This is a genomic window from Halolamina pelagica (assembly GCF_900115675.1).
GTDB lineage: Archaea > Halobacteriota > Halobacteria > Halobacteriales > Haloferacaceae > Halolamina > Halolamina pelagica.
The window spans coordinates 106,327-216,550 of the sequence record NZ_FOXI01000003.1; the positions used below are offsets into that span (position 1 = coordinate 106,327).

The window sequence follows — 110,224 nt, forward strand, 5'->3', positions numbered from 1 at the left end:
CGAACGCGCGCCGGTCGGTGCCGTCGCCGATCACGTCCTCGGTGCTCGCCTCCCAGACGCGTTTCTTACACTCCGCGATGAGTTCCTCGTCGCCCGGCAAGAGGTCGGGCTCCAAAACGGCGTAGCGCGTCGCGAACCGATCGCTCCCCAGCAACCCGTCGCGGTAGACGACCACCGGGACCGGGTAGCCCGCGAACGCGACCTCGTAGCGCCGCAGCCGCTCGGCGGCGACGCGGTCGACGAACTCGCTGTCGGCGTCGAGATCGGTCACTGCGGGGGCGAAGTCGGTCGTGTGGACGACCAGCTTCCCGTCGGCGGCGGCCTCGCTGTCGGCGACGCCCACGTCGTCGTCCAGCGCCAGCGGTGTCGCGTCGCCCAGGAGGCGCAGCTCCCGGAGTGCGTGGTAGTTCAGCCGTCGCCGCGCACCCGGGCCGCCCGAGAGCAGGCGGTCGAGCGTACGCTCGTACTTCGGCGAGAACCCCGACTCGGCACGTTCGACGGCGCCCTGCCGAGTGAGGGGACGCCGGCGCTGTGTGTCGGCGAAGTGTTCGCGAACCCGGTCGAGGATCGCACACTCGCTCGGTGAGAGCGGCGGTTCGCGAGCGTCGTAGGCGAACTCGGTCGCTCCCTCGCCGTGTTCGGCGGCGTCGCGCCGGGAGACGGTGGCGACGACGCCGGGGGCGCTCTCGTATTGGGCGAGCGTCTCGGGCGCGTACCACGCGTCGGCGTCCTGCGGCGGCGTCGGCGCCGGCACGCGGTCGAAACCTGTCGATGGCGCGGACATACCAGTTGGCCAGCGTTGGCTCGTTCTCCGACATAAGGATTTGGTTTATTCGAACATTCTCCGAAAGGAGTGTCCGGAGGGCCGGCCGGGGCACCGAAACCGACCGATCAGCCTGCTTAGGCGTCGCCCACCTTCTCGGTCACCCGGAAGTCCTCGGGCGGGTCGAGGATGCCGGCGATCGTCCCCATCGAGTGGACGAGCGTCACGACCGGCGCCAGCGGCACGGCCGCCGCCCACGTCAGCTTCCCCTCGCCATAGTAGGCCACGCCGCGGAGGTACCAGAACGCCGTCAGCAGCCCCAGCGAGATCGAGAGCAGGGTTACGGCGTCGGTCGCGGCGACGCCGACGCCCAGTATCGCCAGCGGGAGGACGACCAGCGTGACGATCGGCGAGAGCGCCCACGCGTAGTTCCGGACGCGGGTCAGCAGCTGGTAGCCGGGCGGCAGTTCGGCGGCGGCGCGGACGTTGCCCGCGGCCCAGCGGCGTCGCTGCTGGGTGATCTCGCTAAGCGACGGCGGCGCCTCGTTGGCACACGTCGCCGTCGCGAGTTCGAACGTGAAGTCGGGGAGCTGCTGGGCGGCCGCCCAGACGAACGCCGTGTCCTCGACGAGCGTCTCGCGGTTCCACGTCACCTCGTCCTCGACCTCGCGCCGGACGGCGATGCCGCCGCCCCACGCGAACAGCGGAACCGAGAGCCGTGCGAACGCCCGCTGCTCGATCTGGACGCCCATCCGGTACACGTCGCCGAGGTAGGAGAGCACCGAGTCGGTCCGGCGCGGGCGCTCGCGGAGTTGGACCACGTCGGCGTCCGGCAGCCCCTCGAAGGACTCCAGCAGGCTGTCCTCGTCGAGGTAGAGTACGAACTCCCGGTCGGTCCCGAGTCGCTGCCGGGCCCACTCGATCGCGCGCCCCTTCCGGACGGCCTCGGCCTCGAACTCGTCGGGAACGACGTGGACGTCGGCGCCGGCAACGTCGATGGACTCCTCGGCGATCACGTGCACGTCGTCGAAGTCGGCGGGCAGGGAGTCGACCGTCTTCTGCACCACCGATTCGGCGTCGACGGTCAGGATCCGGACGTGGATGTCGTCGGCGCCGTGGACGGGCGCGGGCGACTCGTAGCCCGCGCCGATGACGTAGGTCAGGACGACCCACGTCAGCGCGGTCGCCGAGAACAGCAGCGTCGTCCCGGCGACCAGGAGCTCGAACAGGCCGCCCCAGTCGATCAGACCGAGGGTGAGCCACGGGGCCACCGTCGCGACCGCGGTCACGACGAGCACCACCGCCCCGCCGCCGAGACCGATGCGTTCCGGGTTCATCTCACTCGGAAGACGCGCCTTGACCCACTTCAACGGGGGAAACGCTGGAGCCGCCTTGGCCGCGGTTAACCCCGATTAATCCGAGTAACGGCCGGGTTTGGCGGTGATACGCCGGTCCTGCTCTCGGGCGGCGTCGAACGACGGTCCCGACCCGGGAGCGACGGCTGGCGCGACACCGCTGCGCGAGTCGCCCCAGGCGGTGACCGCCCCCACCGACAACCATACCCACACCCCACCCCAACCCCGGGCCAAATGCGCGCCGCAGTCCTCCGCGAGTACGGCGAACCGCTCGACGTGACCGAGGTACCCGACCCCGAACCGGACCCCGACGGCGCCGTCGTCGCCGTCGAGGCCTGCGGCATCTGTCGGAGCGACTGGCACGCCTGGCAGGGCCACGGCGAGTGGGCCGACGACCAGGTGCCGCTCGACTACGTGTTGGGCCACGAGCCGGCGGGTCGGGTCATCGGGATCGGCGATGACGTGGACCGATTCAGCGAGGGCGACCGCGTCGTCGTCCCGTTCAGCCTCGGCTGCGGGGTCTGCGGGGAGTGCCGGACCGGCCACGGCAACACCTGCGAGGACGGCCACGCGCTGGGGTTCGAGCGCGATGTGCCCGGCGCGTTCGCCGAGAAAGTGGGCGTGCCCCACGCCGACCACAACCTCCAGACCCTCCCTGCGGGAGTGAGCTTCCGCGACGTGGCCGCCGTCGGCTGTCGGTACATGACCGCGTTCCACGCGCTCGCCCACCGCGCCGACGTGGGCGGCGGCGACTGGGTCGCGGTCCACGGCTGCGGCGGGGTGGGACTCTCGGCGATCCAGATCGCCGACGCGCTCGGGGCTCGACCCATCGCCGTCGACGTGAACGACGACGCGCTCGCGCGGGCGGCGGACGTGGGCGCGAGCGAGGTCGTCGACGGCAGCGAGGCCGACGTGGTCGAGGAAATCCAAGATCTCACCGACGGCGGCGCCGCGGTCAGCGTCGACGCGCTCGGCCGTGCCGAGACCGCCCGCAACTCGGTGCGCTGCCTGCGCTCGCGGGGGACGCACGTCCAGGTGGGGCTCACGACCGACGCCGAGAGGGGGGAGATCCCGCTCCCGACCGACTGGATGACCCGCTGGGAGATCGACTGGCTCGGCTCCCGGGGGATGCCGCCCGCGCGGTTCGACGAACTGCTGGCGATGGTCGACGACGGGACGCTCGACCCGGGCGCGCTCGTCGGCCGGGAGGTCGGGCTCGAGGCCGTTTCGGATCGACTGGCGGCGATGACCACCTACGACACCGACGGCATCGAGATACTCACGTTCTAGAGCCCGAACGCCATCTTCTCGCCGACTTCGAGCCCGTTCTCCAGCGCGGCGTGGACTCGCGCCTCGCCGGCGACCCAGTCACCGGTGCAGTAGAGCCCCTCGCTCGCGGCCGAATCCAGCGGCCCACCGAGCGCGCCACCCTTCGTCAGCGCGTAGCGCCAGCCCTGGTGGTCGGTCCAGTCCGGGTCGGTCAGTCGGTCGTCGCCGACGATCCCGGCGGCGTGCGCGGCGAGCGCGTCGACGTTCGCTTCGGGGTGGTCGTCGTAGTGCTCGACGGACCACTCGTGGTTGGCCTGCACCACCAGCAGCGACTCGCCGTCGGGCACGTGGCCGGGCTTGCACTCCTCGCGGGAGATCCACCCAACCTCGTGTTCCTTGTCGGCGTTGACCAACGCGTAGTAGGGCAGGTGCAGTTCGAAGGGGTAGTGCAACACGGCCGTCCAGATCGTGCGGTAGGGCACGTCAGCGACGGCGTCGACGAGGGGGGCTTTCACCGGCGAGTCCCACGCGGATTCGCGGAGCAGTTCGGCCGTCTGTGGCGCTGGCGGGTTCAACACGACGGCGTCGAACGGCCCCCACGCCTCCCCGTCGTCGTCGACGAGCGTCCACGTCGCCGCGGCCGGATCGCGCCGGAGGGTCTCCACTCGGGTCCGCCGGTGGATCTCGGCGTCGGTCCGACTGAACAGTCGCTTGGCGATCTGTGTCAGTCCCGCCCGGTAGGACCACTTGTGGCCGTCCGGCTCCCGCCCCGGCGTCACCTCGCCGCCTTCGTCGAAGGTGTACACCCGTTCCGCGATGTCGACGATCCCGTCGTCGTCGAGCTGTTGAGTCAACAGGTCCGAGACACGTTCGCTATCCGACTTGACGTAGTTCGCCCCGTAGTCGTAGGTCAGGTCGCCGTGGCGGCGGGTGGCCGCGCGGCCACAGAGCCCGCCGGACTTCTCCAGGACGGTCACGTCGGCGTTCGGGAGCGCCTCGTCGACGACGAACGTCGCCGCGGCTGCCGCGGCGCCGGCGCCGACGACTCCGATGGTGGCCATACGTGGACTCGGGACGCGTGGGGCATCAAACGCCCCGGTGGCGGCACGAATCGTCAACGAAACCACTATACCTCGGTTGTGATTAGCACACGTCGTGCAGCGGGACACCGCGGTCGCAGTCGTCCTCGCCCTCCTCGCCCTCCTCGCGATCGGCGCCGCGGGCGCCACGCTCGAGAACCCCGCCGCGGCCGACGCCGGATCCGGCTTCGGCGACGGGAGCGGCGGCGGGCTCGGGAGCGGTGACGGGAGCGACGCCGCAAGCAACTCGAGTGTCGGCGGCGGCGGGGGGATGCAGTGGACCGGCGAGATCAGCGGTGCCTGTATGAGCGTCCTCCAGACGCTGCCGGCGAAACTGCTGATCGCCGGGAGCGTCGCCGCGCTCGGGGGCTACGTCTGGTGGCGTACGGGATCGCTGGGAATGGGGGTCTTGACGGGGTTACTCTACGGCCCGATCGTCTACCTGATGTGGTTCGCGCTCGCGGGCTGTCAGACCATCCAGGAGGGGATTTCGCCGGCCCAGCCGACGAACCGGACGAGCACCGCCAACGAGACTGGCGGCGGCAGCCTCGGCGCCGCCGCGGAGACGGCGACCAGCCAGCCGTCGGTCCTGCTCGTGATCGTGCTCGGCGTGCTGGTGCTCGCGGCGATCGTGCTGCTCTACGTCGCCTCCGCCGACGACGTCGTCGCCTCGCAGGTGGACCGCGAACGCGACGCCGACGACGAGGAGACCGACATCGCCGCGGTCGGCCGTGTCGCGGGCGAGGCGGCCGACCGCATCGAGACCGGCGACGCCTTCGACAACGAGGTGTTCCGGGCGTGGGCCGAGATGACCGAACACCTCGCGGTCGAGCATCCGGAGTCCTCGACGCCCGCTGAGTTCGCGACGGCGGCCGTCGACGCCGGGATGGCCCCCGACGACGTGAACGAACTCACCGACCTGTTCGAGGAAGTCCGGTACGGGAACCGTGAGGTGACCGCGGACCGCGAACAGCGGGCGACGGCGGCGCTGCGCCGGATCGAGGAGAGCTACGCGGAGGCCGAGGAATGAGGCGCCGGCTCGCCGCCTTCGGCGCGGTCGCCGTGCTCGTGGGGCTGTTCGTCTCCTTCCGGCAGGAGTTCGCCGGCCTGATCCCCGCGAGCTGGGTGTTCGTGCTCCTGATCGCGGTCGCGGCCGGCGTCCAGTCCGTCACGACTGCCCTCTCCCGCCGCCGAACGGCGCTCCGGGAGGAGGAGACCGGCGACCCCGAGCGCCGCTACGAGGCGCCGACGCCGGGCGACGACCTGACCGAGACGCTACGGTTCGCGCGTCGCTCCTCCCGCCGGGGTGACCGCCCACGCGAGCAGCTCCGCGAGCGGATCGCGGAGGTCGCCGTCGCGGGCGTCGCCGACGCCGCCGACTGCAGCGAGGCGGAGGCACGCGAGCGACTCCGGACGGGCGAGTGGACCGACGACCCGGTCGCGGCGTGGTTCCTGGGCGAGGCGGTCCGACTCCACCCGGCCGAGCGGGCACGCCTGCTCGCGACGGCGCCGTTCTCGCAGTACGAGGCGGCGTTCGATCGGACGGTTCGGGTCGTCGACGACCTCGTCGCCCACGGGGGTGAGCGATGAGCTACGTCGACGCCGTCGACACGGAACACTGGGCGGGGATCGGCGCGCTGGCGTTCGCGGCGTTCGCCCTCGGCCTGCCGTTCCAGCGCCCCGGCCTGTTCCTCGTCGCGCTTGTGGGCGTCGGCTTCGCGGCCTACGCCCGGTTCGGCGACGCGCCGGCGGCCGACCTCACCGTCGATCGCGACCTCTCCGAAACCTCGCCGGCCCCGGATTCGGAGGTGACGGTGACCGTCACCGTCGAGAACACCGGCTCGGCGACCCTGCCGGACCTGCGGCTGATCGACGGCGTCCCCCCGGGGCTCTCGGTCACTGAGGGCACCGCCCGGTTGGGGACCGCGCTCCGCCCGGGCAAGCGGGCGACGTTCAGTTACACGGTGACGGCGACGCGTGGCAGCCACGAGTGGGAGCCGCTGACGGCGGTGGTTCGCAACGCCAGCGGCTCGCGGGAGCGCACCGTCGAGGTAGACAGCGGGACGACGCTGCGCTGTCTCCCAACCCTCGAAGCCAGCAGCGACCTGCCGCTGCGCGGGCTGACGACGCCGTACTCCGGCCGGGTCGCGACCGACGTGGCGGGCTCGGGGCTGGAGTTCCACTCGACTCGTGAGTACCGACGGGGCGACCCGCTCTCCCGGGTGGACTGGAACCGCTACGCCCGCAGCGGCGAGCTCTCGACGGTCTCGTTCCGGGAGGAGCGGGCGGCGACGGTAGTGCTGCTGATCGACTCCCGCGAGGCGGCCTACCGCGCGCCGGACGAGGAGACGCCCAACGCCGTCGAGCGCAGCGTCGACGCCGCGGGCGAGGCGTTCTCGGCGCTGCTCTCGACGGGCGACCGGGTCGGGATCGCCAGCTACGGCCCCGAAGCGTGCTGGCTCGCGCCCGCGACGGGCGAGCGGCACCGCGCGACGGCCCGGCGCCTGCTCGCGGATCACCCGGCCTTCTCGGTGTCCCCCTCCGAGGAGCCGTTCTACCCCTCGATCGCGCTGCGCCGGCTCCGGCGCCGACTGCCCGCGGACGCCCAGATCGTGCTGTTCAGCCCCGTCACCGACGACTACATCGCGACGGTCGCGGAGCGACTGGACGCCTACGGCCACCAACTCACGCTGATCAGCCCCGACCCGACGGTCGACGACGCAGCGCCCCACCGGCTCGCCCGGCTCGAACGCGACACGCGGCTCCGCCGGCTCCGGAGTCACGGGATCCGGGTGATCGACTGGGGCGAGCGCCCGCTCGCGGTCGAACTCGCCCGGGCGACCCGGAGGTGGTCCCGATGACCTGCGCTCTTCGACCCCACGAGACCGACTGCCGGCGCGGTCGGAGGTGGTCTCGATGACCGAAATCACCCGCGAGCCGTCCCGCTTCGGCATCGCCGTCGCGGCCGGGTTCGCGCTGCTCTCGGTCGCGACGACGGCCGTGGTCGCGACGGCCGGCGGCGCCATCTCGGGGCTGGGGCTGGTCGTGCTGCTCGCCGGGCTCGCAGTCGCGTCGCGTCGATTGATCACCAACGGCGGCGGGATCCTGTTGCTCGGCGCGCTGTACGTGGGGTATACGGGCGCGCCGCCGCTGCTGGTGCTCGTCGGCGCCCTGACGGGGGTGCTCGCGTGGGACGCCGCCAGCAACGCCGTCTCGGTGGGCGAGCAGCTGGGGAAGGAGACCGACACGATGCGGGGCGAGGTCGTCCACGTCGTCTCGTCGGTGCTCGTCGGCAGTCTCGCCGTCGCCGTCGGCTACGCGGTGTATCTCGCCGCGGCCGGGGGCCAGCCTATCGCGTCGGTGTTCCTGCTGGTGGTCGGCGCCGTCGCGCTGGTGAACGCGCTGCGCTGAACCGTAACCGATTAACCGGAGCACGTCCCACGATCGGATGAGCCGAGGTAGCCTAGCCTGGCCAAGGCGGTAGATTCGAAATCTACTGTCCTCACGGACTCGAGGGTTCAAATCCCTCCCTCGGCGCTTCTGAAGTACAACGTCGACCAGCGCCGCGTTTGATCGCGGCGCGTCGTCGACCGTGCCGAACCGGAGCCGGGTCGAGGGATTTGAACGAGACCGGACGAGCGAAGCGAGTCCGGGCGTGGTTCAACATCCCTCCCTCGGCACTTCTCGAACTGTAAGCCGGCGAGCGCCGCGTCTCGTCGCAGCGCGACGCCGGCCCTGTCGACTCGAAGCCGTGCCGAGGGGTTTGAATCAGGGAGTGAAGCGAACGGAGAGAGCGGAACGACCGTGGTTCAACATCCCTCCCTCGACGCTTCTCGAACTGCGAGTTGGCGAGCGCCGCGTCTCGCCACGGCGATCGGTCGCCTGACCCGGCACGGCGGGGTTTGATAGTCCCACCCCGAGAACGGCGGGTATGAGCACCGAAGAGCCAACCGAACGATGCTACTCCGAGATCGTCACCCGGCTCGATGAGGGGGAGCGGGAGACGGTCGCCGAGGCGGCGGCGCTGCTCGCCAGCACCGCCGACCGCATGGCCCAGGTCGAGAGCGACGGCGACGCCGAGGGGATGGCGGTCGAACTCCGACGTATCGCGGACGAACAGGCCCGGATCGAGGAGATCGCCCTCGCTCCTGGCTCCGGCACGAACTGAGCCCGCCCACTGAGCCGCCCACTCGATGGTTTCACTCCGAAACATGCACGTCGATTACCGGGTGAGCGTCGGCTTCGTCGGCCGTGTCCTGAAGTACCTCGGCATCACCCCGCTGGTCCCGCTGCTGGCCGCGTTCTACTACGGTGAGAGCCCCGTGCCCTTCGTCGCCACGAGCGCGGTGATGCTCGGGGTGGGCCTGCTGTTCGAGTTCCTCGGCCGCGAGGACGAACTGGGCCGGCGCGAGGCGTTCCTGCTGGTGAGCCTCGCGTGGCTGGTCGTCCCGCTCGCGGGCACCGTCCCGTACCTCGTCGCCGGCACCGGGACGGTCGCCGGGCCGATCAACGCGCTGTTCGAGAGCATGAGCGGGTTCACGACCACCGGCGCGACCGTGCTGGGCGAGATCTCCGTCGAGCGCCACGGCCACGCGATGCTGCTGTGGCGACAGCTCACCCAGTGGCTCGGCGGCATGGGGATCCTCGTCCTGATGGTGGCGATCCTGCCCGAGATGTCCGTCGGCGGCGCGCAGGTGATGGACCAGGAGGCGCCGGGGCTCTCACTCGACAAACTCACCCCCCGGATCCAGGAGACCGCCCGCGCGCTCTGGGGGATCTACGCGGGGTTCACCCTGCTCGCGGCGCTGGTCTACTTCGGGCTCGGCGTCGCCGACGTCGCGCCGAACATGGGCCTCTACAACGCCGTCGCCCACGCGCTCACCACGCTCCCGACGGGCGGGTTCTCGCCCGAAGCTCGCAGCACCGAGGCGTTCGCGCCGGCGATCCAGTGGGCGATGATGCCGTTCATGCTGATCGCGGGGACCAACTTCGCGCTGTTCTGGCACGTCTTCCGGGGCGACCCCCGCCACCTGACCGACAACGCCGAGTTCCGGGCGTACCTGCTCGTCGTCGCAGGGTTCGGCGCGGTCGTCTCGGCGCTCCTGTTCGCCGGCGTCGGGATCGCCGAGACGCCGTCGAACGTCGACGCGATCGCGGGGAACGTCGAGAACGCGCTCCGGCAGGGGCTCTTCCAGGTGGTCGCGATCGTCACCACCACCGGCTACGCGAGCATGGACGTCAACACGTGGGACGCCTCCGCGCAGACGATCCTGCTGTTCGCGTACTTCCTCGGCGGCTCCGCGGGCTCGGCGGCCGGCTCGATCAAGATCGTGCGCTGGGTGATCGCGAAGCGGGCGGCCGGCCGCTCGCTGTTCGTCGCCGCCCACCCCGAAGCCGTCAGGCCGGTTCGACTGAACGACGAGGTCGTCGACGAGGACACGATCCGCGAGGTGTTCGTGTTCGTGACGGTGTTCGTGGTGCTGTTCGCCGTCTCGACGATGCTGCTCTACCTCGACAGCGTCCGGACCGGCCTCTCGCTCTCGGGGCTGGAGGCGATGAGCGTCGCCATCGCGACGCTGGGCAACGTCGGGCCGGGCTTCGGCCCCGTCGGCCCGATGAACAGCTTCCTCCCGTTCTCCGACGCCGCGAAGCTGTACATGGTGTTCCTGATGTGGATCGGTCGACTGGAGGTCCTCTCGGTGCTCGTGATCTTCACGTCGTCGTTCTGGACGCGCTAGTACCCCAGTTCCGCCAGCGTTTCCCGAACCGGATCGAGGTACTCCGAACCGAAGTGGCGCAGGTGCACCAACAGCGGCAGCAGCCGGTAGACCGGTCGCCGACTCGCGGCGCCGTGGGGGATCCCGGCACGCGCCCGGTAGCGCTCGAAGAACGCTTCCCCGCCCGTGTCGGTCCAGTCGACGTAGGCCAGTTCGACCTCCGGGTCGGCGTAGTAGCAGGCCGGATCCAGGAACGTCCGCACCGACTCGCCGTCGGTGAGCAGGTTGGCTCGCCACACGTCGCCGTGGATCAGCGACGGCTCCGGGTCGTGATCGAGCAGCGCCGGCAGGTCGTCGACGAGTGCGTCGACGCGCTCCGCGCCGTTTGCCGGGAGCAGGCCCTCCTTCTCGGCGCGGTCGGCCATGTAGCCGAGTCGGTGTTCGCCGAAGAACGTCGACCAGTCCGCCTCGCGGGGGTTCGGCAGGTCGAGCTCCCCGGTGAGCGTGTCGAACGGGAAGCCAAAGGTCGGCGCAGAGTTCGCGTGCAGCGCGGCGAGTCGGTCCGCGAGGTCGCGCTCGACAGCGGGGGTGATCCTCGACTCGCCGTCGACGTACGCGATCACGAGCAGGTCCTCGGCGGCGTGGTGGACCGCGGGCACCGCGAGGCCGTGCTCGGCGAGGTGGCGGAGCATCCGCGCCTCGATCCGGAGGTCGGCCTCGGCGGTCTTGGCGACGACCCGTCGGTCGTCCCCGAGGTCGACGCGGTGGACGCTGCCGACCTCGCCGCCGTCGAGTTCGGCGGCGTCGACGATCGACGCGTCGGCCCACGCCTCGACGGCCGCCCGGGTCGCGGCGTCCATCTACTCGCCCAGTTTCTCGAGGGCGTTCGCGACCAGCATCGGCAGGAACACGGTCGCGTCGCCGACGATCGTCGCGTTGCGCGCGTCGGGTTCGAACTTGCCCCACGACCGGGCCTCGTCCAGCGTCGCCCCCGAGAGCCCGCCGGTCGCCTCGGGGTCCATGGTGATCTGGACGCCGTAGTCGTACGCGCCCGGGGTCACGAGCATCGTCTGGAGAGTGAAGTTCTTCGGCACGCCGCCGCCGACCAGCAGACAGCCCGCGCGTTCGGACTCGAAGGCGCGATCGGTCAGGCCGGTCATGTCCGCCAGCGCGTCCAGCGAGAACTCGGAGGTCTGGGAGTACACCCACGCCTGCAGCCCCAGCACGGAGTCCTGTACCGCGGGGCAGTAGATCGGCACGTCGTTCTCGTAGGCCGCGGCCGCGATGCCCGGCCCCTCGTCGATCCCCTCGTCGGCGTTCACCTCGCTGTTCGCGCGGCCGAGTTCGCGGGTGAACCGCTCGATGCTGACGATCCCCTCCTCCTCCAGCGGCGGGAACACGTGCTCGCGAAGGTGCTCCTCGAACAGCGCGAAGTGCTCCTGGGGCAGGTAGACGTTGTAGATGCGGTCGACGCCCTCCTCGCGCAGGCGCTCGTCGTGGTCGCGCGTGCCCGACCCCGAGGCGTGGTCCTCGTCGTGGCCGTGTTCGCCGTCGCCGCCATGGTCGCCCTCGCCGTGCCCGTGGACGCTGCCGTGGTGGTGTTTGCCGCCGATGGCCTCGATCGCGTCGTGGGTCAGGTTCGCGCCGGTGGTGACCAGCGCGTCGACGTGGCCCTCCCGGATCAGGCCGGCGACGACCTCCCGCATCCCGGCGGGCACCATCGCCCCCGCCAGCGAGAGGAACACGGCGCAGTCGTCGTCCTCGAGCATCTCGGTGTACACGTCGGCGGCCTCGTGGACTGCGGCGGCGCCGATGCCGGCGTCGCCGTACTGCTCGACCAGCTCGCCCACGCTCATCCCCGCGCTGACGGAGGCGTGGCCGATGGGGTCGTGCTGGAACTCCCGGCGTTCGGTCTCCTCCTCGTGGTCGGCGTCCTCGCTCATGCTCCCGTCTCGTGTCGGTGCGGGCTTGAAGGACCCGATACGCGGGTGCCCCCGTCGACTCAGAGCCCCGTCGGGTGGTCGACGAAGACGGTGTCCAACCCCCACTCCTCGGCCAACGCCTGGAGCGAGCGCACGCCGAAGGTCTCCGTCGCGTAGTGGCCCGCCAGCAGCACGTTGATGCCGGCTTCGCGGGCCTCGTGGTAGGCCTGCTGTTTCCCTTCACCCGTGATCAGCACGTCGACGCCGGCGTCGACGGCCTCGTCCAACCAGTCGGCGCCGCTGCCCGTCAGAACGGCGACGCGCTCGATCTCCTCGGGCCCGAACGCGAGCGTCTGCACGCCCTCGCCCCCCGTTTCGAGCTCGTCGGCCAGGAGCTCCGAGAGGGCGCCGGGTCGGATCGGGTCGTCGCGCTCGCCCAGCAGGCCCACCGTCTCCGGGCCGACCTCGCCGAACGGTTCCTGCGCGTGGAGGTCGAGCAGGTCGGCGATCCCGGCCGCGTTCCCGAGCGTCGGGTGGCCGTCCAGCGGCAGGTGGGAGACGTACAACGGGAGGTCGTTCGAGACGAGCGGCTCGAGCCGCTCGTACTCGCGGCCGGTCACGCGGTCAAGCCCGCCCCAGACGAGGCCGTGGTGGGTGACCAGCGCGTCGGCGCCGGCGTCGAGGGCCGCCTCGATGGTCGCCTCGGCGGCGTCGACGGCGAACGCGACGGTCTCCACCTCGCCCTCCCGGCGCCCGACCTGCAGGCCGTTGGGGCTCGCGTCCACGTCGGCGTAGTCGTCGGTGCGGAGCTCCTCGTCGAGTCGGTCGACGAAGTCGGCGCGGTCCATGGCCGGGGGGTGGGGCGCGGACGGTTTGTACCCCCCGGCTCGGGGCGGCGTTCGACTCCCGCACCAATACCCCTTTGCGCCGGTGGCACGTACGTTCACGTACACGAAGCGGCGTCGCCATGTGGAGGCGTCGCGACTGCCCCCCCATGACTCCCCACGAACACGATCACGGTGACCACTCGTCCGCGGCGTCGACCGACGCGAGTTGTACCCGCCGCCACGCCATCGCGGCGTCGGTCGGACTCACCGTCGGCCTCGCCGGTTGTCTCGGCGGCGACGGCGACGCGCCCGCGGCGGTGACGCTGCCCGAGGACGCCACCTGCGACGTGTGCGGCATGGTCATCTCCCAACACCCCGGCCCGACCGCGGAGGTCTTCTACGCCGACCAGCGCCCGGGCGGTCACGACAACCCCGCCCGGTTCGACAGCACGTGGGAGGCGTTCCAGTTCGACTTCGAACACGAGGACTGGTCGCGCGAGGCGTTCTACGTGACCGACTACTCCGTGGTCGACTACGAGATCCGGACCGACGGGGACCAGCAGGTCATCTCGACGCACTACGGCGCCGAATCGTTCGTCGACGCCACCACGGTCACGTTCGTCGCCGGTTCGTCGGTCGTCGGCGCGATGGGGGAGGACCTGATCGGCTTCGCCGACGAGGGGGACGCCGAGTCGTTCCAGGCCGAACACGGCGGCGATATCGTCACCTTCGACGAGGTCACCCCCGAACTCCTCTCGACGCTCGGGCGGTGAGATGGTCGGCCGAACCCTCCCGCTGACCGCGTTCGCCGCGGTGTTCGTCGTCGCCGTGGTGGTCCTGAGCGCCACGCTCGTCGTCCCCGTCGGCGCGACCGACGACGTCGAGCCCGTGCCGTTCGAGGACACGTTCACCCTCGGCCTCACCGACGAGACGGTTCGGCAGACCGAAGCCCGAGGGTTCTCGATCCCCCGGGTGGAGGTGTACTACTCGGCCTACAAGTACGTGGTCGGCTTCAACAGCGTGGGCTCCTACGTCGCCGAGCAGGGCCGCACCGGCCACGAACAGCGCTTCGGCCAGCCCGTCGCGGCGTTCGTCTCGGACTACGCGGGCGCCAACGCCTCGCTCACCGAGGACGGGTACCTGACCGCCGACGGGGAGGTGGGCTTCGCCCCCGCCGAGGAGACCGTCGTCGTCGTCGACAGCCGCGCCCGGCTGCCGAGCGGTCCCGTCGCGGTCCCGTTCTCCGACCGCGACGCCGCGGCCGCGTTCGCCGACGCCTACGGCGGGGAGGTCGTCCCGTGGGAGGCGGTCACCGAGCGGGTCACGGCCCGCGATCCGGCCTCCGCGTCGGCGCTCCGGGGCGCGGTCGAGAACCGCTCGGCGTGGGCGAACCAGTCCGTCGCCGCGACGACCGACCGCGAGCGATCCACCTCGATCGTCGTCGGCGAGGACGCCGAGAGCCTCGACGCGGCCGTCGCGGCCGCCCCGCCGAACACGACTGTCGAACTCCCGCCGGGCACGTACCGTACGGACGGCCTGGTCGTGAACAAGTCGCTGACGATCGCCGGCGCCGGGAACGCGACGACGATCCGGGGCGACGGCAACGGGACCGTGCTCACGATCGCGGCGCCCCGAACCACCCTGCGGGACCTCCGGATCGACGGCGTCGGCGACGTGGGGAGCCGTCGCAGCATGCTCAACACCTCGGAGATCGAGGGGCTGAACTGGTCGAAGAACGTCGAGCTCGCCTACGGTCGGGGCGACGCCGCGGTCCGGCTGCTCGACGCCGAGCGCTCGCTCGTCGAGCACGTCTCGGTCGAGACGCCGGCCTCCGGCATCGTCACGCTCGACAGCCGGGGCGCGGTGATCCGCGAGTCGGCGGTCGCGGTTTCCGGCGGCACCCAGGAGGGGTTCATGGGGCTGGTCGCGATGTACGAGCCGATCGTCGTCGAACGGAGCCGGTTCGCCGGCGGCCGCGACGGGATCTACACCCACCGCGCCGACGGGATCGTCGTCCGGGACAACGAGTTCACCGACCACCGCTTCGGGATCCACGAGATGTACACCTCCGACTCGCTGCTGCGGAACAACACCGCCCGGGACTCGAACGCCGGCATCTTCCTGATGACGCGGCCCTCGGGCAACCTCCTCGTCGGCAACGACGTGCGTGACTCTCGCGTCGGCATCTCCACCGCGGGCTCGCGGTCGTACTTCGCGTCGAACGTCGTCGCCGACAACGGCCGGGGGTTCAACGTCTACAGCTCGCAGTCGCTGTACACCCACAACACCGTCGTCGGCAACGACGTGGGGCTCCGTGCCGGCGACGCGCTCGCGACCAACCTCCTGACCGCCAACGACATCGTCGGCAACGACCAGGCGGCGACGGCCAGCATCGGCCCGCTGCGCGTCTGGACCGTCGGCGACCGGGGCAACTACTGGGGGCCGGTCCCGGGCACCGACACCGACGCCGACGGCCACTACGAACGCGCGTTCCGGCCGACCGGCTCGGTCGACGCGCGCGTCCGGACGACCCCCGGCGCGTGGACGCTCGCGCGCTCGCCGGCGGTCGACCTCGTCCGGACGGTCCAGGAGACCGTCCCGGGCCTGCGTGCGACCGGCGTCGTCGACGTGGCGCCGCGGACCACCCCTGCCCGCCCGGAGACGCTCGAAACGCTGCGCGAGCCGGGGAACACGACGGAGGTGGCGGGATGAGCGACCCCGTGCTCGAGTTCGAGGACGCCTCGTTCTCCTTCGGCGAGGTGACGATCCTCGACGACGCGAGCCTCGCACTCGACGGCGGGACGTTCGTCGCGCTGGTCGGGGCGAACGGCTCCGGGAAGACCACGGCCCTCGAACTGCTCGCCGGCCTGCGACCCCTCGACGCCGGGACTGTCACGCGGCCGACGACGGCCGGCCGGACCGTCGCGTACCTGCCGCAGTCGCCGCGGTTCCGGCCCGGCTTCACCGTCCGCGAGGTCGTCGAGTTCTACGGCTCGCTGGTCGAGGGCGAGGTCGACACTGACGCGATCCTCGCCCGCGTTGGACTGGGCGGCGCCGCCGACCGGCGCGTCGACGAGCTCTCCGGCGGGATGGCGCGGCTGCTGGGGCTCGCACAGGCGCTGATCGGCGACCCCCCGGTCGTCGTCCTCGACGAGCCGACGAGCGGGCTCGACCCGGACATCGCCGACCACATCTTCGAGGCCGCGGCGGCGATGGCCGCCGACGACCGGCTCGTGCTCACGACCAGCCACGACCTCGAGGCCGTCTCGCGGTACGCCGATCGAGTGGTCCTGATCGCCAACGGCGAGTTCGTCCTCGACGGCTCGCCCGCGGCGCTGCTCGAACAGGCCGGTGAGGAGCGCCTCCGCGACGTGTTCTCGGCTGCAGTCGCAGGTCGCGGCCGGGAGGCGGTCGACATCGACGCGCCGACCGACGGGGGTGGGAAGTGATGCGGGCTCGCCCCGTCGTCGCCGTCGCGAGTCGGGAGGTCCGGACGCTGCTGCGGAACCGGGCGCTGCTTGCGGTCGCGGCGGTGTTCGCGATCGTCGTAGTCGGGCTCGGCGGCGCCTCGATGGGCTCGCCCGGCGGCTACGTCTCGCTGACGTACGACCTGCTGCTGCCGGTCGAACTGCTCGTCCCGGTGCTCGCCTTCGCCGTCGCCTTCCAGTCGATCCGGGGCGACGACGAGCGCGGCACGCTGGCGATCCTCCGGACGTACTCGGTCTCGCGGCTCGAGTACGTTTTCGGGGTGTTCGTCGGCCGCGCGCTCCCCGCCTTCGTCGTCGTCGTCGCGGCGCTGTCGGCCGCCGGCGTCGTCGCGAGCCTCGGCGCCCCGGAACCGTCGTCGTTCCTGGCGACGCACTCGGCCGGGGACACGCCGCTGATCTACGGCCGGTTCGTGCTCTTCGCCGGCTGGTACGCCCTCGCGACGGTCGCGTTCGTGCTCGCGGGCTCAGCGCTCGCCCGGACCGATCGCGAGGCGCTGGCGGCGGGCGTCGGCGTCGTCGTGGTCGTGGCCTTCGTCGCCGACCTCGCGCTCGTGGCGCTGCTCACGACGGGGTTCGTCGGCGACCTGATCGGCGTGCTGGTCGGACTGGCGCCCGCCAGCGCGTTCCGCGGGCTCGTGCTCGAACTGGCGATCCGCCCCGCGATCGCGACGGATCCGGGGGTCGCGACGGCCCACCCGCTGGTCAGCGTGATCGGGCTCGCCGGCTGGACCGTGACAGCGTTGGCCGTCGCCGCTGTGGCGGTCTGGCGGCCGGTCGAACGCTGAAGCGGGACCGTCGCCAGGGCGCCCGCCGTCGAGGCGAGTCGGCGTCAGCGGCCCTGATGCCGAGAAGCAGTGGCGTCAGTGGGGCTGCTGTCGAGAGGAGCCGGCGTCAGTGGTCGTGATCGCCGTGGCTGTGGCCGTGCTCGTGCTCCTGCCCGCCGTCGCCGGCGATCGCGGCACCCTCGCCGTCGATCATGTCCATGTTCTTGAGGTTGTCCCGCTCCTCGAACCCCTGGACGGCGTTCATCACGTCGTCCTGGGTGAGTTCGCGGCGGCCCTCGGTGAGCGCTTGGAGCACTGCCTCCCGCAGCACCATCCGGAGGTCGGAGCCGGTGAGTCCCTCGGTCTCCTCGGCGATGGCCTCGGGGTCGAACTCCGCCATCTGCATGTCCCGCGTGACGATGCGGAGGATGTCCGCGCGCATCTGGCGGTCGGGCTTGGGGAAGTTCACGACCTCGTCGAAGCGCCGCCAGGCGGCGGCGTCGAGCTGGTCGGGGTGGTTGGTCGCGGCCACCGTGAGCACCTCGTCGCGCACCAGCGAGATGTCGTCGATGCTCTTGAGGAGGGTGTTGACCGCGCGCTTGAGCGCGGCGTGCTCGTCGGACTTCCGGGTCTTGGCGACGGAGTCGAACTCGTCGATGAACAGGATACACGGCGAGAGCCGCTTGGCGACCTCGAACGTCTTCTCGACGTTCTTGGCCGTCTCGCCGAGGTACTGGCTGGTCACCATCGAGAGCTTCACCTCGACGAACGGGAGCCCCAGCTCGTGGGCCAGCCCCCGGGAGATGGTGGTCTTCCCGGTGCCGGGCGGGCCGACGAAGAGGATCTTCCCGATCTCGCTCAGGCCGATGCTGGCGAGGTAGTCGCGGTTCTCGATCGCGGTGACGATCTTCTCGACCTCGTCGTTCTGGTCGTTCGTGAGCACCAGATCGTCGAGGGTCGTCTCGATCTCCTCGGGCGCGAGGATGTGGACGAGGTCGAGCATCTCGGCGTCGTCGTCCTCGTCGAAGTACTCGTCGAGCAGGGAGTCGATCCAGACGCGGTCGGCCTGGATGGGCTGGTTGTCCTCGCGGGCCGCCTCGCGACTGACGTCGACGTCGACGTCGCCGGCGTTCTCGGCGGCGTAGGCCAGCGTCGGGTTGGCGGCGAGGCGGTCCTCGTCGCCGTGATCGAGGTACCACTCGAGCGCCATGTCGGGCTGGGTCAGCGAGATCTCGCCGGAGAACTCCGTCCGCTGGGTGAAGAGCAGATCCGAGACGGCGTCCCACGGGTGATCGACGCTGGTGGCGGTGCGCGCGCGGTCCTGCGTGACCGTCAGCGGGCGCTCGATCGACCCGTCGGACCAGAACACCTGCCGGTAGCGGGGCGGGAGGTCGTCCTCGTCGAGGTCGTCCTCCTCGGTGTACGTGTGTGCAGTCAACAGGAACTCTACGACGTCGACGGCGGGGTCGCTCATCCCGATAATGTTGCCGCCCCAGTCGGTTAAGCGCGTCGGACCCCCACCACTGATCGGGAGTGGACGGACCTGTTCGTTCCGCCACGGTCCAGTCGGGACTCGTCGACGAACATCACGACCGCCTGCTCGTGGTAGAGCCCGAGGTCGTAGCGCGTCCGCTCGTAGCCCCGTTCTCCCAGCACCGCCGCCGCCGCCTCGGCCTCGCTGGGGTCGGCGAACACGACCGGCGGGATCGACGCCCGATCGTCCAGCGCGTCGGCGCCGCGGGCGTACGACGACGGCGCGTCGGCGCGCTCGACGTACCACGCCATCGGCAGGCGGTTCAGCCACCACCCGAGCCAGTTCTCGCCCTCGCCGGGGGGCGCCGTGTCGATGGACTCGTTGGGCAGGTAGTACTCCTCGCCGTAGAACAGCACGCCGTCGTCGGCGGCGGCGTCGACGGTCGCCCGCATCGGCGACAGATCGTCGGACGGCTGGGCCGACTGTGCGAGCACGTTCACGTACAGCGGCGGCGTGATCGAGGAGACAGCCAGCACCAGCGGCACCTGCACCGCCGAGAGCACCACCAGCGCGGCGAGCGCGTAGCGGGCGTACCGCCGGCGGGCGTCGGCGTCCGGGAGGTCGAAACCGAACTCCCACGCCCGTCCGCGAACGAGCGCGACCCACCCGACGGCGGCGGGGACGAGCAGCGGCACCGCGAGGTGGATCGAGATCCACGGCGCGGGGATGTCCGTCGCCAGCGGGTAGCCGAGCATCGACGCGGCGCCCCACGCGACCAGCGGGACGACCAGCGGCCGCGACGGCGAGCGGAGCTCCCGGACGAACGCGTAGCCGGCGCCGACGGCGACGGGGAGCGCGCCCACGAGCAGGTAGCCCCAGAGCTTCCCTGCGTAGATCGGGTAGGAGTGGCTCCGACCGCCGGTCCAGAGGCTCGAACTGAACGTCTCCCACGTGCCGACGGTGGCGCGCTCGATCAGCGCGACCCAGCCGACGTCACCCGCCAACGCGGCGCTGAGGGAAGGGTCGCCCGCGGGCCCGCGAGGGGCGAGGAAGAAGACGATCGGGACGAGCGCGGCGAGCAGCGCCAACGGAACCGCCGGGAGGTGGCGGGCGGCGACGGCTCGCGTTCGGGCGAGCGAACTACGGAGCGCCGCCGTCGCCGCAGTTCGCGGCGCGCTCTCGTCGTGCCACGGGAGCAGGGGAACGACCGCGGGCCAGCCGACCGCGACCGCCGCCGTGCCGACCGCGCAGGCGGCGTACAGCAGCACGTTCTCCTTCGTCGGGACCGCGAGCCCGGCGAGGAGGCCGGCGGCGACGACGTGGCGTCGACGCTCGGTCGCGAGCGCCCGGACCGCGAAGCCCAGCGCGAACAGGGCGAAGACGGCGAGCGGTACGTCCGAGCGCATGAACCGCGAGTAGTAGACGAGGCCGGGCGTGACCGCCAGCAGCGCGGCGAGCGCCACGGTCTCGGCGTTCGAGAGGCCGACGTGGGGGAACCGAGCGCGGTCGGTGGCGGTCGTCGACGACTCGCCGGGCCGGCGGAACAGCAGCGCCGACAGCGGCGCGAGGCCGCCGATGACGGTGACGGGGAGCCGGGCGGTGAACGCCGTCGGGCCGAGGTGTTCGAACAGCGGGGCGACGACCAGCGGGACGAACGGCCCGTGGATGATCGGCCGGTAGGCGAAGCCGGCGCCGCGGACGTACCGCAGCGTCCAGTAGGCGACGCGGGCCTCGTCCCAGTGCATGGTTCGGTCGCCCAGCGCGACCAGCCGGAGGAGGAGGGCGAGCGCGGTCAGCGCCAGCACGGCCGCGGTCGGCCGACGGCGCATCCAGCGAGCGGGGCGGGACACGTTCGAGGGCGTCTACGCGGCGCTGTAAGTACTTTCTCCGTCGGGGGCGGAAACCCTCGACCACGCACGTCGCGTTCGGTCGGATTTATGCCCGTCCCGAACCCAGCCCGAGGTATGTCGACACCTGTCGTCGTACACGCGCGCCGGACCCCGCAGGGCAAGGAGGACGGCGTCTTCGCGGAGACCAGAAGCGAGGACCTCTCGGTCCCGCTGATCGAGGACGCGCTGGAGACCACCGGCGTCGACCCCGAGCAGGTCGAGGACCTGATGTGGGGCGTCGCCCAGCAGCGCGGCGAGCAGGACAACAACGTCGCCCGCGTGATCGCGCTGCTCTCCCCGCTCGGCGAGGGGACGCCGGCGACCAGCATCAACCGCTGGTGTGCCTCCTCGATGCAGGCGATCATCTCCGCCGCCGACGCCGTCGCCGCCGGCAACCGCGACTGCATCGTCGCCGGCGGCGTCGAGAACATGAGCCGCGTGCCGATGGACGGCGACTCCTACGAGTACCTCCACCCCGAACTCGGCGAGCAGTACAACGTCTTCCAGCTCCAGATGGGGATGACCGCCGAGAAGGTCGCCGAGGAGTACGACGTGAGCCGGGAGAAGCAGGACGAGTACGCCGCTCGCAGCCAGCAGCGCGCGACCGAAGCCACGGAGTCGGGGCGCTTCGACGACGAGATCGTCCCGATCGAGACCGACGACGGCGTCGTCGAGGAGGACGAGGGGATCCGCCCGGGCACGACCGCGGAGAAGCTGGCGGACCTCTCGCCCGTGTTCACCGGCGACGGGACCGTGACCGCGGGCAACTCCAGCCAGATCTCCGACGGGGCGTCGCTGGTGATGGTCACCTCGAAGGCGTTCGCCGAGGAGAACGACCTCGAGATCATGGCCGAGATCGGCACGAACGAGGTCGCGGGCGTCGATCCGACGGTGATGGGGATCGGGCCCGTGCCGGCGACTGAGGGGCTGCTGGAGCGGGCCGGGACGGAGATCGAGGACTACGACCTCGTGGAACTCAACGAGGCCTTCGCCTCCCAGTGTGTGTACGCCCAGCGCGAACTCGGGATCCCGGACGACAAGTTCAACGTCAACGGCGGCGCGATCGCGATCGGTCACCCCCTCGGCGCGAGCGGGGCGCGGCTGCCCGTGACGCTGCTGCACGAGATGGAGAAGCGCGGCGATTCGCGGGGGCTGGCGACGCTCTGTGTCGGCTTCGGGCAGGGCGCCGCGATCGAGTTCCTGATGGAGTAGGGCTTTTCCCGGCGATTTTCGGTTTTCTTTGTTGAGTATCGTTCGACCGCGACGGCGAACAGCAACAGCAGCTCGATGCTTGGCACCTTGCGACCGCACGGCTCCGCACAGCCCACAGACCTCCCCAGCCGACTTCTTCCCTCGCTAGCGCTCGGTCAGTCGTCCCTCGTGCCTGCTCGTCCACGGAGGGACTCGCGCTTCACGCCGACAGCGACCGCGGTTCGGTGGCGGTGGACGCCTCGCGTCGGCGACCTGTCGCCGACGCGGGGGGAGGGGTGGGGACTCGGTGCCGCGCCGGGCTTCGTGCCCGGCGCCCTGCGGTCGCAAGTGTGCTACGAACGACCTGCTGTTGCCGTCGCGGTTGCTGTCTCAGTTGCCAACGGTCGAGCTATTGTCGCCGTCGCGGTTGCCGTTCCAGTCACCAATCACCGAACCGGCCATCAGTGATCGTCACCAGAATCGTTTTCTCCCGTCCCACCGGCCACCAACGTATGGCCATCGGCGACGTTCAGGCAGTCACGGGAACCGAGAACGTCCACTACGTCGACACCGGGATGTACGACGTGCCCGAGTACGGCTCGGTGTACGTCATCGACGGCGAGCGCACCGCCGTCGTCGACTCCGGCACCGGCGGCGACTACGAGCGGATCGCCGACGCGCTGGACGAACTCGGCATCGACGAACTGGACGCGGTGATCCTCACCCACGTCCACCTCGATCACGCCGGCGGCGCCGGCCACCTGCTCGCGGCCCACCCGGACGCGCAGGCATACATCCACGAGCGCGGCGCGCGACACCTGATCGAGCCCGACCGACTCGTCGCCGGCACCAAAGACGCCGTCGGCGACCAGTGGCAGTACTACGCCGAACCCGAGCCGATCCCGGAGGAGCGCGTGACCCGCCTCGCGGACGGCGACGAAGTGGATCTCGGCGACCGCACCCTCGTCGCTCACGAGGCGCCGGGGCACGCGCCCCACCAGCACGTGTTCCACGACGCCGACGCGGGGATCGTGTTCACCGGCGACGCCGCGGGGCTGTACGTCCCGGCGGTGGACTCGATCCGGGAGACGACGCCGCCGCCGCAGTTCGACCTGGATCAGGCTCGCCGGGACGTGTCGACCATTGTGGACCTCGAACCGGAGATCCTGGCGTTCTCGCACTTCGGCCCGCGGGCGTTCGACGAGGCGTTCCTGAACGGCTACAAGCGCACGCTGATGGAGTGGGTCGAGGCGGTTCGACGGAAGCGGGCGGAGTTGGGTGACGACGACGCGGTGATCGAACACTTCGTGGCTCACGCCGACGAGATGGCGGGTGCCGAGGTCTGGGGCCAGCGTAAGGCCGAGGCGGAGGCGCGGCTTAACGCTCGGGGGGTTTTGGCGTATCTGGGGGAGGGGGAAGAGTAGTTGAACTCTGAGTATCTCTCAAAACCGAGTTCGGCAGAGAATGAAGTGGAACGAAAATACGTCCTAGATGGACTCCGCGTGGACAGTCATCGTCCCGTCCAGAACGTCACCCTCATCGACATCATCGGCGTCCGAGAGGTCGATCGTGAGGCCGATACGCAGTCCGCTACCCACACCGGTCGCCCAGGAAGCGCTGAACGCATTCGATTCGCCGACGAGGCTCGTCTCGCGGCCGAAATTCCCCGCGATGGGGTAGACATCCACGTATTCGTCTAGATCGTCGCTCAGCGTGAACCAGATCTCGACCGGCTCGGTGCCCTGGTTCGTAATCGAGAACACGTCGTCGAAGTGGTTAGTCGAGTTCGGATTGACACCCTGCCCGCCTGCATCGTTCGAGCCGAACTTGATCTCGAGCTCGTCGTCGTTGATCGACGCGTACTCGTAGTTGTTGTCCGGCGAGTTACCGAGATCCGTGCCGAAACTGAGGTATGCACTCGCGTCGTCTGCAACCTCAACGGAGAGGCTACGCTCTGCGCTCGTTGCGGAGAACGCCCCCGTCCCAATGCCTGCCGCACCGGCGGCAGTAATCGATCCCAGACCAGCGATGAACTTTCGTCGTTCCATTGTTGTAGTACCTCGCGCCCCCGAGCTCCTTCGGGAACGCTTCATCTACCACATACTCCCGGTGGTAAGTAGTATTGAGTTAGCTGACAGGATTCAATGCGGTCCTGTCGCTTTGTCCTACAGGGTATGGGTACTGTTGATAAGCAATGAGTAACGGCTACCAGATTCGATTATGCTATCAGACTCCCCCTGAAACCCGTATATGTCGGAGTATCGCTACTTCTCCTATTCCGTTGGTAACTGCCGGTCATCGACGACGGTTGCCCATCGGTGGTACACGGTACACACTTCGATTTCTACCTTTCGGGAAAAGGAAGGGAAAAAGTAGTCGAATACGGTTGGATGGCGTATTTGCAGCAGAAAGTGTAGGTAGGGATCACTCAGGAGAGACAGCCGGTGTCAGCACGTTGGCAAGCGACGACTGTTCAGCGGTAGCGTGAATGATCGGCCCTTGTCCGTCTTTGAGCACGCGGCTCCCAGCGCTGCCCTCTGGCGTGTCGACGACGAGCGCAATGTCGATATAGTCACCGACGCCGAGTTCGACCGCGGCGGTGTCGACACCTGCGTCGTACTGCGGCTGACACTGTCGGCCGTCACCCTTCAGGGCGCCGAAGTCGCCTTTGGAGTTCGCGAGACTGATCGCCGTCGCGTCGTCGCTCCACGACCCGACGTAGAACGCGTGCTGTTTACTCCCGTTCCGACCACCGTCCTCGCTAGCCAGATGTACACCAGCTGGGTCCCCTAGTTCTCGATCCGGAACAAGTCAGCGACAGTTGTTACGGCGCCGAGGTTCACGCCGTTGCCGAGCAGGTCGTGGTTGCTGTCTGAGAGATCGGTCGAAAGGACTCCGGTTTCTGATTCAACGTAGGCGGCGTTGCCGCTCCCTGGAACAGCGGTTATTGCGAGGAACGCGTTCGCGTCGGCGGCGGTTTTGATGGTGAGACTGCGGTCCGCCGAGACGCTGGTGAACGCACCCGTTCCGACGGCGACGGCGCTCGTCGCTACGAGTGATCCGACGCCGTGAGCAAAGTGCGTCGTTTCATACTGACCCCCTCGCTGGAAATCCACCGGCGGAGTCGAACCGCCGAGCGGGCGGGGTGGGTTAGTCGTCGGGCTGATCGGCGATGATGGTCAGCGTCTCGTCGAACTCACCAATGCTTGAACCGTGGGTGTCGATGTAGAGCCCTACGCTGATACTGTCTCCAACGTTGAGGATCGGGGGTTCGTCTCTAAGGACACCATTATGGCCGACGAGCGCGAGATCGTTGAGCGCGCCGCCGCCGTAGGTGCTGTACACTTCCACTGTCTGGGTCCCGTGGTTCGAGATTTCGAGGAGGTCGTGGAACTCGTAGACTGAGTCGACACCGACGCCCTGAGCATCGGCGTTCTCGCCCTCATCGTCCCCGGGAATCTCAAACTCGACCACTTCTCCGTTGGTCGATGACCGACCCGTCTCGCCCCCGAGCCCGTCATCCGATATCGGACTCATTCGAAGGAATGCGTAGGCGTCATCGGCGAGACCGACGCTAACGGAGCGTTCAGCACTCACACTGGAGAACGCGCCAGTGCTAACTGCAAGGCTCCCGCCGCCGACGAGCGCTCCGAGGCCGGTTAGGAGTCTACGCCGTTGCATATGGGGTAATCCTCCCTACAGTCCGATGTCGCTCGGCTGGTCTCCCGCAGTGAAGGTAATCGTCCCGTTGACGAAGTCTTCGCTGGCGTCCGCATCCGGCGTCACGAAGAAGCCGACGTTCTCCAGCGATTCACCCGGCTCAAGCACGGGGAGGTTCTTCGCAGCGGCGGTATCGAGGTTAGTGATACCGTCGTTGTCGGGGGTTCCGTAGTCGCCGGCAATATCACCCAACTGCGAGACATCGTCGTCTTCGTGGTAGAGTGCACCTTTCGCCGGTCCGAAGCTCTGTCGGTGGCCAACGATGACGGTGTTGGTTCCTTGGTTAGTGATCTTGAGCAGGTCGTCAAAGATCGTAGTCGAGTCTCGGTTCACACCGCCTCCAGAACCAGGACTGTCGGTATTGGTGAAGTCAAGCGTGACTGTGCCATTTCCGCCATCTTCGACGTAGTCGTCCGCGTTATCCCCGCTCATTGCCTCGATAGCGAGGAAGGCGTTCGAGTCGTCTGCTGTGTCAACTGTCAGGCCACGGTTCGCCTGCACACTCGTGAACGCGCCCGTACCAATGCCCGCTGCGCCAGCAGCGGTGAGCGATCCCAGACCAGCGATGAACTTTCGTCGATCCATTGTCGTAGTACCTCGCGCCCCCGGTCTTCCGGGAACGCTTCATCTACCACATACCCCCCTTTGTAAGTAGTATTGAGGCGACTGACACGATTCAGACCGAACCAGTAAGCGACCCGAAATGTCTCCGACCCGGCCTGAGAACCACCCACGAACCAACAGCCCCGGTCTGACACCGCCTCAAGCGGCTCTTGAGACGGCCGCCGAAACCGCTTCAGTCGGTCGTTTTCCCCGCTACCCCGCCGATCGAGAAACAACCTCGAACAACTGGCGCCACGTTGCCGAATCGGCATCGACGCTCGCCGGATCAACCCCGAGCAACACCCCCGACGTGTACGGAACTTTATGGTCGCTGCCGACGGATACCGGCGGTATGGATATTCGCGAGGCCGAGCGGGGGTTCGACCACCCCGTGATCGACGACGACACGCTGCCGGCGATGTTCGAGGCCAGCGCCGAGCGTAACGCCGCGGAGGTGGCCCAGCGCTACAAGGGGGGGATCTACGACCGCTCGCTGGTCGCCGAGGGCGTGATCCCCGAGGCGCCCGCGGGCGATTTCGCCGACCTGCGCTACGAGGAGACCCAAGCGATCGTCAGGAACCTCGCGGCCGGCTTCCGCGACCTCGGCGTCGAGGCCGGCGACCGCGTGGGGCTGTTCGCCGACACCCGGATGGAGTGGGCCCAGGCGGACTTCGGCGTGCTCGCGGCGGGCGGCGTCGTCAACACCGTCTACAGCGGCTCCTCGGAGCGCCAGACCGAGTACCTGCTGGGCGACGCCGGCGCCGACGGCGTCGTCGTCGAGAACGGCGACCTGCTGCACAAGGTGTTGAACGTCGAGGACGACCTCGACCTCTCCTTCGTCGTCGTGATCGACCAACCCGCCGACGGCAGCGGCGCCGCGGCGGCGATCCGGGACCGCGACGACGTGTTCACGCTGGGCCAGCTCCACGACCGCGGCGCCGAGGCGTTCGACGAGGATGCCTACGAGGGCTGGCTCGACGAGCGCGATCCCGACGACCTCGCGAGCCTCGTCTACACCTCCGGCACCACCGGCCAGCCGAAGGGCGTGAAACTCACCCACCACAACTTCCGGTCGAACGTGAACCAGTGTTTCCGGCGGTTCGGCCCCCGGCCCGACCGCGATCCCGACATGCCGACGACCGACACCGACACCGTCGCACTCTCCTTCCTCCCGCTGGCGCACGTGTTCGAGCGGCTCTCCGGTCACTTCCTGATGTTCGCGGCCGGGGCGACCATCGCTTACGCCGAGAGCCCGGACACGCTGCGGGAGGACTTCAAGCTCGTCGAGCCGACGACGTTCACGAGCGTGCCGCGCGTGTACGAGAAGCTCTACGCCGCGGTGCGCGAGCAGGCCAGCGAGTCGCCGCTCAAACAGCGGATCTTCGAGTGGGCCGTCGACGTGGCCCGCGAGTACGAGCGGACCGACGACCCCGGCACGCTGCTCTCGCTGAAACACGACGTCGGCGACAAGCTCGTGTACTCGAGCGTCCGCGAGGCGCTCGGGGACAACGTCGACTTCTTCGTCTCCGGCGGCGGCAGCCTCTCGGAGGACCTCTGCCGGCTGTTCCACGGGATGGGGATTCCCATCCTCGAGGGGTACGGCCTCACGGAGACGGCGCCGGTGCTGAGCGTCAATCCCATCGAGGACCCCAAGCCCGGCACGATCGGTCCGCCGGTCGTCGACGTGGAGACGGACCTCGACGAGTCCATCGGCGTGATGGGCGACGAGATCGAGGGCGAGACCGGCGAACTGCTCGTGCGCGGCCCAAACGTCACCGACGGCTACTGGGAGAAGCCCGACGAGACCGCCGACGCGTTCGAGGAGGCGGAGGACGGCGGCGAGCCGTGGTTCCGGACCGGCGACGTGGTCGAGATCCGCCCCGACGGCTACATCGCGTTCCGCGAGCGGGCGAAACAGCTGCTGAAGCTCTCGACGGGAAAGATGGTGCCGCCGGGGCCCATCGAGGACGCCTTCGCCGACAACGAACTGATCGAGCAGGCGATGGTCGTCGGCGACGCCCGGAAGTTCGTCGGCGCGCTGATCGTCCCGGCGTTCGACGCGGTCCGGGCCTGGGGCGAGCGCGAGGGGCTCGACCTCCCCGCGGACGACGACGAACTCTGCCACGACGACCGCGTGCGCGACCGGATCCAGGCGGAGGTCGAGGCGATCAACGAGAGCTTCGAGAGCCACGAGCAGATCAAGCAGTTCCGACTCGTGCCCGAGGAGTTCACTCCCGAGAACGACCTGCTGACGCCGACGATGAAGAAGAAACGCCGGAAGATCCTGGATCGCTGGAGCGACGAGGTCGAAGACCTCTACGAGTAATCGACCGCGGTAGCCACGTTTAAACCGCACCCCCCGCTTCGTTCGAACGTGAGGGCGAACAGCGTCGTCGAAGGCGGGGTGCCGTAGATGGCCGGGAACGAGGCAGCCGTGCTGATCGCGGTCGTTGCGGGCGTCATCGGTATCGGCGTGATCGCACAGGTGCTCTCGGACCGCTTCCAGATCCCGAGCATCGTGTTCCTGATCGCGGCGGGCATCCTGCTCGGCCCGGAAGTGACCGGGCTGCTCAACCCCGAATCCTTCGGGACGCCGGCGCTGTCGGCCATCGTCGGGCTCTCGGTCGCGATCATCGTCTTCGAGGGCGCGTTCCACCTCCGGATCGACGAGATCCGGGAGGCGCCGAAGACCGCGTTCCGGCTGGTGACCGTCGGCGCCCTGATCGCGCTGGTGGGGACCGGGCTCGCCGTTCACTACCTGCTCGGCGTCGGCTGGCTCGTCTCGTTCCTCGTCGGTTCGCTGCTGATCGCGACCGGGCCGACCGTTATCGCCCCCATCCTCGACGTGGTCCCGGTCCGGGACCGGGTCGGGATCGCGCTCGACACCGAGGGGATCGTCAACGACGTGACCGCCGCCATCACCGCGGTCGTGATCTTCGAGGTCATCACGACCGGGGCGTCGGGTCCGAGCGCGCTCGTCACGCTGTTCGCCGAGCGGCTCGGCTACGGGCTGCTGGTCGGCATCGCCGTCGCCGGACTGCTGTACTACGCGCTCCAGTACGTCGACCTCTCGCCCGGCAACGCGCCGCGGAACGCGCGCCTGCTCGTGCTCGCGGGGGCGCTCGTCGCCTACGCGGCCGCGAACTACCTCGCCAGCGAGGCCGGCGTCGCCGCCGTCGCCGTCGCGGGCATCCTCCTCGGCAACGCCGACGTGCCGTACGAGGACGAGATCGCGGCGTTCAAAGGCGACGTGACGCTGATCGTGCTCTCCTTCGTGTTCATCACGCTCGCCGCCCTGCTCAAGTTCTCGGCACTGCTCGAACTCGGGGTGGCGGGGGTCGGCGTCGTGGTCGTCGTCGCGCTCGTCCTGCGGCCGCTACTGGTGTTCGTCTCCAGTGCGGGCGACCGTTTCACCCAGGAGGAGAAGCTGTTCATGAGCTTCGTCGGCCCGCGCGGGATCATCCCCGCGTCCGTGGCGACGCTGTTCGCCATCGAACTGCGGAGCGATGCGGTCGGGATGCCGGCGGCCGCCGACGTGCTGGTCGGAACCGTCTTCCTGACCATCCTGCTGACAGTCGTGTTCGAGGCGGGGCTGGCCCGCCAGATCGCGGAGAAACTCAACGTCATACCCATGCGAGTCATCATCGTCGGGGGCGGGTCGGTCGGGCGCGAGCTCGCGACCCGCCTCGAAGACCGAGGCGAGAACGTCGTCATCGTGGAGAAAGAACAGGAGCGGATCGAGGAGGCCCGAAACGCCGGGTTCGCCGTCCATCACGGCGACGGCTCCGACACCGAGGTACTCAAGTCCGCGGGCGCGGACAACGCCAAGATCATCGTCGCCGCGACCGGCGACGACGACGCGAACCTGCTGATCTCCCAGCTCTCCCAGTCGAAGTTCTCGCCGGATCGCGTGATCGCCCGGACGAACAACCCCGAGAACGTCGACGCCTTCGAGGAGCTGGGGGTCCGCACCATCGCCCCCGCGATGGCCACCGCACAGGCCATGGACGACTACATCGAGCGCCCGTCGATGGCGAGCTGGATGCAGGGGATCGGCGAGTCCGGCGACGTCCAGGAGATCGAGGTCACCGCCGACCCGCTGATCGGCCAGTCCATCAAGGAACTCGGCCCGCAACTCCCCGAGGGCTGCCTGATCGGGCTGGTCTCCCGGGAGGAGGAGACGTTCGTTCCCGAGGCCGACTTCACGCTCCAACGGGGCGACCGCGTCACCTTCATCGGCCGGAAGGAGTCGGTCCGCGAGGCGATGAAGTGGGCCCACCCCGAGGAGTAGCGAGACGGCTCGCCGCCGCACCGGTGGCGCGACGTTTTTGTCCGCTGAACCACGACGTTCGGTGATGGCGCTTTCCCGCCGTTCGTTCCTGCCCCTCCCGGTCGCCGTCGCACTCGCCGGCTGTACGTCGCTGACCAACGACGCGGTCGAGATGGCCATCGAGAACCGCAGCGGCGGCGCGCGCGACGTGACCGCGACGGCGACGCCGGTCGCCGAGTACGACGCCGACGACCCGCCGGACCCGGACTTCGAGGGGACGGTCCCGCCCGGCTCCCGCCAGTTGGTGCCGGACGTGGCCCCCTCGCCCGAGGAGGGTGCGGAGCCCATCCCGACCCGGGTCCACGTCGTCACCGGCCCGTACGAGGCGATCGAGACCCTCGACGTGACCGGCACCGGGACCATCGACGTGCGGATCACCCGAAACGGGCTGGAGATGTTCTTCGCGGGCCAGGACTGACGGAGTTGGTTCGTGGCGTGCCCGTGATCGCTCCGGACTGGTCCAGCGGCAGCAACCCGGCACACCCCCGGGAACGGCGACTGCAACCTCCTCCCACGGACCCGACACGGTTTTCCCGAATCACCGAGAAGCCCGCCCATGATCAGCCGACAGACCCTCCGAGAGGAACCGGAGCGCGTCCGGGACGCGCTCGACGCGAAGGGCGTCGACGACGTGGACCTCGACGAGGTCCTCGAGATCTACGACGAGTGGCGCGACCTCAAGGCCGAGGGCGACGACCTCCGCCACGAGCGCAACGAGGTCAGCCGGAAGATCGGCGAACTCAAACGCGACGGGAAGGAGGAGGCGGCCGAGGAGGCCATCGAGCGCTCGAGCGAACTCAAGGAACGCCTCCAGGAGGTCGAGGAGCGCGCCGACGAACTCGAAGCCGACCTCGACGAGCGCATGATGCGGCTCCCGATGCTCCCCGACGACGACGTCCCGCGGGGCGCCGACGAGAGCGAGAACGTCGAGCGCCGACGCGAGGGATTCGACGACCTGCGTGACCTCCCCGACGAGGTGACGCCCCACTACGACCTCGGCGAGGAGCTCGACATCCTCGACTTCGAGCGCGGCGCGAAGGTCAGCGGCGGCGGCTACTACTTCGCAAAGGGCGAGGGCGCCCGCCTCGAGCACGCGCTGATCCAGTTCTTCCTCGAGACCCACCGCGAACAGGGGTACACCGACGTGTTCCCCCCGATCCCGGTGAACAGCCGGTCGATGGAGGGCACCGGCCAGTTCCCGAAGTTCACCGAGGACGCCTACCGGGTCGAGGGCAGCCACGACGAACCGTACGACGACGACGACCTGTGGCTGCTCCCGACCGCGGAAGTCCCCGTCACGAACCTCCACCGCGACGAGATCCTGCTCGACGACGACCTGCCGCTGAAGTACCAGGCGTACTCGCCGAACTTCCGGCAGGAGGCCGGCGAGCACGGCACCGAGACCCGGGGGATCGTCCGGGTCCACCAGTTCAACAAGGTCGAACTGGTCAACTTCGTCCGACCCGAGGAGAGCGAGGAGCGCTTCGAGGGGCTCGTCTCGGAGGCCGAGTCGGTGCTGCAGGCGCTGGGCCTGCCGTACCGCATCCTCGAGATGTGCACGGGCGATCTGGGCTTCACGCAGGCCAAGAAGTACGACATCGAGGTCTGGGCGCCCGGCGACGACATGGCGGAGGGCCCCGAGCAGGGCGGCCGGTGGCTCGAAGTCTCGTCGGTGTCGAACTTCCGGGAGTTCCAGGCCCGGCGTGCCGGGATCCAGTACCGCCCCGAGCAGCACGAGAGCGCCGAATACCTCCACACGCTCAACGGCTCGGGCGTCGCCGTCCCGCGGGTGGTGGTGGCGATCCTGGAGTACTACCAGAACGAGGACGGCACCGTCGACGTGCCCGAGGTGCTGCAGCCCTACATGGGCGGCCAGGAAGTCATCGAAGGGCGGGAGCCGGTCGGTGAGAGCGCCGTCGGCGACGAGTAGCGAGGTGGGAAAACTCCGCGAGGGAGCTTGGCGACGGAGCGGAGGCAAACTACCTCGAAGCGAGCGGTGAGCGGAGTGACCCGCGAGTGGCGGGGTACGCGTCTTACGGTCGTCTTACAGCGCCCGACCGCAGGTTACGGTGGTTCTCTGTCGAGACTCGCGATACGGGTCACGGCGCTCCGGTGGCCGTCGATGCTCTCGTGTTGAGGTCCCCTTCGTCGAGGCGCGGCGTCGGTTCGGTGTGGCGCCGCCGCTCATGCGCCGCGTTTCACTTCGTAGAGCCGCGGCTCATTTCGTAAACGTCCGCAGGTCCACGATCTCCCCCTCCGCGACGGTGAACAGATCCACGAACGCGAACAGCTCCTCGCCGTCGTCGGCGAACAGCCGGCCGTGGGCGGCGACCTCGTCGTCGTCGCCCTCCGGGCGGAACAGCGTGTCAACGGCGTGGACGGTGTCGGTTCGCGGTCGGTCCTCCACCATGAACTCGACGAACCGGTCGCGGCCCTCGATGGTCCGGTCGCCCCGGTCGTGGCGGAACTCGGGCGCGAGTACGGCCCCGAGGCCGTCGGCGTCCATCGCGTCGATGGCCTCGTAGTAGCGCTCGACCAGCTCGGTGTGGCTCATACGCCACGTCGGGGGAGCGGCCCCAAGAAGGGTCGGGGAGCATTTGTCGCTCCGGCGCGCAGTTCGGGTGTGGACCTGCACGTCCGGTACGAGGGCGACGACGACCCCGAGAAGTGCACCGCCCGGAAGCTCGCGCGGTTCGACCTCGCGGAGCTCCACCGATCGGACCGCGCGACACCCTACGGAGTCGTGCTCAACCCCCACGCCGAACGTGCGCTCTCGCCCGCGGACCGCGACGCCGCCGCGCACGCACTGGTCGCGCTCGACTGCTCCTGGGAGTCCGCCGGCGAGAAGCAGTTCACCATCGACGGCGACCACCGCGCGCTCCCCTACCTCGTCGCCGCCAACCCAGTGAACTTCGGGAAGCCGATGCAGTTGACGACCGTCGAGGCGTTCGCCGGCGCGCTGGTGATCCTGGGCGAGAAACCGCAGGCCGAGCAGATCCTCTCGAAGTTCACCTGGGGCGAGACGTTCCTCGAACTCAACGAGGAGCCGCTACGACGCTACAGCGAGTGCGAGGACTCCGGGGAGGTCGTGGCGATCCAGCAGGAGTATTTGGACCGATAAACTCCATTCGACGATAGAGAACACCGTTTTCGTGCCCTCATGAGGGTAGCCCACCAGTCGATTTACCTTCGGTGGCCCACTACCGGTAACTATGGCGAGCTTCCAGATCGGGCGGATCTACGGGATCCCGATCAAGATCGACGTGACGTTCCTGTTGGTGCTGCCGCTGTTCGCGTGGGTGATCGGCTCGCAGGTCGGGTTCTGGGTCGACGTCCTCGGCATACTGCCCTCTACCGTGCCGGGGGCGGCGCCGTTGACCCAGGGGAACACGCCGTGGCTCATCGGGGCGGCGTCGGCGATCGGCCTGTTCGTCGGCGTGCTCCTGCACGAACTCGGCCACTCGCTGGTCGCGATGCGCTACGGCTTCGAGATCGACTCGATCAAGCTCTGGCTGCTCGGCGGCGTCGCCCAGTTCACCGAGATGCCCGAGGACTGGAAACAGGAGTTCACCGTCGCCGTCGCCGGCCCGATCGTGAGCGTCGCGGTGGGGGTGGTCTCCTACGCCGTGTTCACCTCGATCCCGGCCGAGCTCCCGGCCGTGCAGTTCGTGTTCGGCTACCTCGCGCTGGTGAACGTCATGCTGGCGGTGTTCAACATGCTGCCGGGGTTCCCGATGGACGGCGGGCGCGTGCTGCGCGCGCTGCTCGCGCGGAACCGCTCGCACGCCCGTGCCACCCAGATCGCGACGGCGGTGGGCAAGGGGTTCGCGATCCTGCTCGGCTTCGTCGGGCTGCTCGGGTTCGACCTGATCCTGCTCGCGGTCGCCTTCTTCATCTACATGGGCGCCTCGAGCGAGGCCCAGCGCTCCGTCCTGAAGGCGGCGTTCGAGGGCGTGACCGTCCGGGAGATCATGACGCCCGCCGCGGAGCTCCGGACCGTCGACGAGGAGACCACGATCGCCGAACTCATCCAGCGCATGCTGCGCGAGCGCCACGTCGGCTACCCCGTCATGCGGAACGGGGAGTTCGTCGGGATGGTGACGCTGGAGGACACCCAGTCGGTGCCGGAAGTCGAGCGCGACGCCTACCTCGTCGAGGACGTGATGAAATACGACGTGCCCACGCTCGACCCCGACAGCGAGGTGCTGGACGCCTTCGACGCGATGCAGTCCCACCGAACCGGACGGCTCCCGGTCACCGACGTCGAGGGGAACCTCGTCGGCCTGCTCTCCCAGACTGATCTGGTGATGGCGTTCAACATCTCCCAGACCAGCGGCGGGCTGGCCGGCCTGGGGGGGCAGGAGCTCCCGCCGCGGTCGTAGTTCCGGCGTCGCTGGCCGGCCGGCTCCCCCTTGTCACCGGCCGTTCCCCGAACGGACGCGTTTTTACGCGCTGGGCGGCTACACTCCCGTAATCGATGACCTTCGAAGATCTCCCGACCACCCCACGGTCGGAGGAGCTCCTCGACAAGGCGTTCTCCCGGGCCGCCCGGACCGGACGCGCCAAGGAGCCCTACGAGGCCCAAGAGGCCATGCTGCGCACCGCCGGGAACATCCTCTCGGACAACCTCCAGAACGTCGCGACCGCGTGGCCGGACTTCGACTACGTCGACCCGTTCTACTACGAGCTCGCCGACGCCATCGTCGACGTTGACCGCCTCCGACAGGCGCTGAGTGAGGTGACCTGGGCCGGCAACCAGATCGAGGACCTCCGCGACGAGTACGCCTCGAAGATCCGGAACAGCGACACCGACACCGCACGGAAGCACCGCAAGCAGGCGTTCGCCCGGATGGCCGACATCATGGACGAGATCGAGGACGACCTGCTGGCCGTCGGCGAGGCCCGGGACGAGCTCAAGACGCTGCCGGACATCCGGCCGGACGAGCCGGCGATCGTCGTCGCGGGCTACCCCAACGTGGGGAAGTCCTCCTTCGTCAACGAGGTCACCAACGCGCGCAACGCGATCGAGTCCTACCCGTTCACGACGACGGCGGTCCACGTCGGCCACTTCGAGCGCGACCGGGTCCGCTACCAGATCGTCGACACCCCGGGGCTGCTCGACCGCCCGGAGGAGGACCGCAACGACATCGAGAAGCAGGCCGTCTCCGCGCTGCGCCACCTCGCCGACGCCGTGCTGTTCGTCGTCGACGCCTCCGGCCAGTGTGGCTACCCGCTCGACGCCCAACTCGAACTCCGCGCGGAACTCGCTTCGCAGTTCGACGCGCCGATGGTCACCGTCTGCAACAAGTCCGACGTGTCGACGGACGTGGACGCCGACGCCTACATGAGCGTGACCGAGGGCGAGAACGTCGACGAGGTGCTCGACACGGTGGTCGAGGCCGTCGACTGGACGCCGGACATCCCGCCCTCCCGGAACGCCTGAGCCGCGTCGTCGCCGGCCCCCGCGCCGTCGCCCGCAGTCTCCACGGCGGCGTAGCGAACCGACACGGTGACCCCCTCCCCGCTACCTAACCCGAAACGCCCGTTGTCGATGGCGCCGATCCGCTCGGCCAGTCGATCGGCCAGCGCCGGGGGCTCCGTCCCCGGCGGGTAGCCGACCGTCACCATCACCCGCTCGGGGCTCCGGAACGGGAAGGCGGAGCCGTGTTCGACGTCGAAACTGACCAGCGAGAGCGAGGGCTCCCCGGCGAGCAGCGACTCGGTCTCCTCGCGGGCCTGATCCGCGAACGCCGCACGCTCCATGGAGGCGTACGTCGCGCCCGCGAGCACGGAGGAGAGCACGAGCACCGTGACCGCGAGCGCGCCGATGCGCTTGATCGTGTCCTTCCGGGCGTCGCCGACGTTGAACCACTCCTCTGGCTGGTACCCTTGGTACCAGAACGTCGCCAGCGCGACCAGGTTGATGGAGAGGAAGTTCACCGCCACCAGCACCGCCGAGCCGACGATCGCCTCCGGCCGCCCCCACGCGATCCCGATGCCGACGACCGCGGTCGGGGGGACCAGCGCCGCGGCGATCATCACGCCGACCAGCGCCGAGGAGACCCCGGAGGAGAGCGAGAGCGCGCCCGCGAACCCGGCCGCGAGCGCGACCACCAGCGACGGAACGCCCGGCGAGAGCCGCTCGCGCACCTCGCCGATCGCGAACACCTCGGCCACGCCCAACGGGACGACGTTGCCGAAACGTAGCAGCCCCGCGAACGCCGCGGCGCTCCCGACGGCGAGCACCGCACCGACCAACTGCAGCTTGATCCCGCGGACGAACAGCTCCCGGTCGTCGACGACGGACCCGACGCTGGTGGCCATCGCCGGCCCGATCAGCGGGGCGATCACCATCGAACCGACGACGACCGCGGGCGAGTCGATCAACAGCCCGGCGGTCGCGACAACGGCGCTGATCGCGGTCATCGCGAGGAAGGGGACCCAGTCGGGCGCCAGGTCGGACGCCCGGCTGACCAGTTCGTCCCGGGCGATGCGCTCGCCCTCCTCGCCCTCGGTCCACTCCTTCTCCAGTTGTTCGTAGCGCTCCGAGACGACCGTCTCGGCGTCGAGCACGACCGTGTAGGCGTCGCGGTCGATCCCGGTCTCCTCCCGGAGCTGGTCGAGTACCGGCTCGACGGCGTTGGTCGGCAGCGGGAACGAGACCAGCGCCGTGTAGCGCCGGCCGCTGACCTCGTCCGAGAGCGCATAGTCGATCCCGTTCTCGTCCAGCACCGAGAGCACGGCCTCGCGCTTCCCGGTGGGGATCATCACCTGTACGAGTCGCACGGGTGTGCCTCTCGGCGGCCGGGCAAATAGGCGGCGGTGGCGTCGATCGACGCAGTTCGCTATCGCCGTATACGATTCATGCCCCGACCCGTGAGGGTTAACCCCGCCAACCGGTTACCCACGGCCATGTCCTTCGAGAACCGGCCGGACCGCGGGGACGAGGTCGTCCTCGTCGGCCGGTCGAACGTCGGGAAATCGACCCTGATGCGGGAGCTGACGGGTCACAGCTTCGACACCGGGGGGAAACCCGGGGTGACTCGCCAGCCGAACCACTACGACTGGGCCGGCCCGGACTTCATGTTCACCGACCTCCCCGGGTTCGGCTTCATGTCCGGCGTCGAGGAGGGGAAACGCGAGCAGATCAAGACCGACGTGGTGCGCTACGTCGAGGAGAACGCCGAGAACATCCTCGCGGGCGTGCTGGTCGTCGACGGCAAGGCCGTGATCGACATCATCGACCGCCACCGCGGCAACGGCGACATCCCCCACGACGTGGAGATGTTCCACTTCCTGCAGGACGTGGGAATCGACCCGATCGTCGCGGTGAACAAGATGGACAAGGTGGACGACCGAGACGAGCGGCTGGACGACCTCTGCGATCGACTCGGGCTGTTCCCGCCGTGGCAGCAGTACCGGGAGACGATCTGTCCGATCACGGCCAAAACCGGCTCGATCGAGCCGCTGGAGGCGGCGCTGGCCAAGCGGTTCCGCGACGCCAAACGCGACGAACTGCTGCAGTTCGTCAGCTGAGCGCGTAACGCTCTTCCGCCTCGGCCTCCCTCCTTCGGCCATGTCTGCGGTCACCGGGCCCCCCTCGGAGCTCGACGAGCGCCGGGACGAGCTGACGCCGATGCTCCAGCAGTACGTCGACCGCTGCCGGGAGCACGACGACGCACTCGTGCTGTTCCGGGTGGGGGACTTCTACAAGACGTTCTGTGAGATCGCCGAGGAGGTCGCCCGGATCTGCGAGCTCACGATGATCGAGCGCGAGGACTCGACGGGAACCTACACCGCGGCGGGGATCCCCGTCGACAACGCCGCGGAGTACGTCGAGCGCCTGCTCGACGCCGGCCACCGGATCGCGATCGCCGATCAGGTCGAGGACCCCAGCGAGACCAACGGGATCGTCGAGCGCGCGGTCACCCGGATCGTCACGTCCGGCACCGTCGTCGACGACGAACTGCTCTCGCCGGACTCGACGTACGTCGCGGCGGTCGTCGGCGGCGACGGGGGGACCGACGACGGCGAGTTCGCCGTCGCGAGCGTCGACGTGTCCACTGGCGAGTGTCGCGTCGCCGCCGCGCCCGACCGTGCCAGCGTGCGCGAGGAGGTCGCCCGCGTCGGGCCCGCGGAACTGCTCGCGGGCCCCGGCGCACCGGAACCCGACGCCGACTGCCCGATCACCGACTGGGACGACGACGCCTTCGCCGTCGATCGAGCCCGGGAGACGCTCGACGCCTACGCCGACCCGGACCGGTTCGCGACCGTCGAAGCCCGCGCCGTCGGCGGCCTGCTGGCCTACGCCGAGTACACCCAGGGCGACGACGGCGCGCTCGAGTACGTCTCGCGGGTGCAGCGCTACGACGCCGCGGACTGCCTGCGGCTCGACGCCGCCGCGCTCCGGAGCCTCGAACTGTTCGAGAACCGCGCGGGGGGCGAGCGCGAGAGCGACACGCTGTTCGAGACGATCAACGAGACCGTCTGTGCGCTGGGACGCCGCCGGCTGGCGTCGTGGCTCCGCCGGCCGCTGGTCGATCGCCGCGCGACCGAGGCCCGCCTCGACGCCGTCGACGAACTCGCGACCCGGACGCTGCTTCGCGAGGAGCTCCGGGACGAACTGAGCGCCGCCTACGACCTCGAACGCCTCGTCTCGCGGGTCTCGCGCGAACGGGCGAACGCCCGCGACCTGCGCTCGGTCGCGGGGACGCTCGCGATCGTCCCCGAGCTGAAGGAAGCGCTCGCGGACGCCGAGGCCGACCGCCTCGGGCGCCTCCGCGACGACCTCGACGAGCTCGGAGCAACGCGAGAACTCATCGAGAACGCGATCGCCGAGGACCCGCCCCAGGAGATCACCGAGGGCGGGGTGATCCGCGACGGCTTTGACGACGAACTCGACGAGGTGCGGCGCACCGAGCGCGAGGGCCGGGCGTGGGTCGCCGACCTCGAAGCCAAGGAGCGCGAGCGAACCGGCATCGACAACCTCGAAGTCGGGCACAACCAGGTCCACGGCTACTACATCGAGGTGACCGACAGCCACCTCGATTCGGTCCCCGAGGAGTACCGCCGGCGCCAGACGCTGAAGAACTCCGAGCGCTTCGTCACCCCCGAACTCCGCCGGCGCGAGGACGAGATCCTCGGCGCCGCCGAGCGCGCCGACGCGCTGGAGTACGAAATCTTCTGTGAGGTCCGAGCCGAGGTCGCCGACGCCGCCGACCGGTTGCAGGGGCTCGCCGACGCGCTCGCGACCCTCGACGCGCTGCTCTCGCTCGCCACGGTCGCCGTGGGGCCGGAGTTCTCCCGGCCGGCGTTCCACGACGGCGACCAGCCGCTCGAGATCGAGGCCGGGCGCCACCCCGTCGTCGCGCGGGCCCAGGACGAGTTCGTCCCCAACGACGCCGAGCTGCCGGCCGGGAGCGTCGCCCTCGTCACCGGCCCCAACATGAGCGGGAAATCGACGTACATGCGCCAGGTCGGGCTGATCAGCGTCCTCGCGCAGGCTGGCGGGTTCGTGCCCGCCGACTCCGCGAGCCTCCCCGTGTTGGACCGGGTGTTCACCCGCGTCGGCGCCAGCGACGACATCGCGGGCGGCCAGTCGACGTTCATGCGCGAGATGAGCGAACTCACGGACATCCTCCACGACGCCACCGAGGACTCCCTCGTCCTCCTCGACGAGGTGGGCCGCGGGACCTCGACGGCCGACGGCCTCGCGATCGCCCGCGCGGCCACGGAGTTCCTCCACGACGAGGTCGGCGCCCGCACGATGTTCGCGACCCACTACCACGACCTGACTGCGCTGGCCGACGAGCGCGACGGCGTGTTCAACTTGCACTTCACCGCGATCCGGGACGGCGACGACGTGACGTTCCTCCACCGCGTCGACGAGGGGCCGTCCTCCTCCTCCTACGGCGTCGAGGTCGCGCGGATGGCGGGCGTCCCCGACGCCGTCGTCGAGCGCTCGCGAGCGTTGGTCGAGAGCGAGGACGAGGCCACGACCGATCCGGCACCGTCCGCTACACAGGCTGCGACCGACGGCGCCGGCGTCGACGCGGCCGGGACGGACGCCGACGCCTCGCCACCCCCGGGTCAGCAGACGCTCCCGGGGACCGAGCCGGACGGGGCGGCCGAACTCCAGGCGATCGCGGCCGAACTCCGGGGGCTCGACCTCGCGAGAACGACGCCGCTGGAGGCACTGAACCGGCTGCAGGAGCTCCAGGATCGCGTCACGGAGCGATGAGCGACGGGTCGGCGGACTCCCCGACGGTCGAGCGCCTCGACGAGGCGACGGTCGACCGGATCGCCGCCGGCGAGGTGATCACCCGGCCCGCACGGGTCGTGGGCGAACTGCTGGACAACGCGCTCGACGCGGGCGCCGACTCGATCCGGGTCGAGGTCGACGGCGACGGCACCGAACGGCTCCGCGTCGCCGACAACGGCCACGGGATGAGCCGTCGGGACGCCGAACGGGCGGTCGAGCGCCACGCGACCAGCAAACTCCGGGACGCCGACGAGCTGCCGGCGACGACCAGCCTCGGCTTCCGGGGCGAGGCGCTGCCCAGCATCGCCGAGGCGGGCCGGCTCGAACTGGTCACCAGCGACGGCAGCGAACACGGAACGCGGCTCGTCGTGGACGACGGCGAGGTACAGGTCACCGACGCCGGCCGGGCGCGCGGGACGACGGTGACAGTCCGGGACCTGTTCGCGGACCGCCCGGCACGGCGCGAGTCGCTGGGCGGCGCGGGCGCGGAGTTCGCGACGGTCTCCTCGCTGGTCGCGCGCTACGCGCTCACGCGTCCGGACGTGTCGTTCTCGCTCGTCCACGACGGCCGCGAGGTGTTCGAGACGCCCGGCAGCGGCGCGTACGCCGACGCGCTGGCGGCGGTGTACGACCGCCACGTCGCCGCGCGGTCGACGACGTTCTCCCACGAGACGGCGCTCTCGGCCGGCGAGTTCGACGGGGCGACGATCCACGTCGACGGCGTCCTCGTCTACCCCTCGACGACGCGCTCGGACCGCTCGCACCTCCGAACCGCGATCAACGACCGGCCCGTCGTCGACGAGGGGATCCGCCGCGCGACCGAGCGCGGCTACGGCACGCTACTACCCGATGGCCGGCACCCCGTCGCGGCCGTCTCGGTCTCGCTGCCGCCCGAGAGCGTCGACGCGAACGTCCACCCCGCGAAGGCCGAGGTCGCGCTCTCGGTCCGCGACGCCGTCGAGGCGGCGGTCGAGACGGGCGTGAGCGACGCGCTCACCACTGCCGACCTCCGCCGCTCGGGCGAGGTGGCGATGGGGCTGGACGAGTCGCTCGCGCCCAAAGCGGGCGACTCCGCGCTTGCCGAGGCCGACGTTGTCGGGCAGTTCCGGGAGACGTACGTCCTCTGTGCGGAGGGCGACGAGCTGCTCGTCATCGACCAGCACGCCGCCCACGAGCGCGTGAACTACGAGCGCCTGCAGGCCGCGGTCGCGGGCGAAGCGATCGAACGGGCCGACCTCTCGCCGCCGGAGACGGTCTCGCTCTCGCCCGGCGAGGCTGCGGTCGTCGAGTCACACGCCGACGACCTCGCGGCGCTGGGGTTCGACGCCGACCCGTTCGGCGGCACGACGGTGAAGCTCTCGGCGGTGCCGGCGCCGATGGGGTTGCCGGCCGACGCCGGGGCGTTCCGGGAGACCCTCGCGACGCTGGCCGGCGGCGACGATCCGGCCGACGCCCGCGACGACGCGCTCGCTGCGCTGGCCTGCCACCCGTCGTTGAAGGCCGGCGACGCGCTGGACGCCGACGACGCGCAGGCGCTCGTCGAGCGGTTGGGGCAGTGCGAGCAGCCGTTCGCCTGCCCGCACGGGCGGCCGACGGTGCTCAGCGTCAGCGAGGAGACGCTAGCGGCCGGGTTCGAACGCTAGCCGGTCGGGGCGCGTGACCCGCCGCGACACGGAGGTCGCGTTGACGGAGCCGATGCCGTGGTCGTGTGTGAGAGATCAGGGCCGCGCGCTCACCACTCCTTGCAGTCCGGACAGACCAGCGCGTCCGGGTCGAGATCGGTCTCGTCGGCGGCGCCGCCCTCGCCGGCCCGCCAGCGCGTCTCGACGCTCTCGCCGCAGGCCGCACACGCGGCGCCGTCGGGCGTCGACGTGTAGGTGTACGTCGGCGTCGCCGGCGCGTCGTCGGTGGGGTCGTCAACGGTCGAGCCGTCCCCGGCCTCGTCGCCGTCCCGGCCCGCGAAATCGGAGAGGCTGGCGTCGTCGCTCATGGGCCGAGGTTGGGGCCGGCGTGGGTTTAGCGTTGGCGTCCCGCAAGCGAACGCTTTTCACCCCTGACGGGCCGAGAGGCGGGCATGGACCCCGGACATCCGCTGCAGGGCATGACCGACCTCTGGGACGACACCATCGAGGACATGGAGGCCACCGCGGCCGAGCTGCGGGACGACGGCTGGGAGACCGTCGAGGTCCACCCCGGCGCGGTGACGCCGCTGCCGCGGCTGGAGACCGAGGACGGCTACGAGGACGACCGCACGGGGTTCGACGTGCTCGTGCCGGGCAACGAGTTCTCCGAGGTACAGGAAGCCGTCGACGGCGCCGCGTTCGACGAGTACGAGGCGTACAACGCCCAGGCCAACGGCGTCGTGTTCGCGGTGATCGTGATGAAGGCCGCGGACGCCGGGCGGGCGGTGCTGATCCCCATCTACTACCGTGCCGACGAGGCGGTCGAGACGGTCCAGCGCATCGAGGCGGCCGGGGAGAGCCGGCTCTACGTTCGACCGCTCGACGACAGCGAGCGCGTGCTGTTCGTGCAACGGCAGCCCGCGGCGCTGTTGCCCGGTGGGGAGTAACGCCGCGTTCGGTCCACCCCTGCCGGAACAGGCGGTTTCGACGTGTTTTTCAGCCGCGGCCGAGAGTTCTCGGGTATGGCCGAACTCAAGCTCGTCGTGTCGGATCCCGACACGGGCAACACGTATCAGACTGAGGTCGACGGACAGGACGCCAACCGGTTCCTCGGTCGATCGCTGGGCGAGGAGGTCGACGGCGACGTCGTCGGGCTCTCGGAGTCGACCCTGAAGCTCACGGGCGGCTCGGACGCCGCCGGCCGACCGATGCGGGAGGACGTCGCCGGCTCCGACCTCAAGCAACTGCTGCTCGAGGGCGGCGTCGGCTACCACCCCGAGAAGGACGGCGAGCGCCGACGCGTCACGGTCCGTGGCGCCGAGTTCAGCGAGGAGAGCGCGCAGGTCAACGCCATGGTCCTCGGCGACGAGGACGTCGCCGCCGCCTTCGGCGAGGGCGACGACGAAGACGCCGAGTAAGTTCCCGCTCGCTTCTCGATGTCCGACCGAATCCCCAGCGACCACGCCAGCGTTCACACCGAGCGGGCCGAGGTGGCCCGCAGCGGCGGCACGCGCCGGCCCTGTCTGCACCTGCCTGCCGATCTGGCCCTCGAACCGGGCTCGTTCGTCCGGCTCGTGATCGCCGGCGACGAGTACCACGCCGAGGTTCGCGAGGACCGCTCGGGGTTCCTGCTCCGAGGCGCTTACGACCTCAAAAGCGAGGCGCGCGACCCGGGCCGTGCCGAGAACCGACTGGTCGAGTGGCTGCGGGACGAGGGACGCGAGCCGGGCGACCCCGTCGAGATCGACGAGATCGAACCCGGCGAACGCTACGGCCTGCGGCTGCCGGGCGAGCGGACGTTCTACCGCGACACCAGCGGCCCCGGCGGGTCGCTGCAGGACATCGCGAGCGATCTGGACGGCGTCGACTCCGACGGCTGACCCCGATGCCGCGCCAACGCGGTCGCTTTTTCCCGGAGAAGCGCCTCCAGCCCGTATGAGCAAACTCTCGGAGTTCCTCGCGGGCGAGCGCCTGGAGGACGTGGCGCTGTTCCTCGCGGAGGACCAGCTGGACGAGGCGGGGAAACTGGCAGACGCCGGCGAGGCGGTCGACGGCGGCGTCGTGCTCGTGCGCCCGGGCGAGCAGGGGCGGAAGCTGTTCAGCGCCGGCACCGGGCAGGACGCGATGGAGTTCGCGAAAGAAGCGATGGGCGAGGGCGGCAGCGTCGACGCCGACCTCGCCGGCGGCGAGTGTCCAGCCGGCGACGGTGACGAGCATCAGGTCCAGTACGTGTTCGCGTTCACGGAGGCCGAGAACCCCGATGTCGGCGGGCTGTACGCCGACGGCGACGTGATCCACGCCTACGCGAAGTGTGCCTGCGGGGAGTCGTACTCCGAGAAGTGGGTGGTCGGGAGTCGCTCCGGGGAGTAACCCCCCGCCCGTTCCCAGTTCCGCGGAATCGGCGGGACTGACTTTTCCCGTCGGCGCCTACATTGAGGTAGAGGCACGATGGCTCTCACAACCCTCGAAGAGGAGTTCTTCGGAGAACCGTTGACGCCAGTGGAGCGTGTCCTCGCCGGGATCCCGGCCGTCCTCGGCGCCGTGGGGCACCTCCTCCTCGCCAGCACGGCCGTCCTGCTGCTGTACGTGCTGGTGACGGCTGGCGCCTGAGAACCGGACACCCTCTCCGCCGTTTTCGAACGGGAGCCATCGAGAGTCGTATCCGCCCTACTCCTCCACTAGCTCCTCGAACGCCCGGCGGATCACGGTCCGCGCGGTCCGCCCCTCGCTGGTCCAGTGCTGGGCCATGTCCAGCATGTCGTCGTAGATGTCCGGCTTACAGCCAGCGGCCTTCGGGTGGCCGCCGCCGTTGACCTGGCCGGCGACCTCGTGGCAGCGCTCGAACCCCTCCGAGCCGCGGATCGACGCGCTCCCGGAGGGTTTGACGATCACCGCGGCGTCGCAGCCGTCCTTTCGCAGTGCCTCGGCGACCTCGTTCTGCGAGCAGCGCCCGTAGGTGAAGCCGACGGTCCAGTCGCCGATCTGCCGGCGGTTCGCCCGCGAGACCGCGGCCTCGATGCGCTGTTCCTTCTCCACCCGGCGGTGAGCGACGTAGTCGAGCACCGTCTCCGGGAGCGCGGCGCCGTACTCGCCGACGATCGTCGCGTACTCCTCGGGCCCGCTCCAGTAGGCGTAGTCCGCGAGGTCGTCGCTGCGGGCGTCCCGCTTGAGCCAGAGGTCGTGGTCCCGGGTGACCTCGGCGAGTTCGGCGTAGCGCTCGTCGAACTCGTAGTCGAGCGAGCGCAGCGCCACGTCGGTCGTGCACTCCTCCTCGCTGTCGCCGATCACGAGGTCGACGCCGGCGTCGCGAACGCTCCGTTCCAGGTCCGCGCCCCACTGGTGGTGGTCGAACCACCGGACTTCCCCGCCGAGGTCGACGAGCGTCTCGAGGTCCTCGGCGATGTACTCGTAGCTGTCCGGGCAGATGTCGCAGACGAAGACGTCGGTCCCGACTTCGGCGTACGCCGCGACGAGTTCGAGCGACTCCTCGATGTCGCCGGGACCGGACGCGACGAGCGCGACCGTCGAGCGCTCGTGGGGTTCGGGCTCGTCGTCCTCCCCCTCGTCCGCCGGCTCCTCGTCAGCCTCGGGTTCCCCGTCGGCCATCTCCTCGGCCAGCGCCTCCTCGAAGGTGGCCACGTCGAGGGCGGCGTCGCGAGCCTCGCGGACGAGCGCGACACAGCCCAGCCCGTCGGCGTCGGAGTCGGTGATCACGACCGCCTCGGCGCCGTCGACGGCCTCGGCGACGCGCTCCTCGGTGCGGTCCTCCTCCAGCGAGTCGGGGTAGAAAAAGCCCTTCCCGGGCAGCAGCGAGCGGCGGTGCAGCGAGAGGTCGTCGACCTCGATGAGTTCGTCGTCCATACCCGAGAGTCGGCGAGCCGGGGTATAAGCGCCGTGGAACGGGCTACGCGGTCGCCTCGCCGCCGCCCGTGTCGTCGGCTCCCTCGGCCTCCCCCTCCAGCTGTCGGACGGTCAGCACCGGCACCGGACAGCGCCGCACGACGCTCTCGGCGACGCCGCCGATCAGGTAGCGGTTCTCGCCGTGGCGCCCCCGGGTCCCGGTCGCGACCACGTCGGCGTCGACCTCGCGGGCGTAGTCGGAGATGGTCGCGGCCGGCCGGCCCTCGCGGACCGCCGTGGTGACTGGCTGCTCGGCGCGCGTGGCCACGTCGGCGACGGCGTCCTCGCCGTCGTCGCGGAGCCCCTCGCGGAGCTCCGCCCGGATGCTCTCGGGGGAGGACTCCACCTCCCCCTCGTCGACGACGAACAGCGCGTGCACGTCGGCGTCGAACCGCTCGGCGAAATCCAGCGCCACGTCGACGGCACGCCGGACGCTCGCGGAGCCGTCGGTGGCGATGACTAGGGTGTCGAACACAGTCGTTCGTTCGCCCGGGAGGACATAACTCCGACGGCGTGCGCCGCGGCGGCGCGTCGACGGGCGTCGCGCTCTCAGAAGCTACTTCCGGGTGCCGCCCCCCTCGTCGGCTATGCGCACCGACATCGGCAACGCGCTGGGCGGGGAGCCGGCCCTGACCCGCGACGCCCTCGACGAACTGGACGCCGACGTGGCCGCGGCCCACGAGCGGATCGCGGCCGGGATGGCCGACGACGAGTTCGGCTACGCCGCGCTCAACCTGCCAGAGACGGCCGACCCCGACCGAATCAGGACTGCGGTCGCCCCCTTCGCCGACAGCGCGGCGGTCCTCACGGTCGGCATCGGCGGCAGCGCCCTCGGCGCCGCGACGCTCGCGAACGCGCTGGAGAGCGACGTGGACGCCTACTTCCTCGACAACGTCGACCCCGAGCACACCTCCCGGCTGCTCGACGGCCTCGATCTCTCGCGAACCGCCGTGAACGTCGTCTCGAACTCCGGGACGACCGCCGAGACGCTCTCGAACTTCCTCGTGGTTCGCGAAGCGATGGACTCGGCGGGCGTCAACTGGACCGAACGGACGTTCGTGACCACTGGGCCGGAGGGGAACCTCCGGAACCTTGCCGAGAAGCACGACCTGCCGGCGCTCGACGTGCCGGCGGGTGTCCCCGGCCGGTTCTCGGTGCTCTCGACGGTCGGCCTCGCGGTCGCGGCGATCCAGGGTCACGACGTCGACGCCGTGCTCGCCGGCGCCGCCGACGAGCGCGAGCGGCTGGCGGGGTCGCTGTACGACTCGCCCGCCTACGCTTACGGGGCGACGACCTACGCGCTCGCCGAGCGCGGCGCCGTCACGAACGCGTTCATGCCCTACGCCGAGTCCCTGGAGACGTTCGCCGAGTGGTTCGCGCAACTCTGGGCCGAGAGTCTCGGGAAGGACGGGCAGGGACAGACCCCGGCCCGCGCGCTCGGCGCGACCGACCAGCACTCACAGCTCCAACTCTACCGCGCCGGGCCGCGGGACAAGCTGGTGACGCTCGTCCGGCCGACCGAACGCGCGGACCGCGACGTCCCGGAGACCGATCTGGAGGGGCTCTCCTACCTCGGCGGCCAGTCGCTCGGCACCTTGCTCGACGCGGAGTTCGAGGCGACCGAGGCGAGCCTCACGGCCGCGGACTGCCCGAACGTCCGCCTCGAGATCGACCGCGTCGACGAGCGCGGCCTGGGCGAACTGCTGTTCGGCATGGAGGCCGCCTGCGTCTGCTACGGCGAACTCGCGGACCTCTCGACGTTCACCCAGCCCGCGGTCGAGTGGGGCAAAAGGGCCGCCCGCGGCCTGCTCGGCGGCGGCGAGTTCGAGGAGGCCGAGGCGGTCCGCGGGAAGGACCGGCTGGTCGTGGAGTAGCGGCTTGGGTCGTGCCGGGTCGGGGCCTCGACGCCCGCGACCGTCACCGCTTTGCCGCCCGACCCGCTGGCTCCGGTAATGAGCCAGCCCGCACAGCCCTCGACGATGGGGTCGAAGGCCCTCCGGACGTTCCAGGCGCTGGTGCTGTTCGTCGCGGCGATCGTCGGCGGCAGCGTCGGCGTCTCGGTGTGGGCCGGCGCCGCGCCGGCGCTGGGCGTCGCCGAGGGGACGACCGCCTACGAGATCGCCAACACGGTCGCGCAGTTCGCGGGGCTGGTGGCGCCGGTCGGGCTGTTCGTCGCCGCCGCGGGCGACCGGGAGCTGCTCTCGTGGGGGCGGCCCGACCGCCGGCAGGCGGCGATCGCGGTGGGCGCCGTCGTCGTGCTCTACCTCGGCCAGATCGCGCTGATCACGGCGTTCTCGCAGTTCGACGTGTCGCCCTCCCAGAACCCCGCGGTCGACCCCTCCGGGCGAGAGGCCGCGTACTTCCTCCTGATGGTTCCCGTCTCGCTGTTCGTGGTCGGGCCCGCGGAGGAGCTACTGGTGCGCGGCGGGATCCAGGGGCTCCTGAAGCGGGCTTGGGGCCCGTGGCCCGGTATCGTCGGCGCGAGCGCGCTGTTCGGGTCGCTGCACTACATCGGCGGCGGCAGCGGCGCGCTGGCGTACGTGGTGCTCTCCTTCCTGCTCGGGACGCTACTGGGGTATCTGTACGAGCGGACGGGGAACCTGGTCGTGCCGATGGTGGCCCACGGCGGCTACAACGCGGTCATCTACGCGATCCAGTACGTAACGTTCGGCTGAGAATCAGGCGGGGTTCTTCCGCGAGAGGTCGCTGCCACAGATCGGGCAGCGCTCGCGGTCGTCGTCGAACTCGCGGCCACAGCCCGCACACTGGAACTTCCAGTCGCGCTCCTCCTCGATCCCGTCGCGGGCGATCACCTGGACGTCGACGTCGAGCTTCTCGGCGACGTTCTGCATCGCGTAGTCGTCGGTCACGAGCGTCGCGTCGAGTTCGAACGCGGTCGCGAGCAGGCGCGTGTCGGTGTCGGAGAGCTCGTCGGCGTCGCCGGTCTCGCCGGCGGCCCGGCGCACGCGGTCGACGGTCTCGTCGGCCGGGAGGTGGAGCTCCATCCCGGCGCCCTCCATCGCGTCGAAGCGGTACTCGTTCCCGCCCTCGAGTTCCTCCTTGACGAGCGGGATCGAGACCTGCTCCTCGTCGGTGTGGTACTCGTGGATGAACGCCGACGTGTCGAGGACCTGCATCTATCGCTGGATGACGATGTAGTCCTTCACGGCCTGCACCCGGGAGACGGGAACCCGGAACCGGCCGCCCTCGTCGCGCTCGAAGTTGATCTTGCCACGCGGGGTGTCCTCGTTGGGCGAGACCAGCAGGTCGTGGAGTTCGCCGGTCTTGAGGTCCATCGTGATGTTGTACAGCATGCCGAGCTCGGTGCCGTCCGAGCCCATGACTGCCTTCCCCGAGAGGTTCTCGGCGAGTATGTCGGCCATACGGCCCAACACAGGCCGTAGTGTGATAAACGCCACGGGGCCGACGTCGGCGGCGGGTGGGGTCGACGACCGATCACGCCGTGGAGAGTCGAAACAGGTAACTGGCGTCCGCGATTCGATGAAACCAAGAGACGTTCTCTCGGTGATTTTCGATGCCTGACGCCAACAACGCCGACGCCAGCGCCGACCCCGGATCGCTCCGGACACCCATCGTCGCCGTGCTCGGCCACGTCGACCACGGGAAGACGAGTTTGCTCGACAAGATCCGCGGCTCGGCCGTCAGCGAGGGCGAGGCCGGCGCCATCACGCAGCACATCGGCGCCACCGCCGTCCCGCTGGACACCGTGTCGTCGATGGCCGGCGAGCTCGTGGTGGCCGACGACTTCGACCTCCCGGGCCTGCTCTTCATCGACACGCCCGGCCACCACTCGTTCTCGACGCTGCGGGCCCGCGGGGGCGCGCTCGCGGACATCGCCGTCCTCGTCGTCGACGTGAACGACGGGTTCCAGCCCCAGACCGAGGAGGCGCTGGACATCCTCCAGCGCACGGGGACGCCCTTCGTCGTCGCCGCGAACAAGATCGACACGACGCCGGGCTGGAACCCCAACCCCAAGGCGCCGGTCCAGGAGACCTACGAGGCCCAGACCGACCGCGCCCGGGAGCGGCTGGACGAGAACCTCTACGAGATCATCGGCCAGCTCTCGGACGGGGGGTTCTCGGCGGACCTCTACTGGCGGGTCCAGAACTTCCAGAACAACATCGGCGTCGTCCCGGTCTCGGCGATGACCGGCGAGGGGATCCCCGACCTGCTCGCGGTGCTGATGGGGCTCTCCCAGCGCTACATGAAGGAGGAGATGGAGGTCGACCTCGCGGGTCCCGGGAAGGGGACCGTCCTCGAAGTGAAGGACGAGAAGGGGTTCGGTGCCACGCTGGACGTGGTGCTCTACGACGGCACCGTGGAGGAGGGCGACCGCATCGTCGTCGGCGGCGTCGAGGGCCCGATCGTCACGGAGGTCCGCGCGCTCCTGCGCCCGCGGGCGCTCTCGGAGATCCGCACGGAGGCGGAGTTCGAGCGCCTCGACGCCGTGCAGGCCGCCTCGGGCGTGAAGCTCGCGGCGCCGAACCTCGACGACGCGATGGCCGGCGCGCCGGTCCGCGTGGTCCGCGGGCGGCCGCTGGAGGACGTGATCGAGGAGGTCGAGGCGGAGCTCTCCGAGATCGAGGTCGACACCGAGGACGAGGGCGTCGTCGTCAAGGCCGACACGTTGGGGAGCCTGGAGGCGATGGCCAACGCGCTCCGGGAGTCCGAGATCCCCATCCTGCGGGCGGAGGTCGGCGACGTGGCGCCGCGTGACGTGGCGGTCGCGAGCACCGCCAACGAGGCCGAGCACCGCGTGATCCTCGGCTTCAACGTGGACGTGCTCCCCGACGCCGAGCGGGAACTCGACCAGCAGGGCGTGAAGCTGTTCAACGACGACGTGATCTACCAGTTGGTCGAGGACTACGAGTCGTTCGTCGAGGAGCGCGAGCGCGAACAGCAGGAGACCGTGCTGGACAAGATCCACCGCCCTGCCCGCTTCCGGATCCTGGAGGACCACACGTTCCGGCAGAACAACCCCGCGGTCGTCGGCGTCGAGATCCTCGCCGGCACGATCGAGAACAACCGCCGGGTCGCGAAGTTCGAGGACGGCGAGTCGACCCGGGTGGGCGAACTCTCGGGGATGCAGGAACAGGGCGACGACGTGGACGAGGCCCGCGCCGGCAGCCGGGTCAGCGTCGCCATCGACGGGCCGACGGTGGGGCGGGACATCGAGGAGGGCGACGAACTCTGGATCGACCTGCCGGAGAAACACGCGAAGATCCTGGAGCAGGAGCTGAAAGAGGAGATCCCGGCCGACGAGCGCGAGGCGCTGAACGCGTACCTGGAGAAGATGCGGAAGCGGGACCCGTTCTGGGGGAAGTGACACCGATCACGGCTCGCGACCCGCGACGGCCTCCGTGCCCCGGCGACAGAGCCCACGCCGCGGCTGTGTAAAACCCAGCGCCGGCCGCTGTCTTCTACGCGGTCGTCGATACAGCGACGGCGCCGACGCCGAAGCGGTCGCTGGTCGGTTACCGGTCGGAGAACGCAGAACCGCAGAAACCGTTACTCGGCTATCGAGCGACCGGGACCGGATCGTCGCCCATCGCGTGCATCACCTGTGCGGCGGCGCTGGCCGCGAGCCCCTTCGCCACCTCGTCGCGGTCGGCGTCGTCGAGCCCCGCCTTGATGTCCTCGGCGTCGGGCTGGAACCCCGCGCTCACGGGGTGCCCGGCCGGCGGGCGGACCGCGACGGTCGCCTCCGGCCCGTTCGAGCCGTAGGTGAGTTCGGAACCGACGATGTACCCCTCGGGCAGGTAGGACTCGGTGCGGGAGACGATCCCCGCGACGGCGCGACGCAGTCCTCGCTTCTCGTCCGGCGAGAGTTCGACGTTGTTCGACGACCCCCCCATTATCCCCGGGGCCCCGGCGTAATCAGTCCCGTTCATGTCGTCGTTGCTTGGCGGTATCCACTGATAAAGTCACCGGCGGGGGAACGCGCTCGATTCGGGCGACCGTGTCGCCGACGGGATCAGGATCCGTCGTCCGAGTCGTCCGGGAGCGCCGACTGGTCGACCTCGTAGATCGTCACCGCGTCCTCCCGGAACGCGACCGAGAACGCGTCACGGTCGAACGACCGCATCGCGTCGCCGTACAACTCCTTCTCGTTCGGCCCGACGTAGACGTAGGTCACGTCGTAGCGGGCGAGCAACTCCGCGGCGCGGTCCCAGTCGCCGGCGTAGATGGTGTCGACGTGTCGCACCCGGCGCTCGTAGGCGTCCATGCCCCGGTACTCGGCCTGGTGGTCCCAGCCGACGACGGTCGGGAGCCCCGAGAACGTCGACGCCGGGCTCGTCCAGCCGTAGGAGCCGCCCGGCACCTCGACGATCGTCGGCCGGCCCTGTCGGTCCGCGAGCCACTGCAGCGCCTCGTACTCGTTGGCGTGGAAGTTCTGGACCGCCTTCGTCCCGTCGAGCGAGGGGTCGTAGTGCCCGCCCTCGACGGGCCCGCCGACCTCGGCGGCGAACATCATCACCGGGAACACCGCGGTGGTGAGGACGACGCCGACGACCAGCGCGACGGTGAGCGCCGAGGTCAGCGCGGCCTCGGTGTCGGGCGACGGCGTCGCGTCGGCGCCCAGCGCCTCGACCTGCGACGCCAGTCGACCGCCGTGGCGGTGGAGCAGGGCGACCGACGCGGCGGCCGCGCCGGCGGCGCCGAGCGTCCACGCCTGCACGCCCACCTTCAGCGACGTGTTCCAGCGCGGGTTGTCGATCAGCGGGAGGCGCGCGTGGGCCAGTTCGAGCGCGGCCAGCAGCCCCGCCCCGGCGACCAGCAGTACCGTCCCGAAGCCCGCCCGCCCCGACCGCACGAGCAGCCAGCCGGCGACGATCAGCGTCCCCAGCAGCGCCAGCACGGCGAGGTTCTCGACGAGCAGCGCCGCCCCGAAGGCGCCGAGGACGAGCAGCCCGGCGACGCCGAGCCACGGCGCCGGGAGGTCGTCGACCGCCGGCCAGCCGCGGGTCGCGACGTGGGCGGCGAAGGCGGTCATCAGGGCGCCGTACATGACGAGGAACGCGGGCAGCGGGCTCCGGGGCGGGAAGAAGCCGACCCCCTCGTTGCTCGGCACGTGGCCGAAGATCAGGAACGGCGAGGCGATCGCGATCCCGATCAGCAGCACCACGCCGCCGGCGACTGCCGCCAGCACGACCCGCCAGAGTTCGTGGGCGAGCCACTCCCCGCGGTTTTCGGGCGCCGAGGCGGGTCGCAGGCGGTCGGCGAGTGAATCGGGCAGGAGCGTCGCCGGGTGGGCGTCGGCGGCGCCGACGGCCAGCGCCGCCAGCCCCGCGGCGGTCGGGAGCGACCACGTGTTCATGAAGCCGAACAGGCCGGCGACGGCGCCGAGCCCGCCGAAGACGAGCGCGAGGCGGCGCTTCCGCTCGGCTTCCGGGGTCGCGTAGTACGCCAGCGCCAGCGCGCCGGCGAAGAGCACGTAGGGGTTCGCGAACGTGTGGCCGTGGAGGTCGGCCTTGACGAAGGAGTACAGCGGCACCTCCTGGATCGTCCCGGGGATCACGTAGCGAGTGTACCACCAGCCCCAGTCGAGCGGCTGGGAGAGGTTCTCGACCGTCGACGCGAGATCGCCGCCCTCGAAGCGCTGGGCGACGAAGCCGAACGCGGCCCGCTCGACGACGCCGCGGACCGACTCGGGGAGGTACGGCGTCGCGAGCCTGACGGCCGTCGTCGCCGCGCCGCCGAGCGCGACGAAGAAGGCGCCCGCGGCGCCGCCGAGCCGGGGGGAGTACCCCCGGCGCCCGACCACGGCGCTGCCGACGCCGTAGGCGACGACGAACAGCATGCCGTAGAACGTCGCGATGCCGAGGTTGAAGCCGTAGCGCATCGCCGTCCCCGTCAGCATCGCGAGGCTGGCGACCTGGAGTTGGGTGCCGTAGTAGTACCGCAGCGGCTCCCCGGCGAACCACATGTCCTCCGGCGGGAGGCTCTCGGCGCGTTCGAGCGTGTTGACCAGCGCGAAGTGGAGGAACTGCTCGCCGGCCTGGGGCGTGATCGCCGGGTCGGCCGCGCGGAACGCGAGCATGATCAGGAAGCCGACGACGAACACGCCGTACATCGCCGCTACCGACTGCCAGTCGGGGCGAGCGCCGTTCCGGTACGCGACGGCGGCGCCGGCGAGGATGATCCCGACCCCGAGCAGCAGCGTGTGGACGCCGAACGTGAGTTGGCCGATCCAGAAGACGGCGATCGCGAAGGGCACCAGCGCGGTCGGGAGGGCGAAGGCGGCGCCGTTCCGGGGGAGATGCCGGAACAGCGCCGCGGCGATCGGCGCGCCGAGCGCGGTGAACGCCGCGGCCACGAGGAGGTACGCGAATACGGGGGTCCACTCCATGGCTTAGCCCTACGGGCCAACCGTTTTCACCTTTCTGGGACGCGGAGGGGCGCTCCGGGGTCGAAAACGGCTCAGCAGATCGGCTCGCTCTCGCCGTAGGTCGCCAGCACGACGACGCAGGTGTGCTCGCCGGGCGCGGCCTCGGCGCGCTCGATCAGCGTCTCCTCGTGGTCGAACGTCCAGTCCCGGAGCGCTCGGCCGGCGTCGAGGCCGGTTTCGAGTCGGTCGCGGACGTCGGACTCGGACTCGGCGTCGGCCTCGTAGAACAGCCCCGCCCCGGGCCCGGTCGCCCAGCCGATCCCGGCGGCGACGGTTTCGGGGCCGACCGTGCTGGCTTCCGCCTGCACGACGTTGAGGCGGTTGCCCGCGGGGCCGAGGTCGGGCGCTTCCTCGACCCGGACCACCTCGGCGTCGGCGGGGACGACCGAGGAGACGGGGACGAGGTTGTAGTTGTGGAGGTTCGCGTCGGCGAGGGCGGCGTCGTAGGCGGCCTTCTCGGTGGGCGCCGTGCCGGCGCCGCCCACGACGTGGATGGTGCTGCTCACGGGAGAGATCGGTGCCGCGCCGAGAAAGGGGCTACGGAGTCAGCCGGGGTAGCGCGCGAACACTGCAAGCAGCCCGAGCGCCGCGAACACCACGGCCGCGGCGACGAAGCCGACGTAGCCGACGGCGACCGCCCCGAGCGCGAGCCGACCGTCCCAGCCGTCCCGTTCCCCGGGATCCCACCAGCCGAGCAGCGGCACGACGACGGCGAGGGCGATCCACGAACTGCCGAGCAGGCCGAGCGTCGCGGCCGCCAGCCACCCGAAGCCGACGTTGCCGGTCGCGATTCCGGGGGCGAACGCGACGAGCACGTGGACGACGGCGTAGCCCGTCGCCGCGAGGACGTGGTTCGCGACGAGATTGCCCGTGGGTCGGTCGGCGAGCAGCCGCTTCGTCGCGTCGAACAGTAGCAGCGGCGAGAGCGCGGCCACGTCGAACAGCCAGACGCCGCCGAGAAGCAGGAGGGCGATCGGGTCCATGGGGAGGGCGGTGCCGGAGCCTGTAAGTGCTTTCCGGCGGCGCAGGCTACCAGGGGGCGTAGAACGCGATGGCGACGACGACGATGACCAGCAGCGCCACGCCGGTCGCGACGGCGTAGCCCACGAGCCCGACCGTCAGCGCGATACGGCCGTCGTACTCGCCTTCGGTTTTCGGCTCCCAGACGCCGCGCATCGGGAGCACGACCGCAACGGCGAGCCACCACAGCAGCGCGTTCGCGAGCGTGATGCCGGCGACCCACCGGAGTACGTCCTGCTCGAGGCTCCCCCCGTGGAGCGCGACGGCGGCCATGATCGCCGTCAGGTGGGTGGTAGCGAACGCCGTCGTGGCGAGGAGGTAGTTCGCGCCCAGCGACCCGGTCGGCCACCGGCGGCCCAGCCGTCGGACCGCACTGGAGAGCAGTACCGGGAGGAGGGCGACGGCGTCGAACGCAGCCAGGGCCAGCAGCCCCAGCAGGAGGTCGGGGACGATTCCGGGGACCATGCCCGACGCTGGCGTCGGCGCCGAGAAACGTTTTGTGGTGCGATCGACCGCGCTAGCGCTCCTGGACCGTGCGCTCGTCCAGCGCGATCAGTAGGCTCGCGGCGGCAAGGACGCCCGCCACCGGGAGCACGAAGATCCAGAGCGCCGCCTGCCAGACGCCGAGCAGCGCGAGTAGCAGCGCGCCGACGGCCGCGATCGCGGCCCGCCCGAGCACGGCGCCGGCGGTGCCGAGCGTGGCCGCGCCGCCGAGCGCGAGAAACAGCGCCAGCCGCGTATGCGTGTAGCCCGGCTGGTCGAGGTAGAAGCCGAGGACGCCGAGAAAGGCGAGCAGCGCTGCGGCCGCCAGCCCGCGGGCCGGCCGACTGCCCGTGATCGGCATCCCGCCGTCGTCCGGGCCCGACCGGCTCATCCGCCGCTACTGGAACGCGACGGGACCGGTCGTCGGCCCCTCGCCGGAGGCCTGTTCGATCTTCTCGTGGGCGTCCCGGAAGTCGTCCATCCGGACCTCCTCGCGCTCGTCGCGGATCGCGAACATGCCGGCCTCGGTCGTGAGCGCGGCGATGTCGGCGCCGGAGTACCCCTCCAGCTCCTCGGCGAGGTCGTCGAAGTCAACGTCGTGGCCGAGGTTGAGTTCGGCGGCGTGGATCTCGAGGATCCGGCGGCGGCCCTCCACGTCGGGCTTGGGCACCTCGATGAGGCGGTCGAAGCGGCCCGGTCGGAGAATCGCCTCGTCGAGCATGTCGAAGCGGTTGGTGGCGGCCATGATGCGCACCTCGCCGCGGTCGTCGAAGCCGTCCATCTCCGAGAGCAGCTGCATCATCGTCCGCTGGACCTCGGCGTCGCCGGAGGTCTTCGAGTCCGTCCGCGTGGTCGCGACGGCGTCGATCTCGTCGATGAAGATGACGGCGGGCTCGCGCTCGTTGGCCAGTTCGAACAGATCGCGGACGAGCCGGGCGCCCTCGCCGATGAACTTCCGGACGAGTTCGGAGCCGGCCATCTTGATGAACGTCGCGTCGGTCTCGTTGGCGACGGCCTTCGCGAGCATCGTCTTCCCGGTGCCGGGCGGGCCGTGGAGCAGCACGCCGCTCGGGGGTTCGACGCCGACCTCGCGGAACGTCTCGGCGTTGATCAGCGGGTCCTCGACGGCCTCGCGCACCTCGCGGATCTGGTCGTCGATGCCGCCGATGTCGGCGTAGGTCACGTCCGGCGACGCCTCGACCTCCATCGCCTGCGCCCGGGCGTCGGTCTCGTCGTCGAGCAGCTGCTGAACCGAGAAGGAGTCGTTGATAGCGACGCGATCGCCCGCCTCGACCTCCCCTTCGAGGGCGGGGGACAGTTCGGTGAGGACCTCCTGGTTGTTGCCGTGCTGCTTGATCACGACGCCGTCCTCGGTGAGCTCCTCGACGGTCGCCAGGTAGAGCGAGGACGTCTTCAGCGTCTCGTTGCGTCGTTTGAGCTGGTCGACCTCGTCGCTGAGCTCCTCCTTACGCCCCTCGGCGTCCCGGAGGCGCTCGTCCAGCTCCTCGTTGACCTGAACGAGCCGCTCGAAGTGTTCCCGGATCGCCTCCAGTCGCTCGGCCTGGGACATCTCGGGATCCAGGTCGAGTCGGGGACGGTCGGGAAGGGAAGGACTGCGTGACATCTCTCTGTACGGGTTTAGGGGTAGGCGTAAATGTGCCTTTGGGTCGGGGAATCCCCACGGACGCGTTCGAGCGCCCGGGGACGGCGACCCGAGTTCGGCGCGTTACTCCAGGTCCAGCAGCGCCGCGGCGTCGTCCAGCCGATCGTCGTACACCGAGAGCGCGGACTCGATCGGCTCGGGGCTGGTCATGTCGATGCCCGCGATCTCGAGCACGTCCATGGGGTACTCGCTGCCGCCGGCTTCGAGGGCGGCGCGGTAGTCGGCGGCCGCGGACTCGCCCTCCTCGCGGATCTTCTCGACGATGGCGACCGCCGCCGAGATGCCCGTGGAGTACTGGTAGACGTAGAAGTTGTAGTAGAAGTGGGGGATGCGCATCCACTCCTTGGCGATCAGGTCGTCCACGTCGGCGTTGGCGTAGAACTCCTCCTTCAGGCCGCCGTACACCTCGTCGAACGCGTCGGGGGTGAGCGGCTGGCCGTTCTCGGCGCGCTCGTGGACGCGCTGCTCGAAGTCAGCGAACATCGTCTGGCGGAACAGCGTCGAGCGGAACCGTTCGAGGTACTGGTCGAGCGCGTGGGCCCGGATCTCGTCGTCGTCGACGTTCTCCAGCAGGTAGTGGGTCAGGAGGGTCTCGTTGACCGTGCTCGCGACCTCGGCGACGAAGATCTCGTAGCTGGAGTACTGCCAGGGCTGTTCCTCGGCCGCGAGTTCGGAGTGCATCGAGTGGCCGAGCTCGTGGGCCAGCGTGTACATCGAACTCACGTCGTCCTGGTAGTTCATCAGGATGAACGGCTGGGTGTCGTACGTCCCCGAGGAGAACGCGCCCGAGCGCTTCCCGCGGTTCTCGTACACGTCGACCCAACGGCTCTCCAGGCCCTGCTCCATCCGGGCCTGGTACTCCTCGCCCAGCGGCGCGACGGCCTCGACGACCCACTCCTTGGCCTGCTCGTAGGTCACGTCGGGGCCCTCCTCGCCTGTCAGGGACATGTAGACGTCGTGCATCCCGAGTTCGTCGACGCCCAGCGCCTGCCGCTTGAGGTCGGCGTGGCGCTGGAGGGAGTCGAGGTTGTCGTGGACGGTGTCGACCAGGTTGTCGTACACCGCGGTCGGGACGTTGGTGTCGTCGAGGGCGGCCTCGCGGGCGGTGTCGTAGTTGCGCGCCTCCGCCAGCTTCACGTCTTTCTTCACGGAGTTCTGCAGCGAGGTGCCGACGCTGTTGCGGTAGTCGTCCCAGGTCTCGTAGTACTGCTCGTAGGTCTCGCGGCGGAACTCACGGTTCTCGTGTTTCTGGAGCTTCGTGAAGTTGCTCTGGGTGATCTCGACCTCCTCGCCGTCGGGCTTCTCGACGGTGGGGAACGTGAGGTCGGCGTTCGAGAGCATCCCGTAGATGTCGGAGGGCGCGTTGGTGATCTCCGAGAGGTCGGCTAGCAGCTCCTCGACCTCCGCCGAGCGCGTGTGGGGCTTCATCCGCAGCGCGTCGTCGAAGAAGTGCTCGTACTCCTCGAGTTCGGGCTCCTCAGCCATCAGCGCCTCGACCTCCTCCCAGTCGAGTTCCTGGAGCTCGGGCTCGAGGTAACTGGTCGCGCTGGAGGCCTCGGACTGCAGCGACTCAGCCTTGGCCGAGATCGCTTGGTACTCCTGGTTCCGGGTGTCCTCAGCCGACCGCAGGCGGGCGTAGGCCGCGACTTTCGCCACGTCGCGCATCACGGTCTCGTACTGCTCGAGGAGTTCGACGAGCGTCTCGGCGCTCTCGGTCGCGCGGCCCTCGTAGTCGCGCAGGTCGTCGACGCGCTCCTCCACGTCGTCGTAGGCCTCCTGCCACGTCTCCTCGTCGGGGAAGATGGATGCCAGATCCCACTTGTACTCCTCGTCGATATCCTCGCGCTCGGGGACAGTGCTCATCGTGATGGCGTAGTGTCGGATTCGGTGGTAAGTCTTCGCACTCACACCCGCGAGACCGCAGGAGACGGCCGTATTTGCCGGCACCGTTCGGGGCGTCGTCGTCGGCAACCATCGGCGCCCCGGAACGCCTTTGGACCGCCCTCACACACGCCGGAACATGGACGGATTCGACGCCGCGATCGGGCGCACGTGGACCGACGAGACGCCGGGGGCGTTCCTGACCGACCTGACGGCCATCGGGAGCCGGATGGGCGGCAGCGAAGGGGAGGCGCGGGCCGCCGCGATCGTCGCCGACGCGTTCCGCGACGCCGGGGTCGAGGACGTCGCGCAGGACCCCTTCGAGATGCAGGCCTGGCACCGCGGGGACTCCTCGCTCCGCGTCCGATCGCCGGTCGAGCGGGAGTTCGAGACGGTCGCGCTTCCGTACTCACCGGCCGGCGAGGTGGAGGGCGAACTCGTCGACGCCGGCTACGGCACGCCCGAGGAGATCGACGAACTCGACGTCGAGGGGAAGATCGTCGTCGCCTCGACGACGACGCCGGAGGGCGGGCGGTTCATCCACCGGATGGAGAAGTTCGGCTACGCGGTCGGCCAGGGCGCCGCGGCGTTCGTCTTCGTCAACCACGTCCCCGGCCAACTGCCGCCGACGGGATCGCTCACGTTCGGCCGCGAGGCCGAGGCGCCCGCGGTGGGCGTGAGCAAGGAGACCGGCGCGTGGCTCACCGAGTTCGCGGCGGACGACACCCGCGTGCGGCTGACCGTCGAGGCCGAGACGACGGCGGGTCGGAGTCAGAACGTCCAGGGCCGACTCGGCCCCGAGACCGAGGAGGAACTGCTCCTGCTCGCGCACTACGACGGCCACGACATCGCGGAGGGCGCGCTGGACAACGGCTGCGGGGTCGCCACGGTGCTCACCGCCGCCCGCGTGCTGGGCGAGGCCGAGGCCGACCTCGACCGCGGCGTGCGCGTCGTCGCCGTCGGCTGCGAGGAGGTGGGCCTGCTCGGCGCCGAACACCTCGCCGAGTCGGTCGACTTCGACGACGTGGCCGCGGTGGTGAACGTCGACGGCGGCGGCCGGTTCCGGGACCTGATCGCGCTGACGCACACCTCCGAGTCGACGGCCGCGGCGGTCGAGCGCGTGAGCGAGCGCGCGAACCACCCCATCGAGGTGGAGTCGGATCCCCACCCCTTCAGCGACCAGTGGCCGTTCGTCCGCGCGGGCGTGCCCTCGGTCCAACTCCACAGCGACAGCGGCGAGCGGGGGCGCGGCTGGGGGCACACCCACGCCGACACCCGGGACAAGGTCGACGAGCGGAACCTCCGGGAACACGGCGTCCTGACCGCGCTGCTGGTCGATGAACTGGCGTCGATGGACGCGGACCGACTGGAGGAGGAGGAGCTGGCCGAGGCGTTCCGGGAACTGGAGTTCGAGACGGGGATGAAGGCGGCGTCGTTGTGGCCCGAAGGGTGGGAGTAGAACCAACCACGGCTTGCGACCTGCCGCGCGCTCCGTCGCGCGGCTGCGGAGCGTAATGCCGTGGTTGTGTAACCAACCACGGCGCGCGAAGCCAGTCACGGGGAGCGACCGGCGACGGCCTCCGTGCCGTCGTCGCGGAGCGGACCCCGTGAACTGCCGAGATCGCGACTCACTCCCCGAGGCCTGAAAGGACCGTCTCCGCGACGCGAACGCGCTCCAGCGCGCTCACGCGCCGCTGACCGAACACGCCGTGGGCGCTCTCGACGGCCTCCTCGTCGACGGAGAACTCCACGTCGGGGTAGGTCACGCCCGTCAACACCAGCGGCTCGGGCGGCATCCGCGGCACGCCCGTCCCGCCCTGGAGTGACTCGTCGCTCAGCACCTCGTCGACCCGCGCGAGCGACTGGCCGTCGACGGCGACCTCGGTGAGGACGCCGACCAGTCGGCGGACGAACTCGCGGGGGAACCCGCCCGCCGAGACGGTGACGACGAGGAACTCCCCGTCGCGCTTGACCCGGAGGGTCACGTTGCGGACGGTCCCCCGCTCGTCGCTGGTGAGGTTGTGGAAGTCGTGCTCGCCGGCGAGTCTGTTCGCGGCCTCGCTCGCCGCGGCGTCGTCGGCGTCAGGGGCGTGGAGGTGGTAGGTGTAGGTGCGGCGGCTGGCCGAGTGCGTCGCGTGGAACTCGTCGGGCACGGCGGCGGCCGCCCACGCCCGGATCGACCCCGGCAGCCGACCGTTGAGCGCGGCCGGGGTGCACCAGTCGGGCGCCCCGAACGCGACCGTCTGGGCCACCGCGGAGACGCCGGCGTCGGTCCGCCCCGCGGCGGCGTACCCCGGCGGTGTCTCGCCGTCGTCGACGACGCCGCCGGCCTCGAGCGTCTCGAGCAGCGCCCCCTCGACGGTGGGGACGTCCGGCTGGCGCTGGAACCCGTAGAACGCTCGGCCGTCGTAGGCCAGTCTGAACGCGCGCATCTACCGACTGCTCGTCGTAACTGGGGGTCGTCCGTCGACGTTCACGTCCCGGGTTTTCTGACCACGGATCAAAACGGTGCCGACCGCCCCGGCTGGAGGGGGCCGAATCCCGGGCGAACACCCCTCCTGTTCGAGTCGAAACACCCCCGATGCCCCGCGATCGAGTCGGCGCTGAATCACTTTCACTCCGGTTCGACCAACGTTATATCCGCCCCTCTCGTAATCCCACACGAGTGCCGCGACGGCGGCCACACGCCTCACACTATGCCCAGCAACAGCACCCACAGAGAACAAACTGGCTTGTACTACTCCAAGCCGACCGGGATCCAAACCGTTAATGCGGCCCCACTAGATAGAACTTCTCCGTCACAGATGTCCGATCTACACCCCACCAACGAGAGTCGAGTTCGGCCACAGGGCGCCGCGTTCGAGGTGAGCGCGCAGTGAGCACGCCCGATCTCGGCGCCGACGAGCTAACCCTGCCGATCAAGCGCACCGACGGGGAGACGCTCGAGGACCGACTCACCGACAACGCCTACGAGAACATCCTGCCGGCCCGCTACCTCCGGAAGAACGCCGACGGCGAGGTCACCGAGGACCAGGAGGAGCTGTTCGCCCGCGTCGCCAAGAACATCGCGCTGGCCGAGGCCGTCTACGAGGCCGAGAAGCGCGACGTCGAGGTGACGGTCACGCCCGACCAGCTCAAGCCCGACCACCCGCGCCGCGACGAACTCGCCGCGGAAGTGTTCGGCAAGGGGTTCGACGCCGACGCCGACACCGAGACCGTCCTCACCGAACACAACGTCAACAAGTTCGCCTACGACACCGTCGTCCCCGAACTCGACGCGGAGCTCGCCGACGCCGTCCGCGAGACGCGTCAGGAGTTCGAGACGCTGATGACGGATCTCTCCTTCATGCCGAACTCGCCGACGCTGATGAACGCCGGCGACGAACTCCAGCAGCTCTCTGCCTGTTTCGTCGACTCGCCCGCCGATGACATCACCGACATCCACCAGACGGCCAAGGAGGCCGCCGAAGTGTTCCAGTCCGGCGGCGGCATGGGCTACGCGTTCTGGAAGCTCCGACCCTACGGCGACTCCGTGGGCTCGACCGGCGGCATCGCCTCCGGGCCCATCACGTTCATGCGGACGTTCGACCAGATGTGCGAGACCATCGCGCAGGGCGGCGCACGCCGCGGTGCCCAGATGGGCGTCATGCGCGTCTCGCACCCGGACGTGATCCAGTTCATCCACGCCAAGAACAAGGACGTGAGCCTCGCGAACACGCTGCGGCTCAACGACCCCGACGACTTCACGCACAACTCCTTCGCGGACGCGCTGGAGGAGGCCCGCGAACTCATCGACGACGAGGGTCGCGTCCCCGAGCACCTCCGGAACGCCGTCGAGGGCCACCTCTCGAACTTCAACATCTCCGTCGGCGTCACCGACGACTTCATGGAGGCGCTCAAGAACGACGAGGAGTTCACCTTCACCAACCCCCGGACGGAGGAGCCCCACATCGCCACGCCGGAGACGAAGGAGCTCTACGACATGTTCGGACTCGGCGAGCACGTCGAGGTCGGCGAGGAGCTCTCCGTGCCCGCGGAGCTGCTCTGGGAGCAGCTCATCGAGGGCGCCCACGAGAACGGCGAACCGGGCGTCATCTACCTCGAGCGCGTGAACAAGCGCCACTCCTTCGACGTGGAGGAGCACCCGGACCACCGCATCCTCGCGACGAACCCCTGCGGGGAGCAGCCACTGGAGGAGTACGAGGCCTGTAACCTCGGCCACATCAACCTCTCGACGCTCGCCGCGCAGGACGCGCCGGACTGGCGCGTCTGGGCCGACGAGCACGCCGACGAGTACGACAGCCACGAGGACGCCGTCTCGGCGTTCCTCGACGAGGCGATGAACTGGGAGGACTTCGACCACCGCATCGCGTACGGCACGCGCTTCCTCGAGAACGTGGTCACGATGTCGGACTTCCCGGTCGACGAGATCGAGCAGAAGGTCCGGGAGATGCGCAAGATCGGCCTCGGCGTCATGGGGCTGGCCCAGCTCTACATCCAGCTGGGCGTCCGCTACGGCACCGACGACGCCGACGAGATCGCCCGCCAGCTGATGACCCACATCAACCACGGGTCGAAGGACGCCAGCCACGAACTCGCCGAGGAGCGCGGCGTCTTCTCTGACTGGGGCGACTCGAAGTACGCCGACCCGACGTCCTACCCCGACTGGTTCGAGCACCACACGGGCGAGGACCCACAGGAGTGGGAAGACGGCTACCCGCTGCGCAACCACAACACGACGACCATCGCGCCGACGGGCACCACGTCGATGATCGGCAACACGACGGGTGGCTGTGAGCCCATCTACAACGTCGCCTACTACAAGAACGTCTCCGGCGACGTGCAGGGCGACGAGATGCTCGTCGAGTTCGACGACTACTTCCTCCGTGCGCTGGAGGACAACGACCTCGACGTCGAGGCGGTCAAGGAGGAGGCCCAGGAGCAGATGGCCAACAACGAGTTCGACGGCGTCGAGGGGCTGGAGACGGTCCCGACCGCGCTGGGCGAACTGTTCGTGGTCACCGGCGACTTGGACGCCAAGCAGCACGCCTCGATCCAGTGTGCGGCGCAGGCGGGCGTCGACTCCGCCATCTCGAAGACGGTCAACGCGCCCAACGACGCCAGCCTCGAGGACGCCAAGGAGGCGTTCGAGTTCGTCTACGACAACGGCGGCAAGGGCGTCACCTACTACCGCGACGGCACTCGCTCGAAGCAGGTGCTCACCACTCGCGCGGACAACACCGAGTTCGCCGACGAGGACGAGGCCGCGGAGCTGCTGGTCGAGCAGATCACCGAGGTCTTCGGCGGCATCGAGGGCTTCCTCGACAACGAGGACGTGCAGGCCGCACTCGACACGCAGGTCGAGAGCCTGCTCGCGGAGGCCGACGGCGACGACACGCCCCTCGGCCGCAAGCGCCCGCGTCCGGACGTGCTCCACGGCGTGACCCAGCGCATCGACACCGGCTACGGGAAGCTCTACGTCAACATCAACGAGGACCCGAACACCGGCGAGCCGTTCGAGCTGTTCGCCAACATCGGCAACTCCGGCGGCTTCACCGCTTCCTTCACCGAGGCGCTCGCCAAGACCATCTCCACCTCGCTGCGCTCGGGCGTCGACCCCGAGGAGATCGCCAGCGAACTGCAGGGCATCCGCAGCCCGAAGGTGGCGTGGGACAAGGGCGAGCAGATCCAGTCGATCCCGGACGCCATCGGGACGGCGATGCGCCGGTACCTCGACGGCGAGATCGACAAGGGGATCCCCCAGCAGCAGACGATCGACGAACTCGACGACGAGGCGGCCGACGCCTCCACCGACGGCGGGGCGACGACCGAGCCGCCCTCCGAGCCGACGGCGATCGACGTCGACGCCGAGCCCGACGCCGAGGAGGCGGCGTCGGAGGACGCCACGGGCGACCTGATCGCCTCCGGCGAGAGCCCGGAGTGTCCGGAGTGTGGCTCGATGAGCCTCTACTACTCCGAGGGCTGCAAGACCTGCGAGTCCTGCGGCTGGTCGGAGTGCTGAGCTAGCGCAGTTCCCCTTCTCGCGGTACTACTCCTCGGCCCGCGGCAGCGAGACCGTGATCCGGTTCCCGCGTTCCTCGCCGGCCTCGACCGAGACGGTGCCGTTCGACAGCTCCACGGCCCAGTAGACGAGCCAGAACCCCAGGCCGCTGCTGTGGTAGACGCTCGTCATGTCGTGGTCGCCCGTGAGCACGTCGGACTCGTACGACGGGATCGGCGTGTGGTCGTCCTCGACGACGAGTTCGGCGTTCCCGCCCGCGTGGCGCAGCGTGACCGTCACCCGTGGCTGGTCGTCGTCGCTGTGCCGGATCGCGTTCTCCAGCAGTTCCGTCACCGCCAGTTCCAACTCGGGGCGGCTGACGACGACGGTCGGTTCGAGCGACTCGACCTCGATCACGCACTCGGCGTGCCGGTCGCGGACGCACTCGACGCTCTCCTCGACGACGCGGCGGAGGTCGATCGGTTCACTGGTCTGCTGGCCGGTGATCAGGTCGATCACCTCGCGTTCCTTCTCCGCGGTCTCGAGGAGCTGCTTCCCGACCCGACGGATGGTCTCGGTGTGTTCGGACGGCCCCGACTGCTCGCCGTCGATGAGGTCGGCCTGACCGAGGATGACGTTGAGATCGTTCCGGAGGTTGTGTCTGAGGAGGTTGTCCATCACGACCAGCTGGCGCTCGCGGCGGCGCCGTTCGGTCACGTCCCTGGTGAACCCCGTGATCCGGACCACCTCGCCGTCCCGAACGATCGGCTCCCCCTGCACCCAGACCCACCGTTCGTACGCCTCCTCGGGGTTGACGCGGTACTCGATCTCCACCGACTCGCCGGCCGAGAGGCGGGCCATCGCGTCCCGAACATCGTCGCGGTCGTCCGGGTGGACCGTGTCGAGGAACGTGCTGGGGTCGGCCCGGTACGTCTCGGTATCCATCCCGTACACCGTCTCGAAGGCGGCGTTGACGAACAGCACCTCGGACCACTCGGCGTCGACCATCCAGAGCACGTCCGGGGAGACCGTGGCGATCTCCTCCAGGCGCGTGGCGGTCTCCATCCGTTCGCGCTCGGCCTCCACACGGTCGGTCACGTCGCGGGAGCTGACGACGTAGCCGTCGAGTCGGTCGTCGACGAGGTTGTACATCCGGCTCTCCAGCCAGACCCAGCCCCCGTCGCTGGTCCGGTGGCGGTACTCGACGGTCTCCTCGACGAGCGTGTCGCGCTCGATCGCGCGGTCGAACGCCGCACGGGCCTCGTCGACGTCCGCGGGGTGGATGTACTCGAAGGCGTTCTCGCCGATCAGCTCACACGGCTCGAAGCCGAGGATCCGCTCAGCCGCCTGGTTGGCGTACGTGAACGTCCCGTCGGCGTCGAGGAGGGCGATCTTGTCCTGGGTGTGATCCAGGAGGAGTCCGAGTGATTCGGACTGCTTCATCGTCCCTAAATTAACCCGTGTGGGGATAACTCTCACGCAACGACGAGTTTTTCGAACCTGTCGTTCCCCCGCGATATTCCCGGGCGTTACGGCTCGATCGACTTCCGGACCCACCCGGTCGCTCCCGAGGGGCGAGTGCCGGCCTGCGCCTCGCTCTGTCGATCCCCGTTGCCGTCGATGGCTCGGACCACCACCTCGTGGTCGCTGCTCGCCTCGTACTCGTGTTCCCACATCCGCCACGCGTCGGCGGCCTCGCCGTCCGGTTCGGGCTCCTCGGCGTCGAGCGGCACCGCGCCCGGCAGCGGCTCCGACAGCGTCGCCTCGGTCCAGCTGTCGCCGCCGTCGGTCGACACCTCGACGGCGCTGATCCCGTCGGTCCCGGCGTAGGCGTGCCCGCCGACCCGGACCGTGCTGCCCTCGACGGTGGTGCTGTGGAGTTTGGCGACGGTTTTCACCTCGCCGGTGCCCTCCCAGCCCCGCTGCTCCCAGTAGCCGTCCTCGGGCTCGGTCCGGATCTCGATGTCGGTGAGCCACTTGGCGTTGGTCTCGCCCCAGTGGCCGGGGACGAGCGTGCGCAGCGGCGCGCCGTGGCCCCGCGGGAGCGGCCGGCCGTTCATCCCCCACGCCAGCAGGCCGCCGTCCAGCGCCTCGCGGGGGAACGAGACGAAGTAGTCGTCGGCGCCGTGGAGCGTGACACAGCAGCTCTCGGGGGCGCCCGCCTCGTCGAGCACCGTCGAGACGGGGACGCCGTCCCAGAGCGCGGTGTCGATCTTCGTCCCGTTCAGCGGGTCGCTCACACAGCGCAGCGTGACGAAGCGGCGCTCGGCGTCGAACTCCTGAAGCTCCGAGAGCGTGAACGTCCGCTCTTCGGGCACCTCGCCGGTGACGGTGAGGTCCCAGTCGCCCGGCCCGAGTTTCGGGTCGACCGAGGCGATGTCGACGGTGTAGAACCCGTCCGAGACGAGCGGATCGGCGTCGGGCAGCGAGAGCGAGCGTTCGTCGGCGGCCGACAGCAGCTCGGCGGCGCCGGGGTCCGGCGGTTCGCGGGCCGTGCCCTCCGTCGACGCCGGCTCGCGGAGGCGGATCGCACTCGCCGCCAGCGCGGCGACGGCCGCGCCGCCGGCCTGGAGCAGGCGACGGCGCCCCGGCGGCGTCTCGCGGCCGGTCGGCCGGCCCAGGTCCAGCGTGGCGTTCGCGGCGGCGACGGCGAGCGCGCCCGCGATGCCGGCGCCCAGCGCGCCGAGGAGGCTGCCGGAGAGCACCAGCGTGAGCCCGCCGACGAGCCCGAGCGTCGCGAGCGCTCGATTGCGCGTGCCCTCGACGTATCGCCCCGCGAGCCCTGTCAGCGCCGCGTAGGCGCCGAGCAGCAGGACGCCGGTCGTGGCCACGAGCAGCGGCTGGGCCAGCTCCCCGAGCGATCTGACGTTGACGGCGACGAACGCGGGGGCCGCGTCGCGGACGAGCGCGGCCGCGCCGGCGCCGACGAACGCCGGGCTGTCGCCGGCGGCCAGCAGGGAGCCGGCGACGGCGGCGACCCCGGCGAGGACGCCGACCCCGGCTTCGACCAACTGCGCGCTGCTCGGGCGGTTCATACGGTCGAAGTGGGGCTCCGCGAGGGAAAGCGTTCCCCCAGTGGCACGTTCGGTCCCCCGTAACTGCTTTCTCGCCGGGGGCTCGACTGCCGGGTGTGAGCGATCCGGAGCAGGAGGTCACGGCGCCGGGGCGACCCTGTCCCCACTGCGGCGAGACGATGGTCCACCGCCACTGCGAGTACGTCTGCCCCCAGCACGGCGTCGTCTTCGACTGTGCGGACACGTTCTACTGACCGCGCGACGGGTTCTACCGACCGCGAGATCGGTTCAATCGATGTCACCGCACCGCACAGTTAAGGCACTCCGGGTCCAACTGCCGGTACGGCACTGACTTTTCGCTCGGCGTCGACGGCGCGGGCCGCGGCCGGCGAGGGTCACCGCATCTCCATGGTCGAACAACGACAGCTCGCCCGAAGTAAACGGATCCACCGCGAGACTGGCAAGACGTTCTACGTCGCGACGCGCTTCCTTCCGGAGCGCGTGCGTCACCCGACGTACGTGCTGTACGCCTTCTTCCGCGTCGCCGACGAGGTCGTCGACGGCGACAACGACCTCGACCCCGAGGAGCGGACCGAGCGCCTGGAGTCGTTCCGGCGCGCGGCGCTGGGCCAGGAACCGACCGACGACCCCGTGCTCGCAGCGTTCGCGGAGATCCGCGAGCGCCACGACATCCCCGAGTCGGACGTGAACACGTTCGTCGACGCGATGGCGACCGACGTGGAGAAGGCACGCTACGAGACATACGGGGAGCTCCGCGAGTACATGGACGGCTCCGCGGCCGCCGTCGGGCGGATGATGACCGCCGTGATGGCGCCGGACCGCGCCGAGGCGGCGCTCCCCGCGGCGACGGCGCTGGGCGAGGCGTTCCAGCTGACCAACTTCGTCCGCGACGTGCGCGAGGACGTGATCGAGCGCGACCGGATCTACCTCCCCGCGGAGACGCTTGAGGCCCACGGCGCCAGCCACGAGCAGATCGCCCGCCTGGAGTTCGACGAGAACGTCGCCGACGCGGTACGGGCCGAGCTCACCCGGGCGGAGGCGCTCTACCGGGACGGCGTCGCCGGCATCGAGCTACTCCCGAAGGACTGCCAGTTCCCGGTGCTGCTGGCGGCGATCCTCTACGCCGACCACCACCGACTGATCCGCGATCGCGACTACGACGTGGTGTCGGCGACGCCCTCGCTGTCGACGCCGCGGAAGCTCTGGCTCGCCGCCCGGGCCCGGCTGGCGTGGTGGCGCAACCCCGACCCACTCGCCGTGTTCCGCTCCGTCAGCGCGGTCCCGAGCGACGAGACCGACCACCGGCTCCAACGGGCGACCGGGCGGCTGCCGGTTCCCTGAGCCGGCTTCTCAGTTCGGCGGCCACCAGTCCAGCGACTCGTTTCTGCTCGCGAGGTACTCGTCGGCGACGCCCGCTTCCCGGAGTCGATCGAGGCGCTCGCCGTGGCGCGCCCGGAGGCTCTCCCGCATCCAGCGGTCGTCGGGATCGTACTCGGGGTTCACCCAGAGTCGCCCGGCCTCGTCGAACGTCCAGAGCGCGGCGTCGAACGCGAAGTGGTGGGTCCAGTTCAGCAGGAGCGCGTTGCCGGGGTCCTCGGCGACGTCGGGGCGCTCGCTCCGCGGGAGGACGTGCGAGACCGTGAGCAGGCTCCGGTGGTCGATCTCGGTGACCGCACAGCGCCCGTCGAAGCGATCGTACACCGACTGCTTGAACGACTCCGAGACGCGCACCCCGGCCCGGGTCCGGGTGACGGTCCGACCCGCGGTGTCGTCGGTTTCGAACGGTGGCGGCGGCGGTTCGGGGGCGTCGACGCCCGTCCCGGTTTCGGAACCGTCGACGTGGCGCATCTCGAACTCCAACACCTCGCGCTCGCCGTCCGGGTCGGCGACCATCTCGTGGCCCTCGACGGTGACCTGTCCGCGGTACTCCCAGCCCGGGTCGTCGCCGGCCGTGTAGAAGAAGTAGATCGGAACGGGCTCGCGCTCGGCCCCGATCAGCGCCGCGTTCCCCAGCGAGTCGGGCGACTGGTCGCCCTTGTCGGGCAGCCCCTCGCCGACGTAGGTGAACGTCCCGTCGGAGACGTCGTCGTCGTACGGTCCGTCCTCGCGGGCGAACAGCAGAACGTAGCGGTCGCCCTCGTCGTCGTTCCGGACGTTGATGCCCGAGACCCGGTAGCCGAAGCCGGTGTCGAACAGCGCCTCGATGTCGGCCTGTTCGTAGCGCTCGCCGCGGGCGATCTCGGGGTGGGGATGCTCCATCGACGGTGGCTCCAGCCTCGGCGGGCCGACTGTTCAAGCTACCGACGGGTGTCCGCCACCCACGGCAGCATCCCCGCGTCGAACCGGTCGGTCCGGAGCAGGCCGACGCCGATGCCGGCGGCGACGACGGCGGGGAGCCAGTTGCCGTAGATGGCGTTGACGCCGCCCCAGAGCAGGACGAAGCTCACCATGTCGTCGAGCGCGAACTCGCAGGCCTCCAGCCGCGCACCCAGCGCGGCCCGGTCGAACGTGGCGTCGAGGACCACTACCGCGACTGTCGCCGAGAGCACCCAGCCCGCGTAGTTCGACAGCGGGACGCCGTAGAACGCGCCGCCGCCCGCGTAGGACCAGAACCCCAGCGCGACGGCGCCGGGATCGAGCACCACGTCCATCGCCAGCACGAGCGCGATGACCGAGAGCAGGCGCGGCAGCGCGCGGTCGGCGAGGGTGCCGAGCAGGAGCAGACAGAGCAGGTAGGCGTTCGCGACGATGGGGAGGAAGAACACGGGGAGCGCCAGCGGGACGCCGCCGAGCATCGGCCCGAGCGAGACCCCGTACTCGAAGAAGCCGTAGGGCCAGCCCGTAGTGACGCCGCCGATCTCGATGGCGTAGGAGTACGCCGCCAGCGCGGCGACGCCCAGCGCCGCCCGGCGGTCGACCACGGGGAGGACGCCGACGACGAGCGGCGAGCGCATCACCAGCACGCCGGTCAGCACGAGCAGCGGGTTGAACGCCAGCGGCTCGGGGAGCCAGCCCTCCGCGCTGGCGACCAGCGAGAGCGCGCCGACCGCGGGGAACACGACCGCGATGGTGAAGCGGTTCTCGCGGATGAGTCGCTCCAGGGCCGCTTCCCACGACCGGCGATCCGCGGGGTCGTCGGGCAGCCACGCGGCGACGCTCACGCGGGCACCCCCACGAGGCGGAGCAGGCCGCCGACGGTCATCACCATCCCCACGACGCCGTTGACGACCGGGAACCACCAGTACGCGCGATCCACGTCGACGCCGGCGCCGACGGTCGCGAGCAGGAGCAGGGGGTAGACCGCGAGCAGCGCGCCGAGCCGGGGGTCGAGCAGGCCGAAGGCGACCGCGGCGAGCGTCCAGCAGCCCCCGCAGTAGAGGTAGGTCCGCGTCTCGCCCAGCAGGGTCGCCGTGGTCTCGATTCCGGCCGCGCGGTCGGGCTCGATGTCCGGGATCGCGGAGTAGGTGTGCATCCCCATCGTCCAGAGCCAGCCGCCCACGAGCGCTTCCGCGGGCGGGTGCGTCCCCGCGATCGCGGCGTAGGCGGCCGCGCCCGGGAGGAGGTAGAGCCCGTTCGAGAGCGAGTCCAGCAGCGGGCGGGCCTTGAACCGCAGCGGCGGCGCGCTGTAGGCGGTCGCGAGCGCGAGGAAGCCGGCGAGGTAGGGCCACGCGACCCGCGGCGTGAGCGGGAACAGCGCCAGCCCGAGCAGCCCCGCGGCGGCGACGACGGCCGTGACCGCCGGCGAGTCGCGCCAGCGCGCCTCCGGGCTTCCCTCGCCCGATTTCTTCGGGTTCTCGGCGTCGATCTCGCGGTCGAACCGGTCGTTGACCCCGTAGAGGTAGACGTTCGCCGGGAGCAGGAAGTAGAGGAAGAGGACGGCTGAGAGGGGGGCGAGCAGGGCGCCGACCGAGTCGGCGGCGTAGGCGACGCCGACGAGGACGGGCCCGGCGGTGTAGAGCCAGAACCGCGGGCGCGAGAGCGTCAGCAGGTAGCGCAGCATCAGGCTTCGCGGTCGGCGACCGACTCGGCGGTCAGTTGGCCGCTGATCAGGCACATCGGGACGCCGATCCCGGGGGTGGTGTAGGAGCCGGTGAAGTACAGCCCCGGCACCTCGCTGGAGGCGTGGGAGGGCCGGAGCAGCGCGGTCTGTTTCAGGGTGTGTGCGAGGCCGAGTGCCGAGCCCTGCACGCTGTTGTACCGCGCGCCGAACTCCGAGACCGAGAACGTCTCCTCGACGACGATGCGGTCCCGCAGGTCGGTGCCGGTGTTGTCGGCGATGTCGTCGAGCACGGTCTCTCTGTACGCCTCGCGGGTCTCCTCGTCGTCGTCGAGGCCGGGGGCGATCGGGACGAGCGCGAAGAGGTTCGAGTGGCCCTCGGGGGCGACGGAGTCGTCGGTCTTCGAGGGGGCACAGAGGTAGTACGCCGGGTCGTCGGGCCAGGCCGGCTCGTCGAAGATCGTCTCGAAGTGCTGGTCCCACTCGGTCGGCAGGACGAGCGTGTGGTGGGCCAGTTCCGGCAGGTCGCCCTCGACGCCCATGTAGAGGAGGAACGCCGAGGGGGCGTAGGTGCGCGAGTCCCAGTACTCCTCGCCGTACTGCCGTTTGCGCTCGGGGAGGAGCTCCTGCTCGGTGTGGGCGTAGTCGGCGTCGCTGACGACGAGATCGGCGAGTTCGTAGCCGCCCGAACCGACGCGCCAGTCCTCGTGGCGATCGCTCGGGGCGAAGTCGGCGGGGTCGGCGGCGTCGTAGTCGACCTTGAAGCCGCCGCGCTGGCCGTGGATCTGCTGGACGTCGGCGCCGGCACGGTACTCCACGCCGAGTTCCTCCCCGAGGTCGACGAGGCCGTCGATGACGGCCGCGAGGCCGCCCTCGGGGTAGTAGACGCCCAACTCGAAGTCGACGTGGCTCATGAGGTTGTACAGCGCCGGCGTGTTGTGGGGCGACCCCCCGAGGAAGACGAGGGTGTACTGCATCACCTGCTGGAGCTTCGGGTGGTCGAAGTACTCCTCGACGTGGTCCTGCATCGACCCGAGGAGGGCGAGCCCGCGGGCCTGCTTCCCCACGTCGGGGTCGAGGTAGTCCCTGAGTCGGGGCCGGTCCTCGTAGACGAAGTGCTCCATCCCGACCTCGTAGGTGTACTCGGACTCGTCGAGGTAGTCCCGGAGCGCGTCGCCGGCACCCTCCTCGTACGCCTCGAAGCGCTCGACGTTCGTCTCGATGTCGGGCGCGAGATCCATCGAGTCGCCGTCCTTCCACTGGATCCGGTAGTGGGGGTCGAGCCGGTTCAGTTCGTAGTAGTCGCGCACGTCGCGGTCGAAGTGGCCGAAGAACCGCTCGAACACGTCGGGCATCAGGTACCACGACGGGCCCATGTCGAACCGGAACCCGTCGCGCTCCATCACGCTCGCGCGGCCGCCCAACTGCTCGTTGCGTTCGAGCAGGGTCACGTCGGCGCCCGCGTCGGCGAGGTAGCAGGCCGTCGAGAGCCCGCCGACGCCGCCGCCGATGACGACGATATCGCGGCCGGCGAGGGAAGCGAGGTCCGGGGAAACGTCCATGCGCTGAACAGGGGGGCGTGGGGCTTAAAACGGGCGACGCTGGCAGAGCGTCAGGGGGTCGCGACCGACTCGTCGGCGGTGGCCGTTCCCCACGCCAGCAGCGCCATCGAGATCGTCAGCAACAGGCCCCAGAGGTACGCCGTGAGCAGCGCCGGCGGGAAGACGGCCTCCATCAGCACCGTCGCGGGCAGCAGCCACTGGCCGGCGATGAACCCCCAGACGGCGACCTGTCGGCGGGTTCCGGAGAGCGCCGTCCGCTCGATGGCGAACCCGGTCACGACGGCGAGGATCGACAGGATCCCGAAGTGGGCGTGGCCGCCGACAGAGACCGCCGGGAGTCCCGGCCCCATCGGCGAGATCATGTACGACTGGATGATCCCCCAGATCATCTGGATCGTCAATGCGACGTAGCCGGACACGCGAAGGGTGCGTGACATGTACGCTCCAGGGTACGTCACCGTTCACTTAATCGTTCTGGTAGGTCGTGCTTCACCCGCCGCAACGGACACCGCTAAGTCGCCGTCGGCCCACCTGTCCGTATGGAGAACACCACAGTCGTCGTCACCGGCGCCGGCGGGGCGATCGGCGGCGCGCTGGTCGAGGCGTTCGCCGCCGACGGGGCGACAGTGCTCGCGGGCGTCCACCACGACGAGGGGCGCTTCGACGAGTCCGACGGCGTCGAGACCATGCGCGTCGACGCTCGCGACGAGTTCGACGTGGAGTTCCTGATGGAGCGCGCGGCGAAAGTCGGGGACGAAATCGACCTCGTGGTCCCCTGTGCGGCGGTGTTCCACGGCGCTCCCGGCGAGCAGCAGTTGGCCGAGGAGAGCTACGCCGCCTTCGACGACCAGTTCCGGACCAACGCCCGCGGCGTCTTCGTCGCGATCAAGGAGGCACTCCCCCACCTCGCCGCCGACGCGCGGGTGCTCGTCCCCTCGGGGTCGGTCGCTGCGGACGCCGAGCCGGGCTACGGCGGCTACGCGGTCTCGAAGGCCGCGGCGGAGGCGGTCGCCCGGCAGTTCGCCGTCGAGATCGACCACCCCGTCGGCGTCGTCGACCCCGGCGTCGTCGACAGCGACCTCACGGGCGGACGGGGCCGCGACCCCGAGGACGTGGTCGGGCTGTTCCGCTGGGCGGCGACGGAAACGCCGGCGGACGACCTGGACGGGGAGCGCCTCGGCCTCGCCGAGTGGAAGCGGGCGACGCGGTAGCGACCCGGGGAGCCGTACGTTCTTCACCCCCCACCGCCTTGGATCGGCCATGCAACTGGAGGCCATCCGGACGGCGGAGGGCGAGACCGTGTACGTCGACTCCACCGACGGCGAGAAGGGGTCGAAGGGGATCTTCTTCGTCGCCTACGTCTCCGAGGCGGGCGAGGAGCGCTGGGGCTACTTCTGTGGGAACTGCGAGACGACCGACAACGCGGTGGACCCGATGGGCCGGATCGAGTGCAACGTCTGCGGGAACGCGAAGAAGCCGGACGAGTGGGACGCGGCGCACGAGTGAACCGCGGCGCACGACCAGCCGACGACCTCGTGTCGTCGGCACGGAGACTTCGCCGCGGTTCGCACGAATAATCTCGGCGAACGACCGCGGTGACCTCCGTGTCACGGGTTCGGAGACTCTGCCGAGAGTTTCACGAGTAACCGACGGCGTACGGCTTGCCCCGCGCGCCGCCGCGCTCAGAACGTCGCCTCGATCCCCGTCGCCAGCGCGTCGACGGCCTCATCGATATCGGCGCGGTCGATACACAGCGGCGGCGAGCAGAGCACCTGCGTGTCCGGCCGGCCGGAGCCGAACAGCACGCCGTGGTCTGTCGCGACCTCGCGCACGTCCTCGACGGGGTTGTCGGCGTCGCGCTCGACCCGCGGATCGACGAACGGCTCGCCGGTTTCCGGGTCGCCGAACTCGACCGACCAGAGGAGGCCGCGGCCGTGCACGTCGGCCACCGCCCCGTAGCGCGCTTCGAGCTCGCGGAGCCGTTGCTCCAGGTACGGCGCCAGCTCCCGACAGTTCTCGATCAGGCCGTCGGCGTAGGCGTCCATCGCGGCGTTGCCCGCGGCGCAGGCCACGGGGTGGCCGGCGAACGTCTGCCCCAGCGGGTGGCCGTCCGCGCGGATCTCGGCGGCGATCTCCTCGTCGGCGAGCACCCCCGCAAGCGGCGCGTACGCGCTCGTGACGCCCTTCGCGAAGGTGATCATGTCCGGCTCGACGCCCTCGGTCCCGATCCCGAACCAGTCGCCACACCGGCCGAACCCCGAGATCACCTCGTCGGCGATCAGGAGCACGTCGTACTCGTCGCAGATCTCCCGCACTCGCTCGAAGTAGCCCGGCGGCGCCGGGTAGGCGCCGGAGGTGCCGGCGACGGGTTCGGTGAGCACGGCCGCGACGGAGTCGGGCCCCTCGTTTTTGATCACGAACTCCAGGTGGTCGGCGGCCTGCTGACCGATCTCATCGGGCGTGTCGCCGTCGAAGGGGGAGTTGTGGACCATCGGCGGCAGGAACTTCCCGACGCCGGTGGTGGCGGCGTGGCGCTCGACCACCGATCGGGTCTCTGGATCACCCGAGAGCCCGCCGGCGGCGTACGTCGAGCCGTGGTAGGAGCGCCAGCGCGTCAACACCGTCGACGCGTCCTGGTACTCGCGGGCGATCTGGATCGCCGACTCGTTGGCCTCGCTGCCGGAGATGGAGAAGAACACGTCGTTCAGGCTGCCCGGCGCGCGGTCGGCCAGCCGCGCCGCGAGCTCGTCGCGGGCCGGGGTGGTTTTCGAGGAGGAGACGTAGGGGATCTCGCGGGCCTGCTGGGTCATCGCGTCGACGATCGGCGCACAGGAGTGACCGGCGTTGACGCAGTAGAGCTGTGCCATGAAGTCCAGGTACTCGTCCCCGGCGTCGTCGGTGACGCGTGCCCCCTCGCCCGACGTGAGCGAGAGCACGTCGGCGTCGTCGTCGCCTGCGTACCAGTGCGGGATGTTCCGTGACCGGTCCGTCCGTGCCATACCGCCACAAGGGAGAACCCGTGGTTAACTCTGTCTCTCGGGCCACTCCGACCTCCCGTCAGTCGAGAACGAAGCGTTTCTCCGTCCCGTTCGGCTTCCATCGACGTGCTCAACCTCGGGACCGTGCTCGCGTTCGGTGCGCTGGTGTTGTTCGGCGGCTGGGCGGTGGCTGCGGGCGTCGCGACCCGGTCGCTGTCGGCCGTGAACGCCGTCTTCCTCTCGTACGTGGCGAGCCTGACGCTCGTCGGCGGCTACGTGCTCTCGGTACGCCGGCCGATCAGCGGCACCGGGACGGACGTGGCGTTCGCGTTGCTGTCGGGGGCCTTTCTCGCGATCGGGAGCATCAGCTTCTACGCCGCGCTCGAGCGGGGGAGCGTCGCGATCGTGTCGGCGATCGCCGCACTGTACTTCGTCGTCCCCGTGGTCGTCGGCGTCCTCTACTTCGAGGCCGACCTCAGCACGGCGAACGTCGCCGGCATCGGGCTGGCGATCGTGGCCGTCGTCCTCATCGCGTCCTGACGCGGGCTCGGTGCAGTCGGTCGACCCGGCCGTCGATGCCGACTACGGGTGGGCGTAGTACGCCACCGACTCCCCGTCGGCGACCTGCTCGTCGACCCGCACGAAGCCGACGCGCTCGAACTGCAGCATCTCGTCGGCGCCGTAGTCGGCGTAGCCCGGCTCCGCGTGGCCGGTCTCGTCGCCGTTCATCGTCCGCAGGCGCACGGGAACGCTCTCGGCGGCCGGCACCCAGTGGATCACGTCCACGTCGCCGCTTTTCACGACCGCGAGGTCGTCGTCGGTGTACTCGAGGCCGTCGGCGGTGCGCTTCACGGGGCCGAACCCCTTGAGCCAGACCTTCCCGCCCTCCGCGGGCAGGTCCTGCTCCTCGACGAGCACGGCGTCGCCGACCGGGATGTCGCGGTCGCCGCGGTCCTCGTGGTCGGGGTGCAGCGGCGGGTTTGCCACGTCGGGGCCGCCAGCGACCGGGAGTTCGACGCCGTCGCGGACGAAGAACCGTCGGTCGGCGTCGTCGTCGACGATCTCGCGGTTGTTCGCGTACACCGCCGACATCGCCAGGTCCACGTCGGAGGTCGAGAGCCCGAGTTCGAGCATCGCGTCGACGAGCGCTTGGCCCCGAATCCCGCGGCGGCGCACGGAGGCGATCGTCGGCGCGCGGGGGTCGTCCCAGCCCGAGAGCTCGCCGTTCTCGATCTTCCCGATGATGGTCGACGTGCTCATCTTCACGTCGTAGGCGTCGATCTGGACGTGGCCCCAGTGCAGGACTTCGGGGTACTCCCAGCCGAAGTAGTCGTAGACGAACCGCTGGCGCTTCGCGGAGTCCTGCAGGTCGATCCCGCGGATGATGTGCGTGACGCCGGTGAGGTGGTCGTCGATGCCGGACTGGAAGTCGAGCATCGGCCAGCAGCGGTACTGTTCGGCCTCCTCGCGCGGGTGTGGCGTGTCGACCATCCGGAACGCGACCCAGTCACGCAGCGCGGGGTTCTTGTGCTCGATGTCGGTCTTGACTCGGAGGACCATCTCGCCGGAACTGTACTCGCCGGCGACCATGTCGTCGAACTCCCCGTGGACCGTCTCGACGTCCTTGTCCCGGTGCGGGCAGGCCTCGGCTTCGTTCTTGAGGTTCGAGAACGTCTCGCCCGAGCAGGAGCAGGTGTAGGCGCCGCCCTCGTCGATGAGGTTCCGGGCGTGCTCGTAGTACGTCTCGACGCGGTCGGAGGCTTTCAGCACCTCGTCGGGCGTGAACCCGAGGTAGTCGATGTCGTCGAGGATGGCGTCGTAGGCGTCGAGGTCCGGCCGCTTGGTCTCGGGGTCGGTGTCGTCGAACCGCACGATGAAGTGGCCGTCGTACACCTCCTCGGTGTAGGTGCCCATCACCGCCGGCATCCGGGCGTGGCCCAGGTGCCACGGGCCGTTGGGGTTCGGCGCCGCGCGCATCCGGATCTCGTCGTACTCCTCGGCGTTCGGGAGGTCCGGGAGGAGCTGGTCGTCCTCCTCCTCCTCGGCCATCAGTTCCTCGTAGAGGTCGGCGTCGAGTTCCTGCAGGCGTGCCTCCTGCTCCTCGGCGTCCATCCCGTTGACTCGCGAGACGACCGGGGCGACGACGCCCGCGATCTCGTCGCCGTGCTGGCGGAAGTCGGGGTTCTCGCCCATGAGCGGCCCCATTATCGGGCCGACCTCGGCGTCGCTGCCGTGTTCGAGCGCGTTGAACAGGGCGTGCTTCTCGGCCTCCCGTTCGACCCGCTCGCGGAGATCCTCGTCCATTACCGGATCGTACTGCCCGGCGTCGCAAAAAGGGGTGTGAAACGCGGGAGCGGGGATTTCTCTCTACTCCCGGTGATGCGCGTCCCACTTCCCGAGGGAGCGCCGATAGAGGCCCATCCCGACACCCCCCAACACCACCCCACCTGCACCGAGCGCCGCCAACAGTCCGGCCGACACCGGCGCGAACGCGAACGCGACCACCAGAATCGGCACCAGCGGCACCGCAATCGCGGCGCCGAAGGCGGCGTACAGCCCGGTGTCGAACAGGAACTCGTTGGGCGACATGCCGGCGAGGTAGATCGTCAGCCCGAACACGTAGCAGGCGACGCCGACGAGCACGACGGCGCCGACGACGGCCTCGCCCGGCGGCGTCCCACGCCAGAGGACGCCGACGGCGTAGAACGCTAGCCCCACCGCGGGCCCGAGCAGCAGGAACGCCCGGAGCTTCCCGTGGAACACGGACGCGGCGTCGAGGGGCTGGGCGAGGTAGCTCCCCACGTCGTCGTTCGTGGTGAGCCAGTTGTACGTCGTGAACCCAGTCAGCCCCAGCACCGCGCCGAAGGAGATCCCGACCGAGGGCGCGACGCCGGTGATGTCCGCCGCGAGGTCGACGAGCCCCGCGGTGACGCCGAGCAGCACCGCGGCGGAGAACAGCACCTTCCCGAAGCCGCCGGAACTGCGGTGGACGTCGAGCAGGGTCTTCGTGGCCACGGGGTCGTCGACGCGGGCGAGCCAGCGGCGGAAGTCCGGGCCGACGGAGCGGTCCGCGGACTGGACCTGTGGGTCGAACGTCGCCGCGCCGACAGCGTAGGAGCCGAGGATCAGCACGGCGGCGGCGCCGGCGCTCGTGACCCCGGGGTTCAGGTAGAGGCCGTAGGGCGTGTAGGCGAGCACCGGCACGCCGGCGTACCACGCGGCACCGACGCCGCCAGCGAGGGCGACCACCAGCAGGCGGCTAGGGGCGCCCGTCGCCGAGAGTCCCACGCCGGCGATGGTGAGGCCGATGCCGAGTACGAACGTCGCGGTCAGCGTGGCCCAGAGCAGCGGGATCGCCGCGAGGCCGATCCCGGCGCCGGAAAGCGCCGCGGGCGCGACGCCGACCGCCATCGGGAGCAGGAACAGCGCGGCGTAGTAGCACACGTCCTTGAGGACGAAGATCCCCAGCAGACGGCCCTGCGAGAGCGGCAGCGTTCGAGCGGAGAAGACGATCAGCGTCGTCTCGCCCAGCACGTTCGCCACCGCGTCGCGGCCGACGAAGCCGATCGAGCCGGTGTGGAGGCCGAAGACGAACGCCAGGGCGTGGAGGCCGGCGACGACGGCACCGGGATCGGTGCCCGAAAAGTCCAGTAGCCAGACCGTGCCGGCGACCAGCGCGACGATCAGCAGCGGGAACGCGCCGAAGCGGCCGCCGCCGAGCAGTTCGCTGTGGAGGCGCCACTCCTCGCGCAGCATCTCGCGGAACACCACCTCGTCGCGCTCCCACTGTGTGGGGGTGTCAGCGGCGTCGCCGGCGGGCGGCTCCGTCTCACTCATCGCGCTCCCACTCCTCCCCGGCGTCGACGTTCTCGACGAAGGCGTCGAGCAGCGTCTCGTCGGCGCCCAGTTCCGCGGGCTCGACCTCCGCGACCAGTTCGCCGGCGTTGACGATCCCCACCCGCGAGCAGAGTTCGGCGGCGACCTCGACGTTGTGGGTGGAGACGACGACGGTGTTGCCTGCCTCGCGGTAGCGCCGCAGGAATCGCTTGACGCGCTCCTGGACGATCGGATCGAGGTTGGCGAGCGGTTCGTCGATGAACACCACCTCGGGCTCGTGGAGGAACGCGCCGGCGATCATCGTCTTCTGCTGCTGGCCCCGCGAGAGATCCGTCGAGAGCGTGTCGAGCTTCTCGGTGAAGGAGAGGCGGTCGGCCCACGTCTCGGTTCGCGCGTCCACCGCGTCGTCGGCCATCCCCCGGACGGCGCCGACGAACTGGAAGTACTCCCGCGGCGTCGAGAAGCTGGGCGGCGACTCCTTCTCGGGGAGGATCCCGACGCGCTCGCGGACGCCCAGGGGGTCGATCTCGGGGTCGACGCCGAGTACTGTTGCCGACCCCGAGTCGGCGACGATCTGGCCGGTCAACACCTCCATGGCGGTCGTCTTGCCGGCGCCGTTGGGGCCGAGCAGCCCGTACAGTTCGCCCGAGTCGATCGAGAGCGAGAGCCCCGCGAGCGCAGCCACGTCGCCGTAGGACTTGCGCAGGTCGTCGGTCCGGATCGCGGTCATGAACGCCCAGTCAGCCGGCGAACCCATAGTTCGTGCGCCGTCGGTATCGATGCTGAAAATCGGCGGCGGGCCGCCACCCCAACCGTTACCCGGATCCTGACCGATCGTTCAGCCATGAGCTGTGACCGTTCGTCGATGCCCGCACAGCGCGGCCGGACCGTCGTCGTCACCGGCGCGAACAGCGGGCTCGGCTACGAGGCAACCGCGGCGTTCGCGGGCCACGGCGCCGACGTGGTGCTGGCCTGTCGAAGCCTCGACCGGGGCCGGGCGGCGGCCGAGGAGATCCGGGCGACCCTCGCCGACGGCCCCGCCTGGGCGTCGGCGCCCGACGCGGGCTCGCTGACCGTGATGGAACTCGACCTCGCGGATCTGGATTCGGTCGCGAGCTTCGCCGAGACCTTCGCGGCGAACTTCGACGACCTGCACGTCCTCTGCAACAACGCCGGCGTGATGGCGGTCCCCCGCGGCGAGACCGCCGACGGGTTCGAGCGCCAGTTCGGCATCAACCACTTGGGCCACTTCGCGCTCACGGGCCACCTGCTCGACGACCTCCGGGCGACCGACGGCGAGACCCGCGTGGTTACCCAGAGCAGCGGCGTCCACGAGCAAGGAACGATCGACTTCGCCGACCTCCAGCACGAGGCGGCCTACGACAAGTGGGGCGCCTACGCCCAGAGCAAGCTGGCGAACCTGCTGTTCGCCTACGAACTGGACCGCCGGCTCGACGCGGCAGGTGCGACCGTCACCAGCGTCGGCTGCCACCCCGGCTACGCCGACACGAACCTCCAGACTCGCGGGCCCGAGGAGGCGGGATCGACCCTGCGACTGCTGGCGATGAAGGCCACCAACGCCGTGTTGGGACAGTCGGCGACGCAGGGTGCGCTCCCGATGCTGTACGCTGCGGTCGAAGACGGGATCTCCGGCGGCGAGTACGTCGGCCCAGGTGGCCTACTGAACATGCGTGGCGCGCCGGCGGTTCAGGAGTCGAGCGCGGCGTCGTCCGACGAGGAGACCGCCGATCGACTGTGGGCCGTCTCGGCGGACCTCACTGGCGTCGAGTACGACCTGCCGGACGCGTAGCTCCTCGCCGTCGACTTCGAAAAACCGCGAAAACGCTGCCCGCGAACGACGTTACTGGAACGTCGGCGCCGGGGGCTCCTCCTCGGTCTCGACCTCGGCCTTCTGGAACCGCTCTTCGATCTCCCGGTACTGCTCCTTGGTCTCCTCGGTCACCGAGGGGACCACCTCGTCGAGGGCGTCCTCGAAGTGGGCCATCGTCACGCGGACGTTGCCCACGCTCTCGGCGGCCTCCTCGGGATCGACGCTGTTGATGAACTCCCGGGTGGCGTTCATCGACGCCTCGCGGGCCAGCGCCTCGAGGTCGGCGCCGACGTAGCCGTCGGTCTCGGCCGCGATCTCGTCGAGGTCGACGTCGTCGGCCAGCGGCTTGTGCTTCGTGTGCACGTCGAGGATCGCGCGGCGCGCGTCCTCGTCGGGCACGGGCACGTGGACGTGGCGGTCCAGCCGGCCGGGTCGGATCAGCGCGCTGTCGATCAGGTCCGGGCGGTTCGTGGTGGCGACGACGACCACGTCCTCCAGCTCCTCGAGCCCGTCGAGCTCGGTGAGGAGCTGGGAGACGACGCGCTCGCCCACGCCGGAGTCGCCGGAGTTCTTGCCGCGCTCGGTCGCGATGGCGTCGATCTCGTCGAAGAACACCACCGTCGGCGCGTTCTCGCGGGCCTTGCTGAAGATCTCGCGGACGCCCTTCTCGGACTCGCCCACGTACTTGTCCAGCAGCTCCGGCCCCTTCACCGAGATGAAGTTGCTCTCGGCCTCGTTGGCGACGGCCTTCGCGAGCAGCGTCTTCCCGGTGCCCGGCGGACCGTACAGCAGCACGCCCTTCGCGCTGTCGACGTCCATCTGCTCGAACACCTCGGGGTAGTCGAGCGGCCACTGGATCGTCTCGCGCAGGCGCTCCTTCGTGCCTTCGAGGCCGCCGACGTCCTCCCAGGTCACGTCGGGGACCTCGACGAACACCTCCCGGAGCGCGCTGGGCTCGATGCCCCGCAGCGCCTCGCGGAAGTCCTTCTCCGTCACGTCGAGGCGTTCGAGCGTCTCGGCGTCGATCTCGTCCTCCTCGAGGTCGAGTTCGGGGCGGAAGCGCCGGAGCGCGATCATCGCCGACTCCTTGGCCAGCGACTCGAGATCCGCGCCGACGAACCCGTGGGTGTTCTCCGCGAGCTCCTCGATGTCCACGTCGTCGGTCAGCGGCATGTTGCGCGTGTGGACCTGCAGGATCTCCTTGCGGCCGTTCGTGTCCGGGACGCCGACCTCGATCTCGCGGTCGAAGCGGCCGCCACGGCGCAGCGCGGAGTCGATGGCGTCGACGCGGTTGGTGGCGCCGATGACCACGACCTCGCCGCGCTCCTCCAGCCCGTCCATCAGGCTGAGCAGCTGGGCCACGACGCGGCGCTCCACGTCGCCGCCCGCCTCGTCACGCGCGGGGGCGATGGAGTCGAGTTCGTCCATGAAGATGATCGCCGGGCTCTCCTCCTGGGCCTCCTCGAACACCTCGCGGAGCTGCTCCTCGGACTCGCCGTAGTACTTCGACATGATCTCGGGGCCCGAGATGGTGTGGAACGAGGCGTCGATCTCGTTGGCCACGGCCTTGGCGATCAGCGTCTTCCCGGTGCCGGGCGGGCCGTGCAGCAGGACGCCCTTGGGCGGTTCGATGCCCAGGCGGCCGAACAGCTCGGGGTGGCGCATCGGGAGCTCGATCATCTCCCGGACCTGTTCGAGCTCGTCGTCGAGGCCGCCGATGTCCTCGTAGGTCACGTCGGGGCCCTCGGCGGAGCCGGGGCTGCCGGCTCCGGCCGCGGCGCTGCGGTCCTCGCGGATCTGCTCGGCGGGCTGTTGGCTGATCTCGACGTCGGTCGAGTCGGTGATCACGACCGTCCCGCTGGGCTCGGTCTCGGCGATCTTCAGGGGCACCGCCTGCCCCTGGCCGCCCATCAGGCCGAACCCGAGGGGGAGCTGGACGTCCTGCCCGGTGGTGACGGGCTGTCCCGAGAGCTCCTTGCGCACGAGGCTGCCGATGTCGCCGCGGATCCCCATGTTCTGGGGGAGGGCGACGGTGACGCTCTCGGCGGGGTTCACGTCCGCGGGTTCGACCTCGACGCGGTCGTCGATGCCGACGCTCGCTTCCTGTCGGAGCCGGCCGTCGATCCGCACGACGCCGGTGCCGTCGTCCTCGGGGTAGCCGGGCCAGACGCGGGCGATCGCGGCGCCCTGGTTGCCCTCGATGCGGATGAAGTCCCCGCCGGAGAGGTCCATCTCGTCGGCGGCGACGCGGTCGACCGCGGCGAGGCGGCGCCCGGCGTCCTTCTGCTTCAGCGGCTTGACGGTGAGCTTCATGCCTCCACCTCCACGGTCAGCACGCCGTTGTTCACGGTGCTCTCCCGGGCCTCGCCCGGAAGTTCGAACTCGGTCTCCGTGGACGTGCCGTCGGCCCCTTCGACGACGACGATGGCGGTCTCGCCGACGGTGTCGACGGCGACCTCCCCCTCCGCGTCGGCGAGATCGAACGCGACCACGAGGCTGTCGTCGTACTCGTAGACGCGACCGAACTGCTCGTCACTGATACTGCGTTGGTGAGTGGTCATTAGCTAACTCCAAGTAATCGGCGAGAGTATTTAGACCTGTCGGCAGCAAACCGCCCGACTGAAGCGTCCCTCGTGATTACGGATGGGGTAGCGGTTCAGGCCGTTATTGCGTCGCTCCCGGCCCCACGTTTCCTGATCGGGCGTCGACTGTCCGTCCGCGTGCCGGGTCCCCATGTCCCGCGGCTTTATGCTGGGCGCGGGAGACGACTAGGTATGAAGCGGGTTTCGCACCACGGTCGGGGAACCGCGTACCGCCGCTCGGCGCGGACCGAGGCGGGGCCGGGGCTGCTCTGTATCCACGGCAGCGGCGGGGCGGCGGGGGTCTGGAAGTCCCAGTCGCGGCTGGCCGATCGGACGCCGGTGACGGCGATGGACCTGAGCGACCACGGCGAGAGCGGGTCACTGGCGGCACAGGCCGGCTACGAGGCGCTCTCGGGCTACGCCGACGACGCGGTCGCCGTCGCCGAGGAGACGGGCGCCCGCGTGCTCTGTGGCAACTCACTCGGCGCCGCCGTCGCGCTGACCGTCGCGCTGGACCGGGATCTGGCGATCGACGGCCTCGTGCTCACGGGCGCCGGCGCCCGGCTGCCCGTACTGGACGACCTGCTGGTCTGGCTCGATTCGGACTTCGACCGCGCGATCGAGTTCCTCCACGGGCCGGATCGGCTGTTCCACGACCCGAACGAAGAGTTGGTGGGGATCAGTGAGGCCGCGATGCGTGACACGGGCCGGGAGACCACGGCGCGGGACTTCCGGACCTGCCACGAGTTCGACGTTCGGGAGCGATTGGACGAGATCGACGTCCCGATGCTCGCGGTGGTGGGCGAGCACGACAAGCTCACGCCGCCACACTACCACGAGGCGCTGGCGGGGTCGATCCCCGATAGCGAGGTGGTGACCGTCGACGACGCCGCCCACCTAGCGATGCTGGAACAGCCCGGGGCGTTCAACGACGCCGTGGAGTCGTTCCTCGACCGGTTCTGATGCCCGAACACGTCGCCACCACCGACCCCGACGGCGTCGACTTCGGCTGGGTGATGCAGGTGACGTTCGTGCTCACGATCGTCGTCGGCGCGCCGCTGGTGGCGCTGCTGTCGACGCAGGTGACGCTGCCGAGCTGGCCCGCCCGCGCGTCGTTCGCGATCCGGGTCGGCGCGCCAGTGTGGGTGCTGACGGGGCTCTGTGTCTATCTCTACGCGCGCTGGCGGGACCAGGACGACGAGTAGCTACTCGACCCACCGGAACCGCACGCCGGCCCGCTCGGCGGTCACCCGGTCGCGCTCGGAGTCGCCGACGAACACCGCGTTCTCGCCCTCGACACCCATCGCCGAGAGCGCCGAGCGCAGCGGTTCGGGGTCGGGCTTGTAGCTCCCGACCGTGTCCCGACCGACGACCGCGTCGGCCTCGAGGCCGTGCCGGTCGAGCGCGATCCGGCAGGCCGCCTCGCTGTTGAGCGAGCAGACGCCGATCGGGCCGTCGTGGGCGCGGAGTTCGTCGGCCAGCGCCAGCTCGGGCGCCTCGCGGGCGGCCTCGCGCTCGTGGTCGCCGACGACGGCCTCGAAGCGGTCGCGATGGTCGGCCCGTTCCGCGAGTTCGAGCAGCTCCCAGAGGTCCCGCCCGCCCGGATCGAGGCCGACGCTGCGGAGGTCGGCGGCGAGGTCGTCGCGTGCGGCGCCCCAGTCGACCGGGAGGGAGACGAGCGTGCCGTCGAGGTCGTAGACGACGGGCTGGTGCATGGTCGAACGACGCGGTCGACGGAGAAAAGCACCCGGTCGAACTGTCAGGCTCGCAGGCAGTTTCAAGAGGGGGTCCGCCGTATCCCCGCGTATGGCGGGGCCATCCCCCGAGACGCTGCGGCGCGTCGTCGATCGGTTCCCGACGCCGCCCGAGAGCGACCGGTTCGCCGCGGCCGACGACCTGCTCGACGGCGCCTACGGCAGGATGGCCGACGAGTGGCACCCCGAACTCCGGCGACTCGCCGGGTCGTACGCCGACGGCGACGTGCTCCGGGAACGGGTGCTCGAACACGTCGAGGCGGTCCCGTCGTACCGGCTGACCGACGGCGCGGCGCCGCTGCCCGACCGCCGGGCCGAACTCGCCGCGGCCGCCGACACGCTGGACGAGGTCGCCGCGGTCGCGGAGTGGTACGCCGACCTGCGGGCGCTTCTCGCGGACGACCCCGACGAACTCACACTATTCGAGCGCGCGCTGCACGATTTCGGCTACGTGGTGGCTCACGTGCTGTTCCTCGGCGCCTCGTCGCCTGCTTCGGTCGTCCGGCGGCTCCGGCTGGCCTACCGCTCCGTCGGCGTCCGCATCGACGACACCGCCGTCGAGGGGGACCGCGAGTGCACGACGTTCACCTGCCCGTACCGCAACGTCGGCGCCGGGCGCTGCGGGAAGCGCTGGGTCTGCCACGAGAAACTGGACCGCGTCGACGACGGCTACGTGACGTATCTCGCGGATCGGGGTATCGACTACCGGCGGCCGCGGGGCTGCTCGGGGTCCGAGCAGTGCTACTCGACGGTCGCGCGGGGGAGTCCCGAGCAGTGGTGGCCGAAGACGCCGCCGGCGGCGGTACGCGACGCGGGCGGATGAGCGACACCGCCCACCGCCGCCGGATCCGGGACGGCTACCGCCGCTGGGCGCGGCTCTACGACTGGTTCGCGCGGGCGACGAGGGGCGTCGGCGGCGTCCGGCCCGGCTGTGTCGACGCGCTCGACCTCGCGCCCGGCGACACGGTCGTCGAGTTCGGCTGCGGCCCCGGCCCGAACCTCGCGGCGCTCCGCGAGGCGGTCGGACCGACGGGTCGCGTCGTCGGCGTCGACGTGACGGGCCGAATGCTGGACCGCGCGCAGGCGCTCGTCTCGCGCCGCGGCTGGGAGAACGTCTCGCTCGTACAGGGCGACGCGACGACGCCCCCCGTCGCCGCGGCCGACGCCGTGCTCGCCACCTTCGTCACCTCGCTGTTCCCGGATCCGTACGCGGTGGTGAGCGAGTGGTGCGAGATCGCCGACAGCGTCGTCGTCGCCGGCTTCGCGCCGCGGGGGAACCGGGCGGCGAACGCGGCGCTGTGGGGGTTCACGCAGGTGAACACCGAACTGTTCGATGCCGAGGGAGCGAACGCCCTCGACCAACTGGCCGAGCGAACGGCGGCGTCGCGCCGCGCGCTCGACGGCTCGATGGACGCCGTCGAGAGCGAGACGTACCTGTTCGGGACGGTAACGGTGAGCGCCGGTCGCCGCGAGGCGTAGGCGGTTTCAGTCCAACAGGTCCCGCGCGATGATCGTCTTCTGGATCTCGCTGGTCCCCTCGTAGATGGTCGTGATCTTCGCGTCGCGGTAGAACCGCTCCACGTCGAACTCGCTCATGTAGCCGTAGCCGCCGTGGATCTGGACCGCCTCGTTGGTCACGTCCACCGCCGCCTCGCTGGCGAAGTACTTCGCCATCGACGCGATCACGCGGGAGTCCTCGCCGGCGTCGGCCTGCCGGGCGGCCTCCCGACAGAGCAGGCGGGAGGCCGCCACCTGCGTGGCCATGTCGGCGACCTTCTGTCGGATCGAGCCGATGTCGCCGATGGACTTGCCGAACTGTTCGCGCTCGCCGGCGTAGGCGATCGCCTCGTCCAGCGCCGCCTGCGCGACGCCGACGGCCTGCGAGGCGATGCCGAGTCGGCCGCCGGTGAGGATCTTGAACGCCGCGGAGAGCCCCTCGCCCTCCGGGGTGAGGCGGTACTTCTCGGGGATCTCGACGCCGTCGAACGTCATCCCCGTCGTGTCGCTGGCGCGCAGGCCGAGTTTGTGCTCCTTCTTCCCGACCTCCACGCCGTCGTAGTCCGCGGGAACGAGGAACTGGGTGATGGAGCCGCGGTCCTCGGGGTCCGTCTTCGCGAAGACGATGTACACCCCGGCGCGCTGGCCGTTGGTGATCCACTGCTTCTCCCCGGTGATGCGGTAGCCGTCCTCGGTCTCCTCGGCGCGGGTCGTCATCTCCGCGGGGTTGGAGCCGGCGCCGGGTTCGGAGAGACAGAACGCGCCGACGGGGCGCCCGTCGACCATCTCCGGCAGCCACTCCTCCTTCACCTCGTCGCTGCCGAACTCGGCGATGCAGGAGGTCGCGAGGCAGTGGACGGAGAGCGCGGTCGCCACCGCGAGGTGGCCGTACGCGACGGCCTCGTTCACGACCGAGTAGGTGGTCTTGTCGGCGTCGAAGCCGCCGCACTCCGTCGGGACGGTCAGGCCGGTCAGGTCCAACTCGGCGAGGTCGTCCCACGCGTCCTCGGGGAACGCCTCCGCGTCGTCGAGTTCCTGGGCCTCGGGCCGGAGCTCCTCGAGGGCGAACTCCTCGACGGCGTCCCGGATGGCGCGCTGCTCGTCGGTCAGCGCGGAGTCGCTCTGCAGGTGCATACGTCCCTCGTGGGCCGGGCGGCGCAAAAGCGGTCCGACTCGCCGGGCCCGGGCGGCGTCAGTCGTCGTTCCGGAGGTAGCCGACGACCTCCAGCGGCGGCACCGGGATACCGCCGCCCTGTGCGAACGTGGGGCTGCCGCCGCCGCCGCCGCCGAACTCGCCGGTCACGTCCTGGACGACCGCGTTGGCGTCGGCGTCGCCGTCGGTCGCGACGACGACGAACGTCTCGCCCGAGGTTCCCGTGACCGCGACGCCGTCGATCCCGTCGCCGACGTACGCCTCGAGTTCGCCCTGCAGGTCGTTGGGCGTGGCGCCCTCGATCGCCCCGACCAGCCAGCGCCCGCCGTCGCGGTCGACCGGGTCGAGGTCGTCGAGCCGGACGGAGAGGAGTTCGGACTTCAGGTCGGCGACCTCGTCGCGGAGGCCGTCGCGCTCGTCGGTCAGTCGATCGACGGCGTCGGGGATGTCCGGCGGCGCCACGTCGAGGTCGGTCGCCGCCTCGCGGGCGGCCGCGTGGCGGTCGGCGGCGGCGTCGATCGCGGTCGGGCCGACCGCGAACTCCACGCGGGTCGCGCCCTCGCCGGGGTTCGAGCGCTCGAGGACGCTGATCGGGCCGATCTCCTGCGTGTTCGAGACGTGGGTGCCGCCACAGGCCGCCACGTCCCAGCCCTCGACGGTGACGACGCGCACCTCGTCGGCGTCGGCCATCGCGCCCTCCTCGGTCTTCGTGTTGAACGCCACCTCCTCGCGCTCACGGGCGGTCTGGGTGTCCTCGTACGCCCACGTCACGGGCAGGGAGTCCCAGACCGCACGGTTGGCCAGTCGCTCCATCTCGACCATGCGCTCGTCGGTGATCTCGGTGTCGGCGGTGAAGTCGACGCGGACGGTCTCCTCGCCGATGTCGAAGCCGGCGTAACCCACGCCGTCCAGCACGCGCCGGCCGGCGCCGAACAGCACGTGGCTGGCGGTGTGGGCCCGCTTGCAGTAGGCGCGGAACGCGGCGTCGACGACGCAGTGGACCGTGTCGCCCTTCTCGAAGCCGGGTTCTTCGGCCAGCGTGTGCACGACGCCGTCGGCGGACTTCTGTACGTCCGTCGCCTCGATATCGTCGATCACGCCGCGGTCGGCGGGCTGGCCGCCGCCCTCCGGGTAGAAGTACGTCTCGTGGAGGAGCACCTCGCGGCCGTCGACGGCCGCGACCGTCGTGTCGAAGGATAGCGTCTCGGGGTTGTCCGGGGCGAGCGTCTCCATGCTCGCTGGAAGTGGCCCGCCCCGCAAAAATCCGCGGGCTCCGGCTATCCCCGTGATCGCTCCGGGTCGGCGACACGGTCACGGCATGGGCTCGGGGTCGTCGACCGGCGTCGGCGACGCTCACGCGCCGTGAACGGCGACACGGTTACGGCATGGGCTCAAGGCCGCCGACCGGCGTCGGCGACGATCACGCGCCGTGAACGGTTCACTCCGCGAGTTCGATCCCGAACCGGTCCTCGAGCTTGGCGATCACGCTCCCACTCACGTCGGCGCGGATGGCGCGCCCGTCCTCGACGGCGAGCAGGTCGTCCTCGTCGAACTCCAACTCCGCGGCCAGTTCGTCGGTCGTGAGCCCGGCGTCCTGCCGCGCTTCGGTGACGACGTCGCCGTAGCCCGAGACGAGGTAGGGGAGGCTGTCGTCGTCGTAGTCGGTCTCCTCGACCCACTCGGTGTCGGGCTGGCTCGAGTCCATCAGCTTCGCGGTGTTCTGAGCCGCCTTCTTCTTGCGGTTCTCGGGCTCGCCGCGGGCGCCGCGCTCCTGCTCGCGTTTCTTCTCGTCCTTGCTCCGGTTCGCGCCCATGGGCTCGCAGTCCGAACAGACCAGCAGCTCCGCTCCCGCCACGTTCGCCTTCCGCAGCGAGGCGGACTCGGTGCCACAGAGTTCGCAGGCGTCCCCGTCGTCGCCGCCGCCGGCGCCGCCGGTCGAGTACTTGGCCATGGCCCGGCTACGGGCCGCGCCGACATTAATTCGTGGTCGTCGGATCGCTCATTCGTCCCCGGCGCGACCGTCAGGGAAGCAGCGCCGGCCCCGCGGTCACGAGTGCGACGCCGAGGACGACCAGCGCCGCGCCGGCGACGACGCCGCGGGTCACCCGCTCCAGGTCGCCGAGCAGGAAGTACGCGAACACGGTGGTGAAAAGCGGCGCCGTCGCCGCCAGCGGGTCGACGACGGCGACGGTCCCCTCGGGGTGGCCAAAGGCCGCGAACAGCGAGAGCAGCGCGACCGCGGTGACGGTGCCGCTGCCGGCGAAGTACTTCCAGGTCTCCAGGGGGGAGTTACGGAGCTCGCTCACCCGCCCCCGGGCGACCGCGTAGCCGGCGAGCACCGCCAGCGCGGCCAGTTCGTTGAGCGCGACCGCCTCCAGCGAACTCACGGCCGAACTGGTCAGCCCGTAGCGCCGCAGCACGTTGCCGATCGCGAAACAGACCGCGGCGCCGACGGGAAAGAGGAGTTCGTAGGACTCCCAACCGCCGATGTCGCCGCCTTTCGCCAGCGCGAGCGCGGCGAGGCCCACGACGAGGACGACGACGCCGACGGCGGTGGTGAGCGCCGCCGGCTCGCCGAGGAAGCCGACCGCGAGCAGCGTCGCGAACAGCGGCCGGGCGGAGATGCCGGCGCTGTTCACGCTCGCGCCCACGCGGTCGACGCCGACGAACGTCGCCAGCCGCCCCAGCGCGGTGCCGACGACGCCGGCCAGGATGAACACCCCGAACGTCTCGGGCGTCAGCCCGGCGAACGCGTCGCCGCCCTGCAGGGCCGCTAGCGCGAGCAGGTAGAGCGTGCTGTCGACGATCACGACCACCAGCGACGCCTGCAGCGAGGTCCCGCCCGCCGCCATCCCGCGCTTCGAGAGCACCGGCGAGAATCCCCACAGGAGCGCCGGCACGAGCGCGAGCGCGTACACCACCGGCGGCGCGGCGAGGGCGTCTGCCATCGTCGAGTCGTTCGACGCCCGCCACAAGGGGCCGTCGATTCCGGCAGTCGGGTACGTGTCGCGCTCCCACGCCAGCGCGTACCGACGGGATTATGCGCCCCACGGTCCCCAGTTCCTTTAGGCGATGAAACTACACGAATACCAGGCGAAGGAGGTGTTCGCCGAGGCCGGGATTCCCGTTCCGGCGTCGCGACTCGCCTCGTCGGTCGAGGAGGTCGTCGAGGCGGTCGGGGAGATCGGCTACCCCGCCGCGATCAAGGCACAGGTCCACGTCGGCGGCCGCGGGAAGGCCGGCGGCATCGAGATCGTCACGAGCGAGGACGAGGCCCGCGAGGCCGCCGAGTCGATCCTCGGCATGGACCTGAAGGGCTACACCGTTGAGCGCGTGCTCGTGGAGGAGGGCGTCGACTTCGTTGACGAACTCTACGTGGGCGTCACGATGGACCGCGCGGCCGGCGAGCCGGTCGCGATGGTCTCCACCGAGGGCGGCGTCGACATCGAGGAGGTCGCCGAGGAGAGTCCCGAGGCGATCGCCCGCGAGCACGTCGACCCCGCGTTCGGCATGCACCCCTACGAGTCCCGGAAGGTCGTCTACGAGGCCGGCGTCGAGCAGCAGTTCGCCGGCGACGTGGCGTCGATCCTGCGGACGCTGTTCGAGCTCTACGAGGACTCCGACGCCTCCGAGATCGAGGTCAACCCCGTGATGATCACGGCCGACGACGACGTGATCGCCGCGGACGCGGTGATGAACATCGACGACGACGCGCTGTTCCGCCAGCCCGAGCTGGCCGAGATGGAGGAGGACGCCTACCAGAACGACCTCGAGCGCAAGGCCGGCGAGTACGGCTTCGACTACGTCCGTCTGTCGGGCAACGTCGGCATCATCGGCAACGGCGCGGGGCTGGTGATGACGACGCTCGACCTCGTGGACTACTACGGCGGCCAGCCCGCCAACTTCCTCGACATCGGCGGCGGCGCCAAGGCCGAGCGCGTAACCAACGCGCTCGACATGGTGTTCTCCGACGAGAACGTCGATTCGGTCGTGTTCAACATCTTCGGCGGGATCACCCGCGGCGACGAGGTCGCGAAGGGGATCAACGAGGCGCTGGAGCAGTTCGACGAGATCCCGAAGCCGGTGACGGTCCGGCTCGCGGGCACCAACGCCGAGGAGGGGATGGAGATCCTGAACACCGACCTCGTGACGGTGGAGAAGACGCTGGAGTCGGCGGTCCAGCGTGCGGTCGCTGACGCCGAGGAGGTGAACCAATGAGCATTCTCGTCGACGACGACACCCGAGTCGTGGTACAGGGCATCACCGGCGGGGAGGGCAACTTCCACGCCGAGCAGATGATCGAGTACGGCACCAACGTGGTCGCCGGCGCCGTCCCCGGCAAGGGCGGCCAGGAGGCCGCGGGCGTGCCGGTGTACGACACCGTCGAGGAGGCGGCGATCGAGGAGGACGCCGACGCCTCCGTGATCTTCGTGCCGCCGGCGTTCGCGGGCGACGCCATCTTCGAGGCGCTCGACGCGCCGCTGGACCTCGCGGTGGCGATCACCGAGGGCGTCCCCACCCAGGACATGGCGAAGGTGAACAAGCGCCTCTCGGAGGTCGACACCCGCCTGATCGGGCCGAACTGTCCGGGCATCATCACCCCCGGCGAAGCCAAACTCGGCATCCTGCCGGGCAACATCTTCTCGGAAGGGAAGGTGGGGCTGGTCTCCCGCTCCGGCACGCTGACCTACCAGGTCGTGGACAGCCTCACCCAGCGCGGCATCGGGCAGAGCACCGCCGTCGGCATCGGCGGCGACCCCATCATCGGCACCTCGTTCGTCGACGCGCTCGAACTGTTCGAGCAGGACCCCGAGACCGCGGCCGTCGTGATGTGCGGCGAGATCGGCGGCGAGGACGAGGAGCAGGCCGCCGCGTACATCGCGGAGAACATGGAGACGCCCGTCGCCGGCTTCATCGCCGGCCGCACGGCGCCGCCGGGCAAGCGGATGGGTCACGCCGGCGCCATCGTCTCCGGCAGCGGCACCGGGACCGCCGAGAGCAAGATCGACGCGCTCAACGACGCGGGCGTCCCCGTCGGCGACACTCCCGAGGAGGTCGCCGACAACGTCGAGAGCTTCCTCTAACGCGCTACCTGTCGTCGCCGTCGCCGGTCCCGCCGTCGATGGCGGCGGTCGCGTTCTCGCCGATCCCGCTGGTCGGCTCACCCCGTTCGCCGACCGTCGCCGCGAGCACCGACGAGACGCCCCGCCGGAGTCGCTCCGAGAGCGCCTGCTCGGAGATGTCGAACCGGTCGGACAGCGTCTCGAGGTCGGCCTTCCGGGGCACTTCGAAGTAGCCCGCCCGCAGCGCTTCCTGCAGCGCTTCGGTCTGTTTCTCCGAGAGGTCGTACTCCTGTCCGTGCTCGTCGTTCGCGGGGTGGGCTCGCAGGAGGTCGACGCTGAACCCGTTCTCCCGGAGGAGGCGGATGTACTCCGTCAGCGCCTCGCGGTCCGGGAGCCGCACCTTCAGCACCGCGCCCTCGACGCTCGTCTCAATGGAGAGCCGTGAGGCGCCGGTCTGCCGGTCGATCGGGCCGGGGTTCGTCGTTTCGTCCCGATTGACGACCACGCGGTAGAGCCGCCGGTCCTCGCCGCTGTCGATGCACTCGTACTCGGCGATCGTCGGGTCGTCGGGGAACGCGGCTTCGAACGCCTCGAAATCGCCGTCCGAGGCCCAGACGAACAGGACGGGATCGGACGCCCGATCGGCCGCGGTGGCCCACTCCCGCTCGAGGGTCATCCCGGGGGCTGCCTGTACCGACGGCCACATCACCAGCTGTGCGTCGGTCAGGCGGAGTTCGGCGATGAGGCTCACGGGCGTCGCTTCGACGGCCTGTTACTAAGGTTATGTGGCGTGGAAAACGGGGGTGGACGGGAAGGGATCCACACCCCGCTGTCAGAGGCGGCCCATCCGACGCTGGTGCGCCGGTGGACATCGAAACGTTCGTTCGGTGTCGGGGTAGTCCTTTGGCTTGTGTGCTCCGGGCTTTAAAGTAGGCCCCCCGATTCGTCTCACGCGAACAGCGAGCCGACCGCCGCCAGCTCGACGTGCTCGGTCTCGATCGCGGCGTCGGGGTCGCCGAAGCCGCGCCCGGTCGCGACCAGCACAGCTGTGTCGCCGCGATCGAGGACGCGGGCGTCCCGGAGGGGCTCCAGCGCCGCCAGCGTCGTCGCGGAGGCGGGTTCCACCGCCAGCCCCGCGCCGGCGAACCGCTCCCCGGCGCGCTCGATGGCCGCGTCGTCGACGGCGACGACGGCGCCGTCGGTCGCCCGCGCGGCGGCGAGCGCCCGGCTCCCGCTCGGCGGGTCGGCGTTGGCGATCGAGTACGCGATCGTCTCCCCGCCCTCGACCGGTGTCACCTCGTCGTCGCCGCGTGCGTACGCCTCCGCGATGGGCGCGCAGGCGGCCGCCTGCACGAAGCAGAGTTTCGGCGGCGAGTCGAGCAGGCCGGCCCCCGTCAGCGCTCGGACCGCCTGCCACGTCCCGCTGGCGTGGCCGCCGCTGCTGACCGGGAGTACGAGCGCGTCCGGCGCGTCGTCCAGTTGGACCAGCACCTCGAGCGCCGTCGTCGCCTGGCCGGCCACCCGCCACGGGGCGTCGCTGTTCAGGAAGCGCACGCCCGCCTCTCGGCCCACCTCGAGCGCCTCGTGGTAGAGTCGGCCGTAGTCGCCGTCGACGCGGACCAGTCGCGGGCCGTGGCGCGCGATGGCGGCGAGTCGCTCGTCGGCGATGTCGGCCGGGACGAGCACGGTGCAGTCCATCCCGGCCGCGGCGGCGCCCGCGGCGACGCTCTCGGCCATGTTGCCGTGGGAGACGGTGCCGACGCGGTCCTCGCCGCGTTCGAGCGCGGCGGCGATCCCGAACGCCGTCCCGCGGTCCTTGAAGCTCCCCGTCGGGTTCAGCCCCTCCGGTTTCACGTGGACGGCGACGCCGTCGGTGTCCAGCGATTCAGTTCGGACGAGCGGAGTTCCGCCCGCGGCGGCGGGCAGCCCGTTGCCGGGGCTGGGGGAGTCGACGCCCAGCAGCGGCAGCACGTCCCACATGGACTCGACGCAGGTCGGGAACGAGTCGGGCGCTGCATCGGGATCGGTCTCGAGCCAGAGCGGCTCGCCGCAGTCGCACCGCACCCGGCGGTGGTCGTCGGTTCGGGCGTCGCAGCGCCAGCAGACGCGGGTCATGGTGCTTGGTGAGGGCGGGAAGCGCAAGAAGGGTTCGGGTCCGGTGGCGGTCTCGGCGACGCCGTCGGCAGTCGGTGAGCGTCGCTGGCCTCGGGTGATCGGGGGCGTCGGCGAAGCGGGTCAGTGACGCGGGAGAGTGATCTATATCCCTCCCGAGTCTAACGTCGTTTCATGGCGACGCACCCGCTGAACGATCTCGTTCCGTTCGCGACGGGTGACCGCCGGATCGACGTGCTCGTCGTCGACGACGACGAGCAATTCGCGGCGATGACGGCGAGGTTCCTCGATGCGGAGCTTCCCGACGCTCGGACGACGACGGTGACCGACCCGCGGACGGCGGTCGGGACGTTGCGGGACGGCGCGTTCGACTGCATCGTCAGCGACTTCGAGATGCCGTCGCTGTCGGGGCTCGAACTGCTCGAACGGGTCAGGGACGCGGGGATGGAGATCCCGTTCGTGCTGTTCACCGCCGCGGGGAGCGAGGAGGTCGCGAGCCGCGCCATCTCGAGGGGCGTCGACGAGTACGTCCAGAAGGGGGGCCGCGAGTCGTGTCTGGTGCTCGCGAACGCGGTCGAGCAGCTCGTGGCGAAACACTGGGCCGAGCAGGAGGCCCGGCGGGGCTATCTCGCCCTCGACTCGATCGACGAGGGGATCGGCATCGTCGACGCCGAGGGGATCCTCCGGTACGTCAACGAGGCCTACGCGTCGATGCACGGCTACGACCGCGACGCCCTGGTCGGCGAGCACTGGGAGCAGCTCTACCCCGACGACGAGATCGACCGGTTCCACGGGGAGGTGTTGCCCGAACTCTCCGTGGCGGGCTCCTGGCGCGGCGTCTCCACGGGGCTCGCGAGCGACGGCGAGCGCCTCCCGCAGCGACTGGTGCTGACGCGGATGCCCGACGGCGGCCACGTCTGCGTCAGCCAGGAGACCGACCGACGCGACCGTATCGAGGCGGTGTTCGAGCTCACGCCGGACATCGTCGTGATCCACGACGCCGAGGGACGGATCGTCGACGCGAACCGGCAGGCCTGCGCGAAGCTGGGGTACGACCGCGAGGAGCTGTTGGGGATGACGGTCTGGGACCTCGACGTGAACGCCGACCCCGACCGCGCTCGGGATTTCTGGCGGGAGCTCCCGATCGACACGCCGCGGCGGTTCGAGGGACGGCTCGAGCGCGCCGACGGCTCGACGTTCCCGGTCGAGATCCACCTGATCCGGCTGGAGATCGCCGGCGAGGAGCGGTTCGTCGCCATCGACCGGGACATCACCGAGCGGAAGGCCCGCGAGGAGGAGCTGGTCCGGAAGAACGAGCGCCTGGAGGAGTTCTCGAGCGTCGTGAGCCACGACCTCCGGAACCCGCTGCAGGTCGCCCAAGGGCGGATCGAGCTGCTCGCCGAGGACGTCGACAGCGAGCACGTTCCGGACATCCAGCGCGCGCTCGATCGGATGGAAACGCTGATCGACGACCTGCTCACCATCGCCCGCCAAGGCGAGGACGCGATGGCGTTCGAACCGGTCGACGTGGCGGCGGTCGCCACGGAAGCGTGGGGGACCGTCGAGACGGGCGCGGCCTCGCTGACCGTCGACGTCGAGGGACGGATCGAGGCCGACCGCGATCAGCTCCGCCAGCTGTTCGAGAACCTGTTCCGGAACGCCATGGAGCATGGCTCCACCGGCGACCAGCCGCAGTCTGGTGACGCCGGCGAACACGGTTCGACTGGCGACCAGTCCGATGACGCCGCGGGGCGGGGCGCGCCGGACGTGACCGTCGGGACGCTCCCGGACGGGTTCTACGTCGCCGACGACGGGCCGGGGATTCCGACCGACGAACGCGGGTCGGTGTTCGACCCCGGCTACTCGACCAGCTCCGAGGGGAGCGGCCTCGGGCTGAACATCGTCAGCAGCGTCGCCGACGCCCACGGCTGGGACGTCTCGGTGACCGAGAGCGATGCGGGCGGCGCCAGGTTCGAGATCACGGGCGTCGAGAACGGATAGCGGTCGTCGGGACCGAGGGCGATCAGCGCTCCCCGCGGACCGCCACCAGCACCGGCACGTCGACGCGGCGGAGCACGCTCGACGCGACGCTGCCCAGCAGCGTCCGTCGGAGATCGCTACGGCCGTGCGAGCTCATCACGACCGCGTCGACGCCCTCGTCCTCGACGTACGCACGGATGCTGGCGGCCACGCTGCTCGAGGGCTTGGCGCGCTCGACGGCGGTCCGGATCTCGACGTCGGGGTTGTGGCCCCTGATCTCGTCGGCGGCGTCCTCGACGGCCGCCTGCCCACGGTTCTCGAGCCGTTCGACGAACTCGGCGTCGAGGCCGCCGGCGTCGAACGCCCCGCCGGCGGCCGCGAGGTCGATCACGTTCAGCAGGTCGACGCTGCCGCCGTCGATCCGGGCGAGTTCGGCGGCGTGGGGGAGCGCCAGCCCGGCGTTCTCGCTCCCGTCGGTCGGGACGAGCAGTCTGTCGGCCGCGAACGGCCCGGCCTCGTCGGGGACCACGAACACCGGCACCTCGCTGCGGTGCAGCACCTGTTCAGTCGTGCCACCGAGCAGGCGCCGCTTCACGCCCGACAGCCCCTGGCGGCCGAGCACGATCAGGTCCGCGTCCGCCTCGTCCGCGTGGGCCGTGAGCCGTTTCGCGGGGTTGCCCTCGAGCAGTTCGCCGTCGGCGGGGTGGCCGACCTCGTCAGCGATCTCGTCGATCGCCGCGAGCACCGCCGCCCGCTCCTCGCGGAGTTCGCTGGCCTCGCTCGACCCGCGCGTGAGGTCGAGCGCCCCCTGTTCGACGACGTGGACCGCGGTCACTGCGGCGTCGACGCGTGCGGCGAGTTCGAGCGCGTACCGCGCCGCACGGTTCGACTCGTCGCTCCCGTCGACGCCGACGAGGATATGGTCGTACATGTCCGGGAGTTGGTACCGCTCCCCTTTACTGTTTGTCGCCGCGCCCACTGGCAGCGACCGGTCGGCCCAGCCGGCGGTCGAGGAACTCCCCGAGCAGCCGGAACGTCCGCTTCTTCTGGTCGATGTCCGAGGAGCCGTGGCCCTCCGCCCCGAGTTCGTGGTACTCGAAGTCGCCGTCTTCGCCGGGTTGGTAGCCCAGTTCAGTCAGTCGGTCCCGCATGATCCGGGCCTGCGAGACGGGGACGCGCCGGTCGTTCACGCCGTGGACGATCAGCAGCGGCGCGTCGAGGTTCTCGGCGTGGGTGACCGGCGACCGCGCATCGTAGCGTTCGGGGTTCTCATCGGGCGTACCGAGGTACCGTTCCATCAGCCCCGTTTTGAAGTGGGGCATCGTGTTCTCGTACATGTCCGCGAGGTCGGAGACGCCGACGAAGGCGATCCCGGCGTCGTAGAGGTCGGGGTACTGGACCAGCTGCCAGTACGCCGAGTAGCCGCCGTAGGAGCCGCCGTAGACGCCGATACGGTCCTCGTCGATCCAGTCGCGCGTCTCGATGACGTGCTCCGCTGTGCGGGCCACGTCGGCCTGTTCGGCGCCGCCCCAGTCGCCGTAGAGTTCCTCGCGGAACGCCCGGCCGCGGCCGGCCGACCCCCGGTAGTTCATCTGGAGGACGCTGTAGCCACGCGTCAGCAGGAACTGGGTGTAGAGGTCGAACGACCGCTTCTCTTGGACCGGGGGGCCGCCGTGGGGGTTGACGATCAGCGGGGAGGGGCGTTCGCCGGAGTCGTACAGCAGGCACTCGATGTCGAGTTCGGTCGCGGGCGAGAGGTCGATGGCCCGGGCGGGCGTCTCGGCGACGCCGTCGGACTCGACCGTGAAGAACTCGGCGTCGCGGAACCGGTCGGGGTCGAGGTCGCCGTACTCCGCCTCGATCAAGGTCTCGTACTCGTCGGTTTCGAGGTCGTAGCACAGCAGCTCCAGGCGCCGCGTGGGCGTGGTGTGGAGGACGAGCACTCGTCGGTCGTCGAGCACCGGGTTCCCGAAGCGGACGAACGGGCTCACCCCTTCGGGCACCCCGAGTTCGCGGCGCTCGCCGGTTTCGAGGTCGTAGACCACGCTTGCGTCCGCGGCCGCTCTGGTCCTGACGGCGAGTACGCGGTCGCCGTCGGGCGTGAACGCCACGGGTCGTTCCTGGGAGTCGCCGTCGCCCAGCCACCTGACCTCGTCGTGCGTGGTGTCGTAGACGCCACAGCGGTTCAGGCCGGTGCTGGTGTCGCTCAGCAGGAGTCGACGGCCGTCGGGTCCCCAGTCGACGGGGACGGTCTCGGCCCCTGGCTCGCCCACGTCGAGTCGTCGCTGGTCGGTGCCGTCGACGCCGACGAAGTAGGTGTCCTGGTTGCCCGAGTCGTCGCGCTCGTTGCTCGCGTACGCCACGCGGTCGCAGGCCGGCGGGAGGACGCCGCTATGGGCGGCGCGCTCGTGGTCGGTGATGCGCTCGGTTTCGCCCGTCGAGCGACGGTGGACGTAGAGGTTCTGCTGGCCCGCGGCCGTCGACCCGATCGCGAGCGTGTCGCCGTCGTCGCCCACGTCGAACAGCGTGGTCTGGCCGTCGAGCGTGACCACCGCCTCGGTCTCGCCGTCGGCGGTGATGCTGTGGAGATCGTGCTGTTCGTCGCCGTCGTCGTCCTTGTGGAAGTAGACGCGCTCGCCGTCGGCGCTCCAGTGGGGCGACTCCTTGACCGCCCGGGGGACTTCACCGTCGCTCCACCGGGTGAGCGACCCGGACTCCACGTCCAGCACGTGGAGCTGGTTCCGGCCAGTGATGTCGTAGTACAGTGCGATCCGTTCGCCGTCGGGTGATGCCGTCGGATGTGCCAGCGTCGGTAGGCTGGCGAGTTCCTCCAGCACGTCCGTCTCGTCCGTCACGGTTCCGTGGTCGGGCGATGATGTAAAAACTCTTAGCAGAACGCCCCTTCTGAAACAGAACTTACATGACCTCCCTCGCGTAGCTCCGAGCATGGACGATCCCGAGATCGTCGAGGCCGTCGACGCCGACGCCGCGTTCGGTGTGCTCTCGGACGAGACCCGTATCGAGATCCTCCGGGCGCTCTGGCGGGCCGACGGCCGGGAAGCGACGTTCTCGGAACTCCGGGAGGCCGTTGGGATGCGGGACTCGGGGCAGTTCAACTACCACCTCGGAACGTTCGACGGACAGTTCGTCGCCGAGACCGACGACGGCTACCGGCTCACGACCGCGGGCGCCCAACTGGTGGGGGCGCTGTTGGGCGGCGCGTACACCAAAACCCTCGACGTGGGAGCGATCGACGTTGACGATCGCTGTCCGCGCTGTGGCTCGCCGCTCCAGTTCACCTACGAGGAAGGGGCTGCCACGATCGCGTGCAGCGACTGTCCCCACGTCTCCCACTTCTGGGTCCCGCCGGGCGCCCTCGCCGGCTACGACGTCGACGAGCTCCCCCGCGTGGCCGCACGCTACGGCCGGCAGTTCGTCCGCAGCAGTCGGGACGGGTTCTGTCCGCTCTGCGACGGGCGGGTACGGGCGACCGTGCTCCCGGTCGCCGACACCATCGACGCCGACGGCGCGACGGACGAGGTTCCGGACTGGGTGGCACAGGTGCCGACGTGCCGCTTCGACTGCGACCGCTGCGGCGAGGGGATCGTCGTGGACCTCGGGACGGCGCTCGCGGAGCACCCCGCAGTCGTTTCGTTCCACTACGAGCGCGGCGTCGACGTTCCGCAGGTGCCGATCTGGCGGTTCGCGGCGCTGGACCCCGATCGAGCACAGTTCGACCGCCGCGACCCCGTCCGGGCGAGCGTCACCTACGAGGTCGACGGCGACGAACTCACTGTCACCGTCGACGAGTCGCTCTCGGTGGTGGGGACGGCGGTGGCGTAGGTTACGCCCGGATCGACTGCCGCCGTTCGGCGACGAGGTCGAACGCCGCCTCGGTGTCGCCCAGCACGAGTAGCGCGTAGTAGCGCAGGTAGGTCTGGACCGGGACGGCGACCAGCAGCGAGAGCACGAGCATCGCCAGCACGAACAGCGCGACGGCGAACAGGATGACCCCCCAGCCGACGAGCTGGGAGACCCCGAGCGACGCGGCGCCGATCAGGCCGACGATCACGAACGGGATCGCGAGCACCAGCGCGCCGACCGCGGAGACCACCCCGACGACCACCGCGACCGCGATCGCGAGCACGAACCGGAGGACGACGTAGGCGAGGTACTGCTTCCACTGCCCGGTCAGCGTTGGCCAGAACCGCCGCCACGCCGCGAGGACGTTCCGGTTCTCCGCGATCATCACCGGGACGACGAACTGCGTCGTGAACCCGTTGACGAGCCCGCCCGCGATCGCGACCACCACCGCGACGCCGATCGCGAGCAACAGGACGGGGACTGAGAGGGTGCCGGTCCCGCTCAGCAGCGGCCAGGCCGCGGCGGCGATCGGCCCGCCGGCCAGCAACAGCGAGAGCAGGCCGACCACGAGCCGGAAGCCGAACAGCCGGCCCCCTTGCCACCACCAGCCGCGCCAGTACTCGCGGATCGCCACCCGCTCGCGCCGGAGCGACTCGACGAACACGAACTCCATCACCGCGCCGACGAACGCGAAGGCGAGGCCGAGCAGGACGACCGTGCCGACGATGGCGCCGATGAGCAGCCACTCGGTCGTGCTGATGGCGTCGATCACCGCGGAGACGTTCGGCGACGCTCCGGGCTCCATCGGCGTCGTCCCCTGGGGGCTCCCGCTGAACTGGAAGGGGTTGACGCCGCCGGTCCCGCCGAGGAAGAAGGCGACGACGGCGAGTTTCACCCACCGGCCGAGATCGAACGGCCAGAGAAAGGACCGCGTGGCGGCGATGGCGTCGTCGATGTCCTGGATGGCGTACAGCGTCATCGGCGTGCCCTCGGTGGGTGTGAGCGACTGGACCGTGCTGTCGTGGAGGACTCGAAACGGCCGACTCGGGGAGTCATGTCAGCGCTATTTGGCGACCGGAAAGATATAGTTTCGGCCGTGTTCACCCGCGTGAGAGCGCTGCCCGTTGGTGTCGGAGGGCGGCGAAGTAGTTGAACTCGATGATGGCGCCGACGGTCACTGCTGTTCGACGATCGGCCGCCGGGGCGCGAGGAAGTGGGTCGGCCAAGATTTGAACTTGGGGCCTGCTCCGTGTGAAGGAGCCGTCATAACCGGACTAGACCACCGACCCTTCGAGTGAAAGTTACGCGAGGCCGGACTTAAGCGTACTGTCTCAGTCCTGGCGCTGCTCCCGGTAGGCGGTCACCCGTTCGCGGGCGTTCTGGACCGCCTCCCGGGCCTCGCCCTCGGCGCGTTCTTCCAGCTCCTTCAGGTCGGCCTGGAGCTTCTCCAGCCGGCTCGGTTCGGGCTCCTTCTCTCGGCCGGTGAGCTCGCGGACCCGCTCCTCCAGCGGCTCTACCTCCTCCTTGATACCGGCTTTCGCGTGGTCGACCGCGCGACCCATGTAGTACCGTGCGTCCTCGAAGTGACTCGCCATACCTCTATGTTGCTCTCGAGAGGTCAAAAGCCTTGAGGCCGACTCAGTACGTCGGCGACTCCTCGGGGACCTCCTCGCGCTGGTTCACGAGGCGTGCGGCGGTGAAGAGGTAGTCCGAGAGCCGGTTCAGGTACCGGATCGCCTCGGCGTTGACCGTCTCGCCCTCGGTCTCCGCGAGCGCGACCGCGCGGCGCTCCGCGCGACGGGTGACCGCGCGGGCCTGGTGCAGGCGCGCGCCGGCGTCGCCGCCGCCGGGGAGGATGAAGGAGGTGAGCGGGTCGAGTTCCCCGTCGGCCTCGTCCATCCAGTCCTCGAGTTGGTCGATGTCCTCGGGGCCGATCTGGGGGTCGTCCTCGCCGGTGTCGGGGTTGGCGAACTCCGCCTGCACGACGTGGAGGCAGTTCTGGATCTGTTCGAGCTGGCGATCCACGTCCTCGTGGCCCGTGGGGCGCACGCGGCCGACGAGCGCGTTGGCCTCGTCGACGGTGCCGTAGGCCTCGATCCGCGGGCTGGTCTTCGAGACGCGTTCGGCGTTGCCGAGGTCGGTCTGCCCCTCGTCGCCGCGGCCGGTGTAGACCGTCACGCCAGGGTCTCCTCCACGTACTCGACGATGTTCGCGCTCTCGGCCATCGTGACCCCGCGGTCGTCGTCGACGAGGACGGGCACCGCGCGCTGGTTGCTCACGCGGGCGACCTCGTCGCGCTCGGAGTGGAGCGCGTCGACCCAGACCGTGTCGTACTCGACCTCGTGGTCCTCGAGGGCGTCGTGGACCTTCTCACACCACGGACAGCCATCCAGTGCGTACAGGGTGACGGACATGGGCGTCGTTTGGGTTGGACGGGGGAAGTAGCTTGTTACGACGGTGTTCGGGACGCCGACGCCGCGCCCCGCCGAAACGACATCTTCAACACGCCCACGACCGAACTCTGCGGGTATGACCCTCGAAGCCGAACACGAGTGTCCGGAGTGTGGCGAGACACGGACGTTCTGGAAGGTCGCGTCGATGAACCTCCACCTCGGCGAGAAGACGAAGTGGCGCTGCGGGGAGTGCGACTACGGCTTCATCCGGGTGAACGGCATCAGTACCGCGCAGCCGGCCTAGAAAACGCGCTTCCTTCGTTACTCCTCGTCCAGCGACTGCCACGAGAGCCGCGGGTCCCGCGCGGCGGTCGTCTGGTCGATGCGCTTCGCGGTCGTCCGACTCGGCGCCTCGTGGCGCTCCTCCTCGCTCGACCCCAGCGCGGCGTCGAACGCCGCCGCGAGGTCGTCCAGCGACTGCTTGCTCTCGATCTCGGTCGGTTCGGTCAGCATCGCCTCGGGCACCATCTCCGGCCAGTTCGTCGTCGGCGGGTGGACGCCGAAGTCGAGCATGCGCTTTGCCACGTCGGCGGCCGCGGCGTCGCCCGCCGTCGCCGCGAACTCGTGGTGGAACGGCCCGTAGGGCACGTCGAGGTCGATCTGCTCGGCGAGGTAGTTCGCGTTGAGCACCGCCTTCGCGCTGGCGTCGCGCAGCCCCGCGTCGCCGAGGCGGGCGATGTAGGCGTACGCCTTCACGAGCACCAGCCAGTTGCCCTGGAACCCGTGGACGTTCTCGATCGCCTCGTCGCTCTCGACCAGTTCGTAGCCCGAGTCGGTCTCCTCGACGCGCGGGTTGGGGAGGTACGGCGCCAGCTCGTCGACGACGCCGACGGGGCCGGCGCCCGGCCCGCCGCCGCCGTGGGGCGTCGCGAACGTCTTGTGGACGTTGTAGTGCATGATGTCGAACCCCATGTCGCCCGGGCGAGCGCGGCCCAGCAGGGCGTTGAGGTTCGCGCCGTCGTAGTAGAGCAGGCCGCCGGCGTCGTGGACCACGTCGGCGACGGCCTCGATGTCGCGCTCGAACAGGCCGACGGTGTTGGGGTTGGTGAGCATCAGCGCCGCCGTGTCCTCGGAGACCGCGGCCTCAAGCGCCTCCATGTCGACGCGGCCGTCCTCCGCGGAGGGGAGTTCGACCACGTCGTAGCCCGCGAGCGCCGCCGTCGCGAAGTTCGTCCCGTGGGCGGAACTCGGGATCAGCACCTCGCTCCGGTCGTCGCCGTTGGCGCGGTGGTAGGCGCGGGCGACGGCGATCCCGGTGAACTCGCCGGCGGCGCCGGCCGGCGGCTGGAGCGAGACGGCGTCCATGCCGCCGATGCGGGCGAGGTAGTCCTGCAGCCCCGCGAGCAGGCCGAGCGTCCCCTGGATCGAGTCCGCGGAGCGGTCGGGGTGGACCGCCGCGTTCGGGTCGGCGGCCACGTCCTCGGTCACCGGCGGGTTGTACTTCATCGTGCACGAGCCCAGCGGGTAGGGGCCGGACTCGATGCTCCAGTTCATCTGGGAGAGCCGGGTGTAGTGGCGCGCGACCTCCGGCTCCTCGGGGTTCGGGAGCGTGAGGTCGTCCCGGGTCAGGTCGTCGGGGAGCGCGTCGCCGGGCTCGACGGTGTCGCTGCGCTTCTCGGTCAGCAGCGGCTCGTTCTCGTCGTCGCCCACCGCGTAGGTCGCCTGGTCGTAGGTGCGCCCCGGCTCGCGTCCGTTCTCCGTCGGTCCGTTTCCGCTCATGCTGCCACCTCCTCGAACGCGGCGACGAGGTCGTCCGCCGCGTGGGCGTTGGCGTCGGTGATACAGACCTGCAGGCGATGGTCACCGATCACGTGGACGGCGAACCCCTCCTCCTCGAGGTCGTCGGCGATCGCGGCCGCGGGCTGATCGGTACCCACGACGAACTCCCGGAAGTGGTGGCGGTCGTCGACGGGCGCACGCAGACCGGTGATGTCGTCCAGGTCGCTCGCGAGGTCACGGGCGAGGGTCACGCAGTCCTCCGCGAGGTCGACGAGCCCGTCGGCGCCGAGGGAGGCGGCGTGCATCGCCGCCCGGAGCGCGACCCACGCCTGGTTGGTGCAGATGTTCGAGGTCGCGCGCTGCTTGCGGATGTGCTGTTCGCGGGTCTGCAGCGTCAGCGTGTACGCTCGCGTGCCGTCGGCGTCCTCGCTGGCGCCGACGAGGCGGCCCGGCACCTGCCGAAGGAACTCCTCCTTGCAGGCGAACATCCCCAGGCCCATGCCGTAGGCCGCGGGGAGGCCGAGGACGCCCGCCTCGCCGACGACCACGTCGGCACCGACGCTGGCCGGCTCTTCGAGGATCGAGAGCGCGACGGGATCCGAACCCAGACAGAACAGCGCGCCCGACTCGTCGGCGATCCCGCCGATCTCGGCGAGGTTGGGCTCGATACAGCCCCGGACCGTCGGCGTCTCGGCGTAGACGAACAGCGTGTCCTCGCCCACTGCGTCGTCGATCGCGTCCACGTCGGCGGTCCCCCCCTCGGTGGGGTAGCTCTCCACGCGGAGGTCGGCGCCGTCGACGTAGTTCTCGAGCACCGAGCGCTTCCCCTCGCGCAGGATGTCCGGGACGAGCACGACATCGCCGTCGACGCTGCGCACGCGCTCGGCGAGCAATGCGGCCTCGCCCAGCGCGGTCGCGGCGTCGTACATCGAGCAGTTGGCGATCTCGAGGCCGGTGAGTTCGACCAGCATCGACTGGTACTCGAACAGCGCCTGCAGGAACCCCTGCGTGATCTCGGGCTGGTACTGGGTGTAGGAGGTGAGGAACTCCGAACGCTGCGAGAGGCTGTCGACGACGCTCGGCACGTAGTGCTCGTAGTGCCCGCGACCGAGGAACTCCGTCAGGTCGTCGTTCTCGGCGAGCAGGTTCGAGAACTCCCGGCGGAGCTCCTGCTCGCTCCGGGGTTCGATGCTGAACTCGCCGTCGAAGGCGACTGGCTCGGGGATGTCGAACAGGGCCGCCTCGTCGTCGACGCCGACGGCGTCGAGCATCGCGGCCGTCTCGGCGTCGGTGTGGGGGGCGTACGGGCTCCCGTTCCCTCCCTGGTGAGGACTGCCGTGGCTCATGGTTCGAGAGGAGGGACTTCGGGGACAAAGACGTGCCGACTCCGGCGCGTTAGTGGGGGTGGCTGTGCAGGGTCGTGTAGACTGTCGGCGGGCGATCGGTGACGACGGGAAACGACGAACTGCCGTCTCAGACGATCTGTGCTTCGTACTCGTCGGCGTCCATCAGCTCCTCGAACTCCGAGTCGTCGCTGACTTCGATCTCGAGCAGCCAGCCGTCGCCGTAGGGGTCCTCGTTGACCAGTTCGGGCTGGTCGTGCAGGGCCTCGTTCACGGCGACAATCTCGCCCGAAACCGGGGCGTAGAGGTCTGAGACGGCCTTGATCGACTCGACGACACCGAACGGCTCGTCGTGGCTGATGGTGTCGCCCTCGTCGGGCAGTTCCACGAACACCACGTCGCCGAGTTCGTCCTGCGCGAAGTCGGAGATGCCGATGCGGGTCGGTTGGTCGGTGGTCGCCCACTCGTGCGATTCGAGATACTTCCGGTCGTCGGGTACGTCGAAGCTCATTGGTCGATGAAGGGGGGTGTGGTAACTTCCGCTCGTTTCTCCTCGCCGCGGATGACGACGGCGACCTCGGTGCCGTCCTCGGCCAGTTCGGTCGGGAGGTAGCCCAGCGCGATCGCCTCGTCGAGCGTGGGGCTCATCGTCCCGCTGGTTACTTCACCCACCGTTTCGCCGTCGTGGGTGATCTCGTAGCCGTGGCGGGCGACGCCGCGCTCCTGCAGCGTGAGGCCGATGAAGGTCTCGTCGACGCCCGCCTCCTGCTGGGCCGCCAGCGCGTCCCGGCCGACGAACTCGGTGTCGAGGTCGACGGTGAAGCCGACCCCGGCCTCGTACGGCGTCCGGGGGTTCTCCTCGGGGTGGAAGTCCTGTCCGGACAGGAGCAGCCCCTGCTCCATCCGGAGGGTGTCCCGGGCGCCGAGCCCGCAGGGCTGGCAGTCGAACGCCCCCCAGACGACCTCGGCGTCCTCGGCGTCACAGAGGATCTCCACGCCGTCCTCGCCGGTGTAGCCCGTGCGGGCCACCAGACAGTCGACGCCGGCGACGGTCGCCCGGGTGGCGGTGAACCGCGAGAGGTCGGCGAGGTCGTCGCTCTCCTCGCCCAGCGGCGCGCCGAGGGCGTCGACGGCGTCGGCGGCGAGTCCGACCGCGTCGGGCCCCTGGACCGCGAACATCGCCCAGTCCGCGGTCTCGTTGCTGACCTCGGCGTCGAGGTCGTGCCCGTCGCGGTAGTCGACCCACCGCTGCTCGGCCTCCTCGTCGTGGCCCGCGTTGGGGACGAACAGGTAGTCGCCCCCGGGGAGGCGGTAGGTCATCGTGTCGTCGTGGATGACCCCGTCCTCGTCGGTGATGCAGGCGTACTGGGCGTCGCCCGGATCCATCGAGGCGATGTCGTTGGTCGTCAGGCGTTGCATCAGGGTCTCGGCGTCGGGGCCCTCGACGCGGATCTCGCCCATGTGAGACACGTCGAAGATCCCGGCGGCCTCGCGGACGGCGGTGTGTTCGGCCCGGATGGAGTCGAACTCCACGGGCATCTCCCAGCCGCCGAAGTCGGTGAACCCCGCGCCGCGGTCCTCGTGGACCTCGTACAGCGGTGGTCGCCGTGTGACCATGGTGGGAGTGTTGGTGGCGGGAAGTAATGTCTTGCCATCCCGGCCACCTCGGCGAGCCGGGCAACGAACAAAAAGGCTAACTCGGTCACTCCCGAGGCCGTGAACGTGCCATCCCTCGCGGAGCTGTTTCAGCTGGGACAGGTCGTCGTCCTCGCGGCGACGCTGCCGATCGCCGTCATCGCCGCCCGCGGTTTTCGGGACGCGCCGTTCGGGCG

The 110,224-nt window shown here is 70.2% G+C and carries 108 protein-coding genes and 2 tRNA genes (2 of these 110 running past the window's edge); 51 read left to right on the forward strand and 59 right to left on the reverse strand.

The window, feature by feature from the left end:
- Both BMZ83_RS05240 and BMZ83_RS05245 read right to left on the reverse strand, forming a co-directional pair.
- Positions 1 to 784, reverse strand: partial view of a type II/IV secretion system ATPase subunit gene (locus BMZ83_RS05240; protein ID WP_074876396.1) — the beginning only. The gene continues 1,466 nt to the left of window position 1, outside the view; 784 of the gene's 2,250 nt are visible here — the first part of the coding sequence; its start codon is at positions 782 to 784; its stop codon lies beyond the left edge, outside the window.
- 116 nt (positions 785 to 900) lie between these two features.
- Positions 901 to 2,100 (reverse strand): glycosyltransferase family 2 protein, encoded by a 1,200-nt coding sequence (locus BMZ83_RS05245; RefSeq protein WP_074876398.1) that lies wholly within the window; start codon positions 2,098 to 2,100, stop codon positions 901 to 903.
- A gap of 252 nt (positions 2,101 to 2,352) precedes the next feature.
- On the opposite strand from BMZ83_RS05245, the gene BMZ83_RS05250 reads away from it, so the two are divergent.
- Complete coding sequence (locus BMZ83_RS05250) at positions 2,353 to 3,408, forward strand: zinc-dependent alcohol dehydrogenase family protein (protein WP_074876400.1); 1,056 nt, start codon at positions 2,353 to 2,355, stop codon at positions 3,406 to 3,408.
- Here the strand turns inward: BMZ83_RS05250 and BMZ83_RS05255 are convergent.
- Entirely contained in the window at positions 3,405 to 4,448 is a 1,044-nt protein-coding gene (locus BMZ83_RS05255) for an NAD(P)/FAD-dependent oxidoreductase (protein ID WP_074876402.1), read from the reverse strand. The genes BMZ83_RS05250 and BMZ83_RS05255 overlap by 4 nt on opposite strands.
- A 94-nt stretch (positions 4,449 to 4,542) precedes the next feature.
- Between BMZ83_RS05255 and BMZ83_RS05260 the strand changes: the two genes are divergently transcribed.
- From BMZ83_RS05260 to BMZ83_RS05290, 7 genes are all read left to right on the forward strand, one after another.
- Positions 4,543 to 5,496, forward strand: coding sequence for a DUF4129 domain-containing protein (locus BMZ83_RS05260; RefSeq protein ID WP_074876404.1), 954 nt, complete (start codon positions 4,543 to 4,545; stop codon positions 5,494 to 5,496).
- Entirely contained in the window at positions 5,493 to 6,056 is a 564-nt protein-coding gene (locus BMZ83_RS05265) for a DUF7269 family protein (protein WP_074876406.1), read from the forward strand. The genes BMZ83_RS05260 and BMZ83_RS05265 overlap by 4 nt, the downstream gene beginning before the upstream one ends.
- Entirely contained in the window at positions 6,053 to 7,327 is a 1,275-nt protein-coding gene (locus tag BMZ83_RS05270) for a DUF58 domain-containing protein (protein WP_074876408.1), read from the forward strand. Before BMZ83_RS05265 ends, BMZ83_RS05270 begins: the two co-directional genes overlap by 4 nt.
- A gap of 55 nt (positions 7,328 to 7,382) precedes the next feature.
- Complete coding sequence (locus BMZ83_RS16765; protein ID WP_074876836.1) at positions 7,383 to 7,877, forward strand: DUF7519 family protein; 495 nt, start codon at positions 7,383 to 7,385, stop codon at positions 7,875 to 7,877.
- A gap of 41 nt (positions 7,878 to 7,918) precedes the next feature.
- Positions 7,919 to 8,003: transfer RNA gene (locus BMZ83_RS05280), tRNA-Ser, on the forward strand.
- A gap of 394 nt (positions 8,004 to 8,397) precedes the next feature.
- A complete protein-coding gene (locus BMZ83_RS05285; RefSeq protein ID WP_074876410.1) occupies positions 8,398 to 8,634 on the forward strand; it encodes a hypothetical protein in 237 nt (78 codons plus the stop codon).
- Between the two features lie 25 nt (positions 8,635 to 8,659).
- Positions 8,660 to 10,204 carry a TrkH family potassium uptake protein gene (locus BMZ83_RS05290; RefSeq protein ID WP_074876412.1) on the forward strand — a complete coding sequence of 515 codons (1,545 nt, stop codon included), beginning with the start codon at positions 8,660 to 8,662 and terminating at the stop codon, positions 10,202 to 10,204.
- Here BMZ83_RS05290 and BMZ83_RS05295 read toward each other — a convergent pair.
- Genes BMZ83_RS05295 through BMZ83_RS05305 form a run of 3 tightly spaced genes read right to left on the reverse strand, consistent with a single transcriptional unit; the run spans position 10,201 to position 12,953 of the window.
- Positions 10,201 to 11,043: a fructosamine kinase family protein gene (locus tag BMZ83_RS05295; RefSeq protein ID WP_079990115.1), complete on the reverse strand. Its 843-nt coding sequence runs from the start codon at positions 11,041 to 11,043 to the stop codon at positions 10,201 to 10,203. The genes BMZ83_RS05290 and BMZ83_RS05295 overlap by 4 nt on opposite strands.
- On the reverse strand, positions 11,044 to 12,126 hold the full coding sequence (locus tag BMZ83_RS05300) for a deoxyhypusine synthase (protein ID WP_074876414.1): 1,083 nt from the start codon (positions 12,124 to 12,126) through the stop codon (positions 11,044 to 11,046). It lies immediately after the preceding gene.
- Positions 12,127 to 12,185: 59 nt separating this feature from the next.
- Complete coding sequence (locus tag BMZ83_RS05305; protein ID WP_074876416.1) at positions 12,186 to 12,953, reverse strand: Nif3-like dinuclear metal center hexameric protein; 768 nt, start codon at positions 12,951 to 12,953, stop codon at positions 12,186 to 12,188.
- Positions 12,954 to 13,099: 146 nt separating this feature from the next.
- Here BMZ83_RS05305 and BMZ83_RS05310 point away from each other — a divergent pair, with 146 nt between their 5' ends.
- The 4 genes from BMZ83_RS05310 to BMZ83_RS05325 are packed head-to-tail and all read left to right on the forward strand — an operon-like array spanning position 13,100 to position 17,205.
- A complete protein-coding gene (locus BMZ83_RS05310) occupies positions 13,100 to 13,705 on the forward strand; it encodes a nitrous oxide reductase accessory protein NosL (protein ID WP_079990116.1) in 606 nt (201 codons plus the stop codon).
- Between the two features lies 1 nt (position 13,706).
- A complete protein-coding gene (locus BMZ83_RS05315) occupies positions 13,707 to 15,644 on the forward strand; it encodes a NosD domain-containing protein (protein WP_074876418.1) in 1,938 nt (645 codons plus the stop codon).
- Positions 15,641 to 16,381 (forward strand): ABC transporter ATP-binding protein, encoded by a 741-nt coding sequence (locus BMZ83_RS05320; RefSeq protein ID WP_074876420.1) that lies wholly within the window; start codon positions 15,641 to 15,643, stop codon positions 16,379 to 16,381. Before BMZ83_RS05315 ends, BMZ83_RS05320 begins: the two co-directional genes overlap by 4 nt.
- The gene (locus BMZ83_RS05325) at positions 16,381 to 17,205 is read left to right on the forward strand and encodes an ABC transporter permease subunit (RefSeq protein WP_074876422.1); all 825 of its coding nucleotides are present in this window, start codon (positions 16,381 to 16,383) and stop codon (positions 17,203 to 17,205) included. Before BMZ83_RS05320 ends, BMZ83_RS05325 begins: the two co-directional genes overlap by 1 nt.
- Before the next feature lie 106 nt (positions 17,206 to 17,311).
- On the opposite strand, the gene BMZ83_RS05330 is transcribed toward BMZ83_RS05325, so the two are convergent.
- Together BMZ83_RS05330 and BMZ83_RS05335 are read right to left on the reverse strand one after the other, a co-directional pair.
- Positions 17,312 to 18,658 carry an ATP-binding protein gene (locus BMZ83_RS05330; protein ID WP_074876424.1) on the reverse strand — a complete coding sequence of 449 codons (1,347 nt, stop codon included), beginning with the start codon at positions 18,656 to 18,658 and terminating at the stop codon, positions 17,312 to 17,314.
- Between the two features lie 26 nt (positions 18,659 to 18,684).
- Positions 18,685 to 20,508, reverse strand: coding sequence for a flippase activity-associated protein Agl23 (locus tag BMZ83_RS05335; RefSeq protein WP_143076895.1), 1,824 nt, complete (start codon positions 20,506 to 20,508; stop codon positions 18,685 to 18,687).
- 114 nt (positions 20,509 to 20,622) lie between these two features.
- Between BMZ83_RS05335 and BMZ83_RS05340 the strand changes: the two genes are divergently transcribed.
- Both BMZ83_RS05340 and BMZ83_RS05345 read left to right on the forward strand, forming a co-directional pair.
- Positions 20,623 to 21,759, forward strand: a complete 1,137-nt coding sequence (locus BMZ83_RS05340) for a thiolase family protein (protein WP_074876428.1) — start codon at positions 20,623 to 20,625, stop codon at positions 21,757 to 21,759.
- Positions 21,760 to 22,250: 491 nt separating this feature from the next.
- Positions 22,251 to 23,162: an MBL fold metallo-hydrolase gene (locus BMZ83_RS05345; RefSeq protein ID WP_074876430.1), complete on the forward strand. Its 912-nt coding sequence runs from the start codon at positions 22,251 to 22,253 to the stop codon at positions 23,160 to 23,162.
- A 63-nt stretch (positions 23,163 to 23,225) separates the two neighbouring features.
- Here the strand turns inward: BMZ83_RS05345 and BMZ83_RS05350 are convergent, their stop codons facing one another.
- Positions 23,226 to 23,786 carry a DUF1102 domain-containing protein gene (locus BMZ83_RS05350; protein WP_074876432.1) on the reverse strand — a complete coding sequence of 187 codons (561 nt, stop codon included), beginning with the start codon at positions 23,784 to 23,786 and terminating at the stop codon, positions 23,226 to 23,228.
- A gap of 451 nt (positions 23,787 to 24,237) precedes the next feature.
- On the opposite strand from BMZ83_RS05350, the gene BMZ83_RS05355 reads away from it, so the two are divergent.
- A complete protein-coding gene (locus BMZ83_RS05355; protein WP_074876434.1) occupies positions 24,238 to 24,531 on the forward strand; it encodes a hypothetical protein in 294 nt (97 codons plus the stop codon).
- On the opposite strand, the gene BMZ83_RS05360 is transcribed toward BMZ83_RS05355, so the two are convergent.
- The 3 genes from BMZ83_RS05360 to BMZ83_RS05370 are packed head-to-tail and all read right to left on the reverse strand — an operon-like array spanning position 24,528 to position 26,043.
- Positions 24,528 to 24,854, reverse strand: a complete 327-nt coding sequence (locus BMZ83_RS05360) for a hypothetical protein (RefSeq protein WP_074876436.1) — start codon at positions 24,852 to 24,854, stop codon at positions 24,528 to 24,530. The two genes, BMZ83_RS05355 and BMZ83_RS05360, sit on opposite strands and share 4 nt — an antisense overlap.
- A 34-nt stretch (positions 24,855 to 24,888) precedes the next feature.
- Positions 24,889 to 25,419, reverse strand: a complete 531-nt coding sequence (locus BMZ83_RS05365; RefSeq protein ID WP_074876438.1) for a hypothetical protein — start codon at positions 25,417 to 25,419, stop codon at positions 24,889 to 24,891.
- Positions 25,420 to 25,434: 15 nt separating this feature from the next.
- The gene (locus tag BMZ83_RS05370) at positions 25,435 to 26,043 is read right to left on the reverse strand and encodes a hypothetical protein (protein ID WP_074876440.1); all 609 of its coding nucleotides are present in this window, start codon (positions 26,041 to 26,043) and stop codon (positions 25,435 to 25,437) included.
- A 370-nt stretch (positions 26,044 to 26,413) separates the two neighbouring features.
- Between BMZ83_RS05370 and BMZ83_RS05375 the strand changes: the two genes are divergently transcribed.
- The 4 genes from BMZ83_RS05375 to serS all read left to right on the forward strand — a co-directional run bounded on the left by BMZ83_RS05375 (position 26,414) and on the right by serS (position 32,321).
- On the forward strand, positions 26,414 to 28,387 hold the full coding sequence (locus tag BMZ83_RS05375; RefSeq protein ID WP_074876442.1) for an AMP-dependent synthetase/ligase: 1,974 nt from the start codon (positions 26,414 to 26,416) through the stop codon (positions 28,385 to 28,387).
- 87 nt (positions 28,388 to 28,474) lie between these two features.
- A complete protein-coding gene (locus BMZ83_RS05380) occupies positions 28,475 to 30,352 on the forward strand; it encodes a cation:proton antiporter domain-containing protein (RefSeq protein ID WP_074876444.1) in 1,878 nt (625 codons plus the stop codon).
- Between the two features lie 64 nt (positions 30,353 to 30,416).
- A complete protein-coding gene (locus tag BMZ83_RS05385) occupies positions 30,417 to 30,809 on the forward strand; it encodes a hypothetical protein (protein ID WP_074876446.1) in 393 nt (130 codons plus the stop codon).
- A gap of 138 nt (positions 30,810 to 30,947) precedes the next feature.
- On the forward strand, positions 30,948 to 32,321 hold the full coding sequence (serS, locus tag BMZ83_RS05390; RefSeq protein ID WP_074876448.1) for a serine--tRNA ligase: 1,374 nt from the start codon (positions 30,948 to 30,950) through the stop codon (positions 32,319 to 32,321).
- Between the two features lie 288 nt (positions 32,322 to 32,609).
- Here the strand turns inward: serS and BMZ83_RS05395 are convergent, their stop codons facing one another.
- Positions 32,610 to 32,945, reverse strand: coding sequence for a nuclear transport factor 2 family protein (locus BMZ83_RS05395; protein ID WP_074876450.1), 336 nt, complete (start codon positions 32,943 to 32,945; stop codon positions 32,610 to 32,612).
- Between the two features lie 69 nt (positions 32,946 to 33,014).
- On the opposite strand from BMZ83_RS05395, the gene BMZ83_RS05400 reads away from it, so the two are divergent.
- The 3 genes from BMZ83_RS05400 (at position 33,015) to BMZ83_RS05410 (ending at position 35,834) form a co-directional block, all read left to right on the forward strand.
- Entirely contained in the window at positions 33,015 to 33,512 is a 498-nt protein-coding gene (locus tag BMZ83_RS05400; protein ID WP_074876452.1) for a DUF367 family protein, read from the forward strand.
- Positions 33,513 to 33,603: 91 nt separating this feature from the next.
- Complete coding sequence (locus BMZ83_RS05405; protein ID WP_074876454.1) at positions 33,604 to 34,773, forward strand: CBS domain-containing protein; 1,170 nt, start codon at positions 33,604 to 33,606, stop codon at positions 34,771 to 34,773.
- A gap of 95 nt (positions 34,774 to 34,868) precedes the next feature.
- Positions 34,869 to 35,834, forward strand: a complete 966-nt coding sequence (locus BMZ83_RS05410) for an NOG1 family protein (RefSeq protein ID WP_074876456.1) — start codon at positions 34,869 to 34,871, stop codon at positions 35,832 to 35,834.
- Here BMZ83_RS05410 and BMZ83_RS05415 read toward each other — a convergent pair.
- A complete protein-coding gene (locus BMZ83_RS05415; protein WP_177191570.1) occupies positions 35,732 to 37,177 on the reverse strand; it encodes a TIGR00341 family protein in 1,446 nt (481 codons plus the stop codon). The genes BMZ83_RS05410 and BMZ83_RS05415 overlap by 103 nt on opposite strands.
- Positions 37,178 to 37,303: 126 nt before the next feature.
- On the opposite strand from BMZ83_RS05415, the gene engB reads away from it, so the two are divergent.
- Genes engB through mutL form a run of 3 tightly spaced genes read left to right on the forward strand, consistent with a single transcriptional unit; the run spans position 37,304 to position 42,295 of the window.
- Complete coding sequence (gene engB, locus BMZ83_RS05420) at positions 37,304 to 37,927, forward strand: GTP-binding protein EngB (RefSeq protein ID WP_074876459.1); 624 nt, start codon at positions 37,304 to 37,306, stop codon at positions 37,925 to 37,927.
- 40 nt (positions 37,928 to 37,967) lie between these two features.
- Positions 37,968 to 40,631 carry a DNA mismatch repair protein MutS gene (gene mutS / locus BMZ83_RS05425; protein ID WP_074876462.1) on the forward strand — a complete coding sequence of 888 codons (2,664 nt, stop codon included), beginning with the start codon at positions 37,968 to 37,970 and terminating at the stop codon, positions 40,629 to 40,631.
- Entirely contained in the window at positions 40,628 to 42,295 is a 1,668-nt protein-coding gene (gene mutL, locus BMZ83_RS05430; protein WP_074876464.1) for a DNA mismatch repair endonuclease MutL, read from the forward strand. The genes mutS and mutL overlap by 4 nt, the downstream gene beginning before the upstream one ends.
- Positions 42,296 to 42,384: 89 nt before the next feature.
- Here mutL and BMZ83_RS05435 read toward each other — a convergent pair whose 3' ends face one another.
- Positions 42,385 to 42,642, reverse strand: a complete 258-nt coding sequence (locus BMZ83_RS05435; RefSeq protein ID WP_074876466.1) for a DUF7573 domain-containing protein — start codon at positions 42,640 to 42,642, stop codon at positions 42,385 to 42,387.
- Positions 42,643 to 42,726: 84 nt separating this feature from the next.
- On the opposite strand from BMZ83_RS05435, the gene BMZ83_RS05440 reads away from it, so the two are divergent.
- The 5 genes from BMZ83_RS05440 (at position 42,727) to BMZ83_RS16770 (ending at position 44,884) form a co-directional block, all read left to right on the forward strand.
- A complete protein-coding gene (locus tag BMZ83_RS05440) occupies positions 42,727 to 43,221 on the forward strand; it encodes a DUF7529 family protein (protein WP_074876468.1) in 495 nt (164 codons plus the stop codon).
- 75 nt (positions 43,222 to 43,296) lie between these two features.
- Positions 43,297 to 43,692 (forward strand): 30S ribosomal protein S6e, encoded by a 396-nt coding sequence (locus BMZ83_RS05445; protein WP_074876470.1) that lies wholly within the window; start codon positions 43,297 to 43,299, stop codon positions 43,690 to 43,692.
- A gap of 18 nt (positions 43,693 to 43,710) precedes the next feature.
- On the forward strand, positions 43,711 to 44,154 hold the full coding sequence (locus tag BMZ83_RS05450; protein WP_074876472.1) for a DUF7112 family protein: 444 nt from the start codon (positions 43,711 to 43,713) through the stop codon (positions 44,152 to 44,154).
- A 55-nt stretch (positions 44,155 to 44,209) separates the two neighbouring features.
- Positions 44,210 to 44,644 carry a DUF5807 family protein gene (locus BMZ83_RS05455; protein ID WP_074876474.1) on the forward strand — a complete coding sequence of 145 codons (435 nt, stop codon included), beginning with the start codon at positions 44,210 to 44,212 and terminating at the stop codon, positions 44,642 to 44,644.
- Between the two features lie 78 nt (positions 44,645 to 44,722).
- The gene (locus BMZ83_RS16770) at positions 44,723 to 44,884 is read left to right on the forward strand and encodes a hypothetical protein (RefSeq protein ID WP_166623207.1); all 162 of its coding nucleotides are present in this window, start codon (positions 44,723 to 44,725) and stop codon (positions 44,882 to 44,884) included.
- A 57-nt stretch (positions 44,885 to 44,941) separates the two neighbouring features.
- Here the strand turns inward: BMZ83_RS16770 and BMZ83_RS05460 are convergent, their stop codons facing one another.
- Positions 44,942 to 46,135, reverse strand: coding sequence for a DHH family phosphoesterase (locus BMZ83_RS05460; RefSeq protein ID WP_074876476.1), 1,194 nt, complete (start codon positions 46,133 to 46,135; stop codon positions 44,942 to 44,944).
- Between the two features lie 43 nt (positions 46,136 to 46,178).
- Positions 46,179 to 46,649 (reverse strand): universal stress protein, encoded by a 471-nt coding sequence (locus BMZ83_RS05465; protein WP_074876478.1) that lies wholly within the window; start codon positions 46,647 to 46,649, stop codon positions 46,179 to 46,181.
- A 112-nt stretch (positions 46,650 to 46,761) separates the two neighbouring features.
- Here BMZ83_RS05465 and BMZ83_RS05470 point away from each other — a divergent pair, with 112 nt between their 5' ends.
- Both BMZ83_RS05470 and BMZ83_RS05475 read left to right on the forward strand, forming a co-directional pair.
- On the forward strand, positions 46,762 to 48,048 hold the full coding sequence (locus BMZ83_RS05470) for a glucose-6-phosphate isomerase (protein ID WP_074876480.1): 1,287 nt from the start codon (positions 46,762 to 46,764) through the stop codon (positions 48,046 to 48,048).
- A gap of 78 nt (positions 48,049 to 48,126) precedes the next feature.
- The gene (locus tag BMZ83_RS05475) at positions 48,127 to 48,849 is read left to right on the forward strand and encodes a CPBP family intramembrane glutamic endopeptidase (RefSeq protein ID WP_074876482.1); all 723 of its coding nucleotides are present in this window, start codon (positions 48,127 to 48,129) and stop codon (positions 48,847 to 48,849) included.
- Between the two features lie 3 nt (positions 48,850 to 48,852).
- Here BMZ83_RS05475 and BMZ83_RS05480 read toward each other — a convergent pair whose 3' ends face one another.
- Positions 48,853 to 49,311 carry an NOB1 family endonuclease gene (locus BMZ83_RS05480; RefSeq protein ID WP_074876484.1) on the reverse strand — a complete coding sequence of 153 codons (459 nt, stop codon included), beginning with the start codon at positions 49,309 to 49,311 and terminating at the stop codon, positions 48,853 to 48,855.
- Positions 49,312 to 49,557: a PRC-barrel domain-containing protein gene (locus BMZ83_RS05485; protein WP_049979297.1), complete on the reverse strand. Its 246-nt coding sequence runs from the start codon at positions 49,555 to 49,557 to the stop codon at positions 49,312 to 49,314.
- A 152-nt stretch (positions 49,558 to 49,709) separates the two neighbouring features.
- On the opposite strand from BMZ83_RS05485, the gene infB reads away from it, so the two are divergent.
- Entirely contained in the window at positions 49,710 to 51,521 is a 1,812-nt protein-coding gene (gene infB / locus BMZ83_RS05490; RefSeq protein WP_074876486.1) for a translation initiation factor IF-2, read from the forward strand.
- 190 nt (positions 51,522 to 51,711) lie between these two features.
- Here infB and BMZ83_RS05495 read toward each other — a convergent pair whose 3' ends face one another.
- The 8 genes from BMZ83_RS05495 to pepF all read right to left on the reverse strand — a co-directional run bounded on the left by BMZ83_RS05495 (position 51,712) and on the right by pepF (position 59,613).
- The gene (locus BMZ83_RS05495; RefSeq protein ID WP_074876487.1) at positions 51,712 to 52,086 is read right to left on the reverse strand and encodes a DUF5811 family protein; all 375 of its coding nucleotides are present in this window, start codon (positions 52,084 to 52,086) and stop codon (positions 51,712 to 51,714) included.
- Positions 52,087 to 52,169: 83 nt separating this feature from the next.
- On the reverse strand, positions 52,170 to 54,545 hold the full coding sequence (locus BMZ83_RS05500) for a DUF2298 domain-containing protein (RefSeq protein WP_074876489.1): 2,376 nt from the start codon (positions 54,543 to 54,545) through the stop codon (positions 52,170 to 52,172).
- A gap of 71 nt (positions 54,546 to 54,616) precedes the next feature.
- Positions 54,617 to 55,090, reverse strand: a complete 474-nt coding sequence (locus BMZ83_RS05505) for a pyruvoyl-dependent arginine decarboxylase (protein WP_074876492.1) — start codon at positions 55,088 to 55,090, stop codon at positions 54,617 to 54,619.
- Positions 55,091 to 55,129: 39 nt separating this feature from the next.
- Positions 55,130 to 55,567, reverse strand: coding sequence for a hypothetical protein (locus tag BMZ83_RS05510; protein WP_074876494.1), 438 nt, complete (start codon positions 55,565 to 55,567; stop codon positions 55,130 to 55,132).
- 46 nt (positions 55,568 to 55,613) lie between these two features.
- Positions 55,614 to 56,069 carry a hypothetical protein gene (locus tag BMZ83_RS05515; protein WP_074876496.1) on the reverse strand — a complete coding sequence of 152 codons (456 nt, stop codon included), beginning with the start codon at positions 56,067 to 56,069 and terminating at the stop codon, positions 55,614 to 55,616.
- Positions 56,070 to 56,121: 52 nt separating this feature from the next.
- Positions 56,122 to 56,478, reverse strand: coding sequence for a hypothetical protein (locus BMZ83_RS05520; RefSeq protein WP_074876498.1), 357 nt, complete (start codon positions 56,476 to 56,478; stop codon positions 56,122 to 56,124).
- Positions 56,479 to 56,484: 6 nt separating this feature from the next.
- Positions 56,485 to 57,711: a proteasome-activating nucleotidase Pan2 gene (gene pan2 / locus BMZ83_RS05525; RefSeq protein ID WP_074876500.1), complete on the reverse strand. Its 1,227-nt coding sequence runs from the start codon at positions 57,709 to 57,711 to the stop codon at positions 56,485 to 56,487.
- Between the two features lie 102 nt (positions 57,712 to 57,813).
- Complete coding sequence (gene pepF, locus BMZ83_RS05530) at positions 57,814 to 59,613, reverse strand: oligoendopeptidase F (RefSeq protein ID WP_074876502.1); 1,800 nt, start codon at positions 59,611 to 59,613, stop codon at positions 57,814 to 57,816.
- 157 nt (positions 59,614 to 59,770) lie between these two features.
- Here pepF and BMZ83_RS05535 point away from each other — a divergent pair, with 157 nt between their 5' ends.
- Positions 59,771 to 61,090 carry a M20/M25/M40 family metallo-hydrolase gene (locus BMZ83_RS05535; protein ID WP_074876504.1) on the forward strand — a complete coding sequence of 440 codons (1,320 nt, stop codon included), beginning with the start codon at positions 59,771 to 59,773 and terminating at the stop codon, positions 61,088 to 61,090.
- Positions 61,091 to 61,259: 169 nt separating this feature from the next.
- On the opposite strand, the gene truA is transcribed toward BMZ83_RS05535, so the two are convergent.
- The gene (gene truA / locus BMZ83_RS05540; protein WP_074876506.1) at positions 61,260 to 62,063 is read right to left on the reverse strand and encodes a tRNA pseudouridine(38-40) synthase TruA; all 804 of its coding nucleotides are present in this window, start codon (positions 62,061 to 62,063) and stop codon (positions 61,260 to 61,262) included.
- A gap of 443 nt (positions 62,064 to 62,506) precedes the next feature.
- Here truA and BMZ83_RS05545 point away from each other — a divergent pair, with 443 nt between their 5' ends.
- Positions 62,507 to 65,653, forward strand: a complete 3,147-nt coding sequence (locus BMZ83_RS05545; RefSeq protein ID WP_074876508.1) for an adenosylcobalamin-dependent ribonucleoside-diphosphate reductase — start codon at positions 62,507 to 62,509, stop codon at positions 65,651 to 65,653.
- Between the two features lie 27 nt (positions 65,654 to 65,680).
- Here BMZ83_RS05545 and BMZ83_RS05550 read toward each other — a convergent pair whose 3' ends face one another.
- Together BMZ83_RS05550 and BMZ83_RS05555 are read right to left on the reverse strand one after the other, a co-directional pair.
- Positions 65,681 to 67,075 carry a PAS domain-containing sensor histidine kinase gene (locus BMZ83_RS05550; protein WP_074876509.1) on the reverse strand — a complete coding sequence of 465 codons (1,395 nt, stop codon included), beginning with the start codon at positions 67,073 to 67,075 and terminating at the stop codon, positions 65,681 to 65,683.
- Positions 67,076 to 67,161: 86 nt separating this feature from the next.
- A complete protein-coding gene (locus BMZ83_RS05555) occupies positions 67,162 to 68,667 on the reverse strand; it encodes a molybdopterin-dependent oxidoreductase (RefSeq protein WP_074876510.1) in 1,506 nt (501 codons plus the stop codon).
- A gap of 95 nt (positions 68,668 to 68,762) precedes the next feature.
- Here BMZ83_RS05555 and BMZ83_RS16775 point away from each other — a divergent pair, with 95 nt between their 5' ends.
- Positions 68,763 to 68,900: an HVO_2523 family zinc finger protein gene (locus tag BMZ83_RS16775; protein WP_166623208.1), complete on the forward strand. Its 138-nt coding sequence runs from the start codon at positions 68,763 to 68,765 to the stop codon at positions 68,898 to 68,900.
- 154 nt (positions 68,901 to 69,054) lie between these two features.
- Positions 69,055 to 70,008 (forward strand): phytoene/squalene synthase family protein, encoded by a 954-nt coding sequence (locus tag BMZ83_RS05560; protein WP_074876511.1) that lies wholly within the window; start codon positions 69,055 to 69,057, stop codon positions 70,006 to 70,008.
- Positions 70,009 to 70,017: 9 nt separating this feature from the next.
- Here BMZ83_RS05560 and BMZ83_RS05565 read toward each other — a convergent pair whose 3' ends face one another.
- From BMZ83_RS05565 to BMZ83_RS05585, 5 genes are read right to left on the reverse strand one after another with little or no spacing between them, the layout of a single operon-like run.
- Entirely contained in the window at positions 70,018 to 70,926 is a 909-nt protein-coding gene (locus tag BMZ83_RS05565; RefSeq protein ID WP_074876512.1) for an HNH endonuclease, read from the reverse strand.
- Positions 70,927 to 70,964: 38 nt separating this feature from the next.
- A complete protein-coding gene (gene cruF / locus BMZ83_RS05570; protein ID WP_074876513.1) occupies positions 70,965 to 71,828 on the reverse strand; it encodes a bisanhydrobacterioruberin hydratase in 864 nt (287 codons plus the stop codon).
- Positions 71,825 to 72,667 carry a prenyltransferase gene (locus BMZ83_RS05575; RefSeq protein ID WP_074876514.1) on the reverse strand — a complete coding sequence of 281 codons (843 nt, stop codon included), beginning with the start codon at positions 72,665 to 72,667 and terminating at the stop codon, positions 71,825 to 71,827. Before BMZ83_RS05575 ends, cruF begins: the two co-directional genes overlap by 4 nt.
- A complete protein-coding gene (locus BMZ83_RS05580; RefSeq protein WP_074876515.1) occupies positions 72,667 to 74,226 on the reverse strand; it encodes a phytoene desaturase family protein in 1,560 nt (519 codons plus the stop codon). Before BMZ83_RS05580 ends, BMZ83_RS05575 begins: the two co-directional genes overlap by 1 nt.
- A gap of 50 nt (positions 74,227 to 74,276) precedes the next feature.
- Positions 74,277 to 74,663, reverse strand: coding sequence for a hypothetical protein (locus tag BMZ83_RS05585; RefSeq protein WP_074876516.1), 387 nt, complete (start codon positions 74,661 to 74,663; stop codon positions 74,277 to 74,279).
- Positions 74,664 to 74,765: 102 nt separating this feature from the next.
- On the opposite strand from BMZ83_RS05585, the gene BMZ83_RS05590 reads away from it, so the two are divergent.
- Positions 74,766 to 75,437, forward strand: coding sequence for an SDR family oxidoreductase (locus BMZ83_RS05590; RefSeq protein ID WP_074876518.1), 672 nt, complete (start codon positions 74,766 to 74,768; stop codon positions 75,435 to 75,437).
- Positions 75,438 to 75,486: 49 nt separating this feature from the next.
- Positions 75,487 to 75,732: a DUF5816 domain-containing protein gene (locus tag BMZ83_RS05595; RefSeq protein WP_206674321.1), complete on the forward strand. Its 246-nt coding sequence runs from the start codon at positions 75,487 to 75,489 to the stop codon at positions 75,730 to 75,732.
- 176 nt (positions 75,733 to 75,908) lie between these two features.
- On the opposite strand, the gene BMZ83_RS05600 is transcribed toward BMZ83_RS05595, so the two are convergent.
- Positions 75,909 to 77,225 (reverse strand): aminotransferase family protein, encoded by a 1,317-nt coding sequence (locus BMZ83_RS05600; protein WP_074876520.1) that lies wholly within the window; start codon positions 77,223 to 77,225, stop codon positions 75,909 to 75,911.
- 105 nt (positions 77,226 to 77,330) lie between these two features.
- Here BMZ83_RS05600 and BMZ83_RS05605 point away from each other — a divergent pair, with 105 nt between their 5' ends.
- Positions 77,331 to 77,744: an EamA family transporter gene (locus tag BMZ83_RS05605; RefSeq protein ID WP_074876522.1), complete on the forward strand. Its 414-nt coding sequence runs from the start codon at positions 77,331 to 77,333 to the stop codon at positions 77,742 to 77,744.
- Positions 77,745 to 77,786: 42 nt separating this feature from the next.
- On the opposite strand, the gene BMZ83_RS05610 is transcribed toward BMZ83_RS05605, so the two are convergent.
- The 3 genes from BMZ83_RS05610 to BMZ83_RS05620 all read right to left on the reverse strand — a co-directional run bounded on the left by BMZ83_RS05610 (position 77,787) and on the right by BMZ83_RS05620 (position 81,771).
- Positions 77,787 to 79,508, reverse strand: coding sequence for a glutamate--tRNA ligase (locus BMZ83_RS05610; RefSeq protein WP_074876524.1), 1,722 nt, complete (start codon positions 79,506 to 79,508; stop codon positions 77,787 to 77,789).
- A gap of 63 nt (positions 79,509 to 79,571) precedes the next feature.
- Entirely contained in the window at positions 79,572 to 81,041 is a 1,470-nt protein-coding gene (locus BMZ83_RS05615) for a hypothetical protein (protein WP_074876526.1), read from the reverse strand.
- The gene (locus BMZ83_RS05620; protein WP_074876844.1) at positions 81,034 to 81,771 is read right to left on the reverse strand and encodes an ABC transporter ATP-binding protein; all 738 of its coding nucleotides are present in this window, start codon (positions 81,769 to 81,771) and stop codon (positions 81,034 to 81,036) included. Before BMZ83_RS05620 ends, BMZ83_RS05615 begins: the two co-directional genes overlap by 8 nt.
- A gap of 114 nt (positions 81,772 to 81,885) precedes the next feature.
- Between BMZ83_RS05620 and BMZ83_RS05625 the strand changes: the two genes are divergently transcribed.
- Entirely contained in the window at positions 81,886 to 82,851 is a 966-nt protein-coding gene (locus BMZ83_RS05625) for an oxidoreductase (RefSeq protein ID WP_074876528.1), read from the forward strand.
- 51 nt (positions 82,852 to 82,902) lie between these two features.
- Here the strand turns inward: BMZ83_RS05625 and BMZ83_RS05630 are convergent, their stop codons facing one another.
- The gene (locus tag BMZ83_RS05630) at positions 82,903 to 85,185 is read right to left on the reverse strand and encodes a CDC48 family AAA ATPase (RefSeq protein WP_074876530.1); all 2,283 of its coding nucleotides are present in this window, start codon (positions 85,183 to 85,185) and stop codon (positions 82,903 to 82,905) included.
- Entirely contained in the window at positions 85,182 to 85,433 is a 252-nt protein-coding gene (locus tag BMZ83_RS05635) for a DUF7127 family protein (protein ID WP_074876531.1), read from the reverse strand. Before BMZ83_RS05635 ends, BMZ83_RS05630 begins: the two co-directional genes overlap by 4 nt.
- A 213-nt stretch (positions 85,434 to 85,646) precedes the next feature.
- Here BMZ83_RS05635 and BMZ83_RS05640 point away from each other — a divergent pair, with 213 nt between their 5' ends.
- Complete coding sequence (locus BMZ83_RS05640; RefSeq protein WP_074876533.1) at positions 85,647 to 86,417, forward strand: alpha/beta fold hydrolase; 771 nt, start codon at positions 85,647 to 85,649, stop codon at positions 86,415 to 86,417.
- Complete coding sequence (locus tag BMZ83_RS05645) at positions 86,417 to 86,659, forward strand: DUF5822 domain-containing protein (RefSeq protein ID WP_074876535.1); 243 nt, start codon at positions 86,417 to 86,419, stop codon at positions 86,657 to 86,659. The genes BMZ83_RS05640 and BMZ83_RS05645 overlap by 1 nt, the downstream gene beginning before the upstream one ends.
- Here the strand turns inward: BMZ83_RS05645 and BMZ83_RS05650 are convergent, their stop codons facing one another.
- Entirely contained in the window at positions 86,660 to 87,169 is a 510-nt protein-coding gene (locus BMZ83_RS05650) for an HAD family hydrolase (protein ID WP_074876537.1), read from the reverse strand. It abuts the gene before it with no gap.
- A gap of 91 nt (positions 87,170 to 87,260) precedes the next feature.
- Between BMZ83_RS05650 and BMZ83_RS05655 the strand changes: the two genes are divergently transcribed.
- Together BMZ83_RS05655 and BMZ83_RS05660 are read left to right on the forward strand one after the other, a co-directional pair.
- Entirely contained in the window at positions 87,261 to 88,031 is a 771-nt protein-coding gene (locus BMZ83_RS05655) for a hypothetical protein (RefSeq protein ID WP_074876539.1), read from the forward strand.
- Positions 88,028 to 88,687 (forward strand): class I SAM-dependent methyltransferase, encoded by a 660-nt coding sequence (locus tag BMZ83_RS05660; RefSeq protein ID WP_079990127.1) that lies wholly within the window; start codon positions 88,028 to 88,030, stop codon positions 88,685 to 88,687. The genes BMZ83_RS05655 and BMZ83_RS05660 overlap by 4 nt, the downstream gene beginning before the upstream one ends.
- A 6-nt stretch (positions 88,688 to 88,693) precedes the next feature.
- On the opposite strand, the gene BMZ83_RS05665 is transcribed toward BMZ83_RS05660, so the two are convergent.
- From BMZ83_RS05665 to BMZ83_RS05680, 4 genes are all read right to left on the reverse strand, one after another.
- A complete protein-coding gene (locus BMZ83_RS05665) occupies positions 88,694 to 89,839 on the reverse strand; it encodes an acyl-CoA dehydrogenase family protein (RefSeq protein ID WP_074876543.1) in 1,146 nt (381 codons plus the stop codon).
- A gap of 58 nt (positions 89,840 to 89,897) precedes the next feature.
- The gene (locus tag BMZ83_RS05670; RefSeq protein WP_074876545.1) at positions 89,898 to 91,091 is read right to left on the reverse strand and encodes an alanyl-tRNA editing protein; all 1,194 of its coding nucleotides are present in this window, start codon (positions 91,089 to 91,091) and stop codon (positions 89,898 to 89,900) included.
- Between the two features lie 205 nt (positions 91,092 to 91,296).
- Entirely contained in the window at positions 91,297 to 91,809 is a 513-nt protein-coding gene (locus BMZ83_RS05675) for a helix-turn-helix domain-containing protein (protein ID WP_074876547.1), read from the reverse strand.
- 70 nt (positions 91,810 to 91,879) lie between these two features.
- Positions 91,880 to 92,806, reverse strand: a complete 927-nt coding sequence (locus tag BMZ83_RS05680) for a DMT family transporter (protein ID WP_074876549.1) — start codon at positions 92,804 to 92,806, stop codon at positions 91,880 to 91,882.
- A gap of 124 nt (positions 92,807 to 92,930) precedes the next feature.
- On the opposite strand from BMZ83_RS05680, the gene sucC reads away from it, so the two are divergent.
- Both sucC and sucD read left to right on the forward strand, forming a co-directional pair.
- A complete protein-coding gene (gene sucC, locus BMZ83_RS05685) occupies positions 92,931 to 94,076 on the forward strand; it encodes an ADP-forming succinate--CoA ligase subunit beta (RefSeq protein ID WP_074876551.1) in 1,146 nt (381 codons plus the stop codon).
- Positions 94,073 to 94,942, forward strand: a complete 870-nt coding sequence (gene sucD, locus BMZ83_RS05690) for a succinate--CoA ligase subunit alpha (protein WP_074876553.1) — start codon at positions 94,073 to 94,075, stop codon at positions 94,940 to 94,942. Before sucC ends, sucD begins: the two co-directional genes overlap by 4 nt.
- Before the next feature lie 4 nt (positions 94,943 to 94,946).
- Here the strand turns inward: sucD and BMZ83_RS05695 are convergent, their stop codons facing one another.
- On the reverse strand, positions 94,947 to 95,672 hold the full coding sequence (locus BMZ83_RS05695; protein WP_074876555.1) for a helix-turn-helix domain-containing protein: 726 nt from the start codon (positions 95,670 to 95,672) through the stop codon (positions 94,947 to 94,949).
- Positions 95,673 to 95,869: 197 nt separating this feature from the next.
- A complete protein-coding gene (locus tag BMZ83_RS05700) occupies positions 95,870 to 97,036 on the reverse strand; it encodes a threonine synthase (RefSeq protein WP_074876557.1) in 1,167 nt (388 codons plus the stop codon).
- Positions 97,037 to 97,207: 171 nt separating this feature from the next.
- On the opposite strand from BMZ83_RS05700, the gene BMZ83_RS05705 reads away from it, so the two are divergent.
- Positions 97,208 to 99,034, forward strand: a complete 1,827-nt coding sequence (locus BMZ83_RS05705; RefSeq protein WP_074876559.1) for a PAS domain S-box protein — start codon at positions 97,208 to 97,210, stop codon at positions 99,032 to 99,034.
- A gap of 22 nt (positions 99,035 to 99,056) precedes the next feature.
- On the opposite strand, the gene BMZ83_RS05710 is transcribed toward BMZ83_RS05705, so the two are convergent.
- Entirely contained in the window at positions 99,057 to 99,944 is an 888-nt protein-coding gene (locus BMZ83_RS05710) for a universal stress protein (protein ID WP_074876561.1), read from the reverse strand.
- A gap of 25 nt (positions 99,945 to 99,969) precedes the next feature.
- Positions 99,970 to 101,868 (reverse strand): S9 family peptidase, encoded by a 1,899-nt coding sequence (locus BMZ83_RS05715; protein WP_074876563.1) that lies wholly within the window; start codon positions 101,866 to 101,868, stop codon positions 99,970 to 99,972.
- A gap of 91 nt (positions 101,869 to 101,959) precedes the next feature.
- Between BMZ83_RS05715 and BMZ83_RS05720 the strand changes: the two genes are divergently transcribed.
- Entirely contained in the window at positions 101,960 to 102,856 is an 897-nt protein-coding gene (locus tag BMZ83_RS05720; protein ID WP_074876565.1) for a DUF7351 domain-containing protein, read from the forward strand.
- Position 102,857: 1 nt separating this feature from the next.
- Here BMZ83_RS05720 and BMZ83_RS05725 read toward each other — a convergent pair whose 3' ends face one another.
- From BMZ83_RS05725 to BMZ83_RS05745, 5 genes are all read right to left on the reverse strand, one after another.
- Positions 102,858 to 103,856, reverse strand: coding sequence for a DUF7544 domain-containing protein (locus BMZ83_RS05725; RefSeq protein WP_074876567.1), 999 nt, complete (start codon positions 103,854 to 103,856; stop codon positions 102,858 to 102,860).
- A 235-nt stretch (positions 103,857 to 104,091) separates the two neighbouring features.
- Positions 104,092 to 104,166: transfer RNA gene (locus BMZ83_RS05730), tRNA-Val, on the reverse strand.
- Between the two features lie 42 nt (positions 104,167 to 104,208).
- Positions 104,209 to 104,472: a DUF7553 family protein gene (locus BMZ83_RS05735; protein WP_074876569.1), complete on the reverse strand. Its 264-nt coding sequence runs from the start codon at positions 104,470 to 104,472 to the stop codon at positions 104,209 to 104,211.
- Positions 104,473 to 104,515: 43 nt separating this feature from the next.
- Complete coding sequence (locus BMZ83_RS05740; protein WP_074876570.1) at positions 104,516 to 105,055, reverse strand: cob(I)yrinic acid a,c-diamide adenosyltransferase; 540 nt, start codon at positions 105,053 to 105,055, stop codon at positions 104,516 to 104,518.
- Positions 105,052 to 105,291 (reverse strand): glutaredoxin family protein, encoded by a 240-nt coding sequence (locus BMZ83_RS05745; protein WP_074876572.1) that lies wholly within the window; start codon positions 105,289 to 105,291, stop codon positions 105,052 to 105,054. Before BMZ83_RS05745 ends, BMZ83_RS05740 begins: the two co-directional genes overlap by 4 nt.
- Positions 105,292 to 105,406: 115 nt before the next feature.
- On the opposite strand from BMZ83_RS05745, the gene BMZ83_RS16780 reads away from it, so the two are divergent.
- Positions 105,407 to 105,574: a DUF7838 family putative zinc beta-ribbon protein gene (locus tag BMZ83_RS16780; RefSeq protein WP_166623209.1), complete on the forward strand. Its 168-nt coding sequence runs from the start codon at positions 105,407 to 105,409 to the stop codon at positions 105,572 to 105,574.
- A 17-nt stretch (positions 105,575 to 105,591) separates the two neighbouring features.
- On the opposite strand, the gene gcvPB is transcribed toward BMZ83_RS16780, so the two are convergent.
- From gcvPB to gcvT, 4 genes are all read right to left on the reverse strand, one after another.
- Positions 105,592 to 107,049 (reverse strand): aminomethyl-transferring glycine dehydrogenase subunit GcvPB, encoded by a 1,458-nt coding sequence (gene gcvPB / locus BMZ83_RS05750; RefSeq protein ID WP_074876574.1) that lies wholly within the window; start codon positions 107,047 to 107,049, stop codon positions 105,592 to 105,594.
- Entirely contained in the window at positions 107,046 to 108,395 is a 1,350-nt protein-coding gene (gcvPA, locus tag BMZ83_RS05755; RefSeq protein ID WP_074876576.1) for an aminomethyl-transferring glycine dehydrogenase subunit GcvPA, read from the reverse strand. Before gcvPA ends, gcvPB begins: the two co-directional genes overlap by 4 nt.
- A 127-nt stretch (positions 108,396 to 108,522) precedes the next feature.
- Positions 108,523 to 108,903, reverse strand: coding sequence for a glycine cleavage system protein GcvH (gcvH, locus tag BMZ83_RS05760; protein ID WP_074876578.1), 381 nt, complete (start codon positions 108,901 to 108,903; stop codon positions 108,523 to 108,525).
- A complete protein-coding gene (gene gcvT, locus BMZ83_RS05765) occupies positions 108,900 to 110,009 on the reverse strand; it encodes a glycine cleavage system aminomethyltransferase GcvT (RefSeq protein ID WP_074876580.1) in 1,110 nt (369 codons plus the stop codon). Before gcvT ends, gcvH begins: the two co-directional genes overlap by 4 nt.
- Before the next feature lie 105 nt (positions 110,010 to 110,114).
- On the opposite strand from gcvT, the gene BMZ83_RS05770 reads away from it, so the two are divergent.
- Positions 110,115 to 110,224, forward strand: the start of a protein-coding gene (locus BMZ83_RS05770; protein ID WP_074876582.1) for a hypothetical protein. It continues 178 nt past the right edge of the window; 110 of the gene's 288 nt are visible here — the first part of the coding sequence; it begins with the start codon at positions 110,115 to 110,117; its stop codon lies off the right edge, out of view.

Coding starts and splice junctions, on each gene's coding strand:
- BMZ83_RS05245 (WP_074876398.1), bottom strand. CDS start 2,100: ATGAACCCGGAACGCATCGGTCTCGGCGGCGGGGCGGTGGTGCTCGTC.
- BMZ83_RS05250 (WP_074876400.1), top strand. CDS start 2,353: ATGCGCGCCGCAGTCCTCCGCGAGTACGGCGAACCGCTCGACGTGACC.
- BMZ83_RS05255 (WP_074876402.1), bottom strand. CDS start 4,448: ATGGCCACCATCGGAGTCGTCGGCGCCGGCGCCGCGGCAGCCGCGGCG.
- BMZ83_RS05265 (WP_074876406.1), top strand. CDS start 5,493: ATGAGGCGCCGGCTCGCCGCCTTCGGCGCGGTCGCCGTGCTCGTGGGG.
- BMZ83_RS05270 (WP_074876408.1), top strand. CDS start 6,053: ATGAGCTACGTCGACGCCGTCGACACGGAACACTGGGCGGGGATCGGC.
- BMZ83_RS16765 (WP_074876836.1), top strand. CDS start 7,383: ATGACCGAAATCACCCGCGAGCCGTCCCGCTTCGGCATCGCCGTCGCG.
- BMZ83_RS05285 (WP_074876410.1), top strand. CDS start 8,398: ATGAGCACCGAAGAGCCAACCGAACGATGCTACTCCGAGATCGTCACC.
- BMZ83_RS05290 (WP_074876412.1), top strand. CDS start 8,660: ATGGTTTCACTCCGAAACATGCACGTCGATTACCGGGTGAGCGTCGGC.
- BMZ83_RS05295 (WP_079990115.1), bottom strand. CDS start 11,043: ATGGACGCCGCGACCCGGGCGGCCGTCGAGGCGTGGGCCGACGCGTCG.
- BMZ83_RS05300 (WP_074876414.1), bottom strand. CDS start 12,126: ATGAGCGAGGACGCCGACCACGAGGAGGAGACCGAACGCCGGGAGTTC.
- BMZ83_RS05305 (WP_074876416.1), bottom strand. CDS start 12,953: ATGGACCGCGCCGACTTCGTCGACCGACTCGACGAGGAGCTCCGCACC.
- BMZ83_RS05310 (WP_079990116.1), top strand. CDS start 13,100: ATGACTCCCCACGAACACGATCACGGTGACCACTCGTCCGCGGCGTCG.
- BMZ83_RS05315 (WP_074876418.1), top strand. CDS start 13,707: ATGGTCGGCCGAACCCTCCCGCTGACCGCGTTCGCCGCGGTGTTCGTC.
- BMZ83_RS05320 (WP_074876420.1), top strand. CDS start 15,641: ATGAGCGACCCCGTGCTCGAGTTCGAGGACGCCTCGTTCTCCTTCGGC.
- BMZ83_RS05325 (WP_074876422.1), top strand. CDS start 16,381: ATGCGGGCTCGCCCCGTCGTCGCCGTCGCGAGTCGGGAGGTCCGGACG.
- BMZ83_RS05330 (WP_074876424.1), bottom strand. CDS start 18,658: ATGAGCGACCCCGCCGTCGACGTCGTAGAGTTCCTGTTGACTGCACAC.
- BMZ83_RS05340 (WP_074876428.1), top strand. CDS start 20,623: ATGTCGACACCTGTCGTCGTACACGCGCGCCGGACCCCGCAGGGCAAG.
- BMZ83_RS05345 (WP_074876430.1), top strand. CDS start 22,251: ATGGCCATCGGCGACGTTCAGGCAGTCACGGGAACCGAGAACGTCCAC.
- BMZ83_RS05350 (WP_074876432.1), bottom strand. CDS start 23,786: ATGGAACGACGAAAGTTCATCGCTGGTCTGGGATCGATTACTGCCGCC.
- BMZ83_RS05365 (WP_074876438.1), bottom strand. CDS start 25,419: ATGCAACGGCGTAGACTCCTAACCGGCCTCGGAGCGCTCGTCGGCGGC.
- BMZ83_RS05370 (WP_074876440.1), bottom strand. CDS start 26,043: ATGGATCGACGAAAGTTCATCGCTGGTCTGGGATCGCTCACCGCTGCT.
- BMZ83_RS05375 (WP_074876442.1), top strand. CDS start 26,414: ATGGATATTCGCGAGGCCGAGCGGGGGTTCGACCACCCCGTGATCGAC.
- BMZ83_RS05380 (WP_074876444.1), top strand. CDS start 28,475: ATGGCCGGGAACGAGGCAGCCGTGCTGATCGCGGTCGTTGCGGGCGTC.
- BMZ83_RS05385 (WP_074876446.1), top strand. CDS start 30,417: ATGGCGCTTTCCCGCCGTTCGTTCCTGCCCCTCCCGGTCGCCGTCGCA.
- serS (WP_074876448.1), top strand. CDS start 30,948: ATGATCAGCCGACAGACCCTCCGAGAGGAACCGGAGCGCGTCCGGGAC.
- BMZ83_RS05395 (WP_074876450.1), bottom strand. CDS start 32,945: ATGAGCCACACCGAGCTGGTCGAGCGCTACTACGAGGCCATCGACGCG.
- BMZ83_RS05405 (WP_074876454.1), top strand. CDS start 33,604: ATGGCGAGCTTCCAGATCGGGCGGATCTACGGGATCCCGATCAAGATC.
- BMZ83_RS05410 (WP_074876456.1), top strand. CDS start 34,869: ATGACCTTCGAAGATCTCCCGACCACCCCACGGTCGGAGGAGCTCCTC.
- engB (WP_074876459.1), top strand. CDS start 37,304: ATGTCCTTCGAGAACCGGCCGGACCGCGGGGACGAGGTCGTCCTCGTC.
- mutS (WP_074876462.1), top strand. CDS start 37,968: ATGTCTGCGGTCACCGGGCCCCCCTCGGAGCTCGACGAGCGCCGGGAC.
- mutL (WP_074876464.1), top strand. CDS start 40,628: ATGAGCGACGGGTCGGCGGACTCCCCGACGGTCGAGCGCCTCGACGAG.
- BMZ83_RS05435 (WP_074876466.1), bottom strand. CDS start 42,642: ATGAGCGACGACGCCAGCCTCTCCGATTTCGCGGGCCGGGACGGCGAC.
- BMZ83_RS05440 (WP_074876468.1), top strand. CDS start 42,727: ATGGACCCCGGACATCCGCTGCAGGGCATGACCGACCTCTGGGACGAC.
- BMZ83_RS05445 (WP_074876470.1), top strand. CDS start 43,297: ATGGCCGAACTCAAGCTCGTCGTGTCGGATCCCGACACGGGCAACACG.
- BMZ83_RS05450 (WP_074876472.1), top strand. CDS start 43,711: ATGTCCGACCGAATCCCCAGCGACCACGCCAGCGTTCACACCGAGCGG.
- BMZ83_RS05455 (WP_074876474.1), top strand. CDS start 44,210: ATGAGCAAACTCTCGGAGTTCCTCGCGGGCGAGCGCCTGGAGGACGTG.
- BMZ83_RS16770 (WP_166623207.1), top strand. CDS start 44,723: ATGGCTCTCACAACCCTCGAAGAGGAGTTCTTCGGAGAACCGTTGACG.
- BMZ83_RS05460 (WP_074876476.1), bottom strand. CDS start 46,135: ATGGACGACGAACTCATCGAGGTCGACGACCTCTCGCTGCACCGCCGC.
- BMZ83_RS05470 (WP_074876480.1), top strand. CDS start 46,762: ATGCGCACCGACATCGGCAACGCGCTGGGCGGGGAGCCGGCCCTGACC.
- BMZ83_RS05475 (WP_074876482.1), top strand. CDS start 48,127: ATGAGCCAGCCCGCACAGCCCTCGACGATGGGGTCGAAGGCCCTCCGG.
- BMZ83_RS05480 (WP_074876484.1), bottom strand. CDS start 49,311: ATGCAGGTCCTCGACACGTCGGCGTTCATCCACGAGTACCACACCGAC.
- BMZ83_RS05485 (WP_049979297.1), bottom strand. CDS start 49,557: ATGGCCGACATACTCGCCGAGAACCTCTCGGGGAAGGCAGTCATGGGC.
- infB (WP_074876486.1), top strand. CDS start 49,710: ATGCCTGACGCCAACAACGCCGACGCCAGCGCCGACCCCGGATCGCTC.
- BMZ83_RS05495 (WP_074876487.1), bottom strand. CDS start 52,086: ATGAACGGGACTGATTACGCCGGGGCCCCGGGGATAATGGGGGGGTCG.
- BMZ83_RS05500 (WP_074876489.1), bottom strand. CDS start 54,545: ATGGAGTGGACCCCCGTATTCGCGTACCTCCTCGTGGCCGCGGCGTTC.
- BMZ83_RS05510 (WP_074876494.1), bottom strand. CDS start 55,567: ATGGACCCGATCGCCCTCCTGCTTCTCGGCGGCGTCTGGCTGTTCGAC.
- BMZ83_RS05515 (WP_074876496.1), bottom strand. CDS start 56,069: ATGGTCCCCGGAATCGTCCCCGACCTCCTGCTGGGGCTGCTGGCCCTG.
- BMZ83_RS05520 (WP_074876498.1), bottom strand. CDS start 56,478: ATGAGCCGGTCGGGCCCGGACGACGGCGGGATGCCGATCACGGGCAGT.
- pan2 (WP_074876500.1), bottom strand. CDS start 57,711: ATGTCACGCAGTCCTTCCCTTCCCGACCGTCCCCGACTCGACCTGGAT.
- pepF (WP_074876502.1), bottom strand. CDS start 59,613: ATGAGCACTGTCCCCGAGCGCGAGGATATCGACGAGGAGTACAAGTGG.
- BMZ83_RS05535 (WP_074876504.1), top strand. CDS start 59,771: ATGGACGGATTCGACGCCGCGATCGGGCGCACGTGGACCGACGAGACG.
- truA (WP_074876506.1), bottom strand. CDS start 62,063: ATGCGCGCGTTCAGACTGGCCTACGACGGCCGAGCGTTCTACGGGTTC.
- BMZ83_RS05550 (WP_074876509.1), bottom strand. CDS start 67,075: ATGAAGCAGTCCGAATCACTCGGACTCCTCCTGGATCACACCCAGGAC.
- BMZ83_RS05555 (WP_074876510.1), bottom strand. CDS start 68,667: ATGAACCGCCCGAGCAGCGCGCAGTTGGTCGAAGCCGGGGTCGGCGTC.
- BMZ83_RS05560 (WP_074876511.1), top strand. CDS start 69,055: ATGGTCGAACAACGACAGCTCGCCCGAAGTAAACGGATCCACCGCGAG.
- BMZ83_RS05565 (WP_074876512.1), bottom strand. CDS start 70,926: ATGGAGCATCCCCACCCCGAGATCGCCCGCGGCGAGCGCTACGAACAG.
- BMZ83_RS05575 (WP_074876514.1), bottom strand. CDS start 72,667: ATGCTGCGCTACCTGCTGACGCTCTCGCGCCCGCGGTTCTGGCTCTAC.
- BMZ83_RS05580 (WP_074876515.1), bottom strand. CDS start 74,226: ATGGACGTTTCCCCGGACCTCGCTTCCCTCGCCGGCCGCGATATCGTC.
- BMZ83_RS05585 (WP_074876516.1), bottom strand. CDS start 74,663: ATGTCACGCACCCTTCGCGTGTCCGGCTACGTCGCATTGACGATCCAG.
- BMZ83_RS05590 (WP_074876518.1), top strand. CDS start 74,766: ATGGAGAACACCACAGTCGTCGTCACCGGCGCCGGCGGGGCGATCGGC.
- BMZ83_RS05595 (WP_206674321.1), top strand. CDS start 75,487: ATGCAACTGGAGGCCATCCGGACGGCGGAGGGCGAGACCGTGTACGTC.
- BMZ83_RS05600 (WP_074876520.1), bottom strand. CDS start 77,225: ATGGCACGGACGGACCGGTCACGGAACATCCCGCACTGGTACGCAGGC.
- BMZ83_RS05610 (WP_074876524.1), bottom strand. CDS start 79,508: ATGGACGAGGATCTCCGCGAGCGGGTCGAACGGGAGGCCGAGAAGCAC.
- BMZ83_RS05615 (WP_074876526.1), bottom strand. CDS start 81,041: ATGAGTGAGACGGAGCCGCCCGCCGGCGACGCCGCTGACACCCCCACA.
- BMZ83_RS05620 (WP_074876844.1), bottom strand. CDS start 81,771: ATGACCGCGATCCGGACCGACGACCTGCGCAAGTCCTACGGCGACGTG.
- BMZ83_RS05625 (WP_074876528.1), top strand. CDS start 81,886: ATGAGCTGTGACCGTTCGTCGATGCCCGCACAGCGCGGCCGGACCGTC.
- BMZ83_RS05630 (WP_074876530.1), bottom strand. CDS start 85,185: ATGAAGCTCACCGTCAAGCCGCTGAAGCAGAAGGACGCCGGGCGCCGC.
- BMZ83_RS05635 (WP_074876531.1), bottom strand. CDS start 85,433: ATGACCACTCACCAACGCAGTATCAGTGACGAGCAGTTCGGTCGCGTC.
- BMZ83_RS05640 (WP_074876533.1), top strand. CDS start 85,647: ATGAAGCGGGTTTCGCACCACGGTCGGGGAACCGCGTACCGCCGCTCG.
- BMZ83_RS05645 (WP_074876535.1), top strand. CDS start 86,417: ATGCCCGAACACGTCGCCACCACCGACCCCGACGGCGTCGACTTCGGC.
- BMZ83_RS05650 (WP_074876537.1), bottom strand. CDS start 87,169: ATGCACCAGCCCGTCGTCTACGACCTCGACGGCACGCTCGTCTCCCTC.
- BMZ83_RS05655 (WP_074876539.1), top strand. CDS start 87,261: ATGGCGGGGCCATCCCCCGAGACGCTGCGGCGCGTCGTCGATCGGTTC.
- BMZ83_RS05660 (WP_079990127.1), top strand. CDS start 88,028: ATGAGCGACACCGCCCACCGCCGCCGGATCCGGGACGGCTACCGCCGC.
- BMZ83_RS05665 (WP_074876543.1), bottom strand. CDS start 89,839: ATGCACCTGCAGAGCGACTCCGCGCTGACCGACGAGCAGCGCGCCATC.
- BMZ83_RS05670 (WP_074876545.1), bottom strand. CDS start 91,091: ATGGAGACGCTCGCCCCGGACAACCCCGAGACGCTATCCTTCGACACG.
- BMZ83_RS05675 (WP_074876547.1), bottom strand. CDS start 91,809: ATGGCCAAGTACTCGACCGGCGGCGCCGGCGGCGGCGACGACGGGGAC.
- BMZ83_RS05680 (WP_074876549.1), bottom strand. CDS start 92,806: ATGGCAGACGCCCTCGCCGCGCCGCCGGTGGTGTACGCGCTCGCGCTC.
- sucC (WP_074876551.1), top strand. CDS start 92,931: ATGAAACTACACGAATACCAGGCGAAGGAGGTGTTCGCCGAGGCCGGG.
- sucD (WP_074876553.1), top strand. CDS start 94,073: ATGAGCATTCTCGTCGACGACGACACCCGAGTCGTGGTACAGGGCATC.
- BMZ83_RS05700 (WP_074876557.1), bottom strand. CDS start 97,036: ATGACCCGCGTCTGCTGGCGCTGCGACGCCCGAACCGACGACCACCGC.
- BMZ83_RS05705 (WP_074876559.1), top strand. CDS start 97,208: ATGGCGACGCACCCGCTGAACGATCTCGTTCCGTTCGCGACGGGTGAC.
- BMZ83_RS05710 (WP_074876561.1), bottom strand. CDS start 99,944: ATGTACGACCATATCCTCGTCGGCGTCGACGGGAGCGACGAGTCGAAC.
- BMZ83_RS05720 (WP_074876565.1), top strand. CDS start 101,960: ATGGACGATCCCGAGATCGTCGAGGCCGTCGACGCCGACGCCGCGTTC.
- BMZ83_RS05725 (WP_074876567.1), bottom strand. CDS start 103,856: ATGACGCTGTACGCCATCCAGGACATCGACGACGCCATCGCCGCCACG.
- BMZ83_RS05735 (WP_074876569.1), bottom strand. CDS start 104,472: ATGGCGAGTCACTTCGAGGACGCACGGTACTACATGGGTCGCGCGGTC.
- BMZ83_RS05745 (WP_074876572.1), bottom strand. CDS start 105,291: ATGTCCGTCACCCTGTACGCACTGGATGGCTGTCCGTGGTGTGAGAAG.
- BMZ83_RS16780 (WP_166623209.1), top strand. CDS start 105,407: ATGACCCTCGAAGCCGAACACGAGTGTCCGGAGTGTGGCGAGACACGG.
- gcvPB (WP_074876574.1), bottom strand. CDS start 107,049: ATGAGCGGAAACGGACCGACGGAGAACGGACGCGAGCCGGGGCGCACC.
- gcvPA (WP_074876576.1), bottom strand. CDS start 108,395: ATGAGCCACGGCAGTCCTCACCAGGGAGGGAACGGGAGCCCGTACGCC.
- gcvH (WP_074876578.1), bottom strand. CDS start 108,903: ATGAGCTTCGACGTACCCGACGACCGGAAGTATCTCGAATCGCACGAG.
- gcvT (WP_074876580.1), bottom strand. CDS start 110,009: ATGGTCACACGGCGACCACCGCTGTACGAGGTCCACGAGGACCGCGGC.